Annotated in this window: 103 protein-coding genes and 1 riboswitch (1 of these 104 cut by a window edge); of the genes, 48 read left to right on the forward strand and 55 right to left on the reverse strand. The window is 73.9% G+C overall.

Going from position 1 to position 111,799, the window contains the following annotated elements; all coding sequences use genetic code 11:
* Positions 1-130: 130 nt before the first annotated feature.
* The gene (locus FKN01_RS17730; RefSeq protein WP_143621690.1) at positions 131-415 is read right to left on the reverse strand and encodes a type II toxin-antitoxin system Phd/YefM family antitoxin; all 285 of its coding nucleotides are present in this window, start codon (positions 413-415) and stop codon (positions 131-133) included.
* A gap of 96 nt (positions 416-511) precedes the next feature.
* On the opposite strand from FKN01_RS17730, the gene FKN01_RS17735 reads away from it, so the two are divergent.
* From FKN01_RS17735 to FKN01_RS17745, 3 genes are all read left to right on the forward strand, one after another.
* On the forward strand, positions 512-1,144 hold the full coding sequence (locus FKN01_RS17735; protein WP_143621693.1) for an ATP-dependent Clp protease proteolytic subunit: 633 nt from the start codon (positions 512-514) through the stop codon (positions 1,142-1,144).
* Between the two features lie 7 nt (positions 1,145-1,151).
* Entirely contained in the window at positions 1,152-1,460 is a 309-nt protein-coding gene (locus tag FKN01_RS17740) for a hypothetical protein (protein ID WP_143621695.1), read from the forward strand.
* A gap of 305 nt (positions 1,461-1,765) precedes the next feature.
* Positions 1,766-1,962: riboswitch (cyclic di-AMP (ydaO/yuaA leader) on the forward strand.
* A gap of 3 nt (positions 1,963-1,965) precedes the next feature.
* Positions 1,966-2,439 (forward strand): C40 family peptidase, encoded by a 474-nt coding sequence (locus FKN01_RS17745; protein WP_143621698.1) that lies wholly within the window; start codon positions 1,966-1,968, stop codon positions 2,437-2,439.
* 10 nt (positions 2,440-2,449) lie between these two features.
* On the opposite strand, the gene FKN01_RS17750 is transcribed toward FKN01_RS17745, so the two are convergent.
* Positions 2,450-2,881, reverse strand: coding sequence for an ATP-binding protein (locus FKN01_RS17750; protein WP_143621701.1), 432 nt, complete (start codon positions 2,879-2,881; stop codon positions 2,450-2,452).
* A 205-nt stretch (positions 2,882-3,086) separates the two neighbouring features.
* Here FKN01_RS17750 and FKN01_RS17755 point away from each other — a divergent pair, with 205 nt between their 5' ends.
* Positions 3,087-3,947 (forward strand): helix-turn-helix transcriptional regulator, encoded by an 861-nt coding sequence (locus FKN01_RS17755; protein WP_143621704.1) that lies wholly within the window; start codon positions 3,087-3,089, stop codon positions 3,945-3,947.
* 25 nt (positions 3,948-3,972) lie between these two features.
* On the forward strand, positions 3,973-4,170 hold the full coding sequence (locus tag FKN01_RS17760; protein ID WP_143621706.1) for a DUF397 domain-containing protein: 198 nt from the start codon (positions 3,973-3,975) through the stop codon (positions 4,168-4,170).
* Between the two features lie 13 nt (positions 4,171-4,183).
* On the opposite strand, the gene FKN01_RS17765 is transcribed toward FKN01_RS17760, so the two are convergent.
* Positions 4,184-5,326, reverse strand: a complete 1,143-nt coding sequence (locus tag FKN01_RS17765; RefSeq protein WP_143621709.1) for an 8-amino-7-oxononanoate synthase — start codon at positions 5,324-5,326, stop codon at positions 4,184-4,186.
* A gap of 142 nt (positions 5,327-5,468) precedes the next feature.
* Between FKN01_RS17765 and bioB the strand changes: the two genes are divergently transcribed.
* The 10 genes from bioB (at position 5,469) to mug (ending at position 16,325) form a co-directional block, all read left to right on the forward strand.
* Positions 5,469-6,692, forward strand: coding sequence for a biotin synthase BioB (bioB, locus tag FKN01_RS17770; RefSeq protein WP_143621712.1), 1,224 nt, complete (start codon positions 5,469-5,471; stop codon positions 6,690-6,692).
* A complete protein-coding gene (locus FKN01_RS17775) occupies positions 6,685-7,989 on the forward strand; it encodes an adenosylmethionine--8-amino-7-oxononanoate transaminase (RefSeq protein WP_143621715.1) in 1,305 nt (434 codons plus the stop codon). The genes bioB and FKN01_RS17775 overlap by 8 nt, the downstream gene beginning before the upstream one ends.
* Before the next feature lie 3 nt (positions 7,990-7,992).
* Positions 7,993-8,682 carry a dethiobiotin synthase gene (gene bioD, locus FKN01_RS17780; protein WP_143621718.1) on the forward strand — a complete coding sequence of 230 codons (690 nt, stop codon included), beginning with the start codon at positions 7,993-7,995 and terminating at the stop codon, positions 8,680-8,682.
* 247 nt (positions 8,683-8,929) lie between these two features.
* Positions 8,930-10,213, forward strand: a complete 1,284-nt coding sequence (locus tag FKN01_RS17785; RefSeq protein WP_143621720.1) for a cytochrome P450 — start codon at positions 8,930-8,932, stop codon at positions 10,211-10,213.
* 61 nt (positions 10,214-10,274) lie between these two features.
* On the forward strand, positions 10,275-10,715 hold the full coding sequence (locus tag FKN01_RS17790) for a GNAT family N-acetyltransferase (RefSeq protein WP_143621723.1): 441 nt from the start codon (positions 10,275-10,277) through the stop codon (positions 10,713-10,715).
* 166 nt (positions 10,716-10,881) lie between these two features.
* Complete coding sequence (locus FKN01_RS17795) at positions 10,882-12,219, forward strand: hemolysin family protein (RefSeq protein ID WP_143621726.1); 1,338 nt, start codon at positions 10,882-10,884, stop codon at positions 12,217-12,219.
* On the forward strand, positions 12,216-13,235 hold the full coding sequence (locus tag FKN01_RS17800) for a hemolysin family protein (RefSeq protein WP_143621729.1): 1,020 nt from the start codon (positions 12,216-12,218) through the stop codon (positions 13,233-13,235). The genes FKN01_RS17795 and FKN01_RS17800 overlap by 4 nt, the downstream gene beginning before the upstream one ends.
* Positions 13,236-13,316: 81 nt before the next feature.
* Entirely contained in the window at positions 13,317-14,186 is an 870-nt protein-coding gene (locus FKN01_RS17805; protein WP_143621733.1) for an SGNH/GDSL hydrolase family protein, read from the forward strand.
* A 59-nt stretch (positions 14,187-14,245) separates the two neighbouring features.
* Positions 14,246-15,688 (forward strand): adenylosuccinate lyase, encoded by a 1,443-nt coding sequence (gene purB, locus FKN01_RS17810; RefSeq protein WP_185992880.1) that lies wholly within the window; start codon positions 14,246-14,248, stop codon positions 15,686-15,688.
* A 28-nt stretch (positions 15,689-15,716) separates the two neighbouring features.
* Positions 15,717-16,325, forward strand: a complete 609-nt coding sequence (gene mug, locus FKN01_RS17815) for a G/U mismatch-specific DNA glycosylase (protein WP_260696939.1) — start codon at positions 15,717-15,719, stop codon at positions 16,323-16,325.
* On the opposite strand, the gene FKN01_RS17820 is transcribed toward mug, so the two are convergent.
* On the reverse strand, positions 16,259-16,693 hold the full coding sequence (locus tag FKN01_RS17820) for a hypothetical protein (protein ID WP_143621736.1): 435 nt from the start codon (positions 16,691-16,693) through the stop codon (positions 16,259-16,261). The two genes, mug and FKN01_RS17820, sit on opposite strands and share 67 nt — an antisense overlap.
* Before the next feature lie 281 nt (positions 16,694-16,974).
* Between FKN01_RS17820 and FKN01_RS17825 the strand changes: the two genes are divergently transcribed.
* Positions 16,975-18,132, forward strand: coding sequence for an ROK family protein (locus FKN01_RS17825; RefSeq protein ID WP_143621739.1), 1,158 nt, complete (start codon positions 16,975-16,977; stop codon positions 18,130-18,132).
* Positions 18,133-18,175: 43 nt separating this feature from the next.
* Here the strand turns inward: FKN01_RS17825 and FKN01_RS17830 are convergent, their stop codons facing one another.
* Positions 18,176-18,943, reverse strand: a complete 768-nt coding sequence (locus tag FKN01_RS17830) for a GntR family transcriptional regulator (RefSeq protein WP_143621742.1) — start codon at positions 18,941-18,943, stop codon at positions 18,176-18,178.
* Between the two features lie 152 nt (positions 18,944-19,095).
* Positions 19,096-20,070, reverse strand: a complete 975-nt coding sequence (locus FKN01_RS17835) for a DMT family transporter (protein ID WP_143621745.1) — start codon at positions 20,068-20,070, stop codon at positions 19,096-19,098.
* Between the two features lie 47 nt (positions 20,071-20,117).
* On the opposite strand from FKN01_RS17835, the gene FKN01_RS17840 reads away from it, so the two are divergent.
* The 4 genes from FKN01_RS17840 (at position 20,118) to FKN01_RS17855 (ending at position 27,215) form a co-directional block, all read left to right on the forward strand.
* Positions 20,118-21,575: a PLP-dependent aminotransferase family protein gene (locus FKN01_RS17840; protein ID WP_185992881.1), complete on the forward strand. Its 1,458-nt coding sequence runs from the start codon at positions 20,118-20,120 to the stop codon at positions 21,573-21,575.
* A gap of 46 nt (positions 21,576-21,621) precedes the next feature.
* Positions 21,622-22,995 carry an SWIM zinc finger family protein gene (locus FKN01_RS17845; RefSeq protein WP_185992882.1) on the forward strand — a complete coding sequence of 458 codons (1,374 nt, stop codon included), beginning with the start codon at positions 21,622-21,624 and terminating at the stop codon, positions 22,993-22,995.
* Positions 22,992-25,652 carry a DUF6493 family protein gene (locus FKN01_RS17850; RefSeq protein WP_143621748.1) on the forward strand — a complete coding sequence of 887 codons (2,661 nt, stop codon included), beginning with the start codon at positions 22,992-22,994 and terminating at the stop codon, positions 25,650-25,652. Before FKN01_RS17845 ends, FKN01_RS17850 begins: the two co-directional genes overlap by 4 nt.
* Before the next feature lie 150 nt (positions 25,653-25,802).
* Positions 25,803-27,215 (forward strand): GNAT family N-acetyltransferase, encoded by a 1,413-nt coding sequence (locus tag FKN01_RS17855; protein WP_185992883.1) that lies wholly within the window; start codon positions 25,803-25,805, stop codon positions 27,213-27,215.
* On the opposite strand, the gene FKN01_RS17860 is transcribed toward FKN01_RS17855, so the two are convergent.
* Positions 27,194-28,393, reverse strand: coding sequence for a PLP-dependent aspartate aminotransferase family protein (locus FKN01_RS17860; RefSeq protein ID WP_143621751.1), 1,200 nt, complete (start codon positions 28,391-28,393; stop codon positions 27,194-27,196). The genes FKN01_RS17855 and FKN01_RS17860 overlap by 22 nt on opposite strands.
* Positions 28,394-28,453: 60 nt before the next feature.
* Here FKN01_RS17860 and FKN01_RS17865 point away from each other — a divergent pair, with 60 nt between their 5' ends.
* The gene (locus FKN01_RS17865) at positions 28,454-28,975 is read left to right on the forward strand and encodes an Lrp/AsnC family transcriptional regulator (RefSeq protein WP_143621754.1); all 522 of its coding nucleotides are present in this window, start codon (positions 28,454-28,456) and stop codon (positions 28,973-28,975) included.
* A 35-nt stretch (positions 28,976-29,010) separates the two neighbouring features.
* Positions 29,011-30,696: a DUF885 domain-containing protein gene (locus FKN01_RS17870; RefSeq protein ID WP_143621757.1), complete on the forward strand. Its 1,686-nt coding sequence runs from the start codon at positions 29,011-29,013 to the stop codon at positions 30,694-30,696.
* 46 nt (positions 30,697-30,742) lie between these two features.
* Here FKN01_RS17870 and FKN01_RS17875 read toward each other — a convergent pair whose 3' ends face one another.
* Positions 30,743-31,231 (reverse strand): rhodanese-like domain-containing protein, encoded by a 489-nt coding sequence (locus FKN01_RS17875; RefSeq protein WP_143621760.1) that lies wholly within the window; start codon positions 31,229-31,231, stop codon positions 30,743-30,745.
* A gap of 93 nt (positions 31,232-31,324) precedes the next feature.
* On the opposite strand from FKN01_RS17875, the gene FKN01_RS17880 reads away from it, so the two are divergent.
* On the forward strand, positions 31,325-31,771 hold the full coding sequence (locus FKN01_RS17880; RefSeq protein WP_143621762.1) for an Lrp/AsnC family transcriptional regulator: 447 nt from the start codon (positions 31,325-31,327) through the stop codon (positions 31,769-31,771).
* Here the strand turns inward: FKN01_RS17880 and FKN01_RS17885 are convergent.
* The 3 genes from FKN01_RS17885 to FKN01_RS17895 all read right to left on the reverse strand — a co-directional run bounded on the left by FKN01_RS17885 (position 31,761) and on the right by FKN01_RS17895 (position 36,844).
* Positions 31,761-34,946 (reverse strand): AAA family ATPase, encoded by a 3,186-nt coding sequence (locus FKN01_RS17885; protein ID WP_143621764.1) that lies wholly within the window; start codon positions 34,944-34,946, stop codon positions 31,761-31,763. The genes FKN01_RS17880 and FKN01_RS17885 overlap by 11 nt on opposite strands.
* Positions 34,943-36,109 carry an exonuclease SbcCD subunit D gene (locus tag FKN01_RS17890; protein WP_143621766.1) on the reverse strand — a complete coding sequence of 389 codons (1,167 nt, stop codon included), beginning with the start codon at positions 36,107-36,109 and terminating at the stop codon, positions 34,943-34,945. The genes FKN01_RS17885 and FKN01_RS17890 overlap by 4 nt, the downstream gene beginning before the upstream one ends.
* Positions 36,110-36,217: 108 nt before the next feature.
* On the reverse strand, positions 36,218-36,844 hold the full coding sequence (locus FKN01_RS17895; RefSeq protein WP_143621768.1) for a YigZ family protein: 627 nt from the start codon (positions 36,842-36,844) through the stop codon (positions 36,218-36,220).
* 59 nt (positions 36,845-36,903) lie between these two features.
* Between FKN01_RS17895 and FKN01_RS17900 the strand changes: the two genes are divergently transcribed.
* Positions 36,904-37,314 carry a CoA-binding protein gene (locus FKN01_RS17900; RefSeq protein WP_143621770.1) on the forward strand — a complete coding sequence of 137 codons (411 nt, stop codon included), beginning with the start codon at positions 36,904-36,906 and terminating at the stop codon, positions 37,312-37,314.
* Here FKN01_RS17900 and FKN01_RS17905 read toward each other — a convergent pair.
* Entirely contained in the window at positions 37,311-37,883 is a 573-nt protein-coding gene (locus FKN01_RS17905; protein WP_143621771.1) for a YbaK/EbsC family protein, read from the reverse strand. The two genes, FKN01_RS17900 and FKN01_RS17905, sit on opposite strands and share 4 nt — an antisense overlap.
* 43 nt (positions 37,884-37,926) lie before the next feature.
* Positions 37,927-38,499, reverse strand: coding sequence for a helix-turn-helix domain-containing protein (locus tag FKN01_RS17910; protein ID WP_143621773.1), 573 nt, complete (start codon positions 38,497-38,499; stop codon positions 37,927-37,929).
* A 92-nt stretch (positions 38,500-38,591) separates the two neighbouring features.
* On the opposite strand from FKN01_RS17910, the gene FKN01_RS17915 reads away from it, so the two are divergent.
* Complete coding sequence (locus FKN01_RS17915; RefSeq protein WP_143621775.1) at positions 38,592-39,455, forward strand: DMT family transporter; 864 nt, start codon at positions 38,592-38,594, stop codon at positions 39,453-39,455.
* A 4-nt stretch (positions 39,456-39,459) separates the two neighbouring features.
* Here FKN01_RS17915 and FKN01_RS17920 read toward each other — a convergent pair whose 3' ends face one another.
* Positions 39,460-40,197 (reverse strand): DapH/DapD/GlmU-related protein, encoded by a 738-nt coding sequence (locus tag FKN01_RS17920; RefSeq protein WP_143621777.1) that lies wholly within the window; start codon positions 40,195-40,197, stop codon positions 39,460-39,462.
* A 136-nt stretch (positions 40,198-40,333) separates the two neighbouring features.
* Here FKN01_RS17920 and FKN01_RS17925 point away from each other — a divergent pair, with 136 nt between their 5' ends.
* Positions 40,334-40,864, forward strand: coding sequence for a gamma carbonic anhydrase family protein (locus FKN01_RS17925; protein WP_143621779.1), 531 nt, complete (start codon positions 40,334-40,336; stop codon positions 40,862-40,864).
* 23 nt (positions 40,865-40,887) lie between these two features.
* Here the strand turns inward: FKN01_RS17925 and FKN01_RS17930 are convergent, their stop codons facing one another.
* Together FKN01_RS17930 and FKN01_RS17935 are read right to left on the reverse strand one after the other, a co-directional pair.
* Positions 40,888-41,550, reverse strand: coding sequence for a DedA family protein (locus FKN01_RS17930; protein WP_143621781.1), 663 nt, complete (start codon positions 41,548-41,550; stop codon positions 40,888-40,890).
* Between the two features lie 145 nt (positions 41,551-41,695).
* Positions 41,696-42,133 (reverse strand): DUF4442 domain-containing protein, encoded by a 438-nt coding sequence (locus tag FKN01_RS17935; protein WP_143621912.1) that lies wholly within the window; start codon positions 42,131-42,133, stop codon positions 41,696-41,698.
* 156 nt (positions 42,134-42,289) lie between these two features.
* Here FKN01_RS17935 and FKN01_RS17940 point away from each other — a divergent pair, with 156 nt between their 5' ends.
* Both FKN01_RS17940 and FKN01_RS17945 read left to right on the forward strand, forming a co-directional pair.
* A complete protein-coding gene (locus FKN01_RS17940; protein ID WP_143621783.1) occupies positions 42,290-43,375 on the forward strand; it encodes a hypothetical protein in 1,086 nt (361 codons plus the stop codon).
* Between the two features lie 54 nt (positions 43,376-43,429).
* Positions 43,430-44,743, forward strand: coding sequence for an MFS transporter (locus FKN01_RS17945; protein WP_143621785.1), 1,314 nt, complete (start codon positions 43,430-43,432; stop codon positions 44,741-44,743).
* Here the strand turns inward: FKN01_RS17945 and FKN01_RS17950 are convergent.
* Positions 44,705-45,550 (reverse strand): spermidine synthase, encoded by an 846-nt coding sequence (locus FKN01_RS17950; protein WP_143621786.1) that lies wholly within the window; start codon positions 45,548-45,550, stop codon positions 44,705-44,707. The two genes, FKN01_RS17945 and FKN01_RS17950, sit on opposite strands and share 39 nt — an antisense overlap.
* A 96-nt stretch (positions 45,551-45,646) precedes the next feature.
* Positions 45,647-46,816, reverse strand: a complete 1,170-nt coding sequence (tuf, locus tag FKN01_RS17955) for an elongation factor Tu (protein ID WP_143621788.1) — start codon at positions 46,814-46,816, stop codon at positions 45,647-45,649.
* A 365-nt stretch (positions 46,817-47,181) separates the two neighbouring features.
* Here tuf and FKN01_RS17960 point away from each other — a divergent pair, with 365 nt between their 5' ends.
* Positions 47,182-47,892: a TVP38/TMEM64 family protein gene (locus FKN01_RS17960; protein WP_143621790.1), complete on the forward strand. Its 711-nt coding sequence runs from the start codon at positions 47,182-47,184 to the stop codon at positions 47,890-47,892.
* Between the two features lie 184 nt (positions 47,893-48,076).
* The gene (locus FKN01_RS17965) at positions 48,077-48,949 is read left to right on the forward strand and encodes an undecaprenyl-diphosphate phosphatase (protein ID WP_143621792.1); all 873 of its coding nucleotides are present in this window, start codon (positions 48,077-48,079) and stop codon (positions 48,947-48,949) included.
* Positions 48,950-48,993: 44 nt separating this feature from the next.
* Here the strand turns inward: FKN01_RS17965 and FKN01_RS17970 are convergent, their stop codons facing one another.
* The gene (locus FKN01_RS17970; RefSeq protein ID WP_185992884.1) at positions 48,994-49,371 is read right to left on the reverse strand and encodes a hypothetical protein; all 378 of its coding nucleotides are present in this window, start codon (positions 49,369-49,371) and stop codon (positions 48,994-48,996) included.
* A 151-nt stretch (positions 49,372-49,522) separates the two neighbouring features.
* Between FKN01_RS17970 and FKN01_RS17975 the strand changes: the two genes are divergently transcribed.
* Together FKN01_RS17975 and lnt are read left to right on the forward strand one after the other, a co-directional pair.
* A complete protein-coding gene (locus FKN01_RS17975) occupies positions 49,523-50,389 on the forward strand; it encodes a universal stress protein (protein WP_143621794.1) in 867 nt (288 codons plus the stop codon).
* Positions 50,390-50,481: 92 nt separating this feature from the next.
* Positions 50,482-52,062: an apolipoprotein N-acyltransferase gene (gene lnt, locus FKN01_RS17980; protein WP_143621796.1), complete on the forward strand. Its 1,581-nt coding sequence runs from the start codon at positions 50,482-50,484 to the stop codon at positions 52,060-52,062.
* 299 nt (positions 52,063-52,361) lie between these two features.
* Here the strand turns inward: lnt and FKN01_RS17985 are convergent, their stop codons facing one another.
* Together FKN01_RS17985 and FKN01_RS17990 are read right to left on the reverse strand one after the other, a co-directional pair.
* Positions 52,362-52,991 carry a TetR/AcrR family transcriptional regulator gene (locus FKN01_RS17985; protein WP_143621798.1) on the reverse strand — a complete coding sequence of 210 codons (630 nt, stop codon included), beginning with the start codon at positions 52,989-52,991 and terminating at the stop codon, positions 52,362-52,364.
* A gap of 93 nt (positions 52,992-53,084) precedes the next feature.
* A complete protein-coding gene (locus FKN01_RS17990; RefSeq protein ID WP_143621800.1) occupies positions 53,085-57,056 on the reverse strand; it encodes a type I polyketide synthase in 3,972 nt (1,323 codons plus the stop codon).
* Between the two features lie 177 nt (positions 57,057-57,233).
* Here FKN01_RS17990 and FKN01_RS17995 point away from each other — a divergent pair, with 177 nt between their 5' ends.
* Positions 57,234-58,301, forward strand: coding sequence for a helix-turn-helix transcriptional regulator (locus FKN01_RS17995; RefSeq protein ID WP_143621802.1), 1,068 nt, complete (start codon positions 57,234-57,236; stop codon positions 58,299-58,301).
* A 43-nt stretch (positions 58,302-58,344) separates the two neighbouring features.
* Here FKN01_RS17995 and FKN01_RS18000 read toward each other — a convergent pair whose 3' ends face one another.
* The 14 genes from FKN01_RS18000 to FKN01_RS18065 form a co-directional block, all read right to left on the reverse strand.
* Entirely contained in the window at positions 58,345-59,943 is a 1,599-nt protein-coding gene (locus FKN01_RS18000; RefSeq protein WP_185992885.1) for an FAD-dependent monooxygenase, read from the reverse strand.
* A 47-nt stretch (positions 59,944-59,990) separates the two neighbouring features.
* Positions 59,991-61,037: an NAD(P)-dependent alcohol dehydrogenase gene (locus tag FKN01_RS18005; protein WP_143621805.1), complete on the reverse strand. Its 1,047-nt coding sequence runs from the start codon at positions 61,035-61,037 to the stop codon at positions 59,991-59,993.
* Between the two features lie 200 nt (positions 61,038-61,237).
* On the reverse strand, positions 61,238-62,635 hold the full coding sequence (locus FKN01_RS18010; RefSeq protein WP_143621807.1) for an MFS transporter: 1,398 nt from the start codon (positions 62,633-62,635) through the stop codon (positions 61,238-61,240).
* Positions 62,636-62,707: 72 nt separating this feature from the next.
* Complete coding sequence (locus FKN01_RS18015) at positions 62,708-63,184, reverse strand: allene oxide cyclase barrel-like domain-containing protein (protein WP_143621809.1); 477 nt, start codon at positions 63,182-63,184, stop codon at positions 62,708-62,710.
* A 62-nt stretch (positions 63,185-63,246) separates the two neighbouring features.
* The gene (locus FKN01_RS18020; protein WP_143621811.1) at positions 63,247-64,299 is read right to left on the reverse strand and encodes an AMP-binding protein; all 1,053 of its coding nucleotides are present in this window, start codon (positions 64,297-64,299) and stop codon (positions 63,247-63,249) included.
* Positions 64,300-64,381: 82 nt separating this feature from the next.
* Entirely contained in the window at positions 64,382-65,149 is a 768-nt protein-coding gene (locus FKN01_RS18025) for an SDR family NAD(P)-dependent oxidoreductase (RefSeq protein ID WP_260696940.1), read from the reverse strand.
* A 91-nt stretch (positions 65,150-65,240) separates the two neighbouring features.
* The gene (locus FKN01_RS18030) at positions 65,241-66,305 is read right to left on the reverse strand and encodes a class I adenylate-forming enzyme family protein (protein ID WP_143621815.1); all 1,065 of its coding nucleotides are present in this window, start codon (positions 66,303-66,305) and stop codon (positions 65,241-65,243) included.
* Positions 66,302-66,577 (reverse strand): acyl carrier protein, encoded by a 276-nt coding sequence (locus tag FKN01_RS18035; protein WP_143621816.1) that lies wholly within the window; start codon positions 66,575-66,577, stop codon positions 66,302-66,304. Before FKN01_RS18035 ends, FKN01_RS18030 begins: the two co-directional genes overlap by 4 nt.
* 1 nt (position 66,578) lies before the next feature.
* A complete protein-coding gene (locus FKN01_RS18040) occupies positions 66,579-67,010 on the reverse strand; it encodes a hypothetical protein (RefSeq protein ID WP_143621818.1) in 432 nt (143 codons plus the stop codon).
* 14 nt (positions 67,011-67,024) lie between these two features.
* Positions 67,025-68,773, reverse strand: coding sequence for a prenyltransferase/squalene oxidase repeat-containing protein (locus tag FKN01_RS18045; RefSeq protein WP_143621820.1), 1,749 nt, complete (start codon positions 68,771-68,773; stop codon positions 67,025-67,027).
* Complete coding sequence (locus FKN01_RS18050; RefSeq protein WP_143621822.1) at positions 68,770-70,095, reverse strand: phenylacetate--CoA ligase family protein; 1,326 nt, start codon at positions 70,093-70,095, stop codon at positions 68,770-68,772. Before FKN01_RS18050 ends, FKN01_RS18045 begins: the two co-directional genes overlap by 4 nt.
* Positions 70,092-71,486 carry an aldehyde dehydrogenase family protein gene (locus FKN01_RS18055; protein WP_143621824.1) on the reverse strand — a complete coding sequence of 465 codons (1,395 nt, stop codon included), beginning with the start codon at positions 71,484-71,486 and terminating at the stop codon, positions 70,092-70,094. Before FKN01_RS18055 ends, FKN01_RS18050 begins: the two co-directional genes overlap by 4 nt.
* An 18-nt stretch (positions 71,487-71,504) precedes the next feature.
* Positions 71,505-72,629, reverse strand: coding sequence for a 3-deoxy-7-phosphoheptulonate synthase (locus FKN01_RS18060; RefSeq protein ID WP_143621826.1), 1,125 nt, complete (start codon positions 72,627-72,629; stop codon positions 71,505-71,507).
* 858 nt (positions 72,630-73,487) lie between these two features.
* Entirely contained in the window at positions 73,488-74,387 is a 900-nt protein-coding gene (locus FKN01_RS18065; RefSeq protein ID WP_143621828.1) for a Gfo/Idh/MocA family protein, read from the reverse strand.
* Between the two features lie 585 nt (positions 74,388-74,972).
* Here FKN01_RS18065 and FKN01_RS18075 point away from each other — a divergent pair.
* A complete protein-coding gene (locus FKN01_RS18075) occupies positions 74,973-75,413 on the forward strand; it encodes a hypothetical protein (RefSeq protein ID WP_143621916.1) in 441 nt (146 codons plus the stop codon).
* Between the two features lie 25 nt (positions 75,414-75,438).
* Here FKN01_RS18075 and FKN01_RS18080 read toward each other — a convergent pair whose 3' ends face one another.
* The 8 genes from FKN01_RS18080 to FKN01_RS18120 form a co-directional block, all read right to left on the reverse strand.
* The gene (locus FKN01_RS18080) at positions 75,439-75,924 is read right to left on the reverse strand and encodes a tetratricopeptide repeat protein (protein WP_143621830.1); all 486 of its coding nucleotides are present in this window, start codon (positions 75,922-75,924) and stop codon (positions 75,439-75,441) included.
* Between the two features lie 94 nt (positions 75,925-76,018).
* Complete coding sequence (locus tag FKN01_RS18085; protein ID WP_143621832.1) at positions 76,019-76,702, reverse strand: uracil-DNA glycosylase; 684 nt, start codon at positions 76,700-76,702, stop codon at positions 76,019-76,021.
* A gap of 100 nt (positions 76,703-76,802) precedes the next feature.
* Positions 76,803-78,395 (reverse strand): ABC transporter substrate-binding protein, encoded by a 1,593-nt coding sequence (locus FKN01_RS18090; RefSeq protein ID WP_143621834.1) that lies wholly within the window; start codon positions 78,393-78,395, stop codon positions 76,803-76,805.
* A gap of 117 nt (positions 78,396-78,512) precedes the next feature.
* Positions 78,513-79,268 carry an SDR family oxidoreductase gene (locus FKN01_RS18095; protein WP_143621836.1) on the reverse strand — a complete coding sequence of 252 codons (756 nt, stop codon included), beginning with the start codon at positions 79,266-79,268 and terminating at the stop codon, positions 78,513-78,515.
* Between the two features lie 20 nt (positions 79,269-79,288).
* Positions 79,289-80,050 carry a 3-oxoacyl-ACP reductase FabG gene (fabG, locus tag FKN01_RS18100; RefSeq protein ID WP_143621838.1) on the reverse strand — a complete coding sequence of 254 codons (762 nt, stop codon included), beginning with the start codon at positions 80,048-80,050 and terminating at the stop codon, positions 79,289-79,291.
* A 213-nt stretch (positions 80,051-80,263) separates the two neighbouring features.
* A complete protein-coding gene (locus FKN01_RS18105; RefSeq protein WP_073968988.1) occupies positions 80,264-80,647 on the reverse strand; it encodes a DUF3037 domain-containing protein in 384 nt (127 codons plus the stop codon).
* Positions 80,644-81,495, reverse strand: a complete 852-nt coding sequence (locus tag FKN01_RS18110; RefSeq protein WP_185992886.1) for a HipA family kinase — start codon at positions 81,493-81,495, stop codon at positions 80,644-80,646. The genes FKN01_RS18105 and FKN01_RS18110 overlap by 4 nt, the downstream gene beginning before the upstream one ends.
* A 751-nt stretch (positions 81,496-82,246) precedes the next feature.
* Positions 82,247-82,795: a hypothetical protein gene (locus tag FKN01_RS18120; protein WP_143621840.1), complete on the reverse strand. Its 549-nt coding sequence runs from the start codon at positions 82,793-82,795 to the stop codon at positions 82,247-82,249.
* A 392-nt stretch (positions 82,796-83,187) separates the two neighbouring features.
* On the opposite strand from FKN01_RS18120, the gene FKN01_RS18125 reads away from it, so the two are divergent.
* Complete coding sequence (locus tag FKN01_RS18125; RefSeq protein WP_143621842.1) at positions 83,188-84,228, forward strand: LacI family DNA-binding transcriptional regulator; 1,041 nt, start codon at positions 83,188-83,190, stop codon at positions 84,226-84,228.
* A 53-nt stretch (positions 84,229-84,281) separates the two neighbouring features.
* Here FKN01_RS18125 and araD read toward each other — a convergent pair whose 3' ends face one another.
* From araD to araB, 3 genes are read right to left on the reverse strand one after another with little or no spacing between them, the layout of a single operon-like run.
* Entirely contained in the window at positions 84,282-84,995 is a 714-nt protein-coding gene (gene araD / locus FKN01_RS18130; protein WP_185992887.1) for an L-ribulose-5-phosphate 4-epimerase AraD, read from the reverse strand.
* Positions 84,996-85,030: 35 nt separating this feature from the next.
* On the reverse strand, positions 85,031-86,539 hold the full coding sequence (araA, locus tag FKN01_RS18135) for an L-arabinose isomerase (protein ID WP_143621846.1): 1,509 nt from the start codon (positions 86,537-86,539) through the stop codon (positions 85,031-85,033).
* A gap of 44 nt (positions 86,540-86,583) precedes the next feature.
* Entirely contained in the window at positions 86,584-88,290 is a 1,707-nt protein-coding gene (araB, locus tag FKN01_RS18140; protein WP_143621848.1) for a ribulokinase, read from the reverse strand.
* Positions 88,291-88,607: 317 nt separating this feature from the next.
* Between araB and chvE the strand changes: the two genes are divergently transcribed.
* The 6 genes from chvE (at position 88,608) to FKN01_RS18170 (ending at position 97,246) form a co-directional block, all read left to right on the forward strand.
* Positions 88,608-89,717 (forward strand): multiple monosaccharide ABC transporter substrate-binding protein, encoded by a 1,110-nt coding sequence (gene chvE / locus FKN01_RS18145; RefSeq protein WP_143621850.1) that lies wholly within the window; start codon positions 88,608-88,610, stop codon positions 89,715-89,717.
* A gap of 47 nt (positions 89,718-89,764) precedes the next feature.
* Entirely contained in the window at positions 89,765-91,336 is a 1,572-nt protein-coding gene (gene mmsA, locus FKN01_RS18150; RefSeq protein ID WP_143621920.1) for a multiple monosaccharide ABC transporter ATP-binding protein, read from the forward strand.
* Entirely contained in the window at positions 91,333-92,577 is a 1,245-nt protein-coding gene (gene mmsB, locus FKN01_RS18155; RefSeq protein WP_143621852.1) for a multiple monosaccharide ABC transporter permease, read from the forward strand. The genes mmsA and mmsB overlap by 4 nt, the downstream gene beginning before the upstream one ends.
* A 171-nt stretch (positions 92,578-92,748) precedes the next feature.
* Positions 92,749-93,351 (forward strand): TetR family transcriptional regulator, encoded by a 603-nt coding sequence (locus tag FKN01_RS18160; RefSeq protein ID WP_143621854.1) that lies wholly within the window; start codon positions 92,749-92,751, stop codon positions 93,349-93,351.
* Positions 93,352-93,427: 76 nt separating this feature from the next.
* Positions 93,428-95,029: an MDR family MFS transporter gene (locus FKN01_RS18165; RefSeq protein WP_143621856.1), complete on the forward strand. Its 1,602-nt coding sequence runs from the start codon at positions 93,428-93,430 to the stop codon at positions 95,027-95,029.
* A gap of 78 nt (positions 95,030-95,107) precedes the next feature.
* Positions 95,108-97,246, forward strand: coding sequence for a prolyl oligopeptidase family serine peptidase (locus tag FKN01_RS18170; RefSeq protein ID WP_143621858.1), 2,139 nt, complete (start codon positions 95,108-95,110; stop codon positions 97,244-97,246).
* Positions 97,247-97,280: 34 nt separating this feature from the next.
* Here the strand turns inward: FKN01_RS18170 and FKN01_RS18175 are convergent, their stop codons facing one another.
* Complete coding sequence (locus tag FKN01_RS18175) at positions 97,281-98,195, reverse strand: LysR family transcriptional regulator (RefSeq protein WP_143621860.1); 915 nt, start codon at positions 98,193-98,195, stop codon at positions 97,281-97,283.
* A 38-nt stretch (positions 98,196-98,233) separates the two neighbouring features.
* Between FKN01_RS18175 and FKN01_RS18180 the strand changes: the two genes are divergently transcribed.
* Entirely contained in the window at positions 98,234-99,229 is a 996-nt protein-coding gene (locus FKN01_RS18180) for a DMT family transporter (protein ID WP_143621862.1), read from the forward strand.
* A 32-nt stretch (positions 99,230-99,261) separates the two neighbouring features.
* On the opposite strand, the gene FKN01_RS18185 is transcribed toward FKN01_RS18180, so the two are convergent.
* The gene (locus tag FKN01_RS18185; RefSeq protein WP_143621864.1) at positions 99,262-100,593 is read right to left on the reverse strand and encodes an aminotransferase class I/II-fold pyridoxal phosphate-dependent enzyme; all 1,332 of its coding nucleotides are present in this window, start codon (positions 100,591-100,593) and stop codon (positions 99,262-99,264) included.
* A 35-nt stretch (positions 100,594-100,628) separates the two neighbouring features.
* On the opposite strand from FKN01_RS18185, the gene FKN01_RS18190 reads away from it, so the two are divergent.
* Both FKN01_RS18190 and FKN01_RS18195 read left to right on the forward strand, forming a co-directional pair.
* Positions 100,629-101,318, forward strand: coding sequence for a pyridoxamine 5'-phosphate oxidase family protein (locus FKN01_RS18190; protein WP_143621866.1), 690 nt, complete (start codon positions 100,629-100,631; stop codon positions 101,316-101,318).
* 42 nt (positions 101,319-101,360) lie between these two features.
* The gene (locus FKN01_RS18195; protein ID WP_143621868.1) at positions 101,361-101,744 is read left to right on the forward strand and encodes a hypothetical protein; all 384 of its coding nucleotides are present in this window, start codon (positions 101,361-101,363) and stop codon (positions 101,742-101,744) included.
* A 51-nt stretch (positions 101,745-101,795) separates the two neighbouring features.
* Here the strand turns inward: FKN01_RS18195 and FKN01_RS18200 are convergent, their stop codons facing one another.
* A complete protein-coding gene (locus FKN01_RS18200) occupies positions 101,796-102,770 on the reverse strand; it encodes a DMT family transporter (protein WP_143621870.1) in 975 nt (324 codons plus the stop codon).
* A gap of 145 nt (positions 102,771-102,915) precedes the next feature.
* Between FKN01_RS18200 and FKN01_RS18205 the strand changes: the two genes are divergently transcribed.
* Positions 102,916-103,146 (forward strand): hypothetical protein, encoded by a 231-nt coding sequence (locus FKN01_RS18205; RefSeq protein WP_143621872.1) that lies wholly within the window; start codon positions 102,916-102,918, stop codon positions 103,144-103,146.
* A gap of 19 nt (positions 103,147-103,165) precedes the next feature.
* Here FKN01_RS18205 and FKN01_RS18210 read toward each other — a convergent pair whose 3' ends face one another.
* The 3 genes from FKN01_RS18210 to FKN01_RS18220 all read right to left on the reverse strand — a co-directional run bounded on the left by FKN01_RS18210 (position 103,166) and on the right by FKN01_RS18220 (position 105,713).
* Positions 103,166-103,786, reverse strand: coding sequence for a PadR family transcriptional regulator (locus FKN01_RS18210; protein WP_143621874.1), 621 nt, complete (start codon positions 103,784-103,786; stop codon positions 103,166-103,168).
* Between the two features lie 247 nt (positions 103,787-104,033).
* A complete protein-coding gene (locus tag FKN01_RS18215; protein ID WP_185992888.1) occupies positions 104,034-105,032 on the reverse strand; it encodes a HEAT repeat domain-containing protein in 999 nt (332 codons plus the stop codon).
* Between the two features lie 12 nt (positions 105,033-105,044).
* Entirely contained in the window at positions 105,045-105,713 is a 669-nt protein-coding gene (locus FKN01_RS18220) for a HEAT repeat domain-containing protein (protein WP_143621924.1), read from the reverse strand.
* Between the two features lie 131 nt (positions 105,714-105,844).
* Here FKN01_RS18220 and FKN01_RS18225 point away from each other — a divergent pair, with 131 nt between their 5' ends.
* Positions 105,845-106,663, forward strand: a complete 819-nt coding sequence (locus tag FKN01_RS18225; RefSeq protein ID WP_143621876.1) for a PhzF family phenazine biosynthesis protein — start codon at positions 105,845-105,847, stop codon at positions 106,661-106,663.
* Between the two features lie 10 nt (positions 106,664-106,673).
* Here FKN01_RS18225 and FKN01_RS18230 read toward each other — a convergent pair whose 3' ends face one another.
* Complete coding sequence (locus tag FKN01_RS18230; RefSeq protein ID WP_260696941.1) at positions 106,674-107,453, reverse strand: CPBP family intramembrane glutamic endopeptidase; 780 nt, start codon at positions 107,451-107,453, stop codon at positions 106,674-106,676.
* A 420-nt stretch (positions 107,454-107,873) separates the two neighbouring features.
* Positions 107,874-109,379, reverse strand: a complete 1,506-nt coding sequence (locus FKN01_RS18235) for a glutamate-cysteine ligase family protein (protein ID WP_143621880.1) — start codon at positions 109,377-109,379, stop codon at positions 107,874-107,876.
* Positions 109,380-109,859: 480 nt separating this feature from the next.
* Here FKN01_RS18235 and FKN01_RS18240 point away from each other — a divergent pair, with 480 nt between their 5' ends.
* Both FKN01_RS18240 and FKN01_RS18245 read left to right on the forward strand, forming a co-directional pair.
* Entirely contained in the window at positions 109,860-110,456 is a 597-nt protein-coding gene (locus FKN01_RS18240; RefSeq protein ID WP_143621882.1) for a hypothetical protein, read from the forward strand.
* Positions 110,457-110,777: 321 nt separating this feature from the next.
* Positions 110,778-110,984 (forward strand): DUF5999 family protein, encoded by a 207-nt coding sequence (locus tag FKN01_RS18245; RefSeq protein ID WP_073969024.1) that lies wholly within the window; start codon positions 110,778-110,780, stop codon positions 110,982-110,984.
* An 87-nt stretch (positions 110,985-111,071) separates the two neighbouring features.
* On the opposite strand, the gene gcvP is transcribed toward FKN01_RS18245, so the two are convergent.
* Positions 111,072-111,799 carry the 3' portion of an aminomethyl-transferring glycine dehydrogenase gene (gcvP, locus tag FKN01_RS18250; protein ID WP_143621884.1) on the reverse strand. Its footprint extends 2,158 nt past the window's final position, so the window shows 728 of its 2,886 coding nt (coding positions 2,159-2,886); its start codon lies beyond the right edge, outside the window; its stop codon occupies positions 111,072-111,074.

The raw sequence follows: 111,799 nt of genomic DNA on the forward strand, positions 1-111,799 counted from the left end.
GGGGGGGGCGGGGCGGCCCCCCCCGGGGCGCGGGCGCCGGGGGGGCGGCCGCCCGGGGGGGGCGGCCGGGGGGGCGCCCCCGGCGCGCCCCCCCCGCCGGGGGGGGGGGGGCCCCACTCCTGTGTACGGGTCAGTCGTCCCGGCCGTGGTGGCCCCGGTGCTCGGCCGCGATGCCGAAGCGCTGCCGTTCGCCGGCAGCGGACGGGGCGGAGCCGATCGGGGAGACCGAGCTGATCACGTGCTCCTGCTCCGCCGCCTCCGCCTTCTCGATTCGTTCGAGGTCAGCGGCCGATACGAGGGCGACGAGCGGTTTGCCGTGCCGCGTGACGACCACGCGCTCGCCGCCGTAGACGACTCGGTTGATCAGTTCGGCGAGTTCAGCCCGGGCTTGCGTCACCGGAATCTCGTAAGCCATGCTCCCATCATAACCTTCTGTACGTCCTGTACATTTTTTACGGAAGCGTGGGCGGGGGCCCCGCGGCGCCCGCGCGACCGGAGGAGAGGCACAGCCGTGTACCGTCCCGTCGCCCGTCACGTCCTGCCCGAGTTCACCGAACGGACCTCCCAGGGGTCCCGGACCCTCGACCCGTACTCCAAGCTGCTCGCCGAGCGCGTCGTGTTCCTCGGCACCGACCTCGACGAGACGGCGGCCAACGACCTGGTCGCCCAGTTGATGTACTTGGAGCACGACGCGCCGGACCGGCCCGTCTCGCTGTACATCAACTCGCCGGGCGGCTCGTTCGGCGCGATGACGACCCTGTACGACACGATGCACTTCCTCAGCTGCGAGGTGGAGACCTACTGCCTGGGCCGGGCGGGGGCCGGGGCGGCGGTGCTGCTCGCCGCGGGCGCCCCCGGCCGGCGGCACATGCTGCCCGGCGCGAAGGTGGTCGTGAGCCAGCCCGCACTGGACGAGCCGGTCCAGGGGCAGCCCTCCGACCTGGAGATCGAGGCGCGGGAACTGGCCCGGATGCGCGGGACCATGACCGGCATGCTGGCCCGGCACACGGGGCGTTCGGTCCAGCAGGTCACCGAGGACACCGAGCGCGACCTCGTCCTCGACGCGGCGGGGGCCCTGGCGTACGGGCTGGTGGACCACATCGTGCGCAGCCGCGTCCCGGTGCCGCCGCGGTCCGGGTGGTGAACCGGCTGTGCAGCCACCGGAGTTCTCGCCACTGCCCGCCCTGACCCGGGCGGAGGCCGAGTTCGTCGACCGCTATCTGCGGGTGGTCGACCAGGTGGGCCGGATCAACCCGGCGCACGGCGACGACACCTATACGGCCCTGCGCGCGGCTCAGGCGCTCGCCTCGTACGCGGCGGAGCTGCGGGACGCCCTCGCGCTGATGCACCGGCGCGGCGAAACGCGTGTCCACAGCGCCACGTTGACCCGCGCGCTGCGGGCGCTGGACGGCGAGCGGCGGGCGGCCCGGGTCGCCCTGCCGCCGGCTCCGCCGGGCTGAGACACCGTAGGTCACCGACACGCCCGAGGAGCGCGCGGAAATTGCTCGCTCGTTCGGCGTAGGCGTTCCCTCTCACGAGCGAGGGACCGATTTGCCTTTTCCCGATGCACGGGGGGCGGATTCCTTCGCGACACCGCTGGTACGGCCGTGGCCGGCGACGGCGGGCGGACCGCCGTACGGGTGCCGGTCCACCTGAACGGGCCATCCGCGGCCGAATTCACCGATGGCTGTTCCGGCTCGGAAATCCGGCACGAGGTGAGTCAAGATCCGTGGGACGACAAGCCCCCGCCACCGCGGCGGGGCGGTCCGGGCGGACGCCGAGTCCTGCCGCCGCGCGGATGACTGGTCGACAGGAGTGGATCGGCAGGAGTGGAGGACCCGAGCACTACGGGACCGCCGGACCTCCGGTTGTCCCTCGGGGTGAAGCCGCCGCGCGCGGCCGGGCAACTTCGCCAGCCCGAACCCGACAGGTCATCCTTCACAGGCGGCTGACGAAGGGTTGCGCATGAGTGCGCAGGTTCATGTCCCGTCTCTGCTCGCCCGGGCCACCACGGCCTCGGTCATGACTCTCGCCGCCGTCGGCGGCACGCTGTGCGTGCCGGGAGCCGCCCCCGAGGCGCAGGCGGCCGGCCACGCGATGAAGGCCCTGAAGATCGCGGCGTCGAAGAAGGGGGCGCCCTACCGCTGGGGCGCCACCGGGCCCAGCAGCTTCGACTGTTCGGGGCTGACGCTCTACTCGTTCAAGAAGGCCGGCAGGGCGCTCCCCCGGACGGCCCAGCAGCAGTACAACCGGACCAGGCACATCTCGGCGTCCCAGCGCCAACGAGGTGACCTGGTCTTCTTCCATTCCGGGCGCAGCGTCTACCACGTGGGCATCTACGCCGGCGGCGGGAAGATCTGGCACTCGCCGAAGACCGGCGCCGTGGTCCGCCTGGAGAAGATCTGGACCAGGAGCGTCTACTACGGCAGGGTCGCCTGACCCGGGCCCGTCAGGGCCGGAAGGGGACCTGCCACGGGAGCGCCACCCAGACGGTCTTGCCGCCGTCGGCGGTGGGGGTGACGGTCAGCCGGCCGCCCTGCTCCTTGGCGAGCGAGCGGATGATGACCATGCCCCGGCCGTTGTCCTGCTGGACCGCGGCGGGCAGCCGCCGGGGCCGGCGCGGATGGCTGTCCGTCACACCGACGCGCAGCTCCTCGTCGCGCTCCAGCCGCACCTCGACGGTGAAGGTGGGTGACTGCCCGAAGGTGTGCAGCACGGCGTTGGTGGCCAGCTCCGAGAGGATGAGGCGGACGGTGTCGGCCGCCTCCGCGTCCTCGGGCAGGCCCCATTCCGTGAGCACCCGGGCGACGAACCTCCGGGCCGTGGAGACCGAGACCGGCTCGCTCGGCAGGGTGACACGTGCTTCCTGATGGTCTGCCATGGCGAGCCGTCCCTTTCCCACCCGTCACCGGCCCGGCGAGCGGTCCGGTTGTGCTTCGCGCCAGATTGCCACCGATGCTGCCCTCCGTGGCGGCGATCCACCAAGATGTGCATATATCTGTCGCTCAAACCGGTGAACTCTCCCCGCCCGGGCCCGCTCCGGCGTCAGACTGTCTGCTCGTCGGGCAGCGGGAGGGAGCCATCGGATGCAGCACGGCCCTGCGGTACGGCGCCGCAAACTGGGAGAGGAGCTGCGGCGCCTGCGTCACGCGTCGGGTCTCACGAGCCGGGAGGCAGCGGTGCTGCTCGGCTGGCACCAGTCGAAGGTGAGCCGGATCGAGACAGGTGTGAGCGGGGTGCGGCCGGATGACGTGAACCGGCTCCTCGACGCGTACGGCATGGACGATCCGAAGCTCCGCGAGGTCCTCGGCGCGCTCGCCGGGGCGGCGGGCGGGGGCGGCGCCGGCTGGTGGCACGCGTACCGGGGGCTCATCCCGCCCCAGTACCGTGACTTCATCAGCCTGGAGTCGCAGGCGCGCACCGCCCGCACGCTGGAGACCTCGGTGGTTCCGGGTCTGCTGCAGACGGCCGATTACGCCCGCGCGGTGACCCGGGCCTCCCTGGACGGGCTGCCGTCCGGTCAGCTGGACTCGCTGGTGGAGGTGCGGCTGACCCGGCAGGGGGTGCTGCGGAGCGATCCTCCGCTGCGGCTGAGCGCGGTCCTGGACGAGGCGGTGCTGCGCCGGGAGGTCGGTGGCCGAAGAGTGATGCGGGAGCAGCTGCGCCATCTCGCCCGGGTGGCACAACTTCCCCATGTGCGACTCCAGTTGCTTCCGTTCTCGGTCGGCGGCTATGTGAGCCTCACCAGTCCTTTCGTAATCTTCTCCTTTCCGACCGCTTCCGACCTTGACGTGGTCGTTCTTGACCATTTGACGAGTAGCCTCTATTTGGAACGGGAAGAAGACCTCGCGGCGTACAGCTCGGCCTTCGAGACCCTTCAGTCGCACGCGCTGTCGCCGGAGCACACGCTGGATCTGATCGCCGCGATCGACCGCGGCGACCGGTGACCCCCCACCGCCCGGAGGAAGCGCCATGTCCGATCAGCCTGCCCGGCCCGCGTTACGCTGGCGAAGCAGCAGCTACAGCACGGGAATGAACAACTGCGTGGAGACCGCGCCGTCCGGGAGCGGGCGGCTGCTGGCCGTCCGCGACTCGAAGGACGCGGCCAGGGCGCCCCTGGAGTTCTCCGCCACGGCCTGGACGTCCTTCGTCTCCGGTCTGAAACGCTGAGGCATACCGCGCCTCAGCGCCGAGGCGCGGTACGCCGCACCGTCTCCACCGCCCGCGCGATCTGCTCGTCCGTCAGGTCCGCGCGGGCGGTCAGCCGGAGCCGCGAGACACCGTCGGGGACGGACGGCGGCCGGAAGCAGCCCACCGCCGTCCCGGCCGTCCGGCAGTCGGCGGCCCAGCGCACGGCGGCGTCGGCCGAGGGCGCCCGGACCGAGACGACCGCCGCGTCCGGCCGCACCGCGCTCAGCCCGGCCGCCGCCAGCCCCTCGTACAGCGTGTCGGCGACCGTACGCGCCCTGAGCGCGCGCTCCGGTTCGCGGCGCAGCAGCCGCAGTCCGCCCAGGGCGGCGCCCACGGCGGCCGGGGCGAGTCCGGTGTCGAAGATGAACGTCCGGGCGGTGTTGACCAGGTGGTCGACGACCCGGGCCGGCCCGAGGACCGCACCGCCCTGGCTGCCCAGGGACTTGGACAGGGTGAGCGTGGCGACGACGTCCGCGTCGCCCGCGAGCCCCGCCGCGGCCGGCGCCCCCCGTCCGCCCTCCCCGAGCACCCCGAGTCCGTGCGCGTCGTCCACCAGCAGCGCGGCGCCCTCCGCCCGGCAGACGGCGGCCAGCGCGGCCAGCGGCGCTGCGTCCCCGTCCACGGAGAACACCGAGTCGGTGACGGCCAGCTTGCGGCCCCGGTGCCCGCGCAGCGACTTGCGGACGGCCTCCGGGTCGGCGTGCGGGACGACGGCGGTCTCGGCCCGGGAGAGCCGGCAGCCGTCCACGATGGAGGCGTGGTTGCCCGCGTCCGACGCGATGAGGGCGCCGCGTCCGGTGAGCGCGGTGAGGGCCGCGAGGTTGGCGGCGTAGCCGGAGGAGAGGACGAGAGCGGCCTCGAAGCCGCAGAACGCGGCGAGTTCGCGTTCCAGCTCGGCGTGCAGCGCGGTCGAGCCGGTGACCAGGCGGGAGCCGGTCGCCCCGCCGCCCCAGCGGCGCGCCGCGTCCGCCGCCGCGGAGGTCACCTCCGGGTGCCGGGTGAGGCCGAGGTAGTCGTTGCTCGCCAGGTCCAGGAGCTCGGCGTCGGCCTCGCGGGGCCGCAGCCGGCGGACGAGCCCCGCGTCCGCGCGCCGGCGCGCCTCGTCGTCGATCCAGTCGAACGGGGTGACGGGCATGGGCGGTCCCTTTTGTAGGCAGCTCACAGACCCTAACCGGGCTCATGCCGGGACACGGTGTGGCGATACACACACCCCGCGTCAGCTCTGTTGTCCGGTTCCTCCTTGGCTCCGGGCGGTGCGGTGCGTCAGGATCATCGCCATGGACCTCCTGAACACGCTGGTGGACAAGGGGCTGCGGCGCGAGCTGCCGACCCGTGAAGAAGCGCTCGCCGTACTGGCGACCCCGGACGACGAACTGCTCGACGTGGTGGCCGCGGCCGGCAAGGTGCGCCGTCAGTGGTTCGGGCGGCGGGTGAAACTGAACTATCTGGTCAATCTGAAGTCCGGGCTCTGCCCCGAGGACTGCTCGTACTGCTCGCAACGGCTCGGCTCCAAGGCCGAGATCCTCAAGTACACCTGGCTGAAGCCGGAGGAGGCGTCGAAGGCGGCGGCGGCCGGGGTGGCCGGCGGCGCCAAGCGCGTCTGCCTGGTGGCCAGCGGCCGGGGGCCGACGGACCGGGACGTCGACCGGGTCTCGCAGACCATCGAGGCCATCAAGGAGCAGCACGAGGACGTCGAGGTGTGCGCCTGCCTCGGTCTGCTCTCCGACGGGCAGGCCGACCGGCTGCGTTCGGCCGGCGCCGACGCGTACAACCACAACCTCAACACCTCCGAGGGGACCTACGGGGAGATCACGACCACCCACACCTACGCCGACCGCGTGGACACGGTGCGGCAGGCGCAGGCCGCCGGCCTCTCCGCGTGCTCGGGTCTGATCGCGGGCATGGGCGAGAGCGACGCCGATCTGGTCGACGTGGTCTTCTCGCTGCGCGAGCTGGACCCGGACTCGGTGCCGGTCAACTTCCTGATCCCGTTCGAGGGGACGCCGCTCGCCGAGGAGTGGAACCTCACGCCGCAGCGCTGTCTGCGCATCCTCGCGATGGTGCGGTTCGTCTGCCCGGACGTGGAGGTGCGGCTCGCGGGCGGGCGCGAGGTCCATCTGCGCTCGATGCAGCCGCTCGCGCTGCACCTGGTCAACTCCATCTTCCTGGGCGACTACCTGACCAGTGAGGGCCAGGCCGGACAGGCGGACCTGGACATGATCGCGGACGCCGGTTTCGAGGTCGAGGGCGCAGGTACGACGACGCTCCCCCGGCACCGCGCGGACGCGGCGGCCGGCTGCGGTTCGCACGCGGGCGGAGGCTGTGCCTCCGAGGCCGGGGGCCGCGGACCGCACGCGGGCGGCGGCTGCGGGCCGTGCGGGGACGGCGCCGGGGCGGAGCCCGTAGCCGCCGCCGAGGTGCCGCGAACGCCGGGCGCCCGTACGGATCTGGTGGCGGTCCGCCGCCGTGGCGCGGGCACGGACCTCGCCCCCAATGCCTGAGCCGCTCTCCCCCGCCGCACTCCGGGAGCTGGACCGGGCGCACGTCTGGCATCCGTACGGCCCCATGCCGGGCCGGCAGGAACCGCTGGTCGTGGAGTCCGCCTCCGGGGTCCGGCTGCGGCTCGCCGAACCCGCCCACGGCCACGAGGAGTTGGTCGACGGGATGTCCTCGTGGTGGTCGGCCGTGCACGGCTACAACCACCCCGTGCTGAACGAGGCGGCGCGCGGCCAGCTGGACCGGATGAGCCATGTGATGTTCGGCGGGCTCACCCACGAGCCCGCCGTCCGGCTGGCGGCCCGGCTGGTGGAGATCACCCCGGAGCCGCTGCGCCACGTCTTCCTCGCCGACTCGGGCTCCGTGTCGGTGGAGGTCGCCGTGAAGATGTGCCTCCAGTACTGGCGGTCGGCCGGGCGGCCGGCCAAGAAGCGGCTGCTGACCTGGCGCGGCGGCTACCACGGGGACACCTGGCAGCCGATGTCCGTGTGCGACCCCGAGGGCGGGATGCACGAGCTGTGGTCCGGCGCCCTGCCCCGCCAGGTCTTCGCGGACGAACCGCCCGCCGGTTACGGCTCCGAGCCGGACCCGGCGTACGCGGCCCATCTGCGCGAGCTGATCGGGCGGCACGCGGACGAGCTGGCGGCGGTGATCGTGGAGCCGGTGGTGCAGGGCGCGGGCGGCATGCGCTTCCACTCCCCCGGCTATCTGCGGGTGCTGCGCGAGGCGTGCGACGCGTACGGCGTGCTGCTCGTGTTCGACGAGATCGCCACGGGCTTCGGCCGTACCGGAAAGCTGTTCGCCGCCGGGCACGCGGGGGTCTGTCCCGACGTGATGTGCGTGGGCAAGGCGCTGACCGGCGGCTATCTGACGATGGCGGCGACGCTGTGCACGAGCGAGGTGGCGGACGGCATCTCGCGCGGCGAGGTGCCGGTGCTCGCCCACGGCCCGACGTTCATGGGCAACCCGCTCGCCGCGTCGGTGGCCTGCGCCTCCATCGACCTGCTGCTCGGCCAGGACTGGCAGCAGGAGGTCAAGCGGATCGAGGCCGGTCTGGCCGAGGGCCTGGCGGCGGCGCGGGAGCTGCCCGGGGTCCGCGATGTGCGGGTGCTCGGCGCCATCGGGGTGGTCCAGCTGGACCACGAGGTGGACATGGCCGCGGCGACCTCGGCGGCGGTGCGGGAGGGGGTGTGGCTGCGGCCGTTCCGGGACCTCGTCTACACCATGCCGCCGTATGTGACGGGTGACGACGATGTGGCACGGATCTGCCGCGCGGTGTGCGCTGCGGCGCGGGAGGGCTGAGGCGTGAACGTTCTGGTGGTGACCGGTACCGGTACGGAGATCGGCAAGTCGATCGTGACTGCGGCCGTGGCGGCGGCTGCCGCGCACCGCCGCGTCGCCGTGCTCAAACCGGCCCAGACCGGTCTGGCGCCGGGCGAGCCCGGTGACGCGGCGGAGGTGGCGCGACTGGCGGGAGGCCACGTCACGGCGGTCGAACTGGCCCGCTTCCCCGAGCCGTTGGCACCCGCCACGGCCGCCCGCCGGGCCGGGCTGGACCCGGTGCGTCCGTACGAGGTCGCCGAGGCCGCCGGGAAGCTGGCCGCCGACCACGACCTGGTCCTGGTCGAGGGCGCCGGCGGGCTGCTCGTACGGTTCGACGACGAGGGCGCGACCCTGGCGGACGCGGCCCGGCTGCTCGCCGCCCCGGTCCTGGTGGTCGCCCCGGCCGGTCTGGGCACGCTGAACTCCACCGCCCTGACGGCGGAGGCGCTGCGGGCCCGGGGGCTCGACTGCCCGGGGGTGGTCATCGGCAGCATGCCGGCCGCGCCCGATCTGGCGGCGCGCTGCAATGTGACGGACCTCCCGGTGGCCGCCGGGGCCCCGCTGCTGGGCGTCGTCCCGGAGGGCGCCGGGTCGCTCGCACCGGCCGATTTCCGGGCGCGGGCGGCGAGTTGGCTGGCCGGGCCGCTGGGCGGCGACCGGCTGCCGGGCTGAGCGGCCGGCCGCCGGGCCGAGACCGAGGAGAAGACACGAGATCCCGGTGTGCGGGCGTCCGAGGGGCGCCCGCACGTCCGTTCACCGGGCAGTCCCGGACGGATTCCGTACCCCGGCCCCCCATTGGTCGAACACCTGGTCATAATTCCTGCTCAGGGCTCAGGTAGCCGAAGTCACCGCGGTCGGCCACGTCCTGGCGAAGCAGCGCGCCAACCGACCAGTTCTCGCGACGACTCATGGAGTGACATTGAGTACGACGACGTTCCGTTCCCGCATCACGGCCCGGCTCGGGCGCGGCTACCTGGCCAGGATCCAGAAGCACGGATTCGGGTCGACCACGATGAAACTGCTCCCGGAACAGCTGCTGATGCCGCTGCGCAGGGAGGGGCTCGACCCGGTCCGGCGGCTCACCGAGACCCGGGCGAGCGCACCGGTGGCCAGGGTGGCGCTGCCGTTCGGCATGGACGCCTGGGTGGTGACCGGCTACGAGGAGGCGAAGGCCGTGCTCGGCTCCGCCGAGGGCTTCAGCACGGACTTCGCCCATCTGGCGGGCAACGCGGGCATAGCCGCCGAGCACAGCCCCGGCGGCCTGGGGTTCAGCGATCCGCCGGTGCACACGCGGCTGCGCCGCATCCTGACGCCGGAGTTCACGATGCGCCGGCTGCGCAGGCTCACGCCCAGGATCGACGCCATCGTCGCGGAGCGCCTGGACGCGATGGCGGCCGCGCCGGGGCCGGTCGACCTGGTGCACGCGTTCGCGCTGCCCGTGCCGTCGCTGACCATCTGCGAACTGCTCGGGGTGCCCTACGAGGACCGCGACGACTTCCAGAAGCTGGCCATGGACCGCTTCGACCTGTTCGCGGGGACCACCGCGCCGTTCGGGGCCATGTCGGCGTCGCTCGACTACTTCCGGGGCGTCGTGCGGGCCCAGCGGCGGGCGCCGGGCGACGGCCTGCTCGGGATGATCGTGCGGGAGCACGGGGACAGCGTGGACGACGAGGAGCTGGCGGGCCTGGCGGACGGGGTGCTCACCGGGGGCTTCGAGACCACCGCCAGCACGATCGCGCTGGGCGCCCTCGTTCTGCTGCGGAACCCGGGGGTGGCTGACCGGCTGCGCGCGGACGACGGTGTGACGGCGCCCTTCGTGGAGGAGGTGCTGCGCTATCTGTCGGCCGTGCAGATGGCCTTCCCCCGGTTCGCCCGCGAGGACATCGAGATCGCGGGGGTGGTGATCCCGCGCGGCGACATGGTGCTCTGCTCGCTGAGCGGCGCCAACCGGGACCCGGCGTACGTCACGGACGACGGGCGGTTCGACGTGGACCGGGTCACCCCGGCCGGGCATCTCGCCTTCGGGTACGGCATCCACCGCTGCATCGGCGCGGAGCTCGCGCGTATGGAACTGCGCTCCGCCTTCCCGGCCCTGGTCCGGCGCTTCCCCGCGATGCGGCTCGCCGTCCCGCCGCAGGACCTCTCCTTCCGCAAGCTGTCGATCGTGTACGGCGTCGAGTCGCTGCCCGCGCGACTGCGCTGAGCCGTCCCGTACGGAGGGAAAGCGATTGTCCGGGGAAACGGATCTCTGATGTGCTCGCCCCATGAGTGATCTCCCGATACGCCCCGCCGCCCTCTCCGACATCGACCCCGTGCTGCTGTTCTGGCGGACGGCGGCGGAGGGCACCAGCATCAGCGACGACCACGAGGGGGTGGCCCGGCTCATCGGCCGGGACCCGGGGGCGCTGCTCCTCGCGGAGCGCGAGGGCGTGCTCGTGGGGACCGTCATCGCGGGCTTCGACGGCTGGCGGTGCTCCGCCTACCGGCTGGCCGTCCACCCGGACCACCGCCGGCAGGGCATCGCGACCGCGCTGCTCGAGGCGGCCGAGCGGCGCTTCGCCGAGCTGGGCGGACGGCGGGTGGACGCCATGGTCCTGGAGGAGAACGAGCGGGCCCACCACGCCTGGCGGGCGGCCGGCTACCAGCGGGAGAACCACTGGCGGCGGTGGGTGAAGCCGCTCCGCCCGGGCACAGGGGGCAGGTGACCGGCCACACCCGCCATTTTGCCTATCCTTTACTATGGGGAGGCAGTCCTGCCCCTTCCGACGAAAGGTGTGAGCGTCCGCCCATGGGCGAGCCTCCCAGTATCAGAAGCCACCGACACCGCGCGGTCCGCCGGTCCCTGTCCGATCATGGGACGGAGGTGAACCGATGACCGAAGTGCTTCTGCTGCTCGTTGCGGTACTGCTCTCCCTCGCCTGCGGCGCCTTCGTCGCGGCCGAGTTCTCCTTGACCACGGTGGAGCGCGGTCAGCTGGAGCGGGCCGTCGAGCAGGGCGAGCGCGGCGCCGCGAGCGCCATGAAGGCGGTCCGCGGCCTCACCTTCCAGCTGTCCGGGGCGCAGCTCGGCATCACCGTCACCAACCTGGTCGTCGGCATGCTCTCCGAGCCGTCGATCGCGAAGCTGATCCGGGGCCCGGTGGAGTCCGTCGGCCTCTCGCCCGGTGCGGCCTCGTCCGTGGCGCTCGTCATCGGTACGGCGCTGTCCACGGTGTTCCTGATGGTCGTCGGTGAGCTGGTCCCGAAGAACTGGGCCATCTCCTCACCGCTCGCGGTCGCGAAGACGGTCGCGACCCCGCAGCGGGCCTTCACCGCCGTCTTCCGGCCCTTCATCAGCCACCTCAACAACACCGCCAACCGGATCGTGCGCCGCTTCGGGCTCGAACCGGCCGAGGAGCTGGCGTCCGCGCGCAGCCCGCAGGAGCTGATGGCGCTCGCCAGGCACTCCGCCAAGGAGGGCGCGCTGGAGGCGGACACCGCCGAGCTGTTCGTCCGCACCCTCAACCTGCCGGAGCTCACCGCCGAGAACGTGATGACCCCGCGCGTGCAGGTCACCGCCCTGGAGGTCAGCGCGACCGCCGAGGACGTCGCCAACGCGACCCGGGCCACCGGCCTCTCCCGCTTCCCCGTCTACCGGGGCAGCCTCGACACCGTCGTCGGCGTCGCCCACATCAAGGACGTGCTGGCCGTCCCGGCCGGGCAGCGGCCCCGCAAGCGGGTGTCCGAGATGCTGCGCGAGCCGGTGCTCGTGCCCGAGACGCTGACCGTGGACCGGCTGCTCGACCGGCTGTCCGGCAAGCTCGCCATGGCGGTCGTGATCGACGAGTACGGCGGCACGGCGGGCGTCGTGACGCTGGAGGACATCGTGGAGGAGGTCGTCGGCGAGGTGCGCGACGAGCACGACCCGCACGAGACGCCGGACCTCGCCCCGGCCGGCGAGGACGCCGACGGGCGCGTCCTGTGGTCGGCGGACGGTGCCGCCCGCACGGACCAGCTGGAGACGATCGGGCTGCGCGTGCCGGACGGCCCGTACGAGACCCTGGCGGGCCTGATCGCCACGGAGATCGGCCGCATCCCGGCCGTGGGCGACTCGATCGAGCTGGCCGGCTGGCGGCTGGACGTGGTGGACGCCTCCGGGCGCCGCGCCGCCCGGGCGCTGCTGCACGCGCCGCTGACCGGTTCCCACCTGCCGTCGGAGGACGAGCGATGACCGCCGTACAGCTCTTCATCGGTCTGCTGACGCTGGTCGTGAACGCCTTCTTCGTCGGCGCGGAGTTCGCCCTGATCTCGGTGCGCCGCAGCCAGATCGAGCCGCAGGCCGAGCAGGGCAACCGGCGGGCGCGCAGCGTCATCTGGGGCCTCGAACACGTCTCGGCGCTCCTCGCGGCGGCGCAGCTGGGCATCACGCTGTGCACCCTGGTGCTCGGTATCGTCGCCGAACCCGCGATCGCGCACCTGCTGGAACCCGTCTTCGACGCGGTGGGCGTGCCGCACGGCCTGGTCCACCCGGCCTCGTTCGTGATCGCGCTGACGGTGGCGACCTATCTGCACATGCTGCTGGGCGAGATGGTCCCGAAGAACATCGCGCTGGCCGAACCGGTGCGGTCCGCGCTGCTGCTCGGCCCGCCGCTGGTGACGCTGGCCCGGGCGCTGCGCCCGGTGATCTTCGCGATCAACGCCTTCGCCAACGCCCTGCTGAAGCTGTTGCGGGTGGAGACGAAGAACGAGGTGGAGGCGACGTTCTCGGACGACGAGCTGGCTCGCCTGGTGAAGGACGCCGGTGACGCGGGGCTGGTGGACGACCGGGCGGCCGAGCGCCTGCACCACGCGCTGGAGCTGGGCCGCCGGCCGGTACGGGACGTGGTGCTGCCGGTCGACCGGGTGATGTACATCCGGGTCGGGGCGACACCGGAGGAGCTGGAGCGGCTGTCGTACGAGACGGGGTTCTCGCGCTTCCCGGTGATGGACGCCGAGCGGCGCATCCTCGGCTACCTCCATGTGAAGGACGCCCTGGACGTCACCCCGCGCGACATGCCGTTCCCGGTCTCCTCGATGCGGCCGATCGCCCGGGTCCGGGCGGCGACTCCGCTGGACGACGCGCTCACCGCGCTGCGGCGCAGCCGGACGCACCTGGCGGCGGTCCTGGACGAGGACGGCCGGCTCGCGGGCATGGTGACGATGGAGGACGTGCTCCGGGAGCTGGTGGGACGGCCGCAGAGCCGCTGAGCCAGGGCGGTTCCGGGCCCCGGTCCGGAGCCGCCCTTCGCCCGCCGGGGGCGTACGGCACCGCGATACGATCGCAGCGCCATGGAAATCAATGCCTCATACACCAGTCTGGTCGCGGTCGGCGACTCGTTCACCGAGGGCATGTCGGACCTGCTGCCCGACGGTTCTTACCGGGGCTGGGCCGATGTGCTCGCCTCCCGGCTCGCGGCCCGCACGCCGGGTTTCCGGTACGCCAATCTCGCGGTCCGCGGGAAGCTCATCGGCCAGATCGTGGACGAGCAGGTGGACGTGGCGGCGGCCATGCGGGCGGATGTGGTGACGCTGGTCGGCGGCCTCAACGACACCCTGCGGCCCAAGTGCGACATGGGCATGGTGCGCGGACGCCTCGAAGAGGCGGTGGAGCGTCTGGCACCGTCCTGCGAGAAGCTGGTGCTGATGCGCAGCCCCGGCCGCAACGGCCCCGTGATGGAGCGGTTCCGGCCGCGCATGGAGGAGCTGTTCGCGCTGGTGGACGAGCTGGCCGCGCGGCACGACGCGGTGGTGGTCGACCTGTACGGCGCCCCGGCGCTGGGCGACCCGCGGCTCTGGGACGTGGACCGGCTGCATCTGACCGCCGAGGGGCACCGCCGGGTGGCCGAGGCGGTCTGGCAGGCGCTGGGGCTGCCGCCGGAGAGCGACTGGCGGGCCCCGCTGCCCGCCTCGGCCCCGGCGCGCTGGGCCGCCCGGCGGGTGGCGGACGCGCGCTTCGCCCGGCAGCACCTGCTGCCCTGGATCGGCCGGCGGCTCACGGGGCGCTCGTCGGGCGACGGACGGGCCGGGGCGCAGTACGACGCCGAGCTCGGGCGGGCCTTCTGGGTGACCCCCGAGGAGGACGGCTGGGCGGCTCCGGTGGCGACGTGGCGGCAGGTGGAGTCCGGTGAGCGGGGGGCGCGGGACGCGTCCGGTTCGTAGCAACGCACAAACCGGACCTCGGCGCTGAGCTGCACAAACCGCCAGTAGAATCCGTACACGTGACTGCTGTGTCTGCGAAGCCTCGCATCCCCAATGTCCTGGCCGGCCGCTACGCCTCCACGGAGCTGGCCGTCCTCTGGTCCCCCGAGCAGAAGGTGAAGCTGGAACGCCGGCTGTGGCTGGCGGTGCTGCGCGCCCAGAAGGACCTCGGGATCGAGGTGCCCGACGCCGCCCTCGCCGATTACGAGCGCGTCCTGGACCAGGTCGACCTGGCCTCGATCGCCGAGCGCGAGAAGGTCACCCGGCACGACGTGAAGGCCCGGATCGAGGAGTTCAACGCCCTCGCCGGCCACGAGCACGTCCACAAGGGCATGACCTCGCGCGACCTCACCGAGAACGTCGAGCAGCTGCAGATCCGGCTCTCCCTGGAGCTGATGCGCGACCGCACGGTGGCCGTCCTGGCCCGCCTGGGCAAGCTGGCGGGCGAGTACCGCGAGCTGGTGGTCGCCGGGCGCTCCCACAACGTCGCCGCGCAGGCCACCACCCTCGGCAAGCGCTTCGCGACCGCGGCCGACGAGCTGCTGGTGGCGTACGGCCGCCTGGAGGATCTGCTCGGCCGCTACCCGCTGCGCGGCATCAAGGGCCCGGTCGGCACCGCGCAGGACATGCTGGACCTGCTGGGCGGCGACGCCGGGAAGCTCGCCGAGCTCGAGGAGCGCATCGCCGCGCACCTCGGCTTCGCGCACGCCTTCACCTCGGTCGGCCAGGTCTACCCCCGGTCGCTCGACTACGACGTGGTGACCGCGCTGGTCCAGCTGGCTGCGGCGCCCTCGTCGGTGGCGAAGACCATCCGGCTGATGGCCGGCCACGAGCTGGTCACCGAGGGCTTCAAGCCCGGCCAGGTCGGCTCGTCCGCGATGCCGCACAAGATGAACACCCGCTCCTGCGAGCGCGTCAACGGCCTGATGGTCATCCTGCGCGGCTACGCGTCGATGACCGGCGAACTGGCGGGCGACCAGTGGAACGAGGGCGATGTCTCCTGCTCCGTGGTCCGCCGGGTGGCCCTGCCGGACGCGTTCTTCGCGTTCGACGGGCTGGTCGAGACGTTCCTGACGGTGCTGGACGAGTTCGGCGCGTTCCCGGCCGTGGTCGCCCGCGAGCTGGACCGCTACCTGCCGTTCCTCGCCACGACCAAGGTCCTGATGGGCGCGGTGCGCGCCGGCGTCGGCCGCGAGGTCGCGCACGAGGCCATCAAGGAGAACGCCGTCGCGTCCGCCCTCGCCATGCGCGAGCAGGGCACCGAGCGCAACGAACTGCTGGACAAGCTCGCGGCCGACGAGCGCATCCCGCTGGACCGCGCCCAGCTGGACGAGCTCATGGCGGACAAGCTGTCCTTCACCGGGGCGGCCGGCGACCAGGTCACCGCGCTCGTCGCGCGGATCGAGGAGATCACCAAGCAGCACCCCGAGGCCGCCGGCTACGCACCCGGCTCCATCCTCTGACGGCGCCCCGGCCGATCCGCCCCCGCGCATGACGCCCGAAGAGCTCCAGGCCGTCCGCGACCGCGTCGTTCCCGACGTGGTCGCGGACAACCTGCGCGTCCTGTTCTGCGGAATCAACCCGAGCCTGACCACGGCGGCGACGGGGCACCACTTCGCCTTCCCCGGCAACCGATTCTGGCCGGTGCTCCATCTCTCGGGCTTCACCCCGCGCCGGCTGGCCCCCGCCGAGCAGGCCGAACTGCTCGACCACGGGCTCGGCATCACCAACGTCGTCGCGAGGGCCACCGCCCGGGCCGACGAGCTGTCCGCCGAGGAGTTCCGCGAGGGCGGACGGAACCTCACCGCCAAGGTCGAGCGGCTGCGCCCGCGCTGGCTGGCCGTCGTGGGCATCACGGCCTACCGCTCGGCGTTCGGCGAGCGCGGGGCCGCGATCGGTCCGCAGGAACGGACGGTCGGCGGGGCCCGGGTCTGGGCGCTGCCCAACCCCAGCGGCCTCAACGCCCACTGGACGGTCGCCACGATGGCCGAGGAGTACGCCCGGCTGCGCGCGGCGGTGGAGGCCGGCAGCGCTCAGGGCGGGTCCGTCTCCGTCACCACCACGCTCAGCTCGCAGCCGGAGCCGCCCTCCTCCAGATAGAGCGCCAGCGCGATCCAGCGCTCCTCGATGTACCAGAGGCGCAGGTACTCGCAGCCCGCGACGGTGTCCGCCCACGGCTGGGGTATCTCCTCACCGGCGAGCATCCGTTCCTGGGCGCCGAAGAGACTGACCAGCTGCGGTTCGCCCCAGCGGCTGCCGAGCAGCGTGACCAGTGCCTCGTGGTCCGCGAGGCACTGGGTGCGGCGCTCCAGCCGGCCCGCCTCGTCGTCCTCCCAGACGTCGTCCGCGTACAGGTACGCCGTGTGGTAACCGGGACCGCTGACTCCCGAACCCGACCGGACGCGCTCCGCGGGGAACTCCCGGGCGCGCATCCCGTCGATGAGGCGGAGGTGATGTGCGGTGGTCATGCCGTCAGTAAACCTTCCCCCACTGACAATCGGGGCTCCGCCCCATACTTTGAGACGATTTCGGCCACCTCGTTCCGGCTGCCGCTCCCGCAGTTGGCCCCCTCTGAGCACCAACTCGGCAGCCCGCCGCAGGAGATGGCACCGGCCGCCGCACCCGGGCCCGCGGCAGCCGCGCCCGGTGTGCCGGACCCCTTCCTAACGGCTTCGCATCCCTCGGTCGCCTCCCCCCTGAGCAGCGAGTACGATCCGCCTGACATGCGCACTAGCTGGGAGGACACACCGTGGGCCGGCTGACCGGTGGGGACCCCTCGCTGCTGCGGCGGATCAACTCCGCGGTGGTGCTGCACGCCCTCCGGGGCGCGTCCTCCTCGACCCTCACGGACCTGACCCGGATCACGGGCCTGTCCCGCCCGACGGTCGAGGGAGTCGTGGAGGGGCTCTTCGAGGCGGGCCTGGTCGTGGAGTGCGCTCCGGAGGGGGCCGAAACCCGCCGTCAGGGCCGTCCCGCCCGCCGTTTCCGCTTCCGCGCCGAGGCCGGGCACCTGCTGGGCATCGAGATCGGCCCGCACCGCGTCTCCGCGCTGCTGTCCGGGCTGGACGGCCGGATCATCGGCGCCGGCTCCCGCGAGGTCTCGGAGACCGCCGGTGCCGACGACCGGCTCGAGCGGGTCCGTGCCGTGGTCGCCGACGTCCTGCGCCGCACCGGCGTGGCCCGCAGCAGCCTGCGCGCGGTCGGCGTGGGCAGCCCGGGCATCGTGGAGGCGGACGGGACCGTGCGGCTGGGCACCGCGCTGCCGGACTGGACGGGCCTGCCCCTGGGCGAACGGCTGAGGCGCTCCTTCCGCTGCCCGGTCCTGGTGGAGAACGACGCCAACGCCGCCGCCGTCGCCGAGCACTGGAAGGGCGCGGCCACGGAGTCCGACGACGTCGTGTTCGTACTGGCGGGGCTGAGTCCGGGCGCCGGCTCCCTGATCGGCGGGCGGCTGCACCGCGGGTTCGGCGGCGCGGCCGGGGAGATCGGCGCGCTGCACCTGCTCGGCCGGGACGTGACGCCCGAGCACCTGCTGTCCACGACGGACACCCCGCTGGACCCGCTGGACGAGCACGCGGTGGCCGCGGTGTTCGCGAAGGCGCGGCACGGGGACGAGCAGGCGCGGGCCGCGGTGGAGCGGTTCATCCAGCGCCTGGTGCACGACGTGGCGGCGCTGGTGCTGGCGCTCGACCCCGAGCTGGTGGTGGTGGGGGGCTGGGCCGCCGGCCTGGACGGGGTGCTGGACCCGCTGCGCGGCGAGCTGGCCCGCTACTGCCTGCGCCCGCCCCGGGTGTGCCTGTCGCTCCTGGGCGAGGCGGCGGTGGCCACCGGTGCGCTGCGGCTCGCGCTCGACCATGTGGAGGAACAGCTGTTCGCCGTCGAGGGAACGGTGACGGCCCGCCGCTGAACGCGACGGGCCGTGGGGTGCTCGATCCTTGACGCGCCTCGCGTCAGGAGGCCCGGCGCTCGTGGGCCTGGTGGCTGATCTCGAGGTCGCCCGAGTCTCCGAAGGTGAGCCGGCAGGTGTCGGCCCGGTACGTGGCGACCGAGACCGCCGCCGTGCCGCCCGCGGCGAGGTAGCGGGTGGTGACCACGAGGACGGGGGCGCCGGGGAGGCGGTCCAGCTCCCTGGCGTCGTCGGCGCGGGCGGAGCCCAGCTCGACGGACCGGTCCTGGCCGTCGAGGCCGAGACGGTGCAGTTCGCGGACGACGTTGCGGGCGCGGGCGGCGCCGGACGGGGCGTCTATGCCGGACAGCTCGGGCACGGAGGAGGACGGCACGTAGAGCAGTTCGGCGGCGACCACCTGGCCGTGGCTCGTGCGGATGCGGCGCACGATGTGGACGGGCTCCTCGGCGCCGGCGTTCAGCGTCGCGGCGACGGCGGCCGGGGCGGGAGCGCTCTCGCAGTCCACCGGCTGCCAGGCCGTGTCGGCCCCGCCGTCGGTCCAGTCGTTGCGGGCGGTGGAGACGGCCACGCCGACGCGGGGCGGGGCGACGGTGGTCCCGACGCCGCGGCGGCGGTGGAGCCTGCCTTCGAGTTCGAGCTGCTCCAGGGCCTGCCGGAGCGTGGCCCGGGCGACGCCGAACCGGGCGGCGAGCTCACGCTCGTTGGGAAGGATCTCCCCCCCCGCAAAGTCCGAGTCGAGTGCCTCACTGAGCACGGTCTTGAGGTGCCAGTACTTCGGCTCCTGCACCGTTTCCAGCTGCGTGGTCCCCACCCTGTCCTCCGCAATCGCCCAGCGGCTTATTCCGCGACGTTATTTATTAAAGGTTCCTGTCTTAACGTTGAGACCATAGGACGGCGCACCCCCTTGGTCAAGACCAATCCTGCGCCGGGGACCCTGTGAATCGAAGGTGCGCCGCACAGCGTTCACAGGACGTTCGCGGACCGGCGCACCGCGCGCGGCCCGGCGTCCGCCTTCGGAGCCGGGGCGTTCGCCCGCGGGCCGGTCGCGCCGCGCCGCCCCAGCACCCCCGAGCCGATGGCCACTCCGAGCCCGACGAGGCAGGACCCGGCGGCCTGCGCGAGGCCGTAGGAACCGGCGCCGGCGAGCGGGGCGGTGAGCGCGGCGGATACCGGGATGAGGCCTGAGAAGAGGGTGGCGCGCTCGGCGCCGACGCGCTGCATGCCCATGTACCAGCAGACGAAGCCGATGACCGTCACCACGGCCGCCTGCCAGATCAGGGCCACCGCCTCGGCCCCGGTCGGCACGCGGAGGAAGCCGCCGCCGTCCAGCGCCAGGCCCAGGACCGCCGACTCGGCCGCCGCGATCGCGCACACGGTCGCGGAGAGCAGCTTCGGGCCCAGCGGGCGCAGCACCGGCACCGCGATCACGGCGAAGCCCACCTCGCCGGCCAGGGCGCCGGCCGAGCACAGGACGCCGCTCAGGTCGGTGCGCCCCCAGCCCTGGACCGTGAACGCCCCGGCGGCGACCAGCGCCGCCGCGTACAGCACGGGCCGGGTGGGCCGGCGTCCTTCCAGCAGGGGCACGAGGACGGCGACGAGGATCGGGGCGCAGCCGACGAAGACGCCCGGCACCGCGGGTTCCGCGGAGCGTTCGGCGGCCAGGACGGCGAAGTTGAAGCCCACCATGCCGACGCCGGCGAGGAGGGCCAGCCGCGCCCACTGCCGCCCGGTGAGCAGACGGAGCACGGCGGCGGGGCGGCGCTCGCCGGGACGGTGGATCAGGGGCAGCAGGAGGAGTGCCGCGAGGCCGTAGCGGAGTGCCTGGCCGCCCGCGTAGGGGTAGTCACCGAGGACGCTGTTGGCGGTGAAGGAGGCGCCGACGAGGAGGACGCAGGCGAAGGCGGCGAGCAGGGCGCCGCGCGGAGAGGTCGCGTTCATGGAACCGACGCTAGGGAGGCGGGTGGGCCGGATTAAGGTCCACTTCCATGACCGCTTCGGGGACCAATCAGCCGTCCGGCGCCGGCGGCGGTGGCCGTCAGTCCGTTTCCGCCGCCTGGGAGTTGCTGCTTCCGGTGGCGTCGGCTCCGGCGCGCGGCCGTGGCCGGGCCCTCCAGTCGGCGCTGCGCGAGGCGGTCCGCTCCGGCCGTCTGGCACCGGGGACCCGGCTGCCGTCGAGCCGTGAGCTGGCCGCCGATCTGGGGGTCTCGCGCGGGCTGGTGACCGAGGCGTACGAGCAGCTGACGGCGGAGAGCTATCTGCGCAGCGGGCGCGGTGCGGGGACGTGGGTGAGCGGGTCGGCCCGGGCGGCGGCGAGCGGGGCGCGGGACCTGGCGCCGCGCGCCCGCGGGGTGCGGGTGGACTTCCGGCCGGGGACGCCCGATCTCTCCCTCTTTCCGCGCAGTGCCTGGGCCGCCGCCCACCGCTCGGCGCTCGGGCGGCTGCCGCACGGCGCGCTCGGCTATCCGGACCCGCGCGGTCTGCCGGAGCTGCGGGTGGCCCTGGCCGCGCTGCTGACGCGGCGGCGCGGGGTGGTCGCCGATCCGGAACGGCTGGTGGTGTGCTCCGGGGTCGCGCAGGCGACGACGCTGCTCGGGTTCGTCCTGCACGGGCGCGGGGTGCGCACGGTCGGCGTGGAGGACCCGGGGAGTCCCGAGCACACGGCGCTCTTCGCCTCCGCCGGGGTGGCGGTCACCATGCTCCCGCTGGACCCCGAGGGCCTGGCCCCGGAGCCGCTGGAACGTTCCGGGGCCGGTGCCGTGGTGACGACGCCGGCTCACCAGTTCCCGACCGGAGTGGCGTACTCCGCCGCGCGGCGCAGCCGGCTCCTGGAGTGGGCGCGGGAGACGGACGGGCTGCTGGTCGAGGACGACTACGACGGTGACTTCCGGTACGACCGCGCCCCCGTCGGCGCCCTCCAGGGGCTCGATCCGGAACGCGTCGCGTACACCGGCTCGGTCAGCAAGTCACTGGCCCCCGGGCTGCGTCTGGGCTGGCTGATCGCGCCCGCGTCGATGACCGGCGAGCTCGTGGAGCGGAAGCGGATGATGGATCTCGGCAACCCGTCGCTCGAACAGGCGGTGCTCGCCGACTTCGTGACCGGCGGAGGCTACGACCGGCAGCTGAGGCGGTGTCAGCGCGCCTACCGGGAGCGGCGCGACGTGCTGACCCGGGCCCTGGACGAGCACATTCCGGGCGCGGAGGTGAGCGGCGTCGCGGCGGGGCTGCACGCCATCGCGCGGCTCCCGGAACGCTGGGGTCCGGACGAGGATTTCGCCGGGCGCGCGGCGGCTGCCGGGGTCGCCGTGCGACTGCTGCGCGAGTACGGTACGGAGCGCCCCGCGGACGGCTGCGTGCGCCTCGTGCTCGGTTACGCCCATCTGGTGCCGGCCGACATCGTACGCGGGGTGCGCGCCCTGGCCTCCCTCGCCCAACAGCAGGCCTGACCTGCGGTGATGACCGATTGTCAGTGGCGGGTTCTACGGTTTTCCCATGACCCGAACCGTGCAGGCCCTGGCCTACTCACGTCCCTCCGCCCTGGCCTCCTCGCGAGCCGGACGGTCCCTCGGCCTGGAGACGGCCGGCGGCTCCACACCCCACGGCGCCGAGGCCCACCCCCGGTTCTTCTCGGGGTTCCTGGCCTCGCCGCGCATAGCGGCCCGGGGGCTGCTCGCCGTCGCGGACGTCGCCGCCGCGCGCTACTACCAGCGGACCCTTCCGTCCTCCCTGGACCCGGTGGTGACGGGCAACGGCGACCGGCTGCGCTTTGAGTCGTTCTCCGGCTGCTGCGGGGTGTACGCGCGGCTCGATGTGCTCAGCGAGGGCCTGGAGGGCGTGGCGACGGGCCACGGCACCACCAATGTGGACGTGAACCACCCGCTGCGGGAGGCGCTTTCGCGGCTGGGCGGCGACGAGCCGCTGCATCTGCGGGTGGGTCCGCAGGAGATGGCGGTCACCACGACGGACGGGGCGGTCGTGGAGAAGAAGGTGCCGCTGCCGGACCGGTGGCTGCGGGGCTTCGCGGAGGCGCAGGTGGCCTCCGCCGCCTTCGACCTGCGGGCGGAGCTCCCCGCGGCGGACGCCGTGCGGTTCCTGAGGTCGCTGCCCGCGTCCTCGGGGGCGGCGGCGCGCGGCGCGGGGTGGGTGGTGCCCGCCGGACGGGCGCTCCGGCCCACGACGCGGCCGGTGCCCGGTGCCGTCTGCCTTCCCGGACCGCAGCGGCTGGCCGCTCTGCAACGGGTCCTGCGGTACGCGTCGGCGCTCCGCGTGTACGGGCCGGTGGCCGACGGCGCGGCCGCCGCGAGTGCCTGGGAGGTCGTGCTGCCCGGGATGCGGCTCACGCTGACGCTGTCGCCCGACGCCTCGCGCGGCTTCTCCGGTGAGGGCGGGGTCCTGGAGGCGCTGGCCACGGACGACGCCGCGGCCGACGCGGAGCTGGTCTCGGTGCTGCTGGCGTGGGAGCCCCGGATCGAGCCGGACCGGCTGGCGGAGCAGGCGGGCCTGCCGGTGGAGCGGGTCCGGGCCGCGCTGGTCCGGCTGGGCACGGCAGGCCGGGTGGGCTACGACCTCGCGGACGCCGCGTACTTCCACCGCGAGCTGCCGTACGACGCGGACCGGGCCGAGCGCCACAACCCCCGGCTGGTCGCGGCGCGGCGGCTGGCCCGGGAGGGCGCGGTGGTCCTGGACGGTGAGCTGGCGGCGGTCCGCTCGGGCGACCGGCGTTACCAGGTCCGGGAGCGGGCGGGGGCGCTGAGCTGCACCTGCCAGTGGTGGGCGGACTACCGGGGCCGCCGGGGCCCGTGCAAGCACGCCCTGGCGGTCCGGATGGTCCGGCGGGGCGCGGCGGTCGCCGGAGGTGCCCGGTGAAGGAGCTGCTGGAAGCGGTCCGGGAGGGCCGCATGGACGACATCCGGCCCCTGCTCGCCCGGCTCGACCGGGGCGGACGCAAGGCCGTGCTGGAGGAGCTGAAGTCCCTGCGCAAGGAGGCCCGGGGCTGGCGCTGGGGCGAGCGGACCCGGGTCCGCAAGGCGATCCTGGTGGCCGGTGCGGGCTGCCACACGGGGGCGGCGGGCTGTGCGACGTGGCTCGGGGCCAGGGACATGCGGGACTGGACACACTCGCCGTACCCGTGGGTCCTGGAGGTGCTGGGCGACCGCGAGCCGGACTGGCTCGCCGATCTCGCCCGCCGGCTGGCCGCGCGCGCCGTGGAGTCCGAGGCGGAGTACCGGCTGGTCGAGGAGCTGGCCCGCCGGGCGGGCTGTCCGCTGCCCGTCTCGGACGGCATGGTCCGGGCGTGGGCGGAGCGGGCCGACCATGCGCGATGGCAGGGCGGGGCCCAGAAGCCCGTGGTCGATGTGCTGCGGCCGGACGCCCATCTGGCGGCCCTCGTGCCGCATCTCCTGACGATGCCGGAGCTGCCGCCGGTGGTGGCGTGGGTCGACAGCCGCTCCGCCGCCGGCTGCTGGCCCGCCGCGCTGACCACCCTGGTGGCCGAGGGCCTGCTCGACCGCGCGGCCCTGCTCGACGGCTGTGTCGCGCGGCTGCTGCGGGGCGGCAAGCCCACCGATCTCCGCTTCTGCCTGACGGTCGTCCGGGGACTCGGGCCCACCGAGGAGGAGGAGGCGGCACGGACCGCCGACTGGATGGCGATGGCCGCCGACGGGCCTTCCCCGGTGGCCGGTCACGCCCAGGAGGTGCTGGCCCGGCTCGACGCGCGGGGCGCCCTGTCGGTCCGGCAGCTGGCCGAGGTGTCCGGCGCGGTGCTCTTCCGCACGGAGAAGAAGCTGGTGCGCGCCCAGTTGATCCTCCTGGGAAAGGTGTTGCGCCGGGAGCCTTCGGCGGCCGACGATCTGCTGCCGGTGATCGCGGACGCCTTCGGGCATCCGGACACCGACACGCAGGAGCGGGCGCTCAAGCTCGCGGCCCGCGCCCTGCCGGCCGCGACGCCCGGGGTGCGGGAGGAGACGGGCCGGATGGCCTCGCTGCTCGGCCCGGTGCACCGGGAGGCGGCGCGCGCCGTGTTCGGTGAGCTGCTGGAGGACGGGCCGCAGGCCGCGTACGAGGAGATCCTGCCGCCGCCTCCCGCCCCGCGCCCCCTCGGCCCGCCGCCCGGCTCGGCGGCCGAGCTGGCCGAGGAGGTGACAGCGGTCCTGCTCCGCCCGCGGCAGGAGGACGTCACCGCGTTCGAACGGGCCCTGGACGGACTCGTCCGGTACGCCCACAGCGCACCGGAGGAGCTGGTCGCCGTCCTGGAGCCCGCACTCGCCGGCATGTGGTGGGCCGCCGCCCCCGAGCAGGACGTCGAGCGGCGGCTGTCCCGGGAGCACGACGGTCTGCACATCGTCGCGGCGTCCCTGCTCGGCCGGATCCCGCGTCGGGCCGTGCACGACGCGCAGACCCGCCGGGCCGGGTCGGGCAGCTGCTGCCACGACGCGCTCAACGGCATCCTGTACGCCCGCCTCTGGGAGGCTGCCGCCGAGGTGCGGTCGGGCAGGCTGCCGTATCTGCTGGCGACGCCCACCTGGCACACGGGCACGATCGACGCGGCGGAACTGGTCGAGCGGCTGCGCGGCTACCAGGCGCTGGGCGTGCCGGCCGGGCCGGTGGACTTCGCCCAGGCGCTCCTCCGGGTCCGGCGCACGGACGCGGAGGAGGCCGCACGGCAGGCATCCGCGCTGGGGACCGTGCAGGGCGACCGGCTGGCGGCGTGGCTCCGGGCGGACCAGCCGGTGGCGGCCGTGGTCCCCCGGCACGTGGAGACGGATGTCCCCGTCGCCCGCGACTGGGTGCGGCAGACGGTGGTCAGGGCGCGGCGCCTGCTGCTCGCGACCCGGGAGAACCCGTTCGTCCGGGAGAGGTTCCCGCGCGCCTTCCACTGGCTCGGGAGCGCGCACTCCCCGCGCAACCAGAAGTGCTACTGCTGGGTGGCACAGTCGCCCCAGTGGACCGCCACCCTCCCTGAGGACGGTGAGACGCTCGCGGCCTGGCTGCTGCCCTCCGTCGCGGCGTGCGTGCAGGAGGAGCGGGGCGGCACCTGGCTGCTGCCCGCTCTGGCCGAGACCGGCGGCGCGGCAGCCGGGGCGATCCATCTCGCCCTGGCCTACGGACTGGGCGCCCGGCATCCGGAGGACCGGCTCGCGGCGGTCGACGCGCTGCTGGTGCTGGCCGCGCGGGGCCGCCTCGACGCGGGGCTGCTCGGGGGCGAACTGGCGGCCCTGCTCGAAGGGGAGTCGGTCAAGCCGAATCGCTTGGCCGACGCGGCCCGGACCGCGGCGGGGACCGGGGCGTACGGGACGGTCCTGTCCGTCCTGGTGCCGCTGCTGCCCGCGTTGCTGGCCCGGGAGCGGGCGCCCCGGGGGCTGGGCGATCTGCTCGCCGTGGCGGCGGAGTGCGCCGAGCACAGCGGGCCGCCGGCCACCGGCCCCATAGCGGGTCTGGCGGAGACGGCCGCGCGCGGCGGGACGACCCAGCTGGTGCGGCAGGCGATACGCCTGGAGACCGCCTGCCGGGCGGGGACCGGCTGAGCCCCGCGCGGCGGTGTCCGCCGGCCGCGCCGCCCTTCGAAACACCCCTCCAACACCTTCGAAACCGACGACAGGGAGCCCGATTGCCCTTTAACCCATCGGTCACAAAGCGTTCGTGATCAGGCAACACCGCGCGGTCACAGTGGATTCATGACTGATGTGACATCCGCGAAGAGTGCCCACCGCCCCCACCACTGGCGGCGGGACGTGATCGAACTCGCCGCGCTGTTCACGGCGGTGGCGGTCGCCGACGCGATCGCCAACCTGATCGGGCACCAGCCGGACGGCCCGTACCTGCTCGTGGCCTCGGCCGTGGCCCTGACCGCGACGGCGGCGTTCCACACCTGGTGGGCCCGGCGCCACAGCCACGCGCCGCCTCCGCCGGACGCCACGGGCGCGGCGGCGGGCGTGGCGCCGGCCGCCGGGGCCGCCGCGCCCGGCGCCCCCGTATCCGCCGCGCCCGGTGAGACCGTGCTGTGGCGGATGCGGACCACGGTGCGGGACGTGCCGGGCAGCCTGGCCGCGCTGTGCACGGTGCTGGCCCGGCACGGCATCGACATCCTCACGCTGCAGACGCACCCGCTGGCGCAGGGCACCGTCGACGAGTTCCTGCTGAGGGTGCCCGCTTCCCTGCCGGCCCGGGAGCTGTCCCGCGCGGTCGCCGACGCCGGGGGCAGCTCCACCTGGACGGAGCGGGCGGACGCCCACGATCTGGTGGACGCGCCGACGCGGGTGCTGGGCCTCGCCACCCGTACCGCTCTGGACGCCGCCGAACTCCCCCTCGCACTGCGGCAGCTGCTCGGCCGGTGCACGATCCACTCGCTGCCCGCCGTGTCGGTCACCGGACGCGCCACCGGCGAGACGGCCCCGGTCGAAGGGGTGCTGGAGGAGACGGTGATGCGGCTGCGCGACCCGTCGGGCGGGGTCATCACCGTGGAGCGGCCCTATCTGCCGTTCACTCCCACGGAGTTCGCCCGGGCCCGGGCGCTGGTGGAGCTCGACGCCCGCCTCGGCCCCCGGCTCCCGCGCGGCGAGCAGGTGCTCAGGCTGCCCGAGGGCGACGAGATCACCGTGCGCCGGGCGGACCGCGCCGACCTGGAGGCGGCCGTGGGGATGCACGGACGGTGCTCCGAGCAGACGCTGCGGCTGCGCTACCACGGGCCGGTCCGGGACGCCGACCGCTATCTGGACCACCTGCTGAGCCCGCGTTTCGGCCGCACCCTGGCCGTGCAGACGGCGTCCGGACGGCTGGTCGCCCTCGGCCATCTGCTGTGGGACGGCGACGAGACCGAGGTGGCCCTCCTCGTGGAGGACGAGTGGCAGCGGCGCGGGATCGGCTCCGAGCTGCTCGCCCGCCTGGTGGCGCTGGCCGTCGAGGCCGGCTGCGAGAACGTCTACGCCGTCACCCAGGCGTCGAACACCGGCATGGTCGCCGCCATGCGCTCGCTCTCGCTGCCGCTCGACTACCAGATCGAGGAGGGCACCCTCGTGATCACCGCACGCCTTGCGGCGCCCCCGGCGCGTTCCCTGCCGCAGCCGCCCTACGAGCAGGCCGAGCGCTGACCGGCCCCCTCGCGTACCGGGTCCGCGCCGTCCAGCGCCTGGCTCAGGTCGGCCCACAGGTCCTCGACGTCCTCCAGGCCCACCGACATCCGCAGCAGCCGGTCGCCGACGCCGGAGGCGTGCCGGTCCGTCTCGTCCACGATGCGGTGGCTGATGGAGGCCGGGTGCTGGATGAGGGTGTCGACGCTGCCGAGGCTGACGGCGGGGGTGATCAGCCGCACCCCCGCGATCACCCGGTGCGGGTCCCCGTACACCTCGAACGAGACCATCGCGCCGCCGGTCCGCGGGTAGTGCGCCCGGGCCACCCGGGGGTCGGCGGAGAGCCGGCGGGCCAGCTCGGCGGCGCTCGCGGAGGCGGCCCGGACCCGCACCGGCAGGGTGGACAGGCCGCGCAGCAGCAGATAGCCGGCCATCGGGTGCAGGACCCCGCCGGTGGCGAAGCGCACCTGGCGCAGCACGGCGGCGAACTCCTCGTCGCACGCGACGACTCCGCCCATCACGTCGCCGTGCCCGCCGAGGTACTTCGTCGCGCTGTGCAGCACGATCCGGGCACCGAGCTCGACGGGGCGCTGGAGGACCGGCGTCGCGAAGGTGTTGTCGACCAGCAGCGGGACCGAACCGCAGGAGTGGGCGACGGCCCGGATGTCCACCTCGGCCAGGGTCGGGTTGGCCGGGGTCTCCACGATCACCAGACCCGTGCCGGGCCGGATCGCCTCGGCGATGCCCGCCGGGTCCGTCCACGTCACCTCGGTGCCCAGCAGCCCGGCGCCGAGCAGGTGGTCACTGCATCCGTACAGCGGCCGTACGGCCACGACGTGGCGCAGCCCGGCGCTCGCCCGGGCCAGCAGCACGGCGGTCAGCGCGGCCATGCCGCTGGCGAACGCCACCGCGCTCTCGGCGCCCTCCAGCCGGGCCAGCGCCGTTTCGAAGCGGGCGGTGGTGGGGTTGTCGAGCCGCGCGTAGACCGGCGGTCCGTCCGGGCGGGCCCCGGTGGCGGCGAAGGCGTCGATCCGCCCGGCCTCGGCGCGGGAGTCGTACGAGGGGTAGGTGGTCGACAGGTCGATCGGTGCGGCGTGCAGACCGAGGGCCGCGAGGTCGTCGCGTCCGGCGTGCACGGCTTCGGTGGCAAGCGCCCGGGACGGGGTGGTCGCGGGCGGCGGCACGGAGTCGTTGTCCATGCGCCGCACTCTGAACGCACGACGGAAGATGCGGCCCGAAGCCCGTGCTACGTTCGCCGAATGACTGATTCCGTCGCTCTCGACACGGTGGATCTGCACATTCTGCGGCTGTTGCAGAACGACGCCCGGACCACGTACCGGGAGCTGGCGGCCGAGGTCGGCGTGGCTCCCTCGACGTGTCTGGACCGGGTGGCGCGGCTGCGCCGCACCGGTGTCATCGTCGGGCACCGGCTGCGGCTGGACCCGGCCCGGCTGGGCCGGGGTCTGGAGGCGCTGCTCTCCGTACAGGTGCGGCCGCACCGGCGGGAGCTCATCGGGCCGTTCGTGGAGCGGATCAGGTCGCTGCCGGAGTCCCGGGCCCTGTTCCATCTGACCGGCCCCGACGACTACCTGGTGCATGTGGCGGTGGCGGACACGGCGGATCTGCAGCGGCTGGTGCTGGACGAGTTCACCTCGCGGCGTGAAGTGGCCCGGGTGGAGACGCGGTTGATCTTCCAGCAGTGGGAGTGCGGGCCGCTGCTCCCGCCGGTGCCGGGGGCGGCCGGGCCGGTCCCCGGTCAGGTCCGTCCTGCCGATAGGTAGTGACGCGGGGGGCCTCCCCGTACGAGGATGTCCACATGTCAGACTCTTCCAGCAGCGCACTGCCGCGCCAGGTCGCCGACGCCTACGTCGACGCCTTCATCGAACTCGACCCGATCTCCGGCACCTATCTCGGTGTCGCGGCAAGCTCGCGCCGCCTTCCCGACTTCTCCCCCGCCGGCCAGGAAAAGCTGGCCGCGCTGGCCCGGGACACGCTCGCCCGGCTGGACCGCGCGGAGCAGCTGCCCGGGGCCGCCGATGACGCCGAGCGCCGCTGCGGCCGGCTGCTGCGGGAGCGGCTGACCGCCGAACTCGCCGTCCACGAGGCGGACGAGGCGCTGCGGGCCGTCTCCAACCTGCACTCCCCGGCGCACTCGGTCCGTGAGGTGTTCACGGTGACGCCGACCGAGACGGACGAGGACTGGGCGGCCGTCGCTGAGCGGCTGCGGGCCGTCCCGGCGGCGCTCGCCGGCTATCAGGAGTCCCTGGCGCTCGGTCTGGAGCGCAAGCTGTACGGCGGTCCGCGCGCCACCGCCACCTTCATCGGCCAGCTCGACGAGTGGGTCGGGGACGGCACGAAGGGCTTCTTCCAGGACTTCGTCGCCAACGGCCCCGAGGCCCTGCGCGAGGAGCTGGACGCCGCCGCCGCGCTGGCCGCCGGCGCCCTGGACGGGCTGCGGAACTGGATGCGCGAGGTGTACGCGCCGGCGGTCGAGGGCGAGCCGGACACGGTGGGCCGCGAGCGGTACGCCCGCTGGTCGCGCTACTTCAACGGCACCGACCTGGATCTGGACGAGGCGTACGCGTACGGCTGGTCCGAATACCACCGGCTGCTCGCCGAGATGAAGACCGAGGCCGAGAAGGTGCTGCCGGGCGCGGGCCCCTGGGAGGCGCTGGCCCATCTCGATGTGCACGGCAAGCACATCGAGGGCGTGGACGAGGTCCAGGCGTGGCTCCAGGGCCTGATGGACGAGGCGATCGACGCGCTGGACGGGACGCACTTCGAACTGGCCGAGCGGGTGCGCCGGGTGGAGTCGCGGATCGCCCCGCCCGGCGGCGCCGCCGCCCCGTACTACACGGGCCCCTCCGAGGACTTCTCGCGGCCCGGCCGCACCTGGCTGCCGACCATGGGAGAGACCCGCTTCCCGGTGTACGACCTGGTGTCGACCTGGTACCACGAGGGCGTGCCCGGCCACCACCTCCAGCTCGCGCAGTGGGCGCACGTGGCGCAGAGCCTGTCGCGCTACCAGGCGTCGATCGGCATGGTCAGCGCCAACGCGGAGGGCTGGGCGCTGTACGCGGAGCGGCTGATGGACGAGCTGGGCTTCCTGCCCGACGCGGAGCGCCGGCTCGGTTACCTGGACGCGCAGATGATGCGCGCCTGCCGGGTGATCGTGGACATCGGCATGCACGTGGGGCTGGAGATCCCGGCCGACTCGCCGTTCCACCCGGGCGAGCGGTGGACGCCGGAGCTGGCGCAGGAGTTCTTCGGCAACCACAGCGGCCGTCCCGCCGACTTCGTGGAGAGCGAGCTGACCCGCTACCTCTCGATGCCGGGTCAGGCCATCGGCTACAAGCTGGGCGAGCGGGCCTGGCTGCTGGGCCGGGAGAACGCGCGGGCGGCGCACGGGGACGCCTTCGACCTCAAGGCGTGGCACATGGCGGCCCTGTCCCAGGGTCCGCTGGGCCTGGACGACCTGGTCGACGAGTTGTCGAAGCTCTGACCGGATGCGGCCGGTCCCGGGGCGCCGGCCCCGGGACCGGCCGTTCTCAGCAGCCGCAGTCGTCCGTGCCGGCCGGTGCGGTCAGCGGGTCGGCCGTGCGCCTGCCTTCGCCCTCATGGGTCTCGTACGGGAATCCCTCGCGCGCCCAGTACTCGAAGCCGCCGAGCATCTCCTTGACCCGGTAGCCGAGCCGCGCCAGGGCGAGGGCGGCGCGGGTGGCGCCGTTGCAGCCGGGGCCCCAGCAGTACGTGACCACCGGCACGGCCGGGTCGAGGAGCCGCGGCGCCTGCTCGGCGATGAGCGCGGTCGGCAGGTGCAGGGCGCCGGGGATGTGTCCCTGGTCCCAGGACGCGGTGGACCGGGAGTCGAGCAGGACGAATCCGGGGTCCCCTCCGGCGGCCAGCGCCGCGGCGACGTCCGAGACATCGGCGTGGAAGGCGAGCGAGGCTCCGAAGTAGGCGGCGGCGTCGGCCGGTTCGGCGGGCGGGACGCTCAGGACGGGGTGGGCGGCGAGGACGCCGGGCTGGGAAGTCATGACGGAGAATCTATGATCGCCGCCGCTGGTCCGGAAGGCGAGATCCCCGGCAACGGCCTTGATTCGCCGGGGATTCAACGGTTGCCTGTCCGTATGAGCGACTATTCCCCGGACGCCACCGACTGGCGCATCCTCGATGTACTGCAACGCGAGGGCCGCGCCTCGTTCGCGGAGCTGGCACGGGCGGTGGCCATGTCGCCGAGCGCCGTGACCGAGCGGGTCCGCCGGCTGGAGGAGGCGGGGATCATCAGCGGTTACGCGGCCGTGGTCGATCCGGAACGGCTCGGGCTGCCGATCCTGGCCTTCGTGCGGCTGAGGTATCCGCACGGCAACTACAAGCCCTTCCACGATCTGCTGGAGACCACTGCGGAGATCGTGGAGGCCCACCACGTCACCGGCGACGACTGCTTCGTGCTCAAGGTGACGGCCCGCTCGATGAGCCATCTGGAGACCGTGTCCGGGAGGATCGGCGCGCTCGGCTCCGTCACGACGAGCGTGGTCTACTCCTCGCCGCTGCCGGGGCGGCCGATCAGTCGCTGAGCCCGTCCGCCCCCGCCCGCAGCCGCACGGCCGATCCGTTCCGCTCCTTCACCACCTCCAGCTGGGCGGGGATGCGGCGGCGCAGGTCCGCGACATGGCTGACGATGCCGACGCTGCGGTCCCGTTCGCGCAACGAGTCGAGCACGTCGAGCACTTCGTCCAGCGTCTGGTCGTCCAGGCTGCCGAACCCCTCGTCGATGAACAGGGTGTCCAGCCGTACGCCTCCGGCCTCGTCGGTCACGACGTCGGCGAGGCCGAGCGCCAGGGCGAGCGAGGCGAAGAACGTCTCGCCGCCGGACAGCGTCGCCGTGTCGCGCTCCCGGCCGGTCCAGGCGTCGATGACGTGCAGCCCGAGCCCCGCCCGGCGGCCTCCGGTGCGCGCGTCGGAGTGGACGAGCTGGTAGCGGCCCGAGGACATCCGCCGCAACCGGGCGGTGGCCGCCGCCGCGACCTGTTCGAGCCGGGCGGCGAGCACGTACGACTCCAGCCGCATCTTGCGGGCGTTGTCCGCCGAGGTGCCGGCGGTGAGCCCGGCGAGCCTGGCGACGCGTTCGTACTCCTCGCGCACGGGTCCCAGCGCGCGCACCTCGTCCGCCACCCGGCGGGAGAGCCCGGCGAGTTCGGTACGGCGTTCCCGCGCCGCGTCGAGACCGGCGGCGGCTTCGCGCAGCGCGCGCTCGGCCCGGTCGAAGCGCTCCCCGGCCGGTTCCGGTGCGGCGGGCGGGCGGTCGGCGGCGGCCCGGGCGTCGGCCTCGGCGAGCCGGTCGGCGACCGCCGCGGCCTCCGCCTGCCAGGCGTCGGTCCGGTGCTGGAGCGTACGCTGTGCCGCCTCGTCCAGCAGGGTCGCGGCGGCGGCCTCCGGCGTCTCGAACCCGGCCCGGAACGCGGCGTCCGCGAGCCGGTCGTCGGCCTCCTTCAGCCGTGCCGCCGCGCTCTCCTCCTCACGCACCGCCCCGCCCGCCCCGGCGAGCAGGGCGACCCGCCGCTGCAGCACGGCGGCGTGCTCGGCGACGCTCGGGTGCCCCCCGCGCGCCCGGTCCAGCACCGCGTCGATGTCCGCCCGCTCCCTCTCCAGCGACTCCCGCCGCGAGGACCGCGCGGCGCCCCGCTGCCCGACCCGCCGGCGTTCCTCGGCCCGCCGCTGCTGCTCCCGCTCGGCCCCGGCCAGCGCCTCCCGGGCGGCGTGCGCCCCGGCGGCCAGCCGGTACGCCTCGGCGTGCTCGGCGGCGAGCCCGGCCACGAGGCCGGCGAGTTCGGCGACGGTGGGGTCGTCGGCCGCCGTGAGCCCGGTCCGCGCGGAGCCGTCCGGTCCGGTGCCTTCCCCGGAAGCAGCCGCCGGAGCGGAGGCCGCACCACCGGCGGTCGCGGCCCCGGCGGAGTCCGCGTCGGCGGCCGGAGCGGAGGCGGCGGCCGTCCCCCCGTCACCGGCCGCCGCGGCGGTCCCCGCCGCCTCCGCGCGAGCCGTCGCATGGCGTTCGCGCACCAGGGCCAGGGACTGCTCCGCCTGAGCGCGGGCCTGCTCCGCGTCGCGGTGGGCGCGTTCGGCGGCTTCCTCGGCCGCGCGGTCCACGTGCCCGTCGCCGGGGCGGGCCGGGGACGGGTGGGCCGTCGCGCCGCAGACCGCGCAGGGGGTGCCGTCGGCCAGCTGGGCGGCGAGTTCGGCCGCGATGCCGCGCAGCCGGCGCTCGCGCAGGTCGAGCCGGCGCTCGTGAGCGGCGGCGGCGTCTTCACGGGCCTCGGTCAGCGCCTGCCGGGCCGTGGCCGCCTCGGCGGCCAGCGCGTCGCGGCGGCGCGCCGCGTCCAGGCGGCGGCGGGCGGCGTCGAGGCGGTGGGCCAGGGATTCGGTGCGGGTGGCGGCTTCGAGCGCCGCGTCCAGGCGGGCCTGGAGGTCCTGCCGGGTGGTCTCCCAGCCGGCGAGCCAGTCCTCCGCGTCGCGGACCAGTTCCTCGTCGGCCCGGGCCTGCCGGTCCAGGGCGGCGCGCTCCTCGGCGATCTCGGCGGCCCGCTGTTCGGCGCGCCGGGCCGATTCCAGGCCGCCCAGGTCCTCGCGGAGCCGGTGCTCCAGGGCCGCCAGCTGTTCGGCGCCCGCGTCGGCCAGGTCCTCGGGCAGCCGGCTCCGGGCGCGGTCCCGCTCCTCGCGCGCCCGCCGGTACGCCCGCTCCGCCGCCTCGCGCAGTTCGAGGGCGGGGGCGACGAGGTCCGCCTTGCGGGCCCGGGCGAGGCGGTCGCGCGCGTCCTCGTGCGCGGCGCGGCCGGCCTCCAGGGCGTCGGCGCGGCGGCGGGTCTCGGCGTACCGCCGCTGGAGCGCGGCGAGCTCCCGTTCGGCGTCCAGGGCGACGCGGGCGGCGGCGTGCCGGCGCTCCGCCGCGGCCAGGACCGACGCGGCGATGTCGAGGCGTTCACCGGCGCCGGCGCGGGCGGTCGCGGCCCAGCCGAGGACCGCGTCCGCGAGGCCGGGGTCGCCGGGCCGGAGGTCCGGCAGCGGGCACTCGCGGGCGGCGGGCCCGGCGGCCTGGGCGATGCGCTGGGCGAGGGCGAGGATGCGGTCGTCACCGGCCCTGACCTGGGCCTCGGCCGTCCGGCGCAGCTCGGCGAGGCGTTCCTCGACGGCCGCGAAGCGCCGGGTGTCGAAGAGCCGGCCGAGGAGCCGGCCGCGCGCCTCGGCGTCGGCGCGCAGGAAGCGGGCGAAGTCGCCCTGCGGCAGGAGGACCACCTGGCAGAACTGCTCGCGGCTCATGCCGACGAGCTGGATGATCTCCTCGCCGATCTCCTGGTGCGACTTGCCGAGCGCCCGCCAGCCGTCCTCGGGGTGGTACTCGCGCAGCCGGCTCTGTGCCTTCTCCGTGGTGTGGCCGCTGCCGCGCTTCTTGGGGCGGGGCTGGGCGGGGCTCCGGGTGATCTCCAGGCGGCGCCCGCCGACGGTGAGGTCGAGCAGCACCTCGGTGGGCAGGTCCGCGGGGGCGTGGTCGCTGCGCAGCGAAGTGCCGGGGCTCTGCCGGGCGCCGGGGACCGCCCCGTACAGGGCGTAGCAGACGGCGTCCAGGACGGAGGTCTTGCCGGCTCCGGTCGGCCCGTGGAGCAGGAAGAGGCCGGCGGCACAGAGCGCGTCGAAGTCGATCTCCTGGGTGCCGCCGAAGGGGCCGAACGCGGTCACGCGGAGCGTGTGGAGCCTCACCGGTTCACCTCGCGCACGCCTTCGTCCACCCGGACATGGTCGAAGGCGCCGCGCAGCACCGCCCGCTCCTGCTCGTCGGTCCCCGCGCCGCCGCGCACGTGGGCCACGAAGTCCTCCGCGATGGTCTGGTCGTCGCGGCCGCGCAGGCGGCGGGCGTACGAGAGCTCCGGGTCGCCGGGGGCCCGCTCCGGCTCGAAGACGAGGGCGAGGGCGTGCGGGAAGCGCTCGGTGAGCCGGGCCATCGGGTCGGCCGGGCGGACCGGGTCGGTGAGGGTGGCCTCCACCCAGGCGTCCTCGTGGCGGTCGAGTGCCGGGTCGTCCAGCAGGTCGTCCAGCCGGCCGCGCAGCCGGGCGAGGCGGCGGGGCACCGGGCAGTCGATCCGTTCGCCGGTGACCGCCCCCGAGGCGTCCAGGTCGATGAGCCACATGGTCTTGCGGTGGGCGGCCTCGGAGAACGAGTAGGCGAGCGGGGAGCCGGAGTACCGGACGCGGTCGGTGACGGCCTGGCAGCCGTGGAGGTGGCCGAGCGCCACGTAGTCGACGCCGTCGAAGATCCCGGCCGGGACCGCGGCGACGCCCCCGACGGTGATGTCGCGCTCGCTGTCGCTGGGCTCGCCGCCGGCGACGAAGGCGTGGGCCAGGACCACGGACCGGGTGGCGTCCGGGCGGGTGGCGAGGTCGGCGCGGACGCGGTCCATGGCGGCGGTCAGCACGGCCTCGTGCCCGGCGCGCCCGGCCTTGAGGACGTCCTTGACCAGGGCGGGTTCCAGGTAGGGCAGCCCGTAGAACGCCACGTCGCCGTGCGCGTCGGGGATGACGACGGGCGTCGCGCAGTGCGCGGGGTCGGTGCGCAGGTGGATGCCGGCCCGGCCGATGAGCCCGGCGCCCACGCCGAGGCGGCGGGCCGAGTCGTGGTTGCCGGAGATCATCACCGTGGGCACCCCGGCGGCGGCGAGGCGGTGCAGGACGGCGTCGAAGAGCTCCACCGCGCTCAGCGGGGGGACCGCCCTGTCGTAGACATCACCCGCCACGACGACGACGTCGACCTCGTGCTCGGCGACGGTGGCGACCAGGTGGTCGAGGTAGGCGGCCTGGGCCCGCAGCAGGGAAACCCGGTGGAACGACCGGCCGAGGTGCCAGTCCGATGTGTGCAGAATCCTCAAGACCCGGCTCCGGTCCGCATGCGCTTCCTCCGCCCCTGTGCCCTCACGCCCCACAGTCTCCCATCCCGCCCCTTGCCCTTGCCCGGGCCCGGGCCCGGGCAAGGCGCCTCACGCGTCGTCGTACGCCTCGCTGCCCAGCTCGACCCGCGCCTCGCCCGCCGTCGCGTCGGCCAGCCAGCGGCGGAACGCTTCGACGTCGGCGTCCGGCAGCGCGATCTCGATGGTCACCTCGGCCGCGTAACGGACCTCGCGCACCGTCCGTCCGGTGGCGCGCAGTTCGTTCTCCAGCCTGCCCGCCCGCTGGTGGCCGACGGTGACCGTGGCGAGCCGGAAGCGGCGCCGGGTGCGGGTGCCGAGCGCGTCCAGGGCTTCGCCGACCACTCCCCCGTACGCCCTGATCAGCCCGCCGGCGCCCAGCTTCACCCCGCCGTAGTAGCGGGTGACGACGGCGACGGCGTAGCAGACCTCGCGGCGCGTGAGCATCTGGAGCATGGGCACGCCGGCGGTGCCGCCGGGCTCACCGTCGTCGCTCGCCTTCTGCACGGAGGCGTCGGCGCCGATCACGTACGCGTAGCAGTTGTGCGTGGCGGTCGGATGCTCCCTGCGGACGCGGGCGATGAACTCCTGCGCCTCCTCCTCGGTGGCCGCGGGGGCGAGCGCGCAGATGAAGCGGGACCGGTTGATCTCGCTCTCGTGCACGCCCGCACGGGCGACGGTCCGGTACTCCTCCTGCATCCCGCCACCCTATGCGCACCTGCGGGAATGGCCGGGGCGGGCAGCCGGTTGTCCGGTGCATGTACGCAGACACGGAGACGATCCGCAGAATCCTGCAGGACAGCGGCGACACCTGGGCGGTGGTGGGGCTGTCCAACAACCGCTCGCGGGCGGCCTACGGGGTCGCCGAGGTGCTGCAGCGCTTCGGCAAGCGCGTGGTCCCGGTGCACCCGAAGGCCGAGCGGGTGCACGGCGAGGAGGGTTACGCCTCACTGGCGGACATCCCGTTCCCGGTGGACGTGGTCGATGTCTTCGTCAACAGCGAGCTGGCCGGCGCGGTGGCCGACGAGGCGGTCGCCAAGGGCGCCCGGGCCGTGTGGTTCCAGCTCGGCGTGGTGGACGAGCAGGCGTACGAACGCACCCGGGCGGTCGGCCTGGACATGGTCATGGACCGGTGCCCCGCCATCGAGATCCCGAGGCTCGGAGCCTAGGGCCGCTCCGGGGCGCGGACGCCCAGTCCGTCGAGCACGACCGCGCCCGGCAGGGCGCCCAGTGCCTTGCCGGTCACGATCAGCTTGCCCCGGCGCGAGCCGCTGCCGATCAGGACCCACTCCTCGTCCACGACGGCGGAGTCGATCAGCAGCGGCCAGGCGGCGGGGAGCCCGATGGGCGTGATGCCGCCGTACTCCATGCCGGTCGCGCCGACCGCCGTGTCCATCGAGGCGAAGCGCGCCTTGCGCAGGCCGAGGTGCTTGCGGGCGACGCCGTTCACATCGACGCGGGAGTGCGACAGGACGAGGCAGGCGGCGAGGGTGACGTCGGCGCCGCGCTTGCCGGAGAGGACCACGCAGTTCGCCGAGTGGCCGAGCAGGTCCGCCCCGTGGTGGGCGACGAAGGCCGCGGTGTCGGCGATCTCCGGGTCGGTGTCCACGTGCAGGACCTGGTCGGGGGTGACGCCGGCCCAGCCCGTGCGCACCGCCTCGGCCACCGGGGCGGTGAGGAGGTCCTGGCGGTCGACGGCGGGGCCGGCGTTCTCGAAGGAGCCGATGGGTGCGCGCATGCGCGTCACGCTAACAGCGCCGCATGCGGGGGCGCCGGGCGTCTCATCTGGCGGGCGGAATGCTGACGGCCATGGTGAGTTCGACCGGTTCGGTGCCCTCGTTGCGGTAGGCGTGCGGGTGGTGCGCCTCGAAGGTGGCGGAGGTGCCGGCGTCCACCGCGTACGGGGTGTCGGCGACGACGAGTGTGAGCGTGCCGGCGGTGACGTGGAGCAGTTCGACGGTGCCCTCGGGGTGCGGGTCGGACCGGCTGCCGTCGCCGGGCATCAGCCGCCAGGACCAGAGTTCGAGGGGGCCGCGGGCCTCCGTCCCCACCAGGAGCGTGGTGGCGCTGCCCGCCTCGGTCGACCAGAGGCGCACGGCCTGGTCGGCGGGGACGAGGCGGACCGGGGAGCCCTGTTCGTAGTCGAGCAGGGTGGTGATGCTCACGCCGAGCGCGTCGGCCAGCTTGACCGTGGTGCCGACGCTCGGGTTGGTGCGGGCCTGCTCGATCTGGATGATCATGCCGCGGCTGACCCCGGCACGGGCCGCCAACTGGTCCAGGGTGAAGCCGCGTTCACCGCGCCAGCGCTTGAGGTTCCGCGCGAGGGACTGGGTCAGCTGATCGAGGTCAGTCACATTCCGTCCAATATTCTGTATGACATGGTCCAGCATTTTGCACTACGGTGCGGTGTACCCAACCGTTCGCCGCACTGTACTGCGAGGCCCCCATGACCGCGTTGTTCGCCCTGGCCACCAGCCTCCTGTGGGGGCTGGCCGACTTCGGGGGCGGTCTGCTGACGCGGCGGATGCCCGCGCTGACCGTGGTCGTGGTCTCGCAGGCGATCACGGCGGTGGTGCTGGGCGTGACCGTGACCGCCACGGGCGGCTGGGGCGAGGCGGGGCCCCGGCTCTGGTACGCGGTCGCGGCGGGGGTCGTCGGACCGGTGGCGATGCTCTGCTTCTACCAGGCGCTCGCGCTCGGCCCGATGGGCGTGGTCTCCCCGCTCGGCTCGCTCGGGGTCGCCGTACCGGTGGGCATCGGGCTGATCGCCGGGGAGCGCCCGGACCTCCTCCAGGGCGCCGGCGTCGCGGTCGCCGTCGCGGGCATCGTGATGGCGGGCGGCCCGCAGCTGCGCGGGGCGCCGGTGCAGCGGCGGGCGATCCTGCTGACGCTGGTGGCGGCCTTCGGCTTCGGGGCCGTGATGTCGCTGATCGCCGAGGCGTCGACCACGGTGACCGGGCTGTTCCTCGCCCTGTTCGTCCAGCGGGTCACCAACGTGGTGGTGGGCGGCGGGGCGCTGTACGTCTCGGTGCGGCGCGGCGGCCGGGCGCTGCCCGAGGACGGCGGCGCGGCGGTCCGGGCGGCGCTGCCGGCGCTGGCGTTCGTCGGCCTCGCGGACGTCGCGGCCAACGGCACGTATTCCGTGGCCGCCCAGCACGGCCCGGTCACCGTCGCCGCCGTGCTGGCCTCGCTCTACCCGGTGGTGACGGCCCTGGCCGCGCGCGGGTTCCTGAAGGAGCGGCTGCGGGGTGTGCAGGCGGCGGGCGCCGGCCTCGCCCTGGTGGGCACGGTGCTGCTCGCGACGGGGTAGGCGGTCAGCCCTCGTCGAGCCGGGCCGCGGCGAGCAGCTGTTCCGGGGTGACGCCCTCGGGGATCGGGACCGGGGCCGGTGTCCGCAGGGGCGGCTGCCAGCCCTTCTCCGGGTCCCAGCCGCGTACGACACGGGCGGGCGCTCCGGCCACCACCGCGCGGTCGGGCACCTCGCCGCGGACGACCGCGCCGGCGGCCACGACGACGTTGCGGCCGAGGCGGGCGCCGGGCAGGATCACCGCGCCGGTGCCGATCCAGCAGCCCGGCCCGATGGAGACGGGCTCCATCCGGGGCCACTGCTTGCCGACCGGCTGGTGCGGGTCGTCGTAGCTGTGGTTGGTCGAGGTGATGTAGACGTACGGACCGCAGTACGTGTCCGCGCCTATGGTCACCGTGGTGTCGGCGACGACATGACTGCCCCGGCCCAGCACCACACCGTCGCCCAGGGTGAGGATCGGGTCCGGCCCGAGGTCCAGGTCGGGCATGAGGCCCGCGGTCAGCGTGACCTGTTCGCCGATGACGCAGTGGTCGCCGAGCCGGATCCACGGCTCCCCGAAGACCGTGCCCTGCGGGAACGCCAGCCGCGTGCCCTCGCCGATCCGGGCGAAGCGCAGCCCGCCGGGGTGCTCGGCGGTCACCGCGCCCGCCTCGCGCGCCCAGCGCCAGCAGCGGTGGACGGCCCCGGACAGGGCGCGCCGCCGCCACGCGGTCAGGGCGGCGAGCGGATTCCGGTTCTTCGGCACGGGCTCACCGTAAGCCGAGCCCGCCGGACGGGCGGCGGCACCGGCCTGTGATCTTCACCCCACCAGAGGGCGGTGCCGGCGCGTGGCATACGGTTTCCGCGGCGGCCGACGGCACCGGAGCACGGAGGAACGGGCGATGGCGGAGCAGGCGATGATCATGGGGATCGGCGGCAAGGAGCCGGTCATCGATCCGGAGGCGTTCACCGCGCCGACGTCGGTGGCGATCGGCGACATCACCATGGCGGCGGGCTCCAGCCTCTGGTACCAGGCGGTGCTGCGCGCGGACTGCGGGCCCATCGTGATCGGCGCGGACTCCAACATCCAGGACAACTGCAGCGTCCACGTCGACCCCGGCTTCGCGGTGACGGTCGGCGAGCGGGTCTCGGTCGGGCACAACGCCGTCCTGCACGGCTGCACCGTCGAGGACGACGTCCTCATCGGCATGGGGGCGACCGTCCTCAACGGCGCGCACATCGGCGCGGGCTCGCTGGTCGCGGCGCAGGCCCTCGTACCGCAGGGCATGCGCGTGCCGCCGGGTTCCCTGGTCGCGGGGGTCCCGGCGAAGGTGAAGCGTCCGCTGACCGAGGAGGAGCTGGAAGGCGTCCGCTTCAACGCGGTGGGTTACGTGGAGCTGGCCAGGGCGCACCGGGAAGCCTGCGCGGGCTGAGGAGCCGCCCGGGCCCGCCCGGCTCAGTCCGCGACGGGCACGGTTCCCGGTTCCGGCTCGGCGGTCGCGGCGGAGTGCGCGGCGGCGGCCTTCTTGGCGCGGTTCTTGAGGACCAGCATGGAGGCGAGGCCGATCAGGACCGCGATGGCCAGGCCGAGGTAGGAGAACCGCTTGAGCCACGCCTCGGCGACGACGCCCACCGAGTAGATGACGGCCGTGGTGCCGCCCGCCCAGGCGATCCCGCCGAGCACATTGGCGATGAGGAACTTCCAGTACGGCATGTGCAGCACACCGGCCAGCGGACCGGCGAAGATGCGCAGCAGGGCGACGAAGCGGCCGAAGAACACGGCCCACATGCCCCACTTCTGGAAGGAGCGCTCGGCCATGCCGATGTGGCTCTCACCGAAGTGCCTGGGGAACTTCCCGCCGAGCCAGGCCAGCAGCGGCCGTCCGCCCTTGCGGCCGATGGCATAGCCGATCGAGTCCCCGATCACGGCGCCGGCCGTGGCGCAGGCGCCCAGGATCCAGGGGTTGATGCCGTCGTGACTGGCGGCCAGCAGCGCGGCGCTGACCAGGACGATCTCACCGGGCAGCGGAATGCCCAGGCTCTCCAGCCCGATGACGGCGCCCACCAGGATGTAGACGCTGATCGCGGGGACGGTCTCCAGCCACTCCTGGATGTGCAACGCCGTTTCCTTACGTGTGTTGTCCTGTCGCCCGCCGGACACTCATCGGCGCACCGCGGGAAGCCTACCCTCAGCTTCACGGAGGCGGACAGTGAGAAGGGCCGCCGGTGCCGGGCGGCCCTTCTCGTCGCACGCGGTCCGCGGATCAGGAATTCGGGCGCAGGGTCCAGACGACGGTCATCTCACCGGTCACGGCGCCGTCCCCGCGCCGGATCTCCACCGTCACCGGGAATTCGGGACGCTCGCCCGCGTCGAGTTCGGCGACGACATCGGCGGCGGGGCGGCCGAGGACGGCGGTCGCGGTGACCTCGCCCATGGCCAGCTTCTTGTAGCCGATCTCGGCACTGACCGCGAGCGGCACGGCCCGGGAGAGCTGGTCGCCGAAGGCGGCGATGACGATGGCGCCGCTCGCCGACTCGGCCAGCGTGAACATCGCTCCGGCGTGCGGTCCGCCGATGTGGTTGTGGTAGTCGGCCCGGTCCGGCAGGCGGACCACCGCGCGGTCGGCGGTGGTCTCCAGGAATTCGAGGTCGAGGGTCCGGACCATGGGAACCGTCGCGGCGAGCATGTCGCCCGCGGTCATCTGTTCAGCGCTCATGAAACGGGATGTTACTCACGGGTAGGCGTCTTGGCCATGCCTCCGCGGACACGCACCGGCCGGGCCGCCGCCGCTCCTTCACCGTTCGCACACGGGGGCGGACGTAGCACGCCGGGCGGAGCCCCTCTATCGTTACTCGCCATGTGGCCAGGACAGCAGCCGCCCGGGGGCGAGCAGAACCCGCAGGACCAGAACCAGAACCCGTACCAGCAGCCGGGATACCAGCAGCCGAATCCCTATCAGCAGCCGGGATACCAGCAGCAGGGCCAGCCGTCGGGCCAGCAGCCCGGTTACGGCTACCCGCAGCAGGGCGGGCAGGGGGGGTACGGGCAGCCCAACCCGTACCAGCAGCCGACGGTTCCGCAGTACGCGGTGCCCGGCCCTCCCGGTGACCCGCAGCCGGGCAACGACAAGAAGAGGACGACGGTCGTCGCCATCGTCGCGGCGACCGCGGTCGTGGTGGCCGCCGCGGTCACCGGTGTCATCGTGCTGAACAAGGACGACGACAAGGACGGCAAGAACGTCGCCGACGGCAAGAAGTCGTCCGCGCCCGTCAAGCCGTCCCAGTCCGCGTCCCCGACCGAGGCCAACCCGCGCGGCGGCGAGGACGCCAAGCCGCAGATCGCGGGCTGGAAGGTCGTGACGAACCCCAAGTGGGGCACCCAGTTCGACGTTCCGGGCGACTGGGAGGTGTCCCCGCCCGGCGTGCTGTCCTTCTTCGAGGACGAGAAGAAGAACGACGGCCTGCCGCTCATCGGCTTCACCGGGCCGGCGGACCTCAAGGAGAAGTGGTGCACCGACGACGCCGACAAGGACGGCACGGAGGACAAGTACAGCCTGGCCGGCGCCGGCACCCGGGGCGCGCAGGGCGCCACGGACGCCGATGTGAACGCCCGTAACGAGGCGGGCACCTGGGCCTGGGCCGCGTTCGCGCAGCACATGCCGAAGAAGAGCATCAAGATCAGCGAGGCCAAGCAGTACACCACCAAGTCGGGCCTGACCGGCAGCCTGGTCACCGCGACCGCGCCCAACGTCACCAAGCGCTCGAAGTGCAGCAGCGACGGCAAGACGTACGCCTTCACCTTCAAGAACAGCAAGAACGAGTTCGCCTCGTGGGTGCTGTACGCCGCCGCGGACGTGGACGACGAACTGCCGAACGCGACGATCGAGAAGATCCTCAGCACCGTGCGCCTGGTGCCGGTGGTCGACTCCGACGAGGATTCCTGACCCCGGTCCGGGAACTCATTTGCACAACCGGGCGGCGGCCGCGATAGTCCCTGGGTGACCGAAGCAGCCGCCCCCGCCCCCCGCACCACCCGACCCGTCCCGGCGGGCCGCAACTACCGGCTGCTGACCGCCGCCTCGATCATCACCGCCCTGGGCACCCACGGCGCCCTGATCGCGGCGGCGTTCGCGGTTCTCCAGGCGGGCGGCGACGGCGGTGACGTCGGTCTCGTCGCCGCCGCCAGGACCGTGCCGCTGGTGCTGTTCCTGCTCATCGGCGGGGCGATCGCCGACCGGGTGCCGCGCCACCGGGTGATGGTCGCGGCCAACACCCTCAACTGCGTCTCGCAGGGGCTCTTCGCCCTGCTGGTCCTGGCCGGTGAGCCGAAGCTGTGGCAGATGATGCTGCTCACCGCGCTCTGCGGCACCGGCCAGGCGTTCTTCAGCCCGGCCGCCGAGGGCATGCTGATGTCGAGCGTCAGCGGCGAGCAGGCGAGCCGCGCCTTCGCGCTCTTCCGGATGTCCACCCAGGGCGCCGCGATCGGCGGTGCGGCCCTCGGCGGCGCCATGATCGCGGCGATGGACCCCGGCTGGGTGCTGGCCGTGGACGCGGCGGCCTTCGCGGTCGCGGGAGCCCTGCGCGCCTTCCTCGACGTCAGCCACATCCCGGCCCGTGAGCCCGGCGGCGGGCTGCTCGCGGACCTGCGGGACGGCTGGCAGGAGTTCACCGGCCGCCCGTGGCTCTGGTCCATCGTCGCCCAGTTCTCCGTGGTGGTCGCCGCCGTCGGGGCCGCCGAGGCGGTCTACGGGCCGCTGGTCGCCCGCGACGAGCTGGGCGGCGCCCGGCCCTGGGGCTTCGCGCTCGCCGCGTTCGGCGTCGGCAACCTCGCCGGGGCGCTGCTGATGATGCGGTGGAAGCCGCGCCGGCTGCTGCTGGCCGGCACGCTCTGCGTCTTCCCGCTGGCCCTCCCGTCGGCCGGGCTCGCCGTGCCGCTGTCGGCGACCTGGCTCTGCCTGGTCATGCTCGTCAGCGGTACGGCGATCGAGGTGTTCGGCGTCTCCTGGATGACGGCCATGCACCAGGAGATCCCGGAGGAGAAGCTGTCGCGCGTCTCGGCCTACGACTGGTTCGGCTCGGTGGCCATGGTGCCGGTCGCCACCGCGCTCGCCGGACCGGTCGAGTCCCTGGTCGGGCGCTCCCAGGCGCTGTGGGGGTGCGCGGGCCTGGTCGTCCTCGTCACGGGGCTGGTGCTGCTCGTTCCGGATGTACGCAATCTGACCCGCCGCACCGAGTCGGTCGAGGTGGCCGCCGCCCCGCCCGTGCCGCCCGCCTCAGCCGACGCGGAAGGCGCCGTCGGGCGGCTGGGGTGACGCCACCGCGTCCTCGTCCGCGACCGGCCGGGCCCCGTTGACGAACGCGGCCAGCGACTCCCCGTGCTCCACCCGCGCCGGGAACGCGTCCGCCGCGCACCGGCGGGCCAGGGCCGCCGTGTCGAACGGGACGCGGGAGGCGACGAGGACCACGTTGCCGAAGCGGCGCCCGCGCAGCACGCCCGGCTCCGCGATCAGCGCCAGCTCGGCGAAGACCGCCGCGAAGGTGGCCAGCTGCGGGCGCAGGAAGCCGAACGGCGGCCCGTCGGCCAGGTTCGCGGCGTAGATCCCGCCCGGGCGCAGCGCCCGCGCCGCCGCCCTGGCGTAGGGGACCGAGGTGAGGTGGGCGGGGACCCGGGAGCCGCCGAAGACGTCCGCGATCAGCAGGTCCACGGAGCCCGGGGCGGTCCCCTCCAGCCGGGCGCGGGCGTCCGCCGCGTGCACGGTGATCCCGCAGTCCGCGGGCAGCGGCAGGTGCTCCGCGACGAGGCCGAGCAGCCCGCGGTCCGCGTCCGCGACCTCCTGCCGGGAGCCGGGGCGGGTGGCCGCGACGTACCGGGGCAGGGTGAGGCCGCCGCCTCCCAGGTGCAGGACGTCCAGCGGCTCGCCCGGGTCCGCCGCGCAGTCCACGACATGGCCGAGCCGGCGGGCGTACTCGAACTCCAGGTGCTCCGGCGCGTCGAGGTCGACGTAGGACTGCGGGGCGCCGTCGACCGTCAGCAGCCAGGCCCGTTCCCGGTCCACGTCGGGGAGGAGGCGGGCGGTGCCGTGGTCCACGTCCCGGATGACGGGTATCGACTCGTTCACTCCCCCATTGTGGGGCGGGCCCGCCCCCGCCGGAAAACGGGGTGGGCCCGCCCCCGCCGGGAAACGGGGAGGCGGGCCCGCGGTCGTGCGCGCGGCTCAGAGCAGCTCCGTGACCGTGCCCGCGCCGACCGTGCGGCCGCCCTCGCGGATCGCGAAGCCGAGGCCCGGCTCCAGCGGGACGTCCCGGCCCAGCTCGACGGTCATGGTGACCGTGTCGCCGGGCCGCGCGACCGCCGCCCCGCCGAGGTCGACGTCGCCGACCACGTCGGCCGTGCGGATGTAGAACTGCGGCCGGTATCCGGTGGTGACCGGGGTGGTGCGGCCGCCCTCCCGCCCCGACAGGACGTACACCCGCGCGGTGAAGCGCCGGCTCGGGGTGACGCTGCCCGGCGCCGCGACGACGTGGCCGCGGCGCACCCGGTCGCGGTCGACGCCGCGCAGGAGCACCGCGACGTTGTCGCCGGCCTCGGCGGACTCCATCGGCTTGCCGAAGGTCTCCAGGCCGGTGACGACCGTCTCGATGTCCGGGCCGAGCACCGACACCCGGTCGCCGACGCGGACCGTGCCGCGCTCCACGGCGCCGGTGACGACCGTGCCCCGGCCGGTGATGGTCAGGACGTTCTCCACCGGCAGCAGGAACGGCGCGTCGGTGTAGCGCACGGGCATCGGTACGTAGGTGTCGACGGCGTCGAGCAGCGCCTCCACGGCCCCCGTCCAGCGCGGGTCGCCCTCCAGCGCCCGCAGCCCCGACACCCGTACGACGGGCACCGTGTCACCGCCGTAGCCGTGCGCGGACAGCAGCTCGCGCACCTCCAGCTCGACCAGGTCGGTCAGCTCGGGGTCGCCGGCGTCCGCCTTGTTGAGCGCCACCACGATGTGGTCGACGCCCACCTGGCGGGCGAGCAGGACGTGCTCGGCGGTCTGCGGCATGATCCCGTCGACCGCGGAGACGACGAGGATCGCCCCGTCGAGCTGGGCGGCCCCGGTGACCATGTTCTTGATGTAGTCGGCGTGGCCGGGCATGTCGATGTGCGCGTAGTGGCGGGTGCCGGTCTCGTACTCGACGTGCGCGATGTTGATGGTGATGCCGCGCTGGGCCTCCTCGGGCGCACGGTCGATGCGGTCGAAGGGGACGAAGGTGCCGGTGCCGCGGTCGCTGAGCACCTTGGTGATGGCGGCGGTCAGGGTCGTCTTGCCGTGGTCGACGTGGCCCATGGTGCCGATGTTGAGATGCGGCTTGGTGCGCACGTATGCCGTCTTGGGCATGGGTTCATTCCTTGGGATGCAAAGCGTGACGTGAGGACCCCGGGGTCCGGCCGACCCTCCCCTCGCGGGGTCCGCCGGACAGTCGGGGGAGGGTCAGCTTCGGGCGCCGCCGAGGGGCGCTGCGGCAGCGGTGACCGCTGCGGCGACGACTGCTGCGAGTGCGCACACGGCAGCCTTCGGCGCGTCCGCGACTGCGGACGGCGCTGCGAGGAAGGCGTACCGGGACATGGCCCGATCATCCCCCACGGTCCGTCGGCCCGTCGAGCGAATTACGGCGGGCCGCACGGGGATTGGGCGCGGGTCGCCGGGCGGCCGGCGCAAACGCATTACGGCGATCACACACCTTTGTCGGTTACGCTCCCCGAATGCTCGACGTCGTCCCCGCCACCCGGCCCGCCCCCGGCCTCGCCGTGCGCTGCGCGCGGGTGCTGCTGTCGCCGTGGTCCCGGCTCTCGCTGCTGGTCGCCGTGCTGGTGGCCGCCGCGACGGCCGTGCTGCTGCTCGAACCGCAGCGGCTGCTGACCTCCGGGAGACTCGGGGAGCTGAGCGGCGGTTCCATGGCGGCGGTGCTCTTCGGACTCGCGTACGGCGTCTGCACGGTGGCGTTCGTGCCGCGTCCGCTGCTGAATCTCGCGGCGGGCGCCCTGTTCGGGGCGCAGGCGGGCCTCGCGGCGGCGATCGGCGGCACGGTGCTGGGCGCGGGGGTCTCCTTCCTGCTGGGCCGGGTCCTGGGCCAGGACGCGTTGCGCACCCTGGTGCGGGGGCGCTGGCTGCGGGCGGCGGACGGGCAGCTGAGCCGGCACGGCTTCCGCTCGATGCTGGCGCTGCGGCTCTTCCCCGGGGTGCCGTTCGCCGCCGCCAACTACTGCGCGGCCGTCTCCCGCATGGGCTATCCGCCCTTCCTGGTGGCGACGGGCCTGGGATCGATCCCGAACACCGCCGCGTATGTGGTGGCGGGGAGCGAGGCGTCGTCGCCGACCTCGCCCGCGTTCCTGGCGGCGATGGGCTTCATCGTGCTCACGGGGGCCGGGGCGGCCGTGGTCGCCTGGCGCCGCCGCCACCGCCTGGGCGGCTGACGGCGACGGGGCGGGGCGCGCGGGGGTTGTCGCCGGGCGTTCACCCGGGGGCGATACGCTGCCCGCGACCGACCGACGAAACGGGGCCCGTCCGGGCCCTGTCCTCGCACGACCGCAATCCGCACGCCTCCGGCGCCCGACGCCGGCGGCCGGCGCACGAGTACCCCGGGATGGCCCAAGCCCCATGAGCTGGTTCGAATCGTTCGTCCTCGGCCTCGTCCAGGGACTGACCGAGTTCCTGCCGATCTCCTCCAGCGCGCACCTGCGGCTCACCGCGGCGTTCGCCGACTGGCAGGACCCGGGCGCGGCCTTCACCGCGATCACCCAGATCGGCACGGAGGCCGCGGTCCTCATCTACTTCCGCAAGGACATCGCCCGGATCGTCTCGGCGTGGTTCAGGTCGCTGACGGACCGTTCGATGCGCGGCGACCACGACGCCAAGATGGGCTGGCTGGTCATCGTCGGCTCGATCCCGATCGGCGTCCTCGGCCTGGCCTTCCAGGACCAGATCGAGGGCCCGTTCCGCGATCTGCGGCTGATCGCCACCACCCTGATCGTGATGGGCATCGTGCTCGGCTTCGCGGACCGGATGGCCGCCCGCGACGAGAAGGGCGGCAGGCACCGGGCCGGCAAGCAGCGCAAGACCCTGCGCGAACTGGGCGTCAAGGACGGCCTCATCTACGGCTGCTGCCAGGCGATGGCCCTCGTCCCCGGCGTCTCGCGGTCCGGCGCCACGATCAGCGGCGGTCTGCTGATGGGCTACACCCGGGAGGCGGCGGCGCGTTACTCGTTCCTGCTGGCGGTCCCGGCGGTGCTCGCCTCGGGCGTCTTCGAGCTGAAGGACGCGGGCGAGGGACACGTCTCGTGGGGCCCGACGATCTTCGCGACGGTGATCGCGTTCGGGGTGGGGTACGCGGTCATCGCCTGGTTCATGAAGTTCATCACGACCAAGAGCTTCATGCCGTTCGTGATCTACCGGATCATCCTGGGCCTGCTGATCTTCGTCCTGGTCGGCACGGACGCGCTGAGCCCGCACGCGGGCGAGTCCGCGGGCTGACGCGGTGTGCCGCCCCCGGCCGTGACCGGGGGCGGCACACCGCGTCAGATCTCCGGGTCTCCGGGGCCCTCGGCGCCGAACTGCTCGGCCCGCAGGGCGAGGTCCTGGAGCACGTCCGCCGAGGTCACGTCCGTCTGCCCGGAGTCGTGGACCTGGGCCAGCATGGCGAACGCCAGGGTGAACGCCCCGACGAGCTGTTCCACCGCACCGCCGACCTCGCGTCCGACGACGACCACCACGTCCTCGACGGTGGCGTCCTCCGGGATGGCGATCCGGGGCATGGTCTCGTTGAGTAGGGCGGTCACCACGGTCGAGTCGGTGTCGGCGTCGTCGCGGTCCGGGTTCTCCTCCAGCAGCCGGCGCATCTCCCCCGCTTCGGTGAGGATGCCGACCACACGCTTCACCACTTCGCTCTGCTCCATACCGCGAGCATAGGCGCAGCCGGACCGGCCCAGAGGGACGACGACGTGCCAGGTCCTGCCGCGCCGGGGCCCGGACGGCCGCCTCCGCCTCGGCACCGGCGCCCGCACCGCCGTAGCGTACGGAACAGGTCAGGACGGCGGAGAGGAACCCATGAGCGGCACCGAGCTTCCCGTGATCGCGGCGGTCGACGGCTCCTCGCACGGCTGGGACGCGCTGGACTGGGCGGCCCGTGAGGCGGTCGTACGGGACTGGCCGCTGCTCATCGTGCACGTCCGGCAGCTGGCCCGGCGCACCGACCAGGAAGTGCGGGAACGGGAGGCGGGTGAGCTGCTGGCCTCGGCCGTGCACCGCGTCGCGCAGGCCGCCCCGGGGCTGCGGCCCACGACGCTCGCGCCGCTCGACTTCCCGTCGGCGGCGCTGGTCTCGCTGAGCCGGGACGCCTCGCTGCTGGTGCTCGGCTCGCGGGGGCTCGGCGGGTTCCGGTCCCTGATGCTGGGGTCCAACAGCCTGGCGACGGCGTCCATGGCGAAGTGCCCCGTGGTGATCGTGCACGGCGGCCGGGACGACGAGGAGCCGGCCCAGGGCGCGGGCGAGGTCTTCCAGGACATCGTCGCCGGGGTGGCCGCCGACGAGAGCAGCGAAGGAGTGCTGGACTTCGCCTTCGGGACGGCGGCGGCACACCCGGGTGCGCGGCTGCGGATCGTGCACGGCTGGACGATGTTCTCGTCCATGCTGTCCGGTGGGCCGGTCTTCGACCGGGACGCGGCGGCGGACGCGGCCGAGCGGTCGCTCGCCGAGCTCACCGCCGGGTGGCGTGCCGCCTATCCGCAGGTCGAGGTGATGAAGGAGCCGGTCAACGGCTCCGCGACACGCACCCTGGTCACCGCCTCCGCGACGGCGTCGCTGACGGTCATCGGGCGGCGGCGGGGCGGTGAGTCGCTGGGCCTCGGGCTGTCCCCGGTGGCGCACACGACGCTCACCCACGCGATGGGCCCGGTGGCCGTGGTCCCCTGCTGACGGCCGGGCCGCGCCCGCTGCCGCACACTGGGCGGGAGACCGGGACCGGACGTCGGACGGACCCGCGGGCGGGCGAGGCGAGGAGATGCGGCATGGACGCGTTGACCGGATGGCGGGGGCGGGGCGTGCGTGTGCTGGACCGGGCCCCGGGGCGCGCGGCTGCCGCTCTGGTGGCCGGTGCGCTGCCGGCGCTCGCCTTCCCCGCGCCCTCGCTGTGGTGGTTCGCCTATGTCTGCCTGGTCCCGCTGCTGTTGCTGGTCCGGTCGGCCGGGACGGGACGCGGGGCGGCGCGCGACGCGTGGCTGGGCGGCACGGGTTACATGATCGCCGTGCACCACTGGCTGATGCCGAGTCTGCACGTGTTCATCGTGGTCCTGGCTGCGCTGCTGGGTCTGCTGTGGGCGCCGTGGGGGGTACTGGCGCACCGGCTGCTGCGGGGCCCGTTGAGCGGGCGGGCGGCGGTCGCGGCGGTGGTCGTGGTGCCGTGCGGCTGGCTGATGATCGAGCTGGTGCGGTCCTGGGAGGCGCTGGGCGGCCCGTGGGGGCTGCTGGGGGCGAGCCAGTGGCAGGTGGGGCCGGCGCTCCGGCTGGCCTCGGTGGGCGGGGTGTGGCTGGTGAGTCTGCTGGTGGTGGCGGTGAACACGGCGGTCACCGTGCTGCTGGTGCACACCGCCGCCCGGGCCGTGGCCGCCGTGTCGCTCCTGGCTGGCGCGCTGGCGGTCGGGGCGGTCTGGGTGTGGTCGCCGCAGCCGGAGCGGACGGGGACGGTCGGGGTGGCCGTGGTGCAGCCCGGGATCGTGGCGGGGCCGGGCAGCGTCCAGCGCAGGTTCGCCCGCGGCGAGGAGCTGACCCGCTCGCTGGCCGGCGAGGGCGTGGACCTGGTGGTGTGGGGCGAGAGCAGCGTCGGCGTCGATCCGGTCCGGCGGCCGGACGTCGCGGCCCGGCTCGCGGCGCTGTCGCGGGCGGTGGGCGCCGGCCTCCTGGTGAACGTGGACGCCCGGCAGACCGACGCGGCGGGGCGCACCGGGATCTTCAAGAGCGCCGTGCTGGTCGGGCCCCGGGGGCTCACCGGGGACCGGTACGACAAGATGCGGCTGGTGCCCTTCGGTGAGTACATCCCGGCCCGGGCGGCGCTGGGCTGGGCGACCTCGATGGGCCGGGCGGCGGGTGAGGACCGGCTGCGCGGCACGGGCCCGGTCACGATGCGGGTGCCCGGCGCGGACGGGCTGCGCATCGGTCCGCTGGTCTGCTTCGAGTCCGCGTTCCCGGACATGAGCCGGCGTCTGGTCCGGGACGGCGCGGGGCTCCTGGTCGCCCAGTCCTCCACCTCGTCCTTCCAGCACGGCTGGGCACCGGCCCAGCACGCCTCGCTCGCCGCGCTGCGGGCGGCGGAGAGCGGCCGCCCGATGGTGCACGCCACCCTCACGGGCGTGAGCGCGGTGTACGGCCCGGGCGGCGAGCCCGCCGGCCCCCGCCTCGGCACGGAGGCCGGCGGCACCGCCGTCTACGGGGTGCCGCTGGCCCGGGGCACGACGCTGTACGTACGGTTCGGCGACTGGGCGCTGTACGGGGCGCTGGGGGTGCTGGCCGTCTTCTGCGCGGCGGAGGGCGTACGGGCCGCGCGCGCCCGGAGGCGTACGCGGCCGGTGGAGACGGCCACGGCTTCTCGTTGATTCCCCCGCGCCGCGTACGCGCGGGGTGGCCGGGACGACGGTGCGGAGAACCACGGACCGGGCGCGCGGCACCGGCGTACCGCCTCCGGATCTCCACCGGCGCGTCCGCTCCGGCCTCCGTCCCGGGCGTCCCGGCGCGTCCGCTCCGGCCTCCGTCCCGGGCGTCCCGGCCCTGACGGACCGCGGACGACGACGCGCTGCCCCGTGCCCCGACCCGTTCGAGGGGCCCGCGTCCGGCGGTCCGGACGCGGGCCCGGCTCCGTTCGCCCTCCCTGGCGGGCCGGGAGCCGTGGCGGTCGTCAGCCGGTGCGGGGGGCGGCCATGCCGTCCAGGAGGAGGCCGAGGATCTGCCGGAGCTCCTCGGCCAGTGAGTCCGTGGCGTCCGACGGCTGCTTGGCCCAGCGGTAGAGGGCACCGAGGTAGACGTCCCGCAGGACGTTCCCGGCGAGGACCGGGGAGAGGGCCGGGGACAGTTCCCCGTGGCGTACGCCGCTGTCGACGATCTCGGCGAAGAACTCGGCGACGTAGGGGTCCTCCAGGATGGGGCGGCCCGCCCGCACCCACGCGGTCAGCATGGAGGTGGTGAGCTGGGGCTCCTCCTGGTTGATGCGGACCAGGACCGCCATGCACCGGTGCAGCCGCGCGACGGAGCCGGGCATGAAGACTCCCTCCTCGTCCAGTCCCGTGACCAGTGCGGTGCGCCTGCGCTCCCCCCACTCGGTGATGATGTCTTCCTTGCGCTGGAAGTAGTTGAAGAAGGTGCCGCGGGCGACGTCCGCGCGTTCCGCGATCTCTTCGATGGAGGTGTGGTCATATCCCTTCTCGACGATGAGTTCGATCGCGGCCGAGTAGAGGCGCTCCCTGACGCGTCGCTTGTTCCGTTCCCGACGGCTGACCTGCGGCGGCGGCTCTGTCGCGCACGAGTCCATTCCGTTCACTCCCGTTTCTGCCGAACTCACCGGACGCGCGGCTCGGCGGCCCCGCGCCGTACCCCCGACATTCTTTTGTACTTGGGTGCAACTTTACTCCGGCACCGGCACGGGGCAACGGCCGGTGCGGCTGTCGTCCGCGCCGAGGGCGGCGCGCAGCTCGGCGAGGCTCTCCGCGCCGAGCAGCCGGCCGGCGCTCAGCTCCGTGCCGTGGACGGTGCGCAGGTGGTGGCGGAGCCGGGCGGCCATGAGGGAGTCCAGGCCGAGTTCGCGCAGGGAAAGCCGTGGGTCCAGGCCGGCCGCGGGCAGGCCCAGCAGCTCGGCCGCGTACGTGAGGAGGGTGTCGGCCGCGCCGCTCGCCGGGGCGCCGGGGGCCGGGGCCGGGTCCGGGGCGCCGCGCTGGGCCGGGACGCGCGGGGCGGGGCGCGGCGGGGTGACGGGCCGGACGCGGCCGGCCGGCCGGGCCGCGCCACCGGCCAGGCGCCGCAGGGCGGTGAGGTACGACAGCGGCCTCCGGGCGGTCCGGGCCGGGCCGAGCCGCCGCAGCCGGATGCCGGTGAAGCGGGCCAGGACCCGGTGGTCCGTCGAGAGCAGCAGGACGTCTGCCGTGATCGTCCCCTTCCCGTCCTGGCGCACCCTGCTCACGCTCCAGAACTCGGCCTCCAGCGGCGCGTGGAACCGCACGGAACCGAAGGAGACGGGGATGTGGGCGGTGTCGTCCGAGCCGGACGCGGCCCGGGGCCGGGCCGCCAGCAGCGTCTGGAGGCCCACCTCCCAGCCCGCCCGGGGCAGCGGGCCCGGCAGCCGGACGCGGGCCACGGCCTCGCCCTCGCGCCGCCACAGGTGCTCCACGCCCGCGAACGGCTCCGGGATGTCGTAGCCGTGGCGCCGCGCCAGCGCGTAGAACTCGTGGGCGGGGAGGTGGTCACGGCAGCGCGCGAGCGCGGCGTCGAGGAGCCCGGCGCCCTCGGGGCCGGGCTCCCCGGCCACCGCCCGGACGGCTCGCCCGGTGGCGCACAGCAGGGGCTCCGGGGCGCCGGGCAGGGACGCCCGCACCGTCACGGCACGGTCGTCGCGGGGGCCTTCCAGAGTCACGCGCAGGGTCGTGCCGGCGGGCGCGTCGACGGGCAGCGGGGTGCCGCCCAGCCGGATGCCGCGCAGCTCGAAGGGGCCGTCGCCGTCGGCCTCCCGTACCGTCTCGCGCAGCGCCTCCAGGAGGACGACCGGCGGCACGCCCGCGACCCCGTGCACGGCGATGCCGCCGTCCCAGTCGGCGGTGCCGCCCCATCCGGCCAGGTCGAACCGCCGCTCCGGTGAGGTCCGCGGCAGGGGGCCGGCGGACGCGCGCCGGTAGGGGGCGGTGTCCCAGGGGTAGGTGGGCAGGGACGGCACGTGCCGGGGGGAGCTGCCGTACCAGCGGTGCCAGTCGACCCGGCCACCGTGCGCGAAGATCCGCCCGGCGGCCCGGACCAGTTCGGCGGGTTCGTCGCAGTCGCGGTGCAGCGAGGCCACCGCCGCGCCGCGGGCCCCCAGGGTCTCCTCCATGGCGGCGAGCAGGACGGGGTGGGGGCCGACCTCGACGAAGACGGTCTCCGCCTCCTCGGCGACCCGGAGTACGGTGCCGGCGAACCGCACCGGGCGGCGCACGTTCTCGGCCCAGTAGGCGGGGGTCAGCGCCGGGCCCTCGACGGGCCGGCCGTACACGGTGGAGACCAGGGCCGTGCCGCAGGGAGCCGGGGCGAGCCCGTCCAGCGCCAGCGGCAGCTTCTCCCGTACGGCGTCCATGTAGGGCGAGTGGGAGGCCACGTTGACCTTGACCGGGCGGCACAGGACGCCGTCCCGCTCCAGCTCGCCGCGCAGCGCGGTCAGGGCGGCGGGGTCGCCCGCGAGGACGGTGCCGGTGGGGGCGTTCTCGACGGCCACGGAGACCCTTTCGCCGTACGTCCCGGCGCGGCGGTGGGCCCGGTCGGCGGGGAGTTCGACGGCGAGCATCGCGCCGCGCCCGGCGGTCTGCTGCATGAGCGTGCTGCGGCGGCAGATCACCGCGGCCGCGTCGTCGAGGGAGAGGGCGCCCGCCGTCCGGGCCGCCGCCACCTCCCCCATGCTGTGCCCCATGCACAGCTCCGGCCGCACGCCGCGCTCCCGCCAGGCGGCGGCCAGCGCCACCTGCAGGGCCCACAGGACGGGCTGTACGACGTCCACGTCGGTGGGCAGGTCGGCGGGGCCGGACAGCAGCCGGTCCAGGACCGACCAGCCGAGTTCGGCGCGGACGGCCCGGTCGCAGGCGTCCAGCGCGGCCCTGAAGGCGGGTGAGGAGCGGTACAGCGCGCGGCCCATGCCGGCCCACTGCGCGCCCTGCCCGGAGAAGACGAACGCCACGCGCCGCCCGCCCGGCGGCACCGCGCCGCCGGTGCCGCCGTCGGGGGTGGCCTCGCCGGCGGCGAGCGCCCGCAGCGCGCGGACCAGGGCGTCGTGGTCCGCGCCCGTGGCCCACAGCCGGTGGGGGTGGGCGTCGCGGCGGGTGGCCGCGGCGGCGCAGACGTCCCGCAGGGGGAGGCGGCGGCCGGCTCCGTCCTCGTCGAGGTAGTCGGCGTACCGGGCGGCCAGACGGCGCAGGGAGCCAGCGGTGCGGGCGCTCAGCACCAGCAGGTGCGGGCCGGTCCCGGCCGGCTCGGGGAGAGGATCGGCGGGGTCGGGGGCGGCCGGCTCGGGGTCGGGCAGGTGCGCGCCGACGACCACGTGGGCGTTGGTGCCGGACAGGCCGAAGGAGCTGACGCCGAGCAGAGCGCGCTCACCGGCCGGGTCCAGGGGCCGGGCGCGGGTGACCACGCGGACCGGGAAGCCGTCCCGGGTGAGCAGCGGGTGCGGTTCACCGAGGTGCAGGGAGGCCGGGACGACGCCGTGCCGGAGGATCAGCACCGCCTTGAGCAGACCGGCGATGCCGGCGGCGGCCTCGGCGTGTCCGATGTTGGTCTTCACCGACCCGGTCAGCAGCGGCCGGTCCCCGGGCCGTCCGGCGCCGGCCGCCTCGGCGAGCGCCTCCAGCTCCACGGCGTCCCCGACCTCGGTGCCGGGGCCGTGGGCCTCCACGTAGTCGAGGTCGCCGGGGGCGACGCCCGCGGCGGCGCACGCGGCGCGCACCATCTCCACCTGGCCCGGGACCGACGGGCGCAGCGGCACCCCGGCGCTCGCGCCGTCGTTGGTGACGGCGCTGCCGAGCAGCACCGCGTGCACGGGGTCGCCGTCGCGCACCGCGTCGTCCAGCCGCTTGAGGACGACCGCGCCCACGCCCTCGCTGCGCACGAAGCCGTCGGCGCGGGCGTCGCCGAACCGGCAGCGGCCCGTGGGCGAGAGCATGCCGCCCTGTGAGTAGCCGATGGCGTCGTGCGGGGACAGGATGACGTTGACGCCCCCGGCCACGCACAGGTCGCTCTCGCCGGTGAGCAGGCTCTGCCGGGCGGCGTGCACGGCGACCAGCGACGAGGAGCAGGCGGTGTCCAGGACGACGCTCGGGCCGCGCAGGTCGAGCGCGTAGGAGATCCGGCCTGCGGTGACGGCGCGCAGGCGGCTGCCGGTCATGGCGCGCACGTCGGGTTCGTCCGGGCGGGGGTCGGTGTCGGCGTACTCGGCGGTCGCCTGCCCCACGAAGACGCCGGTGGTGCTGCCGGCGAGCCGCGTCGGGGGTATGCCGGCCGACTCCAGGGCCTCCCACACGACGTGCAGCAGGAGCCGCTGCTGCGGGTCCATGGCGAGGGCGGCGGCGGGCGGCACGCCGAAGAACTCCCGGTCGAACCCGAACGCGTCGGTGAGGAACCCGCCGTGCCGGGAGACGGTGCGGCCGGCGGTCATGGGGGCGGTGGCGTGGCAGGCGTCGGCGTCGAACCGGTCGCGCGGGACCGGCGTCACCATGTCGGCGCCGGACACCAGGACGTTCCACAGGTCGTCGGTGCTCTCGATCCCGGGGAACCGGCACGCCATGCCGACGATGGCGAGGGGTGTCGTGCTGGACAGCTTCGGGCGCATGGAGGACTCCAGGTCGATGGCTGGACAGACGGGGACGATCAAACCACTGATCACATGAATGCGATCCAAAAATACACCCGGGACCAATTTGCCTCCCGAGTGAGCGGCCGATCATCGGGACGACCACGTACTTACGCATCGAAAAACTTGTACTTGCGTGTACAAGTAGACTCGTGTTTATTGTTGTTTCGCTGTTGCAGCAGATCAGGGGGAAGAGGGATGGACATCGCCCAGATCGTTCCGCTGATGGGAGACGAGGAGCTGGCCGCGTACCAGTTCCTCGTGGCGACCGGCGGGGCCCGGCTGGAGAGACTGGCGAGCAGTCTGGGCTGGAGCCCCGGCCGCACGGAGCGCGTGCTGTCCTGGCTGAGCAGGAACAGACTGGCGCGGCCCCGGCCGGAGGGTCCCGGCGACTGGACCGCCGTCCACCCCGACATGGTCAAGCTCCGGTACGCCGAGCCGCTCACCGGCGTCGTCGAGGCGTGGCAGGCCCAGCTCGAAGAGCTGCGCACACAGCTCGACGCGCTGTCCGGCATGTGCTCCCCGGACCCGGCGGGCGGGTCGCCCAGCCCCGTGGTCACGATCGAGGGCGCGGCCGAGCTGCGTGACGCCCTGGCGGCCACCGCCCGGCGCTGCACCGAGGAGGTCCTCGCCGTGCAGCCCCTCGGGCAGAAGACGCCCGCCCCGGCCCGGGACCTGGTGTGCGGCACGGGCGAACCCGTGCCGCCCGGGGCCGGGGTGCGGGTCCTCCTCCCCCACCTCTCACGCCATGACGCGGACGTGCGGCACCGGGCCGCGCGGATCATCGCGTCGGGCGGCGAGGTCCGCACCACGGCCGCGTCACTGCCGCCGCTGCTGGTGTTCGACCGTACGACCGCCTTCCTCTTCGAGGCCGGGGCCGGTCCCGGGGACGGAGCGGGCGGTGCCGAGGGCGCGGGCACGGGCCGGGCGCACCTGGTGCGGCACGGCGCCCTGGTCGGCTTCATCGTGCACATGGTGGTGAGCGCCTGGGCGACCGGCACCGTCTTCGACCGGTCGGACGGCGGCAACCGCATCCCGGCCAGCCTCACCCGGGAGACGAAGACCGCCATCGTCCAGTTACTGGCCGCCGGCTACAAGGACGAGGTGGTGGCCAGGCGGCTGGGCATCGGGGTGCGGACCTGCCGGAAGTACATCGCCGAACTGTTCGACGACCTCGGCGCGCAGAGCCGGTTCCAGGCCGGCTGGATGGCCCGCGACCGCATGCGCGGCGCCGTAAGGGCCGGGGCGGCGGCCGAGGAGCGTTGAGCGGCGCCGGGCGGGCTCGGCTCCGCCCGGCGCCGCTCGCGGGTCAGCGGTCGAGTACGGCGGTGAGCGCCGCCGTCAGCTCCCCCTCCGGGTCGGCCGCCGAGGCCCTGCCGCGCCAGGCGATGACGCCGTCGGGCCGGACCAGCACCGCGCCCGTGGGCGCCACGCCGTACCGGACGCCCCAGACGCCGTCGCGGTCGGTGAGCCGGTCGCCGATGCGGTGGGCCACGAGGCCGACCCCCAGGCGCTCGGCGGCGCGTTCCGCGGCGGCGGCCCAGTCGGCGGCCTCCGCCCCGGCCAGCAGGACGAACCCGGCGCCGAAGAGGTCGAGCGTGGAGAGCGTCCGGGAGCCGTCGGTGAGTTCGACGTGCGGGGCCCGTCCGCCGGGCCGCCCGGTCGGGTGCCACGGGTCCTCCTGGAGGCTGCCGTCGTCACCGGGCTCGGTGCACACGGCGGCCGAGTGGTACCGGAAGCCGAGGAACTCCCTGGGCGTGGGGACGGGGGCGTCGGGGTCGGCCGGGTTGTAGCTGGCCGGCACCCGGCCCTCGGAGACCTTCGCCAGGGCCAGTTCGCGGTCCAGGGTGATCCGGATCACCGGCCGGCGTTCGGCCTCGTAGGTGTCCAGGAGGCCGGGCCCGGCCTGTCCGCCGAGCACCAGGGCCAGCCGCCAGGACAGGTCGTAGGCGTCCTGGATGGCGAGGTTGCCGCCCTGGCCGCCGTTGGGCGGGCAGGCGTGCGCGGAGTCACCGGCGAGGAAGACGCGGCCCGTCCGGAAGCGGTCGGCCATCTTGTGGTTGATGGGGAAGGACCGGGCGTTGACGAAGGTGACGTCGACCGAGGGATCTCCGATGGCGCGGCGGACCCGCTCCAGGCAGCGTTCCTCGGTGAAGTCCGCCGGGCTCTCGCCGCGTTCGGGAAAGTAGTCGACCCACAGGGTGTGGCGCTCGGAGCCGTCCAGGATGAAGCTGGAGCCGCTGCCGGGCATGCCGATGACCTCGACCGCTCCCTTCTCGACGTACCGCGTCAGATCGGCCTCGAACGTGATGATGTACATGTGCCCGATGACTCCGCCGCCCCGTACGGGGACGCCGAGCATCTCCCTCACGGGGCTGGTGTTGCCGTCGGCCGCCACCACGTAGTCCGCCTCGACGGTGTAGTGGCGGCCGGAGCGCGCCTCGCGGAGCGTCACGGTGGCCTTGTCGCCGTCCTGGGTGAGGGAGACGGCCTCGGTGCCGTGGCGCAGTTCCGCGCCCGCGTCCTCGGCGCAGGCCCGGAGTATTCCCTCGACCTGGGCCTGGGATATCCAGGCGAGCGGCGGCACCGGGGAGAGCGGCTGGGGGTCGGGCCGGCCCTGCGCCGGGTCGAGGAAGCGCCGGCCGGGGTCGGCCAGGCTGTCGCCGTGGCTCATGCGGGGCCAGCGCACTTCGCCGAGGGCCTGCTCCAGGCGCTGCCTGACCCCGGGGAGGGTGTGCAGGAGTTCCTGGGCGCGGGTGTTGAGGCCCCACGCCTTGGGCAGTGGGGCGGCGCCCGGGCGCCGCTCGACCAGCAGGGGGCGTACGCCGCGCGCGGCCAGGCTCAGGGCCGTGGTGAGCCCGGTGTAGGCCCCGCCGACGACGAGGACGGGAACTCGCTGGACTGACACGCGATCTACCTCCGGTGCGATGGTGTGCGGGGTCGGGGGGTACGCCGTCACGGGGCGGTGAGGGTGGCGATGTCGATGACGTAGCGGTAGCGGGCCTCGGCGAGCGTCCGCCACGCGTGCGGGACCCGGGAGGCGGGGATGGTCTCGATCTCGGCGCCGATGCCGTGCGCCGCGCAGAAGTCGAGCGTCTCCCGTGTCTCGCGGACGCTGCCGATGGACGATCCGGTGATCACCCGGCGGGCGTCGAGCAGCGAGAAGGTGTTGTACGAGGCGACCGGGTCGCTGGGGGCGCCGACGTTGACCAGGGTGCCGCCCAGGCCGAGCAGGCCCAGGCAGAGGTCCATGTCGAGGGGTGCCGGGACGGTGTTGAGGAGCAGGTCGAAGTGGCCGCGGAGCGCGGCGAGCTGCCGGTGGTCGCGCAGGTCGGCGAAGCGGGTGGCGCCGAGGCGGTGGGCGTCCGCCGCCTTCTCCGGCGAGCTGCCCAGCAGGGTGACCTCGGCGCCCAGGACGGCGGCGATCCGCACACCGAGGTGTCCGAGGCCGCCCATGCCGAGGACGCCGACGCGGCTTCCCGGGCCGGCCTGCCAGCGGCGCAGCGGTGAGTGGACGGTGACGCCGGCGCAGAGCAGCGGGGCGGCGCGGTCGAGGGGAAGCGCGTCGGGGATGCGCAGGACGAAGTGTTCCGGGACGACGATGGACCGGCTGTAGCCGCCCTGGGTCACCGTGCCGTCGCGGTCGCGGGCCGAGTACGTCTTGACGAAGCCCTCGGCGCAGTACTGCTCCTCGCCCGCCGCGCAGGGGCCGCACTTGCCGCAGGAGCCGACCATGCAGCCGACGCCGACCCGGTCGCCGGGTGCCAGCGAGGTGACGGCGGCGCCGACCTCCGCGACCACGCCGGTGATCTCGTGGCCGGGGACGAGGGGGAAGAGGGTGCCGCCCCAGTCGTCGTGGCCGAAGTGCAGGTCGGTGTGGCAGATGCCGCAGTACCGGATGTCGATGCGGATGTCGTCGTCACGCGGGACGCGCCGTTCGATGGCCGTCACGGTGAAGGGGGCGCCCTTGGCGGGCAGGGTCAGGGCGAGACTGCTGGGCATGACTGATTCCCTTGGACTGGGGGGCAGTTACGGGAAGCGCTCCGGGGCCGCGATGCCGTCCGGGCACGGTTCGCAGCCTGCCCGGGCGGTGGGAGGCGGCGCCACGGTGGCCCGGTGCAGCATGTTGTGCTGCACGTTGCTGCACCGGTCCGTCGCCGTCGTCGGGGCCCGACAGGCAGGAGGGCCTTCGCGGACAGGCCCTAGCCGTCCGCCTCGCCCGTCCGCCGGGGCAGTACGGCGATGGCCAGCACGGCGTTGGCCACCAGCAGAGCAGCCGCGAGGAGGAGGCTCTCGCGCATGCCCGGTACGAAGTCCTCCGCCAGGAGGGCGCCGAAGACGGCGATGCTGAGGGCACCGCCCGCCTGGCGGCTGGTGTTGAGCAGGGCCGCCGCCGTGCCGGCCCGTTCCGCGGCGACGCTGTCGAGCATCAGCGATGTCAGCGCCGGCATGGCGAGGGAGCCGCCGATGCCCAGCGGGATCATCGGCAGGGCGATCAGCCAGCCGGGCGTGTCCGGGCCCACGGCGGCCAGTCCGCAGCACCCGGCGGTGCCGACCAGCAGACCCGCGACGACCACCGCGCGCGGTCCGTACCGCGCGACGGCCTTCGGGGACAGGTAGTTGAAGTTGGCGGTGATCAGCGCCATCGGCACGAACATCAGGCCGGCCGAGAACGCGGACTGCCCCCGCTGGTCCTGGAAGAACAGGCTCAGTACGAACACCCCGCCGTAGAAGGCCGCGTTGCAGGCGAAGCCCGCGACGACCGGTACGGTGACGCACCGCTCCCCGAACAGCCGCAGCGGCAGCATCGGGGCTTTGCTCCGCGCCTCGACGGCCACGAATCCGGCCGCGGCGAACACCGCGGCGCCCGCCGCGGCCGACACCGTGCCGGTGAAGCCGTGGTGGCCGCCCTCGATCACCGCGAACGTCAGCGCGGCCAGCGCCAGCACGGCCAGCATCTGGCCAGGCCAGTCGAAGACCGCCGGGCGGCGCGGCGAGTGCGGCGCCCGCAGCAGCGTCAGGAAGCCCGCGAGCCCGGCCGGCACATTGAGGAAGAACACCGCCCGCCAGGTCCACTCCGTGGTGAGCAGCCCGCCCAGCACGGGCCCCGCGGCGATGGCGACGGCACCGCCCACCGTCCACAGGGCGATGCCGCGCGCCCGTGCCCGCGGGTCGGGAAAGGCGTGCCGGATCAGCGCCAGCGAGGCGGGCACCATCGCCGCCGCCGCGCTGCCCTGCACCACCCGCGCGGCCGTCAGCGCCCCCAGTGAAGGCGCCACCCCGCAGGCCAGGGAGGCGGCGGTGAACACGGCCAGGCCCCAGCCGAAGGCGCGGCGCGCGCCCACCGCGTCGGAGAGCGCCCCGGCGGACAGCATCAGCGCCGCGAACATCAGGGTGTAGCTGTCGGCCACCCACTGGAGGCCGGACAGCGAGCCGCCGAGGTCGTCGCCGACCGCGGGCAGCGCGACGTTCACCCCGGAGACGTCGAGCGTGATCACGAAGAAACCGAGGACGGCGGCGACCAGCGCCGCGGTGGCCGAGCCGGCCGGCTCCGTCCTCGTCGTCCGCTCGGTGCCCGTCCCGAATCGTGTAGTGCTCATCGGCACCGCTCCTCACCGCGCCGTCCCGTGGGACGGGCTGTCGTCACAACTGTTCCGCACGGACGCGGAAGGTCACCGGTCCAGCTCGATGTGGTAGGTCTCCCGCGGGGTCTGGATGTCGTTGCACGTCAGCTCCCCGGAGGCCCCGCGGTAGGCACCGGTCCCGCCGGTGACGGCCATCCGTACCGTGTCCGTGCCCTTGGTCCACAGGGACTGCGCGGTGATCTGCCCCTCCGGCAGCAGCACCGACAGCACACAGCTGGTGGTGATCCGCTCGCCTTCCACCCGGGTCACCTGGCAGGAGCTGCCGTCCTCGCCGACCCGGCGGCCGTCGCGGTAGAGCGTGTCCGCGTAGACGAACTCGTCACCGACGCTGAGCCCGGGGGCGCCGACGTCCGTCTGGTTGACGCCGTCGTTGCCTATGGCCAGGTCGATGACGGTCGGTGAGGGCGTGGCCCGCGCCGTGGTGGCCGGTAAGGCGGCCAGGGCCAGGGTCAGCGCGCCGGCGCCGAGGGCGGCGGCGAACAGGGCTGCGTTCTTGTGCGACATGGGGATCTCCTCCTACGTGTCCGGGGCCGGGGCGCCGCAAGGGGCTGTCCGGCGGAAAGGCCCTAGTAGACGCCCTCGATGAGCTTGCGGCCGTCCGCCTCGGCCACCGGGTGGATGTCCTTCAGGGAGTCCCCGACGCCTCCGGGGCCGGGGACGCGGGTGGCCAGGTCGCGTTCCAGGCTGTTGGGGACGAGCCCGTACCGGGTGAGGTGGTTCATCACCACGGCCCCCTCCGCCCCGTAGGGGACCGGCTCGCCCGTGGCGGGGTCGACCACCCGGTAGAGCACGTAGGGGGCGTAGGAGTCGAAGACCACCTCCCCCGTGCCCTCGGGGCCGGGCCGCTGCACGGTGCCGGAGAGCACGGAGGTGCTGCCGTACGACCCCCGGAACCGGGCCTTCGGGTACAGCTCGGTGGCGAGGTAGTCGAGGGTGTCGGGGTCCATGTGCGCCCCGGTCCAGATGATCAGGCGCACCTTCTCCTGGATCAGGGCGCGCACCGCGGGGCGTTCGGACATCCGGGTCAGCAGCGGGGGCGTGGTGATCAGGAAGGCGATGTCCTGGGAACGCAGGACCAGTTCGGCCTGGTCGACGAGGTGGTCGACGTAGGCGGCGGCGCCGGCGGTGTCGCCCTCGGCCAACAGCCGTTTCACCCAGCGCGGGTCCAGGTCGACGGCGAAGCGGATGCCGTTCCTGGCCCGCGCGATCCGCCGGGAGTACTCGCCGAGCATGTGCGGGCCGCTGGGCGCCACGGCCAGCGCGTGCCCCGTGCCGTCGTCGGGGTAGTGGCGGTTCTCCCAGTCCATGTACTGCTCGAACCAGCTCTCGAACATCACGAAGCGTTTGGGCGCCCCGGTGGTGCCGCCGCTCTCGTACACGGCGCACACCTCCTCCGTGGCGTCCAGGCCCCGGGGGACGAGGTCCTCGACCGGCACGTCCCGGAGTTCGTCGATCAGGTTGGGGAACCTCAGGAGGTCGTCGACGCCCCTTACGTCCTCCAGCGGGTCGAAGCCGAGCCGGCCGCGGCGCTCCACCCAGTAGCGGGAGCCCGTCGCCGGATCGAAGTGCCAGCGCATCATCGCCCTGACGTGCGCGTCGGCTTGTTCCTGGGGGTTCATGGCGGATCACCGCGCTTTCTCGGTCGTTCCGGCGTGCCGGGGCACGCCGTGGACGGATGGCGGCCGGTTCGCCGCACGGCGGTCAGACGCCGTGCAGCGAACCGCCGTTGATCTGGAGGATCTGGGAGGTGATGTAGGCGCCGGGCGGCGAACACAGGTAGTGGCCGAGTTCCGCGACGTCCACCGGGTCGCCCGCGCGCCCCAGCACGGTCTGGCCGATCAGCGTCTTCTCCCGGGCGGCGGGCAGCGCGCCGCCGAACAGGTCGGTCCCGGCGACGTAGCCGGGCGCGATGGCGTTGACGCTGATCCGGCGCGGCCCGAGCCGGGTGGCGAGCAGGTGGACGTAGGAGTGCAGGGCGGCCTTCGCGGCGCCGTAGCCGCCCGAGCCGCCGGAGCCCCGGTAGGCGGCGATGGAGCTGTACAGCACGATGCCGCCGCCGTCCGTCATCGACGGGACCAGTGCCTCCACGGCGACGACGGCGGTCACGACGTTGGCGCGGTAGGCGCCCTCCCACTCGGTCAGGACGGCGGCCACGTCGCCCGCGTCCGGGTCGGCGGGCGGCGGCACGGCACCGGCGCAGCACAGCAGGGCGCCGACCGGCAGCCCGGTCGCCCCGGCCCGGTCCCGGAGGGTCTTGGCCGCGTCGGCGTCGGAGAGGTCGAGCGGGAGCGTCTCCACGTCGGCTCCGGGAACGCTCTCCTCGATCTCCCGTGCCGCCCGGACGAGCCGTTGCTCGTGCCGGGCGACCATGAGCACCTTGTCACGGGTGCCGGACGCGCCGTCGTGCCGCGCGGGTGTGGCGAAGCGCTTCGCCGTGGCCTTGCCGATGCCGGCGCTCGCGCCGGTCACCACGATCAACCTGGACAGAACCGATCCCTCCCAAGGGTTCGAAGATGCGACTGGATTCCGATAGCGACTGGGTTCCGTGGGCCCCTCGGCGTCACGGGGACGCGGCCGCGAGCAGGGCCGCCCGGTCCGGTTTCCCGGCGGCGGTCCTCGGTACCGCCGGGACCTCCACGATCCGGGACGGGCGGGGAAAGTCCCGTAGGGCGTCCTGGATGTCCGCCGTGTTCACCCCGGCGGCGCGGCGGGCCCAGAACACCACGTACCCCTCGCCGCCGAGCGGGTCGCCGGTCCGGGGCAGGGCCACGCACTCCGCCCCGGGCAGCAGCGCGGCCAACCGCTCGCCGACCCGGGCCAGGTGGACCTTGACGCCGTTCACCTTGACCAGCGAGCTGCTCCGGCCGACGAGCCGGAACGTGCCGGGAGCGGTGAACTCCACCAGGTCACCGGTGGCCCAGTGGGCGGGCGGCCGGGGGGCGCCGTCGGGGCGGGCCAGCCGGGGTCCGGCGACCACGAGTTCCGCCGCCCGCCCGGCCGGTGCCGCGCCGTCCCCGGCCAGGGTGACGTCGGGGAGCAGCCGCCAGGGGGCCGCCGCCTCGCCCTCCGGGGCCACCGGCCGGTGGGCGATGCCGCCGGTCTCGGTGGAGCCCAGCAGTTCGTGGGCGCGCAGCAGCGGCGCGGCCCGGCGGACCAGCCGGTGGGCGGCGGGCGGCGGGGCCGCCGCGCTGTGCAGGGCGACGACCGAGCCGGCCCGCTGCCAGCTGCTCAGGTGGCGTCGCAGCAGCTCCCAGGTCATCGGCAGGCAGACGACCAGGACGCGGGCGTCCGCCGGGACGGGCGGGGGGCGCAGCGGCTGCCGCCACGCCTGGTGGACGGGGATGTCCGCCGTGCGGGGCAGCCACTGTCCGAACAGCGCGCCGAACAGGTGGCGCGGCGGGGCGTAGTTGACGACGTGGTCGACGGGGCCGAGCACATGGGTGCCGATCAGCTCGACCTCGCGCACCATCTGCTCGGGCCGCCGCCACCAGCGGCGGGCGGCTCCGGTACTCCCGGACGTCTCGAACGGCAGGTCGCCGCCGGGGTGGCCGGGAGCCGCGCGGTCCGGGCGTACGGTCGTGCCGCCGGGGCCGCCGGGGGCCGGGGGGTACGGGCGTGCGGTCATGCCGCCTGGTCCTCGACGCGTTCGCGCACGTACTCCGTGGTCCGGTCGAGGGTGCTGAACTGGTAGCGCACGTCGTCGCCCACGAAGTCCACCTCGATGCCGAACGCGGCCTCCACGGCGGTGACGTACTCCAGGGCGGCCAGGCTGTCGAAGCCCGGCAGCGCGTCGGCCAGGTCGGCGTCCCCGGGCAGGGCGCGGGCGGCCCCGCCGAACCGCTGCTCCAGGACGGCGACCAGGCGGGCGTTGATGACGGTCGGTTCAAGGGTCTGCATGTCACTGGCCTTTCTGAGGGCCTCGGCCGGCCGGTACGGCGTCGGCGCTGGTCATCGATCCCGCCTCCAGGTAGTACATCCGGCCGGGTTCGGTGGGCTCGAAGCGGACGGTGAGGTGCGCGTCGTCCCGGTCCAGGCCGAGGGCCTGCCGCACCTCGTCGGCGAGGGCGGCCCGGTAGGCGCGGTCGCGGTCGGGGTGGACGCGGCACACGACCGACGCCCAGCGCGGCCGGGAGCGGTCGTCCGTGCCGTCCTGCCAGGTGGTCGGGGGTACGCCGCCGGCGAAGTACGCCATGGGCTCGGCGGCGCGGAAGGAGACCACCACGTGTGCGGTCGCGGAGCCCCGGGCGGTCAGCCACCGGGTCAGGCGCAGCGCCGTCCGCAGCCGGGCGGAGGGGGTCAGCGGGTCGCTGGTCACTTCGACTGTCGGCATGAGCGGGCCGCCTCTCAGGACAGGGCCAGCGGCGGCAGGGCACACCGCTCGGACGACAGCCGCAGTTCCAGGCGGTGTCCGAGGCAGTCGGCGAGCGGGCCGCCGCTCGTGGCCATCAGGGGGGTCCAGGCGAACCGGCCGTCCGCCGTGCGCACGCTGTCCAGGAAGCGGGCCAGGTGCCCGGCCTCCCAGGCGATCTCGAACGCGTCCGCCGTCAGCGTGGCCTCGTAGGTGCTCAGCAGGTCCGGGACGCGGTGGTTGTCGTTTCCGTACCCGCCGCCGCGCACCCGGTGCCGGGCCAGGGCCTCCTCGACGGCGGCGCGGTCCGCCCCGGCGGTGAGCCGCAGGGCCCGCAGCGCCTGGAGGGTGGCGCGCAGCGTGGGCGTGCCGCCGGGCACGTTGGCGTACTGGCCCGGGGCCCGCTCGCAGCTCGACAGGTACCCCGCGATGCCGCGCCGGGCGGCGGCGTCGGTGCTCCCGGTGGCGGCGAGGATCTCGGCGGCGGCGCAGGTCGACACGGTGTCGGAGGCGCGGCCCTCCCAGTAGCCGAAGCCGCCGTCGGGGTTCTGGATGGCGCCGGTGAGCCAGCGGGCGATCCCGGTGCGGGCGGCGGCGTCGTCGGCGAAGGCCCCCGCCGCCAGGGCCCAGAGGGTGCAGCGCACCTCGCTGCCCCGGCCGGGCATGTACATCACGCCGTGCTCGTTGGGCAGCACGCAGCCCTCCGTCCAGCGCAGGGCGGTCCGTGCCGCGTCGTCCGCGAGCCGCCCGGAGAGCAGGTGGGCGGAGGTGGTGAGCACGTCGGAGGCCAGCTCGGGGGCGCGGTAGGTGAAGCCGCCCTGCTCCGTCCGGAACGACAGCACCGCGGCGACCACGCGGTCGGCGAGGCCCGCCGGATCGGCGCCGAGTTCCCGCAGCGCGCCCACGCCGCAGAACGCGGCCCACACGTCGGGGACGGGGTAGCCGGGCCAGCGGGTGAAGGAGCCGCCGGGCCGCAGCCGGTCCGTGATCCAGGCGACGCACCCGGCCGGGTCCCGGGGGCTCTCCCCCAGCCGGGCCAGGGCGCTGACGGCCCGGAAGGTCGCCCACAGGCACTCCGTGGCGTCCCCGTCCTGGAAGGTGAAGCCGCCGCCCGCGCCCTGCCGGTCCCGCAGCCACCGCACGAGCCGGTCGCGGTCCCAGGGCAGCGGGCCCCGGCCGCCGGTGGCGGTGTGCCAGGCGGTCACGGCGTAGTAGCAGGCCCGGGCGTCGGAGGTGCCGTCCTTGGCGTGGGCGGGGCTCCACGCCAGTCCCCCGTCCGCGGCCTGGAGCGCTCCGAGCCAGTCGGTCAGTTCCGCGGGCGGGCGTTCGCCGTGGATCTCGACGAGGACGCGGACGGCGTAGTAGGTGGCCCACACGTCCGGCGTCTGACCGGGCGTCATGGCGTAGCCGCCGTCCGGGTGGGCGGTCGAGCGCACCCAGTCGCCGCTGGAGGCGCGGGCGGTGCCGCGGGCCTCGGCGGGCAGGTCGGCCAGGGCCTGGGTGCAGTAGTAGGTGGCCCAGGCGTCGGAGTTCATGCCGGCCGACCAGGCGTAGCCGCCGTCGGCGTTCTGCCGGGAGGCGAGGAAGGCTGCCACCTCGCCGGGGCGGGGCAGGTCGGCGGTGCGGCCGAGCCAGGACAGGGTGCGCACCGCCGCGTAGGTGCACCACAGGTCGGACTCGCCGGACACGACCCCGGACGACCCGCGCAGCACCTCGTAGGTCCGGTGGGAGGTTCGGGAGGTCATACCGGCGCCCCCTCCCCCACGACCCGGAAGTTGGAGCGTTTCCAGCTCTTCTGGGAGCCGCCGCTCTTCGTGGTCGCCGGCAGCCGGTTGACGAAGCGGACCTCGTCCCAGTGGAAGCCCAGGCGCCGGCTGGTGCGCTGCTGGATGAGGGCGTCGCGCCCGGCCTCGGCGTCCCGGTCGGTGCCCGGTTCGCGTTCCAGCAGCAGCCGGGCCCAGCTCCCGTCCTCGACGGTCTCGATCAGGTAGCCCATGACGCCGCTGTCCGCGTACACCACACCCTCCAGGTCGCGGGTGCGCACCCGGCTGCCCTTGATCCGGGTGCCGTCGCTGTCCCGGCCGTGCACGGTCACCACCGGGGCGTCGTCGCCGCACGGGCAGTCGCCCGTCAGCGAGACCTCGTCGCCCATGTCCAGGCGGAGCAGGGGGCGGGCGTCGTTGTTGAGCGGGGTGACGACGAGCCTGCCGTCGCGGCCGGCCTCGGCGGGCCGGACGGTGTCGCCGTCGGCGATCTCGAAGTAGTTGGCGCCGCGCAGCAGGTGCAGCCGGTCCTCGGCGCAGCAGGCGGCCAGCGTGCCGCTCTCGGTGCTGCCGTAGCTGGCGTCGTAGGCGCGGGCCTGCCACCAGCGGCCGGTCATGGCGCGCAGTTCGGGGGTGCTCACCTCGCCGAGCAGCATGAGCAGGTCGACACCGGCGGACAGCTTCGCCAGCAGTCCCCGCCGTTTCAGCACCTGGGTGAGTTCCAGGAGCACGCCCGGCGCCACGAACAGGGTCGTGGGCCGGAACACCTCCCACAGCCCGACGATGCGGTCCCAGTCGGAGATGCCGGTGGTGTAGGGGTAGGCCTTGACGTGCGGGACTTCGAGGAACTCGCAGACCCCGACCATCAGGTCGGCCACCGGCACGATGTCCGAGGGCAGCAGGATCAGCGCCCGGTGGCCGCGGTCCGCCAGCATCGGCCGCCACGCCTCGGCCACCGACACGGTGTTGGCGATCATGTCCAGGGCGGTACGGGGCGTGGGAGTGGGCACCCCGGTGGTCCCCGTGGTCTGGTAGTACTTCAGGCCCGCGTCGACCGGCACCCGCAGATAGGACAGGGGCCGGGCCTTGAGCGTGTCCTTGGAGGTGACGGGCAGGTCACGGAAGGCGCCCGCCGAGTACGGGCCGAGGGCGGCGTAGGCGGGCGTCCGCCGGGCGCGCTCCCAGACCTCGGCCAGCTTGGCGGCGTAGTGGGCGTCGGCGGCGCCGGGACCGCGGCGGGCGGCGGTGACCTCCCGCTGGATCCGCTCCATGAAGTCGAGGCCGCTTCGGGTGTGTATCTTCACGTGTCACTCCTCTTCTCGTCGGCGCGGGCCAGGCCCTTGGCGCGCATCAGGAACTCCCCGAGGAAGCCGTCGTGCGGTACGTCGGGGTGGGTCCAGGAGGTCGGCCGGCCCCGGTAGACGTTGGAGACCGAGGGATTGCCGAGGGCCTGGTCGAGCAGGGCCGGCTCGGCGGTGTGCAGGGAGAGCACCAGGGAGTCGTCGAGGCTGTCGGTGGCGGCGCGGTCGAAGGGCGCCACCCATACGCAGGGGAAGGGCAGTTCCAGGCCCAGCAGGGGGTGGCGGGCGGCGGGCAGCTCGACGACCGCGGGGGTGACGGCCGACAGGGTGCCCGGCCCGCCGAGCGGGTGCGCCCGGGGTGCCAGCCGGACCGCGGCACCCGCGTCCGCCGCCCGCTGGAGGACCGTGACCGCCAGGTGTTCGGCCTGCTCGAGCGGCAGGCAGGGCAGGACGGCGTCGTCGTCCTCGGGCGGCGCGGGCCGTACGCCGGCGAGCTCGGCGGCGAGCGCTCCGGCGAACTCCGTGGCGTCGCGTTCGACCAGGACGCCGGTGGTGGCGGTGCACGCGGTGCCCGCGTGGTACAGGGCGCCGGTACGGGCGAGTTCGAGTCCGGCGGCGCGGTCGGCGTCGGAGGCGACGACCAGCTTGGAGCGGCCGGGGCCCTGGACGCGTACGTCGGCGCGGTGGCGGTACCGGTCCACGACGGCCTGGCCGCCGTAGACCACGGCGCGGTCGGCACGGTCGACGAGCAGGTCCGCCGTGGCGTGCTCGCACGGCACCAGGACGAGCCGGTCGTCGGGCAGGCCCGCCCGGCGCAGGGCCAGCACCAGCCGCAGGGGGGTGAGCGGGTCGCGCTGGGAGGGACGGACGGCGACCCGGTAGCCCAGCGCGAGCGCCTCGGGCCACAGGGCGTGCACACCGGGGCTGTTGCCCGCCGCCTGTACGGCGAGGACGTCACCGGCGCGGCACCAGGCGGCACCTGCGGGCGGCGCGTCGGCGGCCGGGGTGCCGGGCGGTGAGCAGCCCCGGGGGCGCGCCGCGTCCGGTGCGCGGGACGCGTCGCGCAGGGCCGCCGCGATCATCCGGTCGCACTCCCGTACGACCGTGATGGGGGTGCCGGTCAGCCGGGCCACGCGCTGTTCGTGGGCGGCGAGGTCGTCGCCCAGGACGTCCTGGTGCTCGAAGACGTCGGCGGCCTTGGCGAGCACGGCCGTCGTCTCCGCGGCGGGCGGCGGGGCGCTGCCGCGCAGCCGGTCGGTCCAGTCGGCGGCGACCAGGCCCGGGACCAGGGCAAGCTCCAGCGCGGGGATGCCCGAGGCGTCGGTCACCGTGCCGCGCTTCCTGGTGCGGTAGGGACCGGACGGTCCCAGGGCGGGGATGTCCAGCACACTCATTCCTGTTCCTCCCTCCGGTCAGCGGGCCGCGGCAGGCGCGGTGTGGCGGCGGCTGCGGGCGGCGGCGGCGAGGTCGGCCAGGACGTCGACGGTGGCGTCCCAGCCCATGCAGGCGTCGGTGACGCTCTGCCCGAACACCGGCTCGCCGGGGCCGAGATCCTGGCGGCCGGGGACGAGGAAGCCCTCCAGCATCACCCCGCGCACATCCGTGTCACCGGCCGCGACCCGGGCGCCTATCTCGCGGGCGACCTGGGCCTGCCGTTCGTGGTCCTTGCCGCTGTTGCCGTGGCTGGCGTCGATGACGAGGCCGGTCGGCAGCCCGGCGGCGGCCAGCAGGGCCACCGCCGCGCGCACGTCGCCGGGGCGGTAGTTGGGCCGGCCCGCGCCGCCGCGCAGCACCACGTGGCAGTCCGGGTTGCCACTGGTGCGCAGCGTGCCGGGGCGGCCGTCCGGGTCCAGGCCCAGGTAGGCGTGGGGCGCGGCCGCGCACCGCACGGCGTCGACCGCGACGCCCACGGAGCCGGCGCTGCCGTTCTTCATGCCCACGGGCATGGGCAGGCCGCTGGCCAGTTGCCGGTGGACCTGGCTCTCCACGGTGCGGGCGCCGATGGCTCCCCAGGAGATCAGGTCGGCCAGGTACGCCGGGGCGGCCGGGCTGAGCCACTCGGTGGCGATGGGCAGCCCCTGCTCGGCGACGGCCAGCATCAGGGACCGGGCGGTACGCAGGCCCCGGTCGAAGTCGTGGCTGCCGTCCAGGGCCGGGTCGGGGAGCAGCCCGGTCCAGCCGACGGTGGTGCGGGGCTTCTCGACGTACACCCGCATGACGACGGCGAGGTCGTCGGCGAACCGGTCGGCCTGGGCGCGCAGCGCGGCGGCGTAGGCGAGCCCGGCTTCGACGTCGTGGATGGAGCAGGGGCCGACCAGCACGAGCAGGCGGTCGTCCTCCTCGCGCAGGACGCGCCGGACGAGGGCGCGGCCGGTGTGCACCGACCGGGCGGCGGCCGGGGAGAGCGGGAGCGCGCGCAGAAGTTCGGCGGGGGTGCATGTGGCGTACGACCGGTGGCGGCCGCCTATGCCCCCGGGCGGGACGTGCTCGGTACGTGCATCGGGTCGTCGCTCGGTCGGCAGGTGCAGACTCTGCATCGTTCCTCAATCCGTTCCGGTCGGCGCGGGCGTGCGCCGACGGCGCATCATGCGGGCGGCCCTCGAAGGCCACGGGCAGTTCCGCACGGCCGGCCGCCGGCCGGGATACGGGGAATTCCGGTGCGGGGCGGCAGTGCGTCGGGCACATGCCTCACGTTGCCGCAGCGGCGGGCGCGACCGCCAGCGATGCCCGGTGCAGCAAGCTGTCCTGCACCTAGCTGCACGCCGCTCGGCAAGGATGAACGGCACGGCCGGCACGGCCGGTTCAGCACCGCGACCTCCGGCGGGCAGGCCGGGGCGGGTGCGGCGCGCGTCGGCCCGGCGCGCGGGCCGAGAGCGGACCGGCACCACCTGACATGCGGTCGGACACGCCGGTACCGGGTCGGCGAGCGCTCAGCCCCACCCGCACGGGGCCAGGGGCCGTGTTTGGATTCGGCTCACTGACGTGGCGGCTGGTCCGGTGGGCGGCGGAGTCCTGCGTGTGTGGGTCGGACGATCCGGTGCCTGATGACCTGTAGGATCGGGTCGCTCCGCTGCTCCCGCCTGGTGGGCCGGCCCGTCACCGGTCACGGCGGCTGTTCGCCGGCCGCGGCGACGAAAAGCTCCGGCGGCGGCGCCTCCGCGCTCGCGGCGTCACGCCGAAGATCGCCCGCAGGGGCACCGCCCAGGGCACCGCCCCACGGACCAGGCCCCGGCAGGACGAGGTGGGTCGTCGAGCGGTCCTTCGCCTGGCCCCGCCGGTTCGAGCGCCGGCGGTTCCGCTACGGGATACGAGCCGGCCTCCGTCTCGGACCGCTCCGACTCGCCTGCCGCCTCACCTGCTCGAGGCGGCTGCGCACTTCATTCCGAAATGACCGGTCAGGCGGCGTCGAGTTCCCGCAGGACGCGTTCGCACAGCTCGTGGGTCTCCAGGGCGTCCCGGGCACTCAGCGGACGGCCCTCGCGCACGGCGTCCAGGAAGGCCAGCACGGCCTGCTCGATGCCGCGCTGACGGGCCACCGGCACCCAGTCACCGCGCCTGCGCACGCTCGGCTGGCCCTTGTGGTCGATGACCTCGGCGAGGTTGAGCACCTCGCGCTTGGAGTCCTGGCCGGAGACCTCGAGGCGCTCCTCGGTCGAGCCGCTGAGCCGGTTCATCGCGCCGATCGCGGTGAAGCCGTCGCCGGAGAGCTGGAGCACGACGTGGTGCAGCAGACCGTCCACGAGCCGGCCGCTGACCACGGTCCGCTGGACGGGGCCGGGCGCCAGGAAGCGCAGGGTGTCCACGACGTGGATGAAGTCGTCGAACACCATGGTCCGGGGCTCCTCGGGGAGCCCGACCCGGTTCTTCTGCAGGAGGATCAGCTCACGCGGGTGGTCCGCGCACTGGGCGTAGCCCGGGGCGAGCCGGCGGTTGAAGCCGACGGCGAGGCCGGTGGAGCGCGCCTCGGCGAGCTCGACCAGGCGGGTGGATTCCGCCAGCGTGTACGCGAGCGGCTTGTCGACGTACGTGGGGACGCCCGCGTCGAGCAGCCGGCCCACGATCTCGGGGTGGGCGGCGGTCGAGGCGTGCACGAACGCGGCGTCGAGCCCTTGGGCGAGCAGCGAGTCCAGGTCCTGGTGGCACCGGTCCGCCGGGACGCGGTGGGCGGCGGCGACCGCGGCCAGGGTGGCCGGAGTACGGGTGTGGAGGTGGAGCTCCACGCCCGGCAGGGCGCCGAGCACCGGCAGGTACGCCTTCCGCGCGATGTCCCCGAGCCCGATGCAGCCGACCTTCACTGGCGTTCCTCTCGCTGGTCAGCGCCGTGTGCCGGGCGCCTCCTCCGTCGTCCCGGCAGCATACGTGGCGCCCGGGGGCCGCCGGCCGGCGATCCCGTCGAAGGTGCGCGGGCGGGGACGGGGGCCGCGCGGGGAGACGGTAAACATGCGGAAGTCGCGTGCGGCGACGGCCGGGCCCGGCCCCCGGGAGCTGTCCGACGCGACGGGCGTGCGGCTGCGCGCGGCGCCGGGGGCGCGACAAGCATCGCGACGCGACGGGCATTGCGACGCGACGGGCATGCGGCTGCGCGCGGCGCCGGGGGCGCCGATGGCGGCGGCCGGGCCGCCGGGACCGGAACGTCACACGCTGTCCCGAGGCGGCCTGGTTCGAGGGGGCTGATGTAGTCGTGTGCGTTGCCGCCGCGCGGGATGACCGGTGCGGGAGGGCCGCCTGCCGTCAGCCGACCGGGGCCGGGACACCGGCGCGCCGTTCCGGCGGCGCCGTGCTGACCGGCGTCACTCGTGCGGGCGGATCGGGGGCGACGGAGGCATGGACCGGGTCACCGGCCCCCCAGAGTTGATCGCGTGCAACGAACGAGAACCGCCGTGAAACTCCTGGTCTGCCTCACGGTCGCGGCCCTGTCCGGGTGCGTGTCCGTCCAGCCGCGTCCGGCCGCCCCGCCGCGCCCCGGGGTCACCCGCCCGGCCCACGACCTGGCGCCGCAGACCGCCGGCCCGCCGGTGCACGACACGCTGGAGGCCGTACCGAGGGCGAAGCCGTCCCGCGCGGCCCCGCCGTCCGCAGCGCACAAGCCGTCGCCGGGGACCCCGGCCGCGCGCCCCGTCGCGCCGCGCCTCCCGCTGCCGCGCCGGCCCGCGCCCGCCCCGGACCCGCCGCTCCCGCGCCGGATCGCCCCGCCCGCCCCCGCGCCGGTCCTGCCCGCGCCCGGCGGCGGGTCCGGGGTGTGCGACCTCGGCCGGGGCTACGGCCACTGGCCGGCGGGCAGCCCGCAGTCCCGGATCTGCGACCGCGCCTACGGGCGGTGAAGCGACGGCGCGTCGCAGGCGCCGGTCACCACTCGCGCAGCCGCCGCTCCAGCCGGCCGATAGCCGCCCGGACGCCTCCCCCGTACCCGTCGTCCGTGCCGTCGTCCGCCAGCACCGCCGAGGCCGCCCGGGCCCGCTCCAGGTGGTCCCGGGCGGCAGCCGGGCGCTGGAGCTTCACGTAATCGGCCGCGAGGTTGAGGTGCAACGACGGGTAGAAGGCGCGCAGGACGAGCGCGTCCCGGTCTCCCGCCAGACGTTCGTCGGACAGGCCCCGGGCCGCGGTCAGCGCGCGCAGGTCCCACGCCAGCTCGTCGGCCGGATCGTCCTGCGTATCGGCCATGTAGTGCGCCACGGTGCACCGGCGCAGGGCGTCGCCCTCGTCGCCGATCTCGGACCAGAGCACGGTGAAGCGGTTGCGGGCCTCCTCCCGGTCGCCTCCGTGCAGCAGCATGACCGCCTGGCCGATCCTGGTCATGAAGACGTCCTCCGACGCCTCCCGCTGCTCCGTCACCACGGCCTCCTCGCGCCCGTCCGCCCGCACCCGGCGGTCCGGCTTCCGACGCTAGCCGCCGGGACGGGTGGACGCGTGGAGGCTCGGGCGCCACTCAGCCCAGGTCGGGGATGCGCCAGTCGATGGGCTGGTGGCCCTGCCGGGCGATGGCCTCGTTTATCTGGGTGAAGGGGCGGGAGCCGAAGAACTTCTTCGCCGACAGCGGCGAGGGGTGCGCGCCCTTCACCACCACATGGCGCTCGGTGTCGATCAGGGGGAGCTTCTTCTGCGCGTAGTTGCCCCAGAGGACGAAGACCGCCGGGTCGGGGCGGGCGGCGACGGCCCGGATCACGGCGTCGGTGACCTTCTCCCAGCCCTTGCCCTTGTGCGAGTTGGCCTCGCCGGCCCGGACGGTGAGCACGGCGTTGAGCAGCAGGACGCCCTGCTCGGCCCACGGCATCAGATAGCCGTTGTCCGGGACGGGCAGGCCCAGCTCCTCCTTCATCTCCTTGTAGATGTTGCGCAGTGAGGGCGGGGTCTTCACGCCGGGCCGCACGGAGAAGCACAGACCGTGGCCCTGGCCCTCGCCGTGATAGGGGTCCTGGCCGAGGACCAGGACCTTCACCTTGTCGTACGGGGTCGCTTCGAGGGCCGCGAACACCTGCTCCCGGGGCGGGTAGACCGGTCCGGCGGAGCGCTCCTCCTCGACGAACTCGGTGAGCTCCTTGAAGTACGGCTTCTGCAGCTCTTCGCCGAGGACGCCGCGCCAGGACTCGGGCAGCAGGTCGGTGTCGGTCACGTGAACAACCTCCGGTAAGCAATCCGTTCTTGCTCCCAGAACCTACCGGGCGGCACTGACAACGCGGTCCGGGCGGACCGCCGGGCCCGCCCGCTGGGCGCTACCAGCTGGTCTTGCGGTACAGCTCCCACATCTGCATGACGGTCTGCGGGTCCAGGGCGCGTTCGCCGCCGCCGATGTCCTCGCCCGCCGCCACGTACAGCTTGCCCTGCCACAGCGGCAGCAGCCGCACATCGTCCACCAGGATCTCCTGGGCCCGTTCGAACTCCTTGGAGACCGCGCCCCGGTCGCTCTGCCGGCGGGACTGGGGCAGCAGCCGCCCGGTGATCTCGTCCTTCAGGTACGGCATGCCCGTGACGCTGTTCCTGCCGACGAACGGGGCGATGAAGTTGTCCGGGTCCGGGAAGTCCGGGAACCAGCCTCGGCCGAAGACCGGGTACTCCCCCTTGTTGAAGCCTTCCTGGAAGGTCTTCCACGGCCGGTGCTTCAGGGTGATGCGGAAGAGGCCGGACGCCTCCAGCTGGCGCTTGAGCTCGTCGAACTCCGGTGCCGTCGATGATCCGTAGCGGTCCGTCGTGTACCAGAAGGTCATGGGGACGGGCGTGGTGATCTGCGCGTCGGCCAGAATCCGGCGGGCCTTGTCCCGGCTGGGGTTGCCGAAGGTGTCGAAGAAGCTGGTGGTGTGCGTCGCGATGCCCTTGGGGACCATCGAGTACAGCGGTTCGGCCGTGCCCCGGTAGACCTTGGCGACGAGCGCGTCCCGGTCGATCAGCTGGGCTATCGCCCGCCGGACGGCCGGTTTCCCGGCGGCGGGGTCGTCCGGGTTGAAGACCAGGAAGCGGATGTCGGCGCCGGTGGACTCCACGATCTGGAGGTCGGCGCCCTCCCCGTCGCCGTTGCTCTTGCCGTCCTCGATGCCGACGACGTCCTCGGCGGACAGACCGCGGTAGGTGGCGTCGATCTCGTTCTTCCGGAGCGCCTTGACCATGGCGCCGGAGTTCTTGAAGTACCGGATGGTCACGGCGTCGTTCTTGCGGTCGGCGAACCCCTTGTAGTCGGGGTTCCGCACCAGTTCGGAGCGGTCGCCCTGCTCGTAGGCGTCCAGCAGGTAGGGCCCGGAGCCGGTGACCTTGCCGTCGTCGCGGATCTTGTGCTGCGAGTACGCGCTCGGCGCGACCAGGGACATGGCCGGGGTGGCCAGCACGAACGGGAAGGTGGCGTCGGGCTTCTTCAGGTTGAAGACGACGACGTCGTCGCCCTTGGTCTCGATCCGGTCGAGCGAGCCGAGCATGCCGACCGGCCCGCCCTTGACGCCGATCTCCGAGATCCGGTCGATGGAGTACTTCACGGCCGCCGCGTCCAGCTTGTCGCCGTTGGAGAACTTCAGCCCCTCGCGGAGCCTGCAGCGGTAGGCGGTGCTGGTGCGGTCGGTGAACCTGCACTCCTCGGCCGCGTCCGGCTCGGGCGTCGTACTGCCGGTGGGGAAGCTCACCAGGGTCTGGAAGACGTTCCGCATCAGCTCCCAGGAGCCGTCCCACGCCGCCGCCGGATCCAGGGTCGAAGGCTCACTGGTCGTCCCGACCGCGAGCTTCTGCTCCACATCCGACCCACCGCCGGGCAGCAGCCCGCAGCCGGCCAGCAAGAACAGGGACGCAAGGGCTGCAGCGACCTGCAGACTGGCCCGGTAGAACACGTGCACGCTCCTCGATCAGCCGTGGGTCGGCAGACCATACCGCAGTGCCCCGCCAGGTCAACCCGCAGGCCTGGCAGGGCACTTGAGGCAATCGGGACCATATCGGCCCAGCCCGGATCAGCCGACTCCGGCATTCAGGAAGATGCCGCCGTCGACCACCAGGGTCTGGCCCGTGATCCAGGCGGACTGGTCGGAGGTGAGGAAGGCCGCGGCGCCGCCGATGTCCTTCGGCACCCCGAGCCTGCCGAGCGGGTAGGCCGCCGCCGCCTCCTCCTCACGGCCCTCGTACAGCGCCTGGGCGAACCGGGTCTTGACGACCGCCGGCGCGATCGAGTTGACCCGGACCACCGGCGCGAACTCGTGCGCCAGCTGAAGGGTCAGGTTGACCATGGCCGCCTTGCTCATCCCGTACGCGCCGATGAACGGCGAGGCCGAGACACCGGCGACCGAGGCGATGTTGACGATCGCCCCGCCGTTCTCCTTCTGCCACGCCTTCCAGGTCTGCTGGGCGAAGCCGAGCGCCGAGACCACGTTGGTCTCGAAGACCTTGCGGGCGACGTTCAGGTCGAGCTCCGCGATCGGCCCGAAGACCGGGTTGGTGCCGGCGTTGTTGACCAGGAAGTCGACCCGGCCGAACGCCTCCATGGTGCGGGCGACGGCCTCCGCCTGGTGCGCCTCGTCGTGCGCCTTGCCGGCGACGCCGATGACCCGGTCGGCGCCGAGCGTCTCGACGGCCTCCTTCAGGGCGTCCTCGTTGCGCCCGGTGATGCACACCCGGTCGCCGCGCTCGACGAGCGCCTGCGCGATGCCGTAGCCGATGCCCCGGCTCGCACCGGTGATCAGCGCGACCTTGCCGCTGTCCTGCACAGTCATGATGTCCGCAGCCCTTCGGGTCAGTTGAGCGGTCCGCCGGCCACGTACATGACCTGGCCGGAGACGAAGCCGGCGGCGTCGCCCGTGAAGAAGGCGATGGCGTTGGCGATGTCGTCGGGGACGCCGACGCGCTGCACCGGGATCTGCGTCGCGGCGGCCGCCTGGAACTCCTCGAAGCCCATGCCGACGCGGGCCGCGGTCTGCGCCGTCATCTCGGTGACGATGAAGCCGGGCGCGACGGCGTTGGCGGTGATGCCGAACTTGCCGAGCTCCTTGGCCAGGGTCTTGGTGAAGCCCTGGAGGCCCGCCTTGACCGCCGAGTAGTTGGCCTGGCCGCGGTTGCCGAGCGCCGAGGAGGAGGACAGCGAGACGATACGGCCGAACTTGGCGTCCACCATGTGCTTCTGGACGGCCTTCGCCATCAGGAACGCGCCCTTGAGGTGCACGTTCATCACGGTGTCCCAGTCGGACTCGCTCATCTTGAAGAGCAGGTTGTCGCGGAGCACGCCCGCGTTGTTGACGAGGATCGTCGGGGCGCCGAGCTCGGCGGCGACCCGTGCGACCGCGGCCTCCACCTGGGCGCTGTCGGACACGTCGCAGCCGACGGCGAGGGCCTTGCCCCCGGCAGCGGTGATCTTCTCGACGGTGTCCGCGCAGGCCGCCTCGTCGAGGTCGAGTACGGCGACGGCGCGGCCCTCGGCCGCCAGACGTACCGCGGTGGCGGCACCGATGCCCCGGGCCGCTCCCGTCACGATGGCTACGCGCTGCTCGCTGGTCGTCATGCTTGGCTCTCCTCGCCCTTGGATAGCGGCTCAGCGGACGTCAGGGGCTCCGGAGAGAAACCGCCCGATGACTGAGCAACCGCTTAGTACCTTCAGCAGACGAGACGCTAGAAGCCCTGGCACCCGGTGTCAACGGGCCACGGGCGCAGCGGCGCATGTCACACTCCGCCCGGCCGCCGTCACGCGGTGGACGGGCGGCGGCCGGGGCGGCGGTCAGCGCACCAGCAGGTCGAGCAGCCGCTCCACCTCGGCCTCCGGATCGGCGGTGAGGCCGCTGTGCACGGGCCCGGGCTGTACGACGGTTGAGCGCGGCGCGATCAGCCAGCGAAAGCGCCTGCCCGCGTCGTCGCCGGCGGCCTGGCCCGCGTCCGTGCCGCCGCGGCAGATGCCCTCGACCGCGTGCAGCGCGGCCCGGACCCCCGTCACGTCGGCGCCGGGGTCGAGCGCCTTCAGCTTGGCCTCGTCGAGCTCGGTGCGGGCGGCCACGAAGCCCTTGGCGCGGCAGTAGACCACCACCCCGGCGTTGAAGCACTCCCCGCGCTGGACGCGGGGGACGACGCGCAGCAGCGCGTACTCGAAGACATCGCGTCCGCTCATGCCCGGCCGCCCTTCTCGCCGTCCGTCGCGCGGGGGCGCGGGGCCAGGCGCTCGGTGATCCAGCCCGGGGCCTGGGACGGCTTGTCGGGGGTGGGCGCGTCCATGACGATCCGCTCGTGGACGGTGGCCGCGCGGGCGGCCAGCGCGTCCACGTACGCCTGCCGCAGCTCGTCAGTCGAGCCAAAGCCCGGCTCGTCCACCAGCCACTCGTCGGGGACGTCGGCGGCGGCCTCGGCGAGCAGCTCGGGCGTCACCAGCGGGGCGAGTTCGGCGGCGGCCGAGGCGATGTCGGGCCGGAAGGGGGCGAGGGCGTGGTCGGAGGCGTTGTACGGCTTGGCGGCGGACGCCTGGGCGCCGGGCCAGTTGTGGTGCCAGATCATGGTGGCGCCGTGGTCGATGAGCCAGAGGTCGCCGTGCCAGACGAGCATGTTCGGGTTGCGCCAGGACCGGTCGACGTTGTTGATCAGCGCGTCGAACCAGACGACGCGCCCGGCCTCGCGCGGGTCCACCTCGTAGGCGAGCGCGTCGAAGCCGAGCGAGCCGGGCAGGAAGTCCATCCCGAGGTTCAGGCCGCCGCTGGCCTTCAGCAGCTCCTGCACCTCCTGGTCCGGCTCGGCCAGTCCGATGACCGGGTCGAGCTGGATGCGCACGAGCTCGGGCACCCGCAGCCCGAGCCGTCGCCCGAGCTGCCCGCAGATCACCTCCGCGACCAGCGTCTTCCGGCCCTGCCCGGCTCCGGTGAACTTCATGACGTACGTGCCGAGGTCGTCGGCCTCGACGATCCCCGGGAGCGACCCGCCTTCACGCAGGGGCGTGACATAGCGGGTCGCTACGACCTCTTCCAGCACTTTCTCAGGCCACCCATCTCTTCAGCCATACAGTCCACGGACCACTTCTCCGGAGCGGAGCGGGAGGGATCACGAGTCGACGGCGCCGGGGAGAATCCGGGGAGTCCGGCCGGCGAGCCGGTCCCCCGCTTCCCGAGCAGACCGTCGAAGGTGCCGCGCCCCTTGCCGCCGGTTTCCGGCATGAAGTGAGTATCGTAACCGAGGGTGATCGCAGGCGCGGAGCGGAGTCCGTCCCCGAGGCCCGTCGAACGGGGCGACGAGTGCCGCCCCGGGTGCCGTCAAGCCCAGCACGGCGGCCCGCGCCCGGCACGCCTTCGACACCGTCAGCCTGCTCCGTCGCGACGGGCGTACTCGACCGCTCCGTGACACCAGCCTCGCCGTCGTCCGCAGCCTGACCGAGCTCGCCGAAGCCAAGGGCGCCGCCCTCTCCCAGCTCGCTCCGGCCTGGCTGCTCGCGCGGTAGGACTACACCGTCCCCATCCCCGGCTCGCGCGACCCCGAGAACACCGCCGCCCGCACTGACGCTCCTCCCTCACGCCCGCCGCTTCCACCGTGGGGCGGCGGGCGCTTCCGCCCTCGCGTCGCGCCGAGGACCGGCGCCGGTGCAGCTGCCGGTCGAGGCCGACCGGCCGGCCCCGTACTGCCACGGCGCCGGCAATGGTCCCGCTGGTCCCGCCGCACGGGATGGTGTGCCTGATCTGCCGACGCCGCAGACGGCCGCGGGCGCAGGGGCGCGACACGGCGGGGGTGATCATTCGGCCGGGGCTGAGGCGTCCCCGCGGCCGGGGGGCGGTGGCGGTGGCGGTCGCTCGATGCTGAACTCGCGGGTCACCGGATTGACCCGGGCCGGCAGCACGGTGCCCTGCGCCGCACCGCCGAACCGGTCCTTCAGCACCTTGTCGGCGCACTCGAACGGGTCGAATCCAGGGCCGCTGACACGGAGCGTGAGCCGGATCCGGTCGCGGTAGTCGTTGGTGGGCGAGGCGGACGCGACCGCCAGGACCAGCGCTGTCGCGTCGACGCCCTGGGCGGCTAGCCGCTGAGTGGCCCGCCGTTCGTCGCGGGCGTTGATGATGGTGCCCAGGCCGATCCACGCGACGAACGCCGCGGCCAGGGCGACGCCCAGGCCGGCCCATCCCCACCCGGCGCCGGTCTCACCGCTCTCGGCCACGGTGCGGACCGTGGCGTGGACGCAGAACCCGCCGGCGCCCAGCAGCAGCAGCGCGCCCACCACGCATTCGGCGGCTGTGATCCCTGGGCCTTTGGGCTCGATCAGGGCGGGTTCCCGGGCGGTCGCCATGGCCGCAGCGTAATGGCACGGAGTGGTGTGCGTAAGGGCCGTTCACCGCCGCTGTCGCACGAGGACTGGCGCCGGCCGTCCTCCCTCGTGAACCGTGCGTCCCTGCCGCCGACCTCGCGATCGGGGCCACGGACGTCGGTGGTGAGCGCTAACATTCACGGCGTCTCCCCCTGTTTCTCCCCTGGGCCAGCCAATTACGCATCGGCGCGCGGTCGTTGTGAGTGAGACTGTTAGCGCTCACTGAGGGAGTTGCCGTCTGGCCGCGCGGGGTGACGGGAGGAGGCCCGGGCCTCGGGGCCGTACCTTGGCCGGGGCGTAGATTGAACGTTCATGCGGATCACCCGCGACCCCGGGCGGACAGCCGGGTCGGGGGCGGCCACCGTCAGGAGGAGATGGGTGTGGAGGACGCCACGGCGACGAGTCCAGTGGTGCGGGAACCGGCGATGACGGATGTCGCGCGGCTCGCGGGCGTGTCCCACCAGACGGTGTCCCGGGTGCTCAACAGCCATCCGAACGTGCGCGAGCAGACCCGGCTGAGGGTGCTCGCGGCCGTGAAGGAGCTGGGCTACCGGCCCAACCGCGCGGCGCGCGCCCTGGTGACCGGCCGCTCGCAGCTCATCGGCGTGATCGCCCAGAACTCCACGCTGTACGGACCCTCCTCGCTCCTGGCCGCCTTCGAGATCGCCGCCGCCCGTCAGGGCTTCGCGGTGAGCGTGCACCGGGTGCCCGAGCTGGGCCAGTCCTCGATCACCGCCGCCGTCGAGCGCCACCGCGACGAGCGCGTGGCCGGGATCGTCGTCATCGCGCCCACCGCCTCGGCCGACGCCGCGCTGGCCGGGGTGCCCGCCGAGGTCCCCCTGGTCACCATCGACGGCGACCCCGAGCGCGGCGCGCCGATGGTCTCCGTCGACCAGGAGCAGGGCGCCTACGAGGCCACCAGGCACCTGCTGGAGGCGGGCCACGAGACGGTGTGGCACATCTCGGGCCCGCCGGACTGGTTCGACGCGGCGGGCCGCATCCGCGGGTGGCGCCGCGCGCTCCGGGAGGCCGGGGCGGAGGTGCCGCCGGTCAGCACGGGCGACTGGTCCGCCGCCTCCGGGTACCGGGCGGGGCAGATGCTGGCCCGGATGCCCGAGGTCACCGCGGTCTTCGCGGCCAACGACCACCAGGCGCTCGGCGCCCTGCGCGCCATGACCGAGCGGGGGCGTTCGGTCCCGGACCAAGTGAGCGTCATCGGGTTCGACGACGTGCCCGAGTCGGCGTTCTACTCGCCGCCGCTGACCACCGTGCGCCAGGACTTCGGCGCGGTCGCCACCACGTCGCTCGACCTGCTCCTCGGCCTGGTCAACGGTGCCGAGCCGAAGGGCGCGCAGCCCGTCATCACCCCGGAGCTGGTCCGCCGGGAGAGCGTGCGGCCCCCCGCCGGCCGCTGACCGGGCCCCGCACGCCGGGTGCGGGGCCCGGGCGCGGGCGGTGTGCGCCGGTGTCAGGCGGCTCCGGGGTTGCCGTAGTAGGCGTCCGGGCCGTGCTTGCGGGTGAAGTGGCGGTCCAGCAGGTGCTGCGGGGGTGCCACCGGGCCCAGGGCGATGGTGTGCAGGGCCATCTCCGCCACCGCCTCGCAGATGATGGCGTGCTCCAGGGACTTGGTGGCGTCGGCGCCCCAGGTGAACGGGCCGTGGTGGGCGACGAGGGCTCCGGGCACCTCCCCGGCCCGGGTGTCGTCGCGCTCCAGGAGGTCCACGATGACCTGCCCGGTGTTGTACTCGTAGTCCCTGGCGCACTGCTCGGGCGTCAGCGCGGCGGTGACGGGGACGGGCCCGTTGAAGGTGTCGGCGTGGGTGGTGCCGAGCACCGGGATCGGGCGCCGGGCCTGGGCGAAGGCGACGGCGTGGGTGGAGTGGGTGTGGGTCACCCCGCCGATCGAGGGGAAGGCCAGGTAGAGGCTGCGGTGCGTCTCGGTGTCGGTGGACGGGCGCAGCCGGCCCTCCACGACGCTCCCGTCGGCCAGCGAGACGACGACGAGGTCGTCGGCGCGCAGCGCGTCGTAGGAGACCCCGGACGGCTTGATGACGAAGACGCCGGCCTCCCGGTCGACGCCGCTCACATTGCCCCAGGTGAGGGTGGCGAGCCCGGCCCGGGGGATGCGGAGGTTGGCTTCGAGTACCTCACGGCGCAGCTCTTCGGATACGGTCCCGGTCACGGAGGGCTCCGTCCTGGTGGAGGTGTCGGCGGCGGTCACAGGCTCTGCGCCAGCCGGTGGTACGCCTGGTTCCAGCGCAGTTCGCGGGTGAAGCCGCGGATCGTGGTGTCCCGGTCGATGACGGCGAGTTCGGTGCGCAGCATTTCGGCGAGGTCCTCCAGCTCCTCGCCGCCGAGCGCGGTGGTGAGGACGGTGTGGTGCGGTGCTCCGGCCGTCAGCCATGCCTCGGTGGAGGTGCGCAGGTCGGGGGCGGGCCGCCACACGGCGCGGGCGACGGGCAGCGCGGGCAGCGGCTCCGGCGGGGTGACGACGTCGATGTGGTTGGCCACGAGCCGGAAGCGGTCGCCCATGTCCGCGAGTCCGACCACCACGGCGGGGCCGGGGGCCGCGTCGAAGACGAGCCGGACCGGGTCCTCCCGGCCGCCGATGGAGAGCGGGTGGATCTCGCAGCTGGGGGTGGCCGTGGTGAGCGAGGGGCAGACCTCCAGCATGTGGGCGCCGAGGATGAGCTCCTGACCCGGCGTCAGGTCGTAGGTGTAGTCCTCCATGAAGGACGTGCCGCCGGGCAGCCCGTGCGCCATGGTCTTGAGGGTGCGCAGCAGGACGGAGGTCTTCCAGTCGCCCTCCCCGCCGAAGCCGTAGCCGTCGGCCATCAGGCGCTGGACGGCGAGTCCGGGCAGCTGGCGCAGGCCGCCGAGGTCCTCGAAGTTCGTGGTGAAGGCGCGGAAGCCGCCCTCGGTGAGGAAGGCGCGCAGTCCGGCCTCGATGCGGGCGGCGTAGCGCAGGGACTCGTGGCGCTCGCCGCCCGGCCGCAGCTCGGGGGCGAGCGCGTAGAGGTCCTGGTACTCCTTGACGAGCGCGGTGACGGTGTCCTCGCCGGCGGCGTCGACGGCGGTCACGAGGTCGTTGACGCCGTAGGTGTTGACCGAGACGCCGAACCGCAGCTGGGCCTCGACCTTGTCGCCCTCGGTGACGGCGACGTCGCGCATGTTGTCGCCGAACCGGGCGAGTCTGAGGCCGGCGAGTTCGGCGCGGCCCGCGGCGGCGCGCGCCCAGCCGGCGATGCGGTCGACCACCTCGGGGGTGGTGACGTGGCCGGCGACGGTCTTGCGGGGGACGCCGAGGCGGGTCTGCACGAAGCCGAACTCGCGGTCGCCGTGGGCGGCCTGGTTCAGGTTCATGAAGTCCATGTCGATGGTGGACCAGGGCAGCCGGCGGTTGGCCTGGGTGTGCAGGTGCAGCAGCGGTTTGCTGAGCGCGTCGAGGCCGGCGATCCACATCTTGGCCGGGGAGAAGGTGTGCATCCAGGCGATGAGGCCGATGCACCGGTCGTCGGCGTTCGCGTCGAGGCAGATCCTGCGGATGGCGGCGGCGTCGGTGAGGACGGGCTTCCAGACCACGCGCACCGTCATCTGCGGCTGGTCCGCGAGGGTGTCGCGGATGACCCGTGACTGGTCGGCGACCTGGGCCAGGGTCTCGTCGCCGTAGAGCGACTGGCTCCCGGTGAGAAACCAGATCTCGCGGTCGGGCTGGGCGAGCGTCATGTCGGGTGTGCTCCTCGTTGTGCTGGAAAGAGGGTCCCTGCCGGTCAGCCGGCGGTCGTGGTGCGCGCGGCGTTGCGGATCCGGCGCAGGCGGTGCAGGAGGAGGTCGGCGCCGGTGCCGAAGTGGTCGTGCAGGGCGCGGTATTCGCGAAACAGCGCGTCGTAGGCGTCCGCCCGGCCGGGGTCCGGGGTGTACGCGTGCCGCTGGACGCTACCCATCGCGGCAGCGGCGGTCCGGACGTCCGGGTGGGCGCCCGCGGCGACGGCGGCGTGGATGGCGGAGCCGAGGGCGGGCCCCTGCTCGGAGGTGCCGAGGGAGACGGGGCGGCGCAGCACGTCGGCGTAGATCCGCATCAGGAGGGCGTTCTTCTTCAGGCCGCCGGTGACGATGAACTCCTCGACGGGAATCCCGCCGGCCTCGAACGCCTCCACGATGACCCGGGTGCCGTACGCGGTGGATTCGAGGAGGGCGAGGTAGACGTCCTCGGGGCGGGTGTCGAGAGTGAGCCCCGCGACGACTCCGGAGAGGTGGTGGTCGACGAGGGTCGAGCGGTTGCCGTTCATCCAGTCCAGGGCGACCAGGCCGTGCGCGCCGACCGGCTGCCCCGCGGCCTTGCGGGTCAGGAGCTGGTGCAGGTCCTCCCCGGCGTCCCGCGCCTCGGTGCGGTAGGCGTCCGGTACGCCCTGCCGGAGCCACCAGGCGAAGATGTCGCCGACCGCGCTCTGTCCGGCCTCGTAGCCGTAGGCGCCTGCCACGATGCCGCCCTCGACCACCCCGCAGATGCCGGGGACATCGGCGAGGGCGGCGCCGTTGAGCACGTGGCAGGTGGAGGTGCCCATGATGGCGAGCAGCCGGCCGTTCTCGACGGCCCCGGCGGCGGGGGCGGCGACATGGGCGTCGACGTTGCCCGCGGCGACGGCGATGCCCTCGGGCAGGCCGGTCCAGTCGGCGGCGCGCGCGCTCAGGCCGCCGACGCGTGAGCCCAGGGCCGACAGCGGGTGCTCCAGGCGGGTCGCGGGGAAGTCCGCGAAGTCCGGGTGGAGGCGGGCGAGGAAGGCGGCCGAGGGGTAGGCCCCGTCCTGGTGGATGCCCTTGTAGCCGGCGGTGCAGGTGTTGCGCGATTCGGCGCCGGTGAGCTGCCAGACGATCCAGTCGGCCGCCTCGATCCAGCGGGCACAGGCGGCGTAGACCCCGGGGTCCTCCTCCAGCACCTGGAGGGCCTTGGCGAACTGCCACTCGGAGGAGATCCTGCCCCCGTACCGGCTGATCCACTTCTCGCCCCGGTCGTGCGCCAGGGCGTTGATGCGGTCGGCCTGCTCCTGGGCGGCGTGGTGCTTCCACAGCTTCGGCCAGGCGTGCGGCCGGCCGGCCCACTCGGGCAGCAGGGCGAGCGGGACGCCCTCGGCGATGGCCGGCAGGACCGTGCAGGCGGTGAAGTCGGTGGCGATGCCGATGACGCGGGCGGGGTCGACCCCGGCGGCCCGGACCGCCGCCGGGACCGCGGTGCGGAGCACGTCGCACCAGTCCTCGGGGTGCTGCAACGCCCAGTCGGGGGGCAGCGGTACGCCGGTGAGCGGGAGGCGGTCCTCGATGACGGCGTGGCGGTAGTCGTGAACCGCCGAGCCGAGTTCGGCGCCGTCGCGGACCCTGACCACCACGGCGCGCCCGGAGAGGGTGCCGAAGTCCACTCCGACCGTGCAGGCGTCGGGATGGTGACGTTCGACGGGGCCGGAACTGGCGTGTGGCGTCACGATGCGGTCTCTCTCGTCAGGGGTGGCGGGGACGGCAGTGGGCCCCCCAAGATTGTTAGCGCTCACAAGTAATGGGGGCAAGAGCTGTGCGCACTTTTGTCGTTCCCCTCCGGCCCGGCGGCGACACCGACCGTGCGGCCAACTCCCCCTGTAGAACGAGCCTGCGGGATGCGCCACGATTACCTCCCTTTCCTCCGGTTACGGCCGCGCCCCGGCGCAAGAAAAGACGTGAGGGCCCCTTGCACCCCTCTGATGCGAGCGCTAACAATCGAGCACCATCAAGGCCGCCGCGACGACGGGATTGTCAGGTCATGCCCATGAAGAACCTCCGAGCCGCGTCCGCCCTCGTGGCGGTGACCACCGGCTGCGCTCTGCTTCTCACCGCCTGCGGACAGGACAGCGAGGGAGGAAGCCAGGAGAAGAAGGACAAGAAGGACGTCACCATCGGCATCGCCATGCCGACCAAGTCCTCCGAGCGGTGGATCGCCGACGGCAGGAACATGACCACGAGCCTGAAGAAGGCCGGGTTCGCCACCACGCTCCAGTACGGGGAGGACGACCCCGACCAGCAGGTCGCCCAGATCGAGAACATGATCACCCAAGGCGTGGACGCGCTGGTCGTGGCCGCCATCAACGGCGAGGCCCTGTCCAACGTCCTCCAGCAGGCCGCGGACGCCGACATCCCGGTGATCTCGTACGACCGGCTCATCCTGGGCTCCCCGCACGTCGACTACTACGCCTCCTTCGACAACGAGAAGGTCGGCGAGCTCCAGGCCACGTACATCGTCGACAAGCTCGGGCTGAAGGACGGTGCGAAGAAGGGCCCGTTCAACATCGAGCTGTTCGCCGGGTCCAACGACGACAACAACACCAAGTACTTCTTCAACGGCGCCATGAAGGTGCTGAAGCCCTACTTCGACAAGAAGCAGCTGGTCGTGCGCTCCGGGCAGACCCGGCTCAACCAGGTCACCACCCTGCGCTGGGACGGCGGCACCGCGCAGAAGCGCATGGACGACCTGCTGACCTCCTCGTACTCCAGCGCGCACGTCGACGCGGTGCTGTCCCCGTACGACGGCATCTCCATCGGCATCCTGTCCGCCCTGAAGTCCGACGACTACGGGAGCAAGTCCAAGCCGCTCCCGGTCGTCACCGGTCAGGACGCGGAGGTGGCCTCGGTGAAGTCGATCATCGCGGGCCAGCAGACCCAGACCGTCTACAAGGACACCCGCGCCCTGGCCCAGGTCGCGGCGGACATGGTGACCGCGGTCCTGAACGGCAAGAAGCCCGAGGTCAACGACGAGTCCACGTACGACAACGGCGAGAAGGTCGTGCCGGCGTTCCTGCTCGACCCGGTCAGCGTCGACAAGACGAACTACCGGAAGGTGCTGGTCGACTCCGGCTACATCGACGCCAAGGAGCTCGGGTGAGCCCCGCCGCGCCCGAAGCCCCCGCCGCGCCCGGCCCCGTCCTGGAAATGCGGTCCATCGTCAAGACGTTCCCCGGTGTCAGGGCGCTGTCCGAGGTGACCCTGTCCGTGCGGCGCGGCGAGGTGCACGCCCTGTGCGGGGAGAACGGTGCCGGCAAGTCGACGCTCATGAAGGTGCTTTCCGGCGTCCACCCGCACGGCTCGTACGAGGGGGAGATCCTCCTCGACGGCGAACCGTGCCGCTTCAAGGACATCCGGGCCAGCGAGCAGCGGGGGATCGTCATCATCCACCAGGAACTCGCGCTCGTCCCCCATCTGTCGATCGCCGAGAACGTCTTCCTGGGCAACGAACCGGCCCGGCGCGGGATCATCGACTGGCGCGCGTCGCTGCGCCGGGCGTCCGCGCTGCTCAAGCGGGTCGGTCTGGACGACCATCCGGAGACCCGGGTCGCCGACATCGGTGTCGGCAAGCAGCAGTTGGTGGAGATCGCGAAGGCGCTGGCGAAGGACGTCCGGCTGCTGATCCTGGACGAGCCCACCGCCGCGCTCAACGACGCGGACAGCGCCAAGCTGCTGCGGCTGATGCGGGAGCTGAAGGACCAGGGCATCACCTCGATCATCATCTCGCACAAGCTGAACGAGATCGCCCGGATCGCCGACTCCGTCACGATCCTGCGCGACGGGCGGTCCATCGAGACCCTGGACGTCAACGACCCGGCCACCACCGAGGAACGCATCATCCGCGGCATGGTGGGCCGGGACCTCGACAGCCGCTTCCCCGACCGCACCCCGTACACCGGCGCGGCCGACGCCCGGCCCGCCCTGGAGATCAGGGACTGGACGGTGCGCCATCCGCTCGACCGCGCCCGCAAGGTGGTCGACGGGGTCTCGCTCCAGGTCCGGCGCGGCGAGATCGTGGGCATCGCCGGGCTCATGGGCGCCGGCCGGACCGAGCTCGCGATGAGCGTCTTCGGGCGTTCGTACGGGCACTACGAGCGGGGCTCCGTCCTCAGGGACGGCCGCGAGGTGCGGACCCGTACGGTGCCCGAGGCGGTCGCCCACGGCATCGCGTACGTCACCGAGGACCGCAAGCACTACGGCCTCGACCTCGGGGACTCGGTGGGCCGCAACATCTCGCTCGCCTCGCTCGGCGCCCTCGCCCGGCGGGGTGTGGTGGACGGCCACGAGGAACGGAAGGTGGCCGAGCGCTACCGGCGGTCCATGAACATCAAGACGCCGAACGTCCTCGAACCGGTCGGCCGGCTCTCCGGCGGCAACCAGCAGAAGGTCGTCCTCAGCAAGTGGATCCTCACCGGTCCGGACGTCCTCGTCCTGGACGAGCCCACGCGCGGTGTGGACGTGGGCGCCAAGTTCGAGATCTACACCGTGATCGACCGCCTCGCCGCCGAGGGCAAGGCGATCCTCTTCATCTCCTCCGAGCTGCCCGAACTGCTCGGCATGTGCGACCGCGTGTACACCATGGCCGCCGGCCGGCTGACCGGTGAGGTCGCCCGCGAGGACGCCACCCAGGAAGTGCTGATGCGGCACATGACCCAGGACACCCGCGTACCACCGGTGGCCGTCGCGGGCACCACCCCCACCGAAGGACAGCAGGCATGAGCACCGACGTCAGCACCTCCAAGGCCACCCCGCCCACGGACCGGGGCGGGTCACCGCCGGCGGGAGCCCCGGTCGTCCGGGTGCTCCTGGACGGCGTACGGCGGAACATGCGCCAGTACGGCATGCTCTTCGCGCTCGGCCTGATCGTGCTCCTGTTCCAGGTCTGGACGGGGGGCGACCTGCTGCTGCCGCGCAACGTCTCCAACCTGGTGCTCCAGAACAGCTACATCCTGATCCTGGCCATCGGCATGATGATCGTCATCATCGCGGGGCACATCGACCTGTCGGTGGGCTCCCTGATGGCGCTGGTCGGAGGCGTCGGGGCGGTGCTCATGGTCGAGCACCATGTCGCCTGGCCGGTCGCCGTGGCCCTCACCCTGCTGCTCGGGGCCGTCGCGGGGGCGCTCCAGGGCTTCTTCATCGCGTACGTCGGCATCCCGTCGTTCATCGTGACGCTCGCGGGCATGCTGCTGTTCCGGGGGCTGACGGAGATCTTCCTCAAGGGGCAGACCCTCGGTCCGTTCCCGGAGGGCATGCAGCGGGTCGCCAACGGCTTCCTGCCCGAGGCGGGGCCGGAGACCAACTACCACAACATCACGCTGCTGCTGGGCCTCGGGCTGGCCGCGTACGTGGTGTTCCAGGAGTTCCGGGACCGCCGGCGGCAGCGCGAGTTCACGCTGGAGACCCTGCCCACGGGCCTGTTCGCGCTGAAGGTGACGGCGCTGGTCGCCGCCGTGCTGGTCACGACCCTGCTGCTGGCGAGCTACAAGGGGGCGCCGGTGGTGCTGCTGATCCTGGCGGCGCTGCTGGTCGGCTTCGGTTACGTGATGCGCAACGCGGTCATCGGCCGCCATGTGTACGCGATCGGCGGCAACCTGCCCGCGGCGAAGCTCTCCGGGGTCAAGGACCGGAAGGTGACCTTCGCGGTCTTCCTCAACATGGGCATGCTCGCGGCGCTGGCCGGTCTGGTCTTCGCGGCGCGCTTCAACGCGGCCTCGCCGAAGGCGGGCGTGAACTTCGAACTGGAGGCCATCGCCGCCGCGTTCATCGGCGGTGCGTCGATGAGCGGCGGTGTGGGCACCGTGCTGGGGGCCATCATCGGCGGCCTGGTCCTCGGTGTGCTCAACAACGGGATGAACCTGGTGGGTGTCGGCACCGACTGGCAGCAGGTGATCAAGGGCCTGGTGCTGCTCGCGGCGGTCGGCTTCGACGTGTGGAACAAGCGGAGGGCGGGCGCCTGACCCGCCGGGGATGGCCGGTGCGGCCGGACCGGCCGCACCGGCCACCCCCGCGGCTCCTCTCTCGCGCGGCCTTCGCGTAAAAGGTGCGGCCGGCGTCCCCGGCCGGCCCGGCCGTGCGGGGCGCCGGCCGCAATTTTGCCCAGCCTGCAAAATTGCATAGCATGCACCTTCATGAGCGACGACCCGCCCCTCGGGCTGCGTGAACGCAAGAAGCGCGCCACGCGTGACGCCCTGGCGGGTGCGGCCCTGCGCATGGCCGCCGACCGCGGCTTCGAACACGTGACCGTGGAAGCGGTCACGGACGCCGTCGGGGTCTCCGTACGCACGTTCTTCAACTACTTCCCGTGCCTGGAGGACGCGATCCTGCGCCCCGCCCAGGAGAACGCCGAGCGGACCCGGCGGGCCGTGCTCAACGCCCCCGCGCACCTGACCGCGCTCGAAGCCCTCAGCGAGGCCATCGCCCAGGAGCTCGCCTCCATCGAGGAGGACCACGAGCGCTGGGAGCTCCAGCTGGAGGTGCTGAAGAAGAGCCCGGCCCTGCTGCCCCACTTCCTGACCGCCCGGGGCACCGACGAGACCGCCATGGTCGCCGTCGTCGCCGAACGCCTCGGCCAGGACCCCGAGACCGACCTCCAGCCCCGGCTCCTCGCGCATGTGGCCCTGGCCGCGGTGCGCGCCGCGGTCGAGGTCTGGGTGGCCACGGGCCGTACCCGTACCTTCCAGGGTCTGTACCGCGAGGCGTTCGCCTCGCTGGCCGCCGGTCTGAGGGACTGAGCCGTCCACCGCACCACCCTCCGCGCCGCACCGCTGGGCGCGGAGCCAGTCACCAGAGAATGAGGAACGTCAGCCGATGACCGCTGCCGTCACACCCGAAACCGGCGCCGCCGGTGCGACCGAGGGGGCCGCGTCAGGCATGACGCGCCGCCAGATACTCCAGGCCATGTCGGGCCTGATGGCCGGCATGTTCGTCGCCATCCTGGCCTCCACGGTCGTCTCCAACGCCCTGCCCCGGATCATCGCCGACCTGCACGGCACCCAGTCCTCGTACACCTGGGTGGTCACGGCCGAACTCCTCGCCATGACGGCGACCGTGCCGATCTGGGGCAAGCTCTCCGACCTGTACGACAAGAAGCTGCTCATCCAGCTCTCGCTGTCGATGTTCGTCGTCGGCTCGCTCGTCGCCGGCTTCTCGCACAGCGTCGGGCTGCTCATCGTCAGCCGTGTCGTCCAGGGCATCGGCGCGGGCGGTCTCACCGCCCTCGCCCAGGTCGTGATGGCGGCGATCATCCCGCCGCGTGAACTCGGCCGCTACTCCGGCATCTTCGGCGCCGTCTTCGCCGTGGGCACGGTCGCGGGGCCGCTGATCGGCGGGGTCCTCGTGGACACCTCGTGGCTGGGCTGGCGCTGGTGCTTCTTCATCGGCGTGCCGTTCGCGCTGCTCGCGATCGTGCTGCTCCAGCTGACGCTGAAGCTGCCCACGATCCGTCGCGAGGTGAAGATCGACTACGTCGGCGCCGTCCTCATCATGAGCGGTGTCAGCTCGCTGCTGCTGTGGGTGACCCTGGCAGGCAACAACTTCGACTGGGCGTCCTGGCAGACCGCCGCGCTCGTCTCCGCCGGTGTGGTCCTGCTGGCCGCCGCGGTGTGGGTCGAGTCCCGGGTGTCGGAACCGATCATCCCGCTGGACATCTTCCGCAACCGCACCGTGGCGCTGACGACCGTGGCGAGCCTGCTCGTCGGTGTCGCCATGTTCGGCGGCACGGTGTTCCTCTCGCAGTACTTCCAGATCTCGCTGGGCAAGTCCCCGACGATGGCGGGCCTGATGAGCCTGCCGATGATCCTCGGCCTGATGATCTCGACCACCGTGGCCGGGCAGATCATCTCGGCCCGGGGCAAGTGGAAGGGCTTCCTCATCGCGGGCGGCGTCATCATGACCGCGGGCATGGGGCTGCTCTCCACGATCGGCGCCGACTCCTCGTTCGGCCTGCTCAGCGTCTACATGGTGGTCCTCGGCGTCGGCGTCGGCATGCTGATGCAGAACCTCGTGCTGGCCGCCCAGAACGACGTGCCCGCCTCCGAACTCGGCGCCGCCACCTCGGTCCTGTCGTTCTTCCGCAGCCTCGGCGGCGCCATCGGTACGAGCGCCCTGGGCGCGGTCCTCGGCCACCGGGTTGCCGAGGAGCTGAAGAAGGGCTTCGGCGGGGCGGCCGGCGGCGGCACCGGAGGCGGTGTCCCCGAGCTCAGCAAGCTGCCGGAGCCGGCGCGCGTCATCGTGGAGAACGCGTACGGCGTCGCCACCGCCGACGTCTTCCTGATCGGCGCCCCCTTCGCCTTCCTGGCACTCGTCGCGGTGATCTTCATCAAGGAGAAGCCGCTGCGCACCCAGAGCGGCATGGAGCGCCTGGCGGAGGAGACTGCGGCGGCCCAGCCGGCCGCGCCCGCCGCGCACTGATCGCGGCCGTCCGGGGCCCGTTCACGGTGAACCGGCCCCGGACGGCTCACGGGCCGCGCGAGCTGTCATGGTGTCGAGATGACGCCCTCTTCCGACAGCCGCGCGGCCGACGCCTTCCCCGACCAGTTCGCCCGCACCCGGCGCTTCTCGCTGGGCGTGCCCCGGCAGTTCACCGTCTCCCCCGGCGGTGAGCGGGTCCTGTTCGTCCGGGGCACGTCGGGCTCCGATCCGGTGAGCCGGCTCTGGCTGTACGAGGACGGCACGGAGCGGCTGCTCGCCGACCCGCTCGCGCCGGGCTTCGCGAAGGACGCCGCCGGGGAGGTCCCTCCAAAGGAGCGGGCCCGGCGGGAACGCGCCCACGAGACCTCCTCCGGAGTGGTCGCGTACGCCACCGACGCCTCGGTGCGCCTGGCGGCCTTCGCCCTCGCGGGCACCCTCTGGGCCGTCTCCACCGACGGCTCCGCACCCCGCCGCCTGCCGACGGCCGGGCCCGCCGTCGACCCCCGCCCCTCCCCGGACGGCTCGCTGGTCGCGTACGTCTGCGGCGGGGCACTGCATACGGTACGGGCGGACGGCACCGGGGACCGCGCGCTCGCCGGCCCGGACGGCGCGTCCGTCACGTACGGCCTGTCCGACCACGTCTCGCAGGAGTCCATCGGCCGTACGCGCGGCTACTGGTGGTCCCCGCGCGGCGACGCCCTCCTGGTGGCCCGCACCGACACCGCCGGCGTCCGGCGCCGCTACCTCACCGACCCCGCGCACCCCGAGCGCCCGCCCCGCGAGCTGGCCTACCCGGCCGCCGGGACCCCCAACGCGAAGGTCTCGCTGCACCTCGTGCGGCTCTCCGGCGAGCGCGTCCCCGTCCGGCTTCCCGAGGCGGCCGGCGACGGGCATCCCGAAGCCGCCTGGACGGACCGTGCGTTCGAGTACGTCGTCGCGGCGGACTGGGACGACCGGGGTCCCCTGGTCTCCGTACAGACCCGGGACCAGCGCTCCGTGCACGTGCTGGCGGTGGACGAGGCGACCGGCGCCACCAGGACCCTGCACCGCGCCCACGACCCCGCCTGGGTGGCCCTGCGCCCGGGCACTCCGCTGCGGCTGCCGTCCGGCGCGCTCGTGGTGCCCGCGCGTCCCGGCGGCGACACCCAGGGCCTGGACGTCGGCGGCGCTTCGACGCCTCCGGGCCTGGAGGTGCGCGAGGTGCTCGGCGCGGCGGACGGACGGGTGTACTTCACGGGCGGCCACGAGCCCACCGAGATCCACGTCTGGTCGTACGACGCGGCCGGGGGCCCGGCCCGGGTGTCCGGCGTGCCCGGGGTGCACACCGCCGCGGTCGGCGGCCCGGTGGTGGTCCTCGACAGCCGGACCCCGGACGGCCATACGGTGACCGTGCTGCGGGACGGTGCGGAGGCGGGGCGGATCGCCGTCCTGGCCGAGGAACCGCTCGTCGCTCCGCGCCCCCTGGCCCTCAGCCTGGGCGTGCGCGAGCTGCGCAGCCACCTCCACCTGCCGTCCTGGCACCGGCCCGGCGACGGGCCGCTGCCGGTGCTGCTGAGCCCGTACGCCGGTCACGGCATGCAGGTCGTGCTGAAGGTGCGGGCCTGGTGGACTGCGGTGGCCCAGTGGTTCGCGGAGCAGGGATTCGCGGTCCTGGTCACGGACGGGCGGGGCACCCCGGGGCGCGGTGAGGCGTGGGAGAAGTCGGTGCACGGCGACCGGCTGACGGCCGTGCTGGAGGACCAGATCGACGCCCTGCACGCGGTGGCCGCCGACCGTCCCGAGCTGGACCTGACCCGGGTGGCGATGCGTGGCTGGTCGTTCAGCGGGTATCTCGCGGCAGCGGCGGTGCTCCGGCACCCGGAGGTCTTCCACGCGGCGGTGGCGGGCGCGGCCCCGGCGGACCGGCGGCTGTACGACACCCACTGGGAGGAGCGCTTCCTGGGCCACCCGGACGTGCTGCCGGAGAACTACGACCGCAATTCGCTGCTGGACGAGGCCGCGTCGCTGACCCGGCCGCTGATGCTGGTCCACGGGCTGGGCGACGACAACGTCACCGTGGCGCACACGCTGCGCCTCTCCTCGGCCCTGCTGGCCGCCGGCCGCCCGCACACGGTGCTGCCGCTGTCCGGGGCCGGTCATCTGGTGGGCCGGGACCGCACGGCGAGCGGGCTGCTGCGACTGGAGCGGGACTTCCTGCGGAAGGCGCTGCGGGCCTGACCGCGCGCCCCGTCAGCCCGTGGGGCCGTCCGGCTCACCCCATGGGGTCGTCCAGCCCGCGCCCCGCCTCGCGCAGCGCCGCGACCGCCGCCCGGAGCGAGGGCCGCCGGTCCGCGTCCGTCCGCCACACCGCGTGGACATGGCGGCGCATCCGCTGGCGCACCGGCACCAGCCGCACCCCGTCGGGCACGGGCCCGCGGCCGAGCCGGGGCGCCACGCACACGCCCATCCCGGCCGCGATCAGCGCGAGCTGGGTGTGGTGTTCGCCCGCGAGGTGGGCGATGCGCGGTTCGATGCCCTTGGAGCGGAGCGTGAACATCAGCCAGTCGTAGCAGAATTCGCCCTCGGGCCAGGACACCCAGTCGTCGTCCGCGAAGTCCTCCAGGTCCACTTCGGACCGGTCGGCGAGCGGGTGGCTCGCCGGCATCGCGATGTCCGGGGCGTCGTCCAGCAGCTCCGCCCGGGTCAGTCCGCCGGGCACCGGGAGCCGCTTGTTGCTCCAGTCCAGGACCACGGCGAGATCGATGTCGCCCCTGAGCACCGCCCGGATGCCGTCCTCCGGCTCCAGTTCCAGGGTGCGCACCCGCAGTTCGGGGTGGCCGGCGCGCAGGGCGAGCAGCGTGGCGGGGAAGAGGCCGCGCGCGGCCGTGGGGAACGCGCCGAGGCGGATCTCCCCCACCACCTCGCCGCGCTGGGCCTCGATGTCGGACTGGGCCAGCGCGACCTGCGAGAGGATGCGGGCCGCGTGGTCGGCGAGCAGCCGGCCCGCGTCGGTGAGCCGCACCCCGCGCCCGTTCCTGGCGAGGAGCTGCTGGCCGACCTCGCGCTCCAGCTTCGCCATCTGCTGCGATACGGCCGACGTCGTGACGTGCAGCCCTTCGGCGGCGCCGCTGACCGAACCGAGCCTGGCCAGGGCGTCCAGGGTGCGCAGGCGCTCCAGGTTCAACATGTAAGCGATGCTACGCGAATCAGCGTACGAAATCTCACTTGTGCTACGAGGTGGTGGCGGCGATCGTGGTCACCATGAGCGTCCCGACCGCCCCGAGAGCCACGCCCCAGCCGTCCCCGGCCGCACTCCCCGAGCCGCCGGCCGCCCCCGCCGGCCGGCCGGCCCTGGACTGGCGGCTGCGGTTCGCGGCGCTCTCGCTGATCTGGGGCTTCAGCTTCCTGCTGATCAAGGTGGGGACGGATGCCTATGCCCCCTTCCAGGTGACCCTGGGCCGGCTGCTGTCGGGCACGGCGGTCCTGGCGGTGGTCATGGCGGTGAAGCGGGAGCGGCTGCCGCGTTCCGCACGGACCTGGGGCCATCTGGCGGTGGCGGCGTTCCTGCTCAACGCGCTGCCGTTCTCCCTGTTCGCCTACTCCGAGCTGTCCATTCCGTCGACGCTGGCGGGCATCTGCAACGCGACCTCGCCGCTGTGGGGCATGGCGCTGTCGCTCGTCGCCCTCTCGGAGGACCGGCCGACCCGCCGCCGCGTCGCCGGTCTCGGCCTCGGCTTCCTCGGCGTCCTGACGGTGCTCGGCGCCTGGCAGGGCTTCTCCGGGCTGGACTTCAGCGGCACGGCGATGGCGCTCCTGGCCTCGCTGAGCTACCCGGTCGGCTGGATCTACGTGCGCCGGACGCTGGCCGGCAGCGGCGCGTCGACCCTCGCGCTCACCGGCAGCCAGCTCTTCCTCGGCACCGTGCAACTCGCGGTCGTCACCCCGCTGTTCACCACCGCCCCGGACAGCTTCCCCGTCCTGCCCACCCTGGCCGTCGTCGCGCTCGGGGCGCTGGGCACGGGACTCGCGGTGCTGCTCCAGTACGGCCTGGTCAACGAGGTCGGGCCGACCACCGCGCAGATGGTCACCTACTTCATCCCGGTCATCGCCACGGCGGCCGGCGTGGCCGTGCTCGGCGAGCGGCTGAGCTGGAACACCCCCGTCGGCGCGCTCGTCGTCCTGGCCGGTGCCGCGCTCACCCGGAGCAGACGGCGCGGCTGAGGGACCCGGCCCCGGCCCGTGGCGCCGCGGCCTCATCCGTAACTCAGCGGCCTCGCCGGCCCCGCCGCACGCGCCACCGCGTCGGCCAGCGGCGCGATGTCGGCGTCGGTGAGCGGGGACACGGTGATCCGGACCGCCTGCGGCGCGGCGATCCGGAACCGGGCCCCGGGCGCCACCGCCCAGCCCGCCTGCAGCAGCCGGGCCACCGCCCCCGTCTCGTCGCTCACCGGCACCCACACGTTCATCCCGCTGCGGCCGTGCGCCGCCACGCCCCGCTCCGCCAGTGCCCGGACGAGGGCGTCCCGGCGCAGGGCGTAGGACCGGGCCACCTCGCGCGCGTCCACGGCGCCGGTGCTCCACAGATGCACCACGGTCCGCTGCAGCAGCCGGCTGACCCAGCCGGGCCCGAGCCGCTGACGGCCGGCCACCCGGTCGACGGTGACCGCGTCCCCGGTCAGCACCGCGACCCGCAGGTCCGGCCCGTACGCCTTGGCCACCGAGCGGACGAGCGCCCACCGGCCCGTGGACCCGGCCAGCGGGTACAGCGGCTGGTCCACGATGGCGTGACCGTGGTCGTCCTCGATGAGGAGGACGTCCGGGAACCGGGCGAGGACGCCCCGCAGCCGCGCCGCACGGCCCCCGGAGAGCGTGGCCCCGGTCGGATTCTGCGCCCGGTCCGTGATCACGACGGCCCGCGCGCCCGCCAGGAGCGCCGCCTCCAGCGCGTCCGGCAACGGCCCGTCGTCGTCCAGCGCCATCGGCACGGGCCGCATGCCCAGTGCGGGCACCAGGTCCAGGAGCCCGCCCCAGCCGGGGTCCTCGACCGCGACCCGGTCGCCGGGCCTGAGGTGGGCGGCGAGCACCCGCTCGATCGCGTCCAGCGAGCCGGAGGCGGCGGCCACCGGCCCGGCCGGCACCCCGTCGGCGTCCATCGCGGCGCGCGCGAGTGCGGCGAACTCCGGGTCGAGGGCGGCCTGCCCGTACAGCCCGGGCTCGCGCGCGTACGCCTCGGCGACCGCCGCGAACGCCTCGCCCAGGCGCGGCAGCAGCTCCGGATCGGGGCTGCCGTCGCCCAGGTCGCGCACCCCCGGCGGCGCCTCGACCCGCATCGAACCGCGCGCGGTGCTCGCGGGGCGCGGTCTGATCCGGCTCCCCCGGCGCCCGGCGGTCTCGATCACCCCGCGCTCGCGCAGGGTGCGGTAGGCCGCCGCGACGGTGTTCGGGTTCACCTCGAGCCGGGCCGCGAGCTCCCGCATGGGAGGCAGCACATGCCCCGGTGGCAGATCGCCCGAAGCGACCCCGCGTTCGACGCTGGCGGCGATTTCCTGTGCACGCCGCCCACTGATCCGATACTCTCCTAGCACAAACAACAGTATGCACTAGTGCAATGGAGTTCGCAATGCCGGAGACCGCTTCCCAGCAGACCACGTCCCCGGACCCGTCATCCGGCTACGAGCCGACGGACCGCACCGTCCCCACCCGGTCGCGGGACCGCGCCGCGTACGACCGGAAGACGGTCCACTCGATACTCGACTCCGCCTACCTCTGCCATCTCGGCTTCGTGCGCGACGGCGCGCCGGTCGTGCTGCCGACGCTCTTCGGCCGGGTCGGCGAGCGGCTCTACGTGCACGGCTCGACCGGCTCGCGTCCGCTGCGGACGGCCGGGGGCGGCGACGAGGGACTGCCGGTGTGCCTCACGGTCACCCATGTCGACGGCCTGGTGCTGGCCCGTTCGGCCTTCCACCACTCGCTCAACTACCGCTCGGTGGTCGTCCACGGCACCGCGTACACCGTGACCGACCCGGAGGAGCGGCGCGTCGCCCTGGACGCGATCGTGGACCAGGTGGTGCCGGGCCGCTCGAAGGACTCGCGGCCGGCCGACGGCAAGGAGCTGGCCGCCACGGCCGTCGTCCGGCTGGATCTGCGGGAGGTCTCCGCCAAGATCCGCACGGGCGGCCCGAACGACGACCCCCGGGACCTCACCCTGCCCTACTGGGCGGGCGTCGTCCCCGTCGCCCCGGCCCACGGCTCCCCGGTCCCGGCGGACGGCCTGGACCCGTCGGTCGGCGTACCGGCGTACCTGCTCTAGAACCGGACTTCGCGGGTCGTCGGACGCGGGCAGACTACGCACATGCAGCTCCCCGCCGAAGCCGTGGCCACCGCCGTGTTGCTGGAGGTCATAAGGATCTCCGAACTCCCGGCACAACGGGGCGCCCCCTATCCCGGCAGGGCGGGGGCCCACTGGATCGGGAGCGAGGCAGCCGGCGTCCTGGCCCTGATCGAGAGCTTGCCCGGCAGCGAGCAGCACCGCTGCGGTTTCTCGCCGGGCTGGAGCGTCCGGGCGTACGCGGACACGCTCGACCTGGCACTGTTCGAGGCGGCGTTCTGCTTCACCTGCCATGAGGTCCGCATGCACGGAACCGCCGTGCCACCCGCACTGGCCACGCAGTTCTTCGACGCGGGTGCCCCGCAGGCGCACGCCCTCCTGGCCCTCTTCCGCGAGGCGGCCCCGTAACCGTTCAGCCCCAGTCACAGGATGTGAGACGGTGACCCGCGAAGTCCGGGTCTAGAGCCGGGCGTCGGCGCGTTCCCCGGTGGCCTCCGGCACCCCCGAGGCCACCGGCCCGGACGGCGGCCGGGGCGTGGCCGACTGCGCGATGAGGGCGCCGGCCAGCACGAGCGCGCCGCCGATGAGCTGCGGGGCGGCCAGGTGCTCGCCGAGGAGGACCCAGGCGAGCACGGTCGCGATGACCGCTTCCAGGCAGGCGACGACGCCCGCGACGGCCGGTGAGAGCAGACGCACGGAGATCACCCCGGTGACGTAGGCGATGACGGTGGCCAGCAGCACGATCCAGGCGAGCAGCAGCCAGGCCGGGACCGCGGCGCCGTCCATGACGGTGTCCCCGCCGAGCACCGGCCAGTCCATGTCCCAGGGACGGGCGATCACCGTGAGCACGAGGGCGCCGATCAGCAGTCCGTACGCGATGACGCCGACCGGATGCGGAGGTTCGGCCCCGCCGCCGCCCTGGTCGGAGAGGACGAAGTAGCCGACCTGGCAGCAGGCCGCGCCGAGCGCCAGGACCAGCCCGGCCACGTCGAAGCTCAGCCCGGCCCACACTTCGACCACGCAGGCGAGCCCGCCGGCCGCGAGGACGACCCCGAGGGCCGCCGCCCGCGTGACCGGCCGCCGCTGCACGAAGCGCACCCAGCCGAGGACGAGCGCCGGGGCGAGGTACTCCACCAGCAGCGCGACGCCCACCGGGATACGGGAGATGGCGGCGAAGTAGCAGGCTTGCACGCCCGCGACGGCGAGCAGCCCGAAGCCGAGCAGGAGCACGGGCCGGCTCCGCACCAGCGCCCGGTGGCGCCAGGCCACCGGCAGCATGACGAGTGCGGCGCCCGCCACCCGCAGCCAGACCACGTGGAGCGGGTCGAGCCCCGCCTCGATCAGCGGCTTGGCCGCCACTCCGGAACCGCCGAATGCGAAGGCCGAGGCGAGGGCGAGTCCCAGGCCGGCGCTTCTCCCCTGAGACGCGTGCATCGGCACATCATGACAGCTGCGGTCAGGAGCGTCATCCCGGTGACACCTGACTCGACCGGCCCTCCGCCGGACCGGGCAACCAAGGCCCCGCCCGTACACGTCCCCCAGCGCGTAGCGGTTGTCCGCGGCGCGGGAAGGGGGCCGGGTGAGCCGGCTGGTGTCCCCGCCGGCGCTCGACGGGCGCGAGTACGTCTGCCGGGTCCACGCACCGCCGGACGCCCTGCCCGCGGATCTGTTCCGGTGCGCCTTTCACCGCCACGACGACGGCCCGCACCCCCGTACGTCCGACCGCTTCGACGCGGCGCGGATCCGGCCGGTCGCGACGGGGGCCCGAACAGCGAGGGAGCCCGGCGGCCTGGGCCACCGGGCTCCGTGACACCGGCCCACGGCGGGGCTCAGTGCTCGTCGGCGAGGATGAGGTACAGCTTCTTGCGGGCTTCGTTGATGACGGCGACCGCCTTGTCGCGCTGGTCGGCCGAGCCGGTCTTCCAGACCTGGCCGAACGCCTCCATCAGAGCGAACCCGGCCTGCCTGACCTCGTTCACGCTCTCCCAGTCGACACCGCGCCCGGCCTCTTCCCAGGGCGCCTCGGGCCCGGTCTCGGCCTCGGTGCGGCCGGTGCCGGTGAGCGTGAACAGCTTCTTGCCGCCCTCGCTCGCGCTGGTGATCAGCCCCTCGTCCTCCAGCAGCTGAAGGGTCGGGTACACCGAGCCGGGGCTGGGCCGCCAGGCCCCGCCGCTGCGCTCGCCGATCTCCTGGATCATCTCGTACCCGTGCATCGGCCGGTCCTTGAGCAGCGCCAGGATCGAGGCGCGCACATCGCCGCGCCGCGCCCTCCCCCGGCCGCCGCCCCGATTCCGTCCGCCCCCGAAGGGCCCGCCGCCGAACGGCGGCCCGAACGGCCCGAAGGCCGCCCGCTGCCCCTCAAAACCACCCCGCTGCCCCTCGGGGCCGTACGGGCCGCGCCCGCGGCCATGCCCGTGTCCGTGTCCATGCTCGAATCCGTGTGAACGCATGACGTACTCCTCTGCTTGCGTCGATCTATTACCTATCGCTGCACTGTCGCGATGCCTCAACGATATATCGGAACAGATCGCATGACAACCCCGTCGAGCCTTCCCGGGCTCCGGAGTCCTGGAGTACGTGTGTGTGCGGGGCGCCCCCGCCCCGCACGAAGCCTGCGCCGTACGCGCCCGCACGAGCCCCGCGCCGTCCGCGCCCCGCTCGACGCCGCGGCGGCCCTACCGGGACGCGGCCCGGCCCTCAGCGCCCCCGCAGCCCCAGCAGGTACACCGCCGTCACCGCCACGCCCCGGTCCCCGTCCCGCGCCAGCTCCTCCAGCGCCCGCGTCGCCGTCGGGCCCGGGATGTCCGCCAGTGCCTGGGTAAGGCGGCGGCGGGCGGGCGCGTCGACGGCGGCGCCGGCGAGCCGGTCGACGACCGCGGAGGCGATCCGCTCGGCCGTCTCCGGAGCGGCGGCCAGCACCCCCAGGGCGTCGGCCGCGTCCACGTCCCGCACCGCCTCCGCGACCATGTCGATGAGCGTCGGAATCGCCTCGGCCACCCCGCGCGCACCGAGCGCCGGCGCCGCGTACCGGCGTACCGCGGCATCGGGATGCCCGAGGGCGTCCCGCAGCAGCGCGCTCGCCGCCTCACCCGGGATCGCGGCGACCGCCCGCACCGCGCGGGCGCGCACCGCCGCGACGGGCGAGTCCAGGCCCTTCGCCAGCGGGCCGAGCCCGTCGCCCGCCCGCGCCAGGGCCCAGCGCAGCGCGCCGGCCACGCTGGGGTCCGGCTCACTCAGCACCGCCTCGGCCAGGGCCTCCGCCGGCACGGGCGCCTCGCCCGTCGAGGACAGCGCCGCCCGCTGACGGGTGCCCGGGCTCCCGTAGCCCAGGGCCTGGAGGAGGGCGACGGTACGCAGGACCTCATCCCAGTCCCCGGGTTCCGCGGCACCGATCCGGCTCAGCCGCGTCAGCAGCTCCGTCTCGCTCGCGATCCGCTCCCGGGTCCGCCGGACCAGGTCCTCCACGAGACCGGCCGGGCTGAAACCGGGATCGTCCAGGGCACGCCCCACTTCGCGCAGCGAGAGGCCCAGGGACCGCAGGCTCTCGATGTGGAAGACGCGCCGGACGTCCTCGCCGGAGTACTCCCGGTATCCGACGTCGTTGCGCCCCGTGGGCCGCACCAGTCCCAGCGACTCGTAGTGCCGGAGCATGCGCGCGCTGACCCCGGACCGCCGCGCCACCTCACCGATCAGCACCGTGCATCACCCTCACCTCTCCTGACCGTACGCCCCGAGGGCCACCCTCCGCTTCGCTTCCTCGATCGCGAGGTCGAACCCGGCGTCCGGGTCGCGCCGCAGCTCCTCGGTGGCGAGCGCGTGTTCGCGGACCCGGGGCTCGGGGTGCGCGGCGGCGGCGTCCAGCGCCGGTACGGCCGCCGCGCCGAGTGCGATCAGGGCCCGGCTGAGACTCAGCCGCGTCTCGCGTCCGCCGCGCCCGAGCTGCCCGGCCAGCACGTCCGCGAGCGCGGGCGCCCCGTCCTCGGGCACGAGGGCGACCGCGGCCCGCCACGCGGCGCGTGCCACCTCGTCGTCGGGGTCGGTGAGCAGGGCCCGGGTGATCGCCGGCCAGGCCCGCCGGTCCCCGGTCTTGGACAGCGTGTGCAACGCCTGGCTTCGGGCCTGCGGGCGCTCGGAGCGGAGCTCGCCGACGAGCGCGGGGACCGTCAGGTCCCGCGGGTGCCGGGTGAGCGCCCAGGTCAGCATCTCCCGCACGGAGAAGTCGGGCTCGGTCGCGCACCGGTCCACGAGCCGGTCCACCAGCCGGGCGTCCGGCACCGATCCGACCGCCAGCGCGGTCCGCAACCGCACCGAAGCGTCACCGTGTTCCAGCCCGCGCACCGCACGCGCGACGGCCGTGTCCTCGTTCGCCGTGGTCATCCGGACCACCTCCTCGCCGCCGAGTGAAGCGCTTGACACCGTGGCAAGGTCAAGCCCGGAGAGGCCCTGAGGGGCCACCGGTCCGCGATTGGCCTTGGTCCCCGGCCCGGGCGGAGCCCTACGGTCGGCCTATGAGGATTCGCACCGTGGACGCGTTCACCGACCGCCCCTTCACCGGCAACCCCGCCGGTGTCCTGCTGTTCGGCCCCGAGGGCTTCCCCGAGGACGCCTTCCTCCAGCGGGTCGCCGCCGAACTGAACCTCTCCGAGACCGCGTTCGCCCATCCAGTGCCGCCGGGCGGCGACGCGGACTGGGCGCTGCGGTGGTTCACGCCGGTCACCGAGGTGGACATGTGCGGCCACGCCACCCTGGCCACGGCCCACGTCCTGCACACCACGGGCGCCGCGACCGGCACGGTCCGCTTCGCCGCCCGGTGCGGCACGCTGACGTCGGCCGCCCACCCGGACGGTTCGCTCACGCTCGACTTCCCGACCGCCCCGCTGACGCCCGAGCCCGCCCCGGACGGTCTCGCCGAGGCCCTGGGCGCGGAGCCGCTGTCCGTGCACGACACGGGCGCGCAGGTCGGGGACCTGCTGGTGGAGCTGCGGGACGAGGCGACCGTACGGGGCCTGGCCCCGGACTTCGCGGCGCTGGCCGCGCTCTCGCGGCGCGGCGTCATCGCCACGGCCGCCGCCACGCCGGCGCGTGCGTACGACTACGTCTCGCGCGGCTTCTTCCCGGCCGTGGGCATCGACGAGGACCCGGTGACCGGCAGCGCGCACACCGCTCTGGCCCCGTTCTGGTCGGCCCGGCTCGGCCGCGACCGGCTGACCGGGCTGCAGGTCTCCGCCCGCTCCGGTCTCGTCCACACCTCGCTGCGCGGCGCGCGCACCCTGCTGACGGGCCGCGCGGTCACGGTGCTGGACGGCGAACTGCTCGTCGGCCCGTGACCCGGGGGGCTCACGGCGTGGGCAGCCAGCCCACCTTCCCGGCGAGCAGCGCGTAACCGACGAACGCGCCGATGTCCAGGAGCGCGTGCGCCGCGACGAGCGGGCCCACCCGCTGCCAGCGCCGGTACAGCAGCACGAAGACGACGCCCATCACCATGTTGCCGATGAACCCGCCGACGCCCTGGTAGAGGTGGTACGAGCCGCGCAGCACCGAGCTCGCCAGCAGCGCCGCCGTCGGCGTCCAGCCCAGCTGCCCCAGCCGGCGCAGCAGGTATCCGACGACGATCACTTCCTCCAGTACGGCGTTCTGGAGGGCCGACAGGATGAGCACGGGGAACTTCCACCACACGTCGGGCAGTGACTCCGGGACGACGGTGAGGTTGAAGCCCGCCGCCCTGGCCACCAGGTAGAAGGCCAGCCCGGCACTGCCGATGCCCGCCGCGACGACCGCGCCCCGTGCCACGTCCTGCCCGGGCCGGGTGCGGTCGAAGCCGAGGACCCGCAGCCCGGCCCCTTCGCGGATGAGCAGATGCGCGACGAGTGCGACGGGCACCAGCGCGGTCGTGATGCCGAAGAGCTGCCAGGCGAGATCCAGCCAGGGGCGGCCCGGGGCGGCCGAGCTGTTGAGGGTCGCCGCCTGATCCTTCAACCCCCCTGGTTTCGTCAGTGATCCGACAAAGCTGATGAGGGCGGACACACCACTCGCCCCCAGCGAGAGGGCCAGGACCAGCACCGTCTCGGACCGGAGAATCCGTCGTGACACGGTCTCCTGGGGAAAAGAATCAGCCACGCGCCCCGCCTCCACCTGTACACCTGCCCTCAGTTGTGCGTTCGTGTCCCACGCCCCTCGCCACCCCGCCGGGGCCTCGAACGCAGGCACGAAGATCATGCGCGACCGGTCGGGGGACGAGCGCCATTGCCGATGGCGTGGTCCCCCTTTTCCTCGTACGTCCTCAAGGAGGGGCACCACCGGCATGGGAGGTCACAGCTTGCCCGATGACCGCGCGGCGACCGGAGGCGGGGACCGCCCGCCGCACCGCCGGCGGACGCGGCCATCGACGGACGGGGCGGACCGGGCCGAGCGGTCGGGTCGGAGGCGGACAGCGGGGAACCGGACGAGACAGCGGAAAACCAGGAGGTGATGACGGCGTGCCAGGCGCCCGCGCGGCCGGCGGGCGGGCGCGGCCGGCCGCGGCGGACCGGCCGGCCGTCAGGGCGCCGGGATGCCCGCCGGCCAGGTGTGCACCGGGTCGCCGCCCTGCATCAGCTCGCCGTAGCGCCGGGTCATCGCGGCGAGCGCGGCGCCCCGGTCCAGGCCGGCCTCGCGCGCCCGGTGGTAGGTGTCCGCCTGCCAGGACGCGCCGTTCGTCCGCCGCTTGCAGCGCCCCTCGATGATCCCGAGGTAGTGGTCCCGGTCCGCCGGCTCGATGTTCCAGCCGTCGAGCCCGGCGGCGGCGAGCGGCAGCAGCTCGTCGCGCACCAGCTTCGTCACCGGCACCCGGGTCAGCCCGCCGGAACGGCCGGGCCGGGGCCACAGCAGCTCGGCCTCGATGCCGTGGCGGCACGCGGTCTCGAAGTTCTCCGCGGCGGCGGAGAACGGCATCCGGGTCCACACCGGACGCGACTCGTCCGCCAGCGCCCGCACCAGGCCGTAGTAGAGCGCGGTGTTGGCGATGACGTCGGCGACGGTCGGGCCCGCGGGCAGCACCCGGTTCTCCACGCGCAGGTGCGGGACGCCGTCGGCGATCCCGTACACCGGGCGGTTCCACCGGTAGACCGTGCCGTTGTGGAGGACCAGCTCCTTCAGCTGGGGCACCCCGCCGTCGGCGAGGACGCGCAGGGGCTCCTCCTCGTCGCAGATGGGCAGGAGCGGCGGGAAGTACCGCAGGTTCTCCTCGAAGAGCTCCTCGACCGAGCCGACCCACTTCTCCCCGAACCAGGTCCTGGGCCGCACGCCCTGGTTGCGCAGTTCGGGCGGCCGGGTGTCCGTGGCCTGCTCGAACAGCGGTGGGCGCGACTCCCGCCACACCTCCCGGCCGAAGAGGAACGGCGAGTTGGCGCCCAGGGCCACCTGGACGGCGGCGACGGCCTGCGCCGCGTTCCACACGTCGGCGAAGCGTTCCGGAGTGACCTGGAGATGCAGCTGCAGCGAGGTGCAGGCCGCCTCCGGGGTGATCGAACCGGCGGTGGCGACCAGCCGCTCCACGCCTTCGATATCGAGCGAGAAACTCTCGCCGCGCGCCGCCAGCATTTGATCGTTCAGGAGGGTGTAGCGGTCGACGTCGGAGAGATTGGACCGGACCATGTCGGCACGGCCGAGCGTCGGCAGGATTCCGATCATCATGATCCCGGCGTCGACTTCCCCGGCCTTCCGGTCGGCATATCCGAGCCCGGCCCGCAGCTCCTCGGCCAACTGATCCAATACACGCCCCGACAGATGATGAGGGACTATGTTCACCTCAAGATTGAACATCGCCAGTTCCGTCTGGAAATCGTGACTCGCGATGCGCTCCAGCACCTGCCCATTCAACATCTTCGGCATGGCGTCGGCGCCCGTGAGATTGAGTTCGATCTCCATGCCCATGAGGTTGCGCGGCCGGTCGAACCGCCGCTCGGCCAGGAGCCCGGACAGCGCCTCCAGGCACTGCTGCAGTTTCTTCCGGTACCTCTGCCGGTCGGACAGGTCAAAGGCGCCCGCGACGACCTTCTCCCCCATCGAAGTGTCCTCCTCACATGGCCGGCACGCGGCCCGGGCCGCCCGCATCACGATCGATAATGCCCGCAGGACGTGATCCGTAACGCCCCGCGGACGGCGCACACACGCTAATCTGAGCGCCGGGGCCGCGGGCACATTCACTCGGCATGACGCACCGGGCCGTTTCCCCGTACGGCGGGCTCGTAAAGCCCCGACGGGTTTCGGCCGACCGCAGCGCGGGAAAAACCCGAGGCGGCGGCTGCGCCGCTCGCGCCGAATCAGCATGATCTCCGCATAATAAAGTCCGGATACCGCCTTGCCGGCAATAGCCGTGGCGGCTAGTGGAAACACCGCGTGAACACGTGTCGTATAAACTCCGCGGACGAGGCAGAGAGTTGACGCACCGGCTCAGTCACCGGCCTCCTCTGGCCCCGCACGCCGACAACGCCGTCCGCACCCGCCCGCGCACCACCGTGTCTCCGAAGTGAGAGGCGACCCAATATGCCGCTGCATGTTCCCCCGGCCCCCGCGCCCGCGCTGCGCAGCGTTCTCGCGGCGCTCGGTTCACCGACCGCCGTCCGCGAGGCCCGCACGCCCGCCCTGCGGTCCGCCCAGGGACCCCTGAGCCCCGAACACCCGCTCCCCGTCCATGTGCTGGGCGTCGCCCCGGGCGATGTCGCACCCGCCACCCGGCTCGCCGCCTGGCGCTTCCAGATCCGCAGCGCGGAGCGGGCGGTGGCGGCGGCGGACACCATGCTCACCGCGGACGGCTGGGCCTTCTCGCACTTCTTCGAGGGCCCGTACATCGCCTCGACGGAGCTGGCGCTGCGCCAGGCGGAGGGGATGAGCGGCCCCTACCAGCCGAGGCTGCTGTCCATCCCCGACCTCTACATGCTGGCCCTGTGGCTGCACGGCGACCCCACGGCGGACGCCTCCTGCGGCGCACCCGGCCCGGACGACGTGCTCGTACCGCTGTCCCCGGCGCCTCCCGGCTTCGCCGCCCACCGGCCGCACCGGGCCGCCGACCTGCTGCCGGTGATCACCACCCGCATCACCCCCGGCCCCGGCCCGCTGCTGGGCTCGCCGGCCCCGGCCTGAGGCCCGCGGCCTCCCGTCCGCGTGCGGTGCCCCGTCGCCCCTTCCGGCGGCGGGGCACCGCACGCGGACGCGCGTACGACACCCCGCCCATCCGGACTAGCCCCATCCGGCTACCCCTAACCCCCCGAAATGACAGTGCAGTTGAGCTGAACCGTCCGGGTGGGTGACGCGTCATGGGAGGAGTGGAAGCGCTGCGGCGAAATCCCTGCGGATTGTCGCCCGTGGGGCAACACTGGGATGCGACCGATCGACACGGGGGCGGTCATGAACACCTCGTCACACCGCAGGCCACTCAACTCGACGCAGCGAAAGAACCCATCCATGTGCCAGCATCAGCCACCCTGCCCGACAGCCGACTCAGCCGACCGGGAAGCCGCCCGCCAGGTGGCCCACCACCCGGAGCAGGGCTGGAGCCTGCTGTGCAACGGCGTCCTGCTCTTCGAGGACACCGGTGAGCTGCTTCCGGACGGGCAGATCATCGCCCCGCACAGGCCCCTGGCGGCAAGCCGGGTGGTCAAGGCCGCCTGAGCGGCCCGGTACGGAAAAGGGGCCGGCCGGAGAAGTCTCCGCACCGGCCCCGACGCGTGTCCGCGTCACACCGCTTCGCTCACCCGATCAGTTGTCGTACTCGTCCAGGGGCGGGCACGAGCAGACGAGGTTGCGGTCACCGAAAGCACCGTCGATCCGCCGCACCGGCGGCCAGTACTTGTCGGCGGCCGAAACACCGGCCGGGAAGACCGCCACCTCGCGGCTGTACGCGTGCTCCCACTCCCCGCCCAGCGCTGCGGCGGTGTGCGGGGCGTTGGCGAGCGGGTTGTCGTCCACGCTCCACTCCCCAGACGCCACCTTCTCGATCTCGGCGCGGATCGCGATCATCGTGTCGCAGAAGCGGTCCAGCTCCGCGAGGTCCTCGCTCTCGGTCGGCTCGATCATCAGCGTGCCGGCGACGGGGAACGACATGGTCGGCGAGTGGAAGCCGTAGTCGATGAGCCGCTTGGCGACGTCGTCGATGCTGACGCCGGTCGCCTTGGAGATCGGCCGGAGGTCCACGATGCACTCGTGCGCCACCAGACCGGCCGGGCCGTTGTAGAGGATCGGGTAGTGCGGTTCGAGACGCTTGGCGATGTAGTTGGCCGCGAGTACGGCCACCTGCGTCGCCCGCTTCAGGCCCTCGCCGCCCATCAGGCGTACGTACGCCCACGAGATCGGGAGGATGCCGGCGGAGCCCCAGGGGGCCGCCGAGATCGGGCCGACACCGGTCTCCGGGCCCGCCGCGGGCTGCAGCGGGTGGTTGGGCAGGTACGGCGCCAGGTGGGCGCGCACACCGACCGGGCCGACGCCGG

The organism is Streptomyces sp. 130 (assembly GCF_007096885.1).
Lineage (GTDB): Bacteria > Actinomycetota > Actinomycetes > Streptomycetales > Streptomycetaceae > Streptomyces.

Excerpts from the sequence above, each read along its gene's own strand:
- FKN01_RS17730 (WP_143621690.1), bottom strand. The coding sequence starts at position 415 with ATGGCTTACGAGATTCCGGTGACGCAAGCCCGGGCTGAACTCGCCGAA.
- FKN01_RS17745 (WP_143621698.1), top strand. The coding sequence starts at position 1,966 with ATGAGTGCGCAGGTTCATGTCCCGTCTCTGCTCGCCCGGGCCACCACG.
- FKN01_RS17750 (WP_143621701.1), bottom strand. The coding sequence starts at position 2,881 with ATGGCAGACCATCAGGAAGCACGTGTCACCCTGCCGAGCGAGCCGGTC.
- FKN01_RS17755 (WP_143621704.1), top strand. The coding sequence starts at position 3,087 with ATGCAGCACGGCCCTGCGGTACGGCGCCGCAAACTGGGAGAGGAGCTG.
- FKN01_RS17760 (WP_143621706.1), top strand. The coding sequence starts at position 3,973 with ATGTCCGATCAGCCTGCCCGGCCCGCGTTACGCTGGCGAAGCAGCAGC.
- FKN01_RS17765 (WP_143621709.1), bottom strand. The coding sequence starts at position 5,326 with ATGCCCGTCACCCCGTTCGACTGGATCGACGACGAGGCGCGCCGGCGC.
- bioB (WP_143621712.1), top strand. The coding sequence starts at position 5,469 with ATGGACCTCCTGAACACGCTGGTGGACAAGGGGCTGCGGCGCGAGCTG.
- FKN01_RS17775 (WP_143621715.1), top strand. The coding sequence starts at position 6,685 with ATGCCTGAGCCGCTCTCCCCCGCCGCACTCCGGGAGCTGGACCGGGCG.
- FKN01_RS17790 (WP_143621723.1), top strand. The coding sequence starts at position 10,275 with ATGAGTGATCTCCCGATACGCCCCGCCGCCCTCTCCGACATCGACCCC.
- FKN01_RS17795 (WP_143621726.1), top strand. The coding sequence starts at position 10,882 with ATGACCGAAGTGCTTCTGCTGCTCGTTGCGGTACTGCTCTCCCTCGCC.
- FKN01_RS17800 (WP_143621729.1), top strand. The coding sequence starts at position 12,216 with ATGACCGCCGTACAGCTCTTCATCGGTCTGCTGACGCTGGTCGTGAAC.
- FKN01_RS17805 (WP_143621733.1), top strand. The coding sequence starts at position 13,317 with ATGGAAATCAATGCCTCATACACCAGTCTGGTCGCGGTCGGCGACTCG.
- mug (WP_260696939.1), top strand. The coding sequence starts at position 15,717 with ATGACGCCCGAAGAGCTCCAGGCCGTCCGCGACCGCGTCGTTCCCGAC.
- FKN01_RS17820 (WP_143621736.1), bottom strand. The coding sequence starts at position 16,693 with ATGACCACCGCACATCACCTCCGCCTCATCGACGGGATGCGCGCCCGG.
- FKN01_RS17835 (WP_143621745.1), bottom strand. The coding sequence starts at position 20,070 with ATGAACGCGACCTCTCCGCGCGGCGCCCTGCTCGCCGCCTTCGCCTGC.
- FKN01_RS17840 (WP_185992881.1), top strand. The coding sequence starts at position 20,118 with ATGACCGCTTCGGGGACCAATCAGCCGTCCGGCGCCGGCGGCGGTGGC.
- FKN01_RS17845 (WP_185992882.1), top strand. The coding sequence starts at position 21,622 with ATGACCCGAACCGTGCAGGCCCTGGCCTACTCACGTCCCTCCGCCCTG.
- FKN01_RS17855 (WP_185992883.1), top strand. The coding sequence starts at position 25,803 with ATGACTGATGTGACATCCGCGAAGAGTGCCCACCGCCCCCACCACTGG.
- FKN01_RS17860 (WP_143621751.1), bottom strand. The coding sequence starts at position 28,393 with ATGGACAACGACTCCGTGCCGCCGCCCGCGACCACCCCGTCCCGGGCG.
- FKN01_RS17865 (WP_143621754.1), top strand. The coding sequence starts at position 28,454 with ATGACTGATTCCGTCGCTCTCGACACGGTGGATCTGCACATTCTGCGG.
- FKN01_RS17870 (WP_143621757.1), top strand. The coding sequence starts at position 29,011 with ATGTCAGACTCTTCCAGCAGCGCACTGCCGCGCCAGGTCGCCGACGCC.
- FKN01_RS17875 (WP_143621760.1), bottom strand. The coding sequence starts at position 31,231 with ATGACTTCCCAGCCCGGCGTCCTCGCCGCCCACCCCGTCCTGAGCGTC.
- FKN01_RS17880 (WP_143621762.1), top strand. The coding sequence starts at position 31,325 with ATGAGCGACTATTCCCCGGACGCCACCGACTGGCGCATCCTCGATGTA.
- FKN01_RS17895 (WP_143621768.1), bottom strand. The coding sequence starts at position 36,844 with ATGCAGGAGGAGTACCGGACCGTCGCCCGTGCGGGCGTGCACGAGAGC.
- FKN01_RS17900 (WP_143621770.1), top strand. The coding sequence starts at position 36,904 with ATGTACGCAGACACGGAGACGATCCGCAGAATCCTGCAGGACAGCGGC.
- FKN01_RS17905 (WP_143621771.1), bottom strand. The coding sequence starts at position 37,883 with ATGCGCGCACCCATCGGCTCCTTCGAGAACGCCGGCCCCGCCGTCGAC.
- FKN01_RS17915 (WP_143621775.1), top strand. The coding sequence starts at position 38,592 with ATGACCGCGTTGTTCGCCCTGGCCACCAGCCTCCTGTGGGGGCTGGCC.
- FKN01_RS17925 (WP_143621779.1), top strand. The coding sequence starts at position 40,334 with ATGGCGGAGCAGGCGATGATCATGGGGATCGGCGGCAAGGAGCCGGTC.
- FKN01_RS17935 (WP_143621912.1), bottom strand. The coding sequence starts at position 42,133 with ATGACCGCGGGCGACATGCTCGCCGCGACGGTTCCCATGGTCCGGACC.
- FKN01_RS17940 (WP_143621783.1), top strand. The coding sequence starts at position 42,290 with ATGTGGCCAGGACAGCAGCCGCCCGGGGGCGAGCAGAACCCGCAGGAC.
- tuf (WP_143621788.1), bottom strand. The coding sequence starts at position 46,816 with ATGCCCAAGACGGCATACGTGCGCACCAAGCCGCATCTCAACATCGGC.
- FKN01_RS17960 (WP_143621790.1), top strand. The coding sequence starts at position 47,182 with ATGCTCGACGTCGTCCCCGCCACCCGGCCCGCCCCCGGCCTCGCCGTG.
- FKN01_RS17965 (WP_143621792.1), top strand. The coding sequence starts at position 48,077 with ATGAGCTGGTTCGAATCGTTCGTCCTCGGCCTCGTCCAGGGACTGACC.
- FKN01_RS17970 (WP_185992884.1), bottom strand. The coding sequence starts at position 49,371 with ATGGAGCAGAGCGAAGTGGTGAAGCGTGTGGTCGGCATCCTCACCGAA.
- FKN01_RS17975 (WP_143621794.1), top strand. The coding sequence starts at position 49,523 with ATGAGCGGCACCGAGCTTCCCGTGATCGCGGCGGTCGACGGCTCCTCG.
- lnt (WP_143621796.1), top strand. The coding sequence starts at position 50,482 with ATGGACGCGTTGACCGGATGGCGGGGGCGGGGCGTGCGTGTGCTGGAC.
- FKN01_RS17985 (WP_143621798.1), bottom strand. The coding sequence starts at position 52,991 with ATGGACTCGTGCGCGACAGAGCCGCCGCCGCAGGTCAGCCGTCGGGAA.
- FKN01_RS17995 (WP_143621802.1), top strand. The coding sequence starts at position 57,234 with ATGGACATCGCCCAGATCGTTCCGCTGATGGGAGACGAGGAGCTGGCC.
- FKN01_RS18005 (WP_143621805.1), bottom strand. The coding sequence starts at position 61,037 with ATGCCCAGCAGTCTCGCCCTGACCCTGCCCGCCAAGGGCGCCCCCTTC.
- FKN01_RS18010 (WP_143621807.1), bottom strand. The coding sequence starts at position 62,635 with ATGAGCACTACACGATTCGGGACGGGCACCGAGCGGACGACGAGGACG.
- FKN01_RS18015 (WP_143621809.1), bottom strand. The coding sequence starts at position 63,184 with ATGTCGCACAAGAACGCAGCCCTGTTCGCCGCCGCCCTCGGCGCCGGC.
- FKN01_RS18020 (WP_143621811.1), bottom strand. The coding sequence starts at position 64,299 with ATGAACCCCCAGGAACAAGCCGACGCGCACGTCAGGGCGATGATGCGC.
- FKN01_RS18030 (WP_143621815.1), bottom strand. The coding sequence starts at position 66,305 with ATGACCGCACGCCCGTACCCCCCGGCCCCCGGCGGCCCCGGCGGCACG.
- FKN01_RS18035 (WP_143621816.1), bottom strand. The coding sequence starts at position 66,577 with ATGCAGACCCTTGAACCGACCGTCATCAACGCCCGCCTGGTCGCCGTC.
- FKN01_RS18040 (WP_143621818.1), bottom strand. The coding sequence starts at position 67,010 with ATGCCGACAGTCGAAGTGACCAGCGACCCGCTGACCCCCTCCGCCCGG.
- FKN01_RS18045 (WP_143621820.1), bottom strand. The coding sequence starts at position 68,773 with ATGACCTCCCGAACCTCCCACCGGACCTACGAGGTGCTGCGCGGGTCG.
- FKN01_RS18055 (WP_143621824.1), bottom strand. The coding sequence starts at position 71,486 with ATGAGTGTGCTGGACATCCCCGCCCTGGGACCGTCCGGTCCCTACCGC.
- FKN01_RS18060 (WP_143621826.1), bottom strand. The coding sequence starts at position 72,629 with ATGCAGAGTCTGCACCTGCCGACCGAGCGACGACCCGATGCACGTACC.
- FKN01_RS18095 (WP_143621836.1), bottom strand. The coding sequence starts at position 79,268 with ATGACTGTGCAGGACAGCGGCAAGGTCGCGCTGATCACCGGTGCGAGC.
- fabG (WP_143621838.1), bottom strand. The coding sequence starts at position 80,050 with ATGACGACCAGCGAGCAGCGCGTAGCCATCGTGACGGGAGCGGCCCGG.
- FKN01_RS18105 (WP_073968988.1), bottom strand. The coding sequence starts at position 80,647 with ATGAGCGGACGCGATGTCTTCGAGTACGCGCTGCTGCGCGTCGTCCCC.
- FKN01_RS18120 (WP_143621840.1), bottom strand. The coding sequence starts at position 82,795 with ATGGCGACCGCCCGGGAACCCGCCCTGATCGAGCCCAAAGGCCCAGGG.
- FKN01_RS18125 (WP_143621842.1), top strand. The coding sequence starts at position 83,188 with ATGGGTGTGGAGGACGCCACGGCGACGAGTCCAGTGGTGCGGGAACCG.
- araA (WP_143621846.1), bottom strand. The coding sequence starts at position 86,539 with ATGACGCTCGCCCAGCCCGACCGCGAGATCTGGTTTCTCACCGGGAGC.
- chvE (WP_143621850.1), top strand. The coding sequence starts at position 88,608 with ATGAAGAACCTCCGAGCCGCGTCCGCCCTCGTGGCGGTGACCACCGGC.
- mmsA (WP_143621920.1), top strand. The coding sequence starts at position 89,765 with ATGCGGTCCATCGTCAAGACGTTCCCCGGTGTCAGGGCGCTGTCCGAG.
- mmsB (WP_143621852.1), top strand. The coding sequence starts at position 91,333 with ATGAGCACCGACGTCAGCACCTCCAAGGCCACCCCGCCCACGGACCGG.
- FKN01_RS18160 (WP_143621854.1), top strand. The coding sequence starts at position 92,749 with ATGAGCGACGACCCGCCCCTCGGGCTGCGTGAACGCAAGAAGCGCGCC.
- FKN01_RS18165 (WP_143621856.1), top strand. The coding sequence starts at position 93,428 with ATGACCGCTGCCGTCACACCCGAAACCGGCGCCGCCGGTGCGACCGAG.
- FKN01_RS18170 (WP_143621858.1), top strand. The coding sequence starts at position 95,108 with ATGACGCCCTCTTCCGACAGCCGCGCGGCCGACGCCTTCCCCGACCAG.
- FKN01_RS18175 (WP_143621860.1), bottom strand. The coding sequence starts at position 98,195 with ATGTTGAACCTGGAGCGCCTGCGCACCCTGGACGCCCTGGCCAGGCTC.
- FKN01_RS18190 (WP_143621866.1), top strand. The coding sequence starts at position 100,629 with ATGCCGGAGACCGCTTCCCAGCAGACCACGTCCCCGGACCCGTCATCC.
- FKN01_RS18195 (WP_143621868.1), top strand. The coding sequence starts at position 101,361 with ATGCAGCTCCCCGCCGAAGCCGTGGCCACCGCCGTGTTGCTGGAGGTC.
- FKN01_RS18200 (WP_143621870.1), bottom strand. The coding sequence starts at position 102,770 with ATGCACGCGTCTCAGGGGAGAAGCGCCGGCCTGGGACTCGCCCTCGCC.
- FKN01_RS18210 (WP_143621874.1), bottom strand. The coding sequence starts at position 103,786 with ATGCGTTCACACGGATTCGAGCATGGACACGGACACGGGCATGGCCGC.
- FKN01_RS18220 (WP_143621924.1), bottom strand. The coding sequence starts at position 105,713 with ATGACCACGGCGAACGAGGACACGGCCGTCGCGCGTGCGGTGCGCGGG.
- FKN01_RS18225 (WP_143621876.1), top strand. The coding sequence starts at position 105,845 with ATGAGGATTCGCACCGTGGACGCGTTCACCGACCGCCCCTTCACCGGC.
- FKN01_RS18235 (WP_143621880.1), bottom strand. The coding sequence starts at position 109,379 with ATGGGGGAGAAGGTCGTCGCGGGCGCCTTTGACCTGTCCGACCGGCAG.
- FKN01_RS18240 (WP_143621882.1), top strand. The coding sequence starts at position 109,860 with ATGCCGCTGCATGTTCCCCCGGCCCCCGCGCCCGCGCTGCGCAGCGTT.
- FKN01_RS18245 (WP_073969024.1), top strand. The coding sequence starts at position 110,778 with ATGTGCCAGCATCAGCCACCCTGCCCGACAGCCGACTCAGCCGACCGG.